The sequence below is a fragment of the Nocardia sp. NPDC060259 genome, from assembly GCF_042728775.1.
In the GTDB taxonomy this organism is placed as follows: Bacteria; Actinomycetota; Actinomycetes; order Mycobacteriales; family Mycobacteriaceae; genus Nocardia.
The window spans coordinates 1-112,171 of the sequence record NZ_JBHXAY010000011.1; the positions used below are offsets into that span (position 1 = coordinate 1).

Below are 112,171 nucleotides of genomic sequence, written 5' to 3' on the forward strand. Positions count from 1 at the left end.
GTGGTTTCCGGTTTCGGAAACCACCCGCCGTTGTTGTGTTGTCAGCGGCAGATCGGGTTGGGGTGGGGCTCCGAGGAGGCCCACGGCCCGCAGATGATGAACTTGATGAAGCCGAGGGGGAAGTCGACGAGGGCGGAACCGGTGCCGGCGGAGCCTGATTCGGCGACGACAGCCGGGGTCGCGGGGGCGGCGACAGCGGGGGACGCGCCCGCGGCGATACCGGCGACCGCCGCCGTAGCGACCAGGATGCGGATCATACGACGTGGCATGGCAAACCTTTCAGTGACACTGAGCGAAGCCGAGAACCGCACCGTCAGGCGCAGATCGGGTTCGAGGGGCCGCCCGCACCGTGGCAGAGGATGAACTTGAGGAAGCCGAGGGGGAAGTCGATGAGGGCGGAGCCGGTGCCGACGGAACCTTCCGCGATGACGCCCGGGGCCGCGGGGGCGGCGACAGCGGGGGACGCGCCCGCGGCGATACCGGCGACGGCTGCGGTGGCGACCAGGATTCGGACCATACGACGGTGCATGACAAGCCTTTCGAGAACAACTGATCAAGATCTAACGACAACATCGTTCGTCTCAATCTGACTGTTAGCCATAACTTTTCGGGGCTTGACGATTCCGATTCCCGACCGATCGTTCTAGTTTGCGCCGATGGCGGCGGCGAGCAGCGGCCAGGAGTTGTGGAGGTCCTGTTCCCAGTACTTCCAGGTGTGGGTGCCCGCGGCGCGGAAGACGGTCTGGGCGGGGATGTTCAGTTCCTGGAGACGGGTGGCAAGGCGCTGGGTGCAGAGGTTGGTAGCGGCTTCGATGGCGCCGCCGAGGAGGATCTGGTCGGTCATGCCGATGACCTTGCCGGGACTCGCGCCCGGCGGGAGGGCCTCGGCGATGCCGGGGAGGCCGGTCGCGCTGGAGAGATAGATTGCCTTGTCGCGCAGGCGTTCCGCGTTGAGATAGGCGTCGTTGGCGCGCCAGGCCGGATCGCCGGGCGGACCCCACATGTTGGCGGGGTCGGCGCCCGCACGGGCGAAGACCAGATCGACATAGGCGCGGCCCATCGGGTCCGCGACCGAGGCGCAGCCGCTGTAGGCGCCGACGGCGCGGTAGCGGTCGGGGGCGGCGATGGCCAGGTTGAGGACAGCGGTGGCCGACATCGACAGTCCGGCAATGGCGTTCACGCCCGTCGTATTCAGCGTGGCGTCGATGATCGGCGGGAGCTCTTCGGTGAGGAAGGTCTGCCACTTGTTGCGGCCGAGTTTGGGGTCGTCGCGCTGCCAGTCGGTGTAGTACGAGAACTTGCCCGCGGCCGGGGTGACGACATTGACGTTCTTGTCGGCGAAGAACTGCACGATGTCGGTCTGGTTGTACCAGTTCGCGACGTCCTCACCGCCGCCGGCGCCGTTGAGCAGATACAGGGTCGGCCGCGGGACGCTGGTGTCGTGCGCGGTGATGACCTGCAGCGGGATCACCCGGTCCATCGACGCGGAGTACACGTGCAGCGTCTGCTGACGCTGCCCCGGCCGCTCGACGCGGTCCAGGCGCGAGCCGTCGGCGCCCGCGGTGCCGATCGAGGCGACCGACAGCAGCACCAGCACCATGGCCGCCACCGCGACCGCGCGGATACGGGTGAACACGAACATGAATCCTCACTACAGATGGGGCGATACCCGGCGAACCCAGAACGCCGGGACGGCAGCGCGAGACCGTCCCGGCGACCAGGTGCTACGCGATCAGCTACCGATCAGATTGCGCAGCACGTCGGAGATGATGTCGCTCATCGACCCGGTGGAGCTCAGCTGACCGTCGGAGGAGCCAAGCCCGTTGTCGCCGAGGCTGCCGATCACGGTCTCACCCGCGTTGGCGCCGCGCGCGGTGAAACAGGCGGTGAGGCCGGGCATTTCGTTGCTGACACCCACGGTGCCCGCGACGCCGACGCCACCGCTGGTGACCATCTGGCCCGCCTTGACGCTGTCCGGCACCGGGTAGGTGATGGTCAGGGTGACGGGGTTGCCGGAGTTGACGAACCAGCCGGTGCTGGTGACCTTCCAGCCGCCCGCGTTCGGCTCGGGGGTGACGTCCTCGGTCACCTGGCCGCCGATCGCGTGGTAGGCGGTGATGGTGGTCTTGGTCGGGGCGCCGAAGCCGACCGGCGGGAAGTCGGTGATGGTGTTGACGTAGGGGTTGCCGATCCCGGTCGTACCGACGACAACCTTGTAGGTCACCGAGGTGCCGACACCGATCTGCTCGGCGCTGGCGGTCTTGTCGTAGACGTGCGTGATGCCGACGGTGCTGGCATCCCGCTTCTCGGCGTGGCTGCTCACCGCGCAGGAGCCCGCCGCGGCGGCGACGCCGGAACCGAGAGCGACGCCGACACCGGCGACGACCAGAGCGGTGGTGGCGACGCCCGCGGTGATACGCGAAGTCCGGATCATGATTTTCCTCCAAGCCCCGGCGAAGTCGGCCGGGACGAATTCCTCATCGGGTGGTCTATCCCCCTTCTGACCAGAAGGTATCCGGTGGACTGGACGGTTGTCCTGGAAAAGAGGAACGTGTTCCCATTTTTGTGGAACATTAGCGTTTTACTCTTTGGGCGGGTGTTTGGCGGGTACCATCCGGACATTTTCGGCCGATCCGGAATCGCCCCGAACAGCGACCACCGGCCTCCCGTCGGGCGACGGAAGGCCGGTGGTGAGCGTCAAGAGGTCTCGACGGCCTACTTCTCCGGCAGCTCGTTGTGGCCGCCGAACGCCTTGCGCATCGCCGAGATCATCTTGTCGGCGTAGAGGGCCTCACCGCGCGAGGAGAAGCGCTGGAACAGGGCCGCCGACAGCACCGGGACCGGCACGGCGGTGTCGATGGCGGCGTCGATGGTCCAGCGACCCTCGCCGGAGTCCGAGACGCGACCGCTGAACCCGTCCAGGTTCGGATCGGCGTACAGGGCGCCCGCGGTGAGGTCGAGCAGCCAGGACGCGACGACCGAACCGCGGCGCCACACCTCGGTGATGTCCGGAATGTCCAGGTCGTACTGGTAGTACTCGGGGTTGTCGAGCGGGGTCTCCTCCGCCGAGTGCTCGCCGCCACCGTGGTCGGCGCCCATGTTCGCGTGCTGGAGGATGTTCAGGCCCTCGGCGTAGGCGGCCATCGCGCCGTACTCGATGCCGTTGTGCACCATCTTCACGAAATGGCCGGCACCGGCCGGACCGCAGTGCAGCCAGCCCTGCTCGGCCGGGGTCGGCTCGCCGGTGCGGCCGGGGGTGCGCGGGGCGGCGTCGACACCGGGGGCGATCGACTCGAACAGCGGCTCCAGGTAGCGCACCTGCTCCTCCTCGCCGCCGATCATCAGGCAGAAGCCGCGCTTCAGGCCGAACACGCCGCCGGAGGTGCCGACGTCGAGGTAGTGGATACCCTTGGGCGCCAGCGCCTTCGCGCGCTTGATGTCCTCGTGGTAGCGGCTGTTGCCGCCGTCGATGATGATGTCGCCCGGCTCGAGCAGCTCGGCCAGATCGTCGACAACGGCACCGGTCGCGCCGGCCGGAACCATCACCCAGACGACGCGGGGCGCGTCGAGCATGGCGACGAATTCCTTCAGGTCGGTGCTGCCCTTGAAGCTGTCGCCGAGCTCCTTCTCCAGCTCGTCGATGTGGCCCTGATGGCGTTCGTGACCGACAGCTGTGTTCCCGTCCCGCACGATGCGGCGCACGATATTGGCGCCCATCCGGCCGAGGCCGATCATTCCCAGCTGCATCAGTTCTCCCTCGTTGTCCGGTACCTGGTGTCGAGTCTCACGTCAGATTGTCCCGGGTGGTCCCGCCTGCCCGCAGGGCGGCCGTCCGTGGGCGTCGCGAAACTCCTCGGAAACAGGCTGTAACGCCCCGGAACGGGCCGCGATAAACAGATCGGCTCCGTGTAGTTGCCAGACCCCCGACCCGGCAACTACGCGGAGCCTTCCTGTTGTCCATCCACTGTTGCCAGGGTGCCGAGGGCGACGAACACCATTACCCTTGGCCGGGGCCCCGCAAACACCTGGGGCCGGGCGCACCTGATCCAGGATGACGCCATAACACCCAACGGAAGGACCTCCGTGCCCAGCGAGTCGAACGCCGGACAACCGGCCGACCGGAGGGGCGAGGTCGGACTACGCAAGCTGCTCGAAGCAAATCGCACTTTCGATGCCGACACCACCGCCCTGCCCACCCAGCCACTCACCACCGTGACCCGTGATCGCTGGTCGCCCGCGCCCCCACCCGCCGGCGCGCAGCCGCCGACCGGCTCGGACATCCCCGAACTGACCAAACGGATCGGCATCGCCGTCGGCGCCGTTCTCGCCCTCGGCACCGCGGCCTATCTGGCCGACCTGGCGCTCAGCGCCGGTGACGTGCCGCGCGGCGTCGTCATCGCGGGCGTCGACGTCGGCGGTATGGACAAGGCCGCGGCCGACGCCTTACTGCACAGCCAGCTCAGCCCCAAGGCCGATCGCCCGCTCCCGGTCCGCATCGGTGACGTGCAGGCGACCATGGTGCCCTCCGCCGCCGGTCTGGCCGTGGACTGGGACCGCACCTGGGACGCGGTCGGCGACCAGCCGATCAATCCGGTGAGCCGGCTGGTCTCCCTGTTCGGCTCCCGCGACGTCCAGGTGGCGAGCACGGTCGACGCGGCCGCGCTCGATCAGCAGCTGGCCGGTTTCCGGGTGCACGACAACCCGACCGTGGAAGGCACGGTGCGGTTCGAGAACGGCAGGCCGGTCGCGGTCGCGCCGGTGCCGGGCCGGGTGCTCGACACCGACGCCGCCCGCACCACGATCACCGAGCGCTGGGCCTCGAGCAACGAACTGGATCTGCCGGTGGTGGCCGCGCCCGTCGCGGTGCGCAACGAAGCGGTGCAGGCCGCGCTGCGTGACATCGCCACCCCCGCCGTCGCGTCGCCGATCACGGTGAGCGGCAAGGATTCTCGCGCCGTGCTCACCCCCGAGCAGATCGCGGGCGTGCTCAGCTTCGTTCCCGACGGGAACGGCGGCCTGGCGCCGAAGATCGACAACGACGCCGCGATCGCTGTTCTCGCACCGCAATTGGCGGCCTCCGAGGTGGAACCCAAGGACGCCACCTTCACCGTCGGCGCGGGCAAGCCGACGGTGGTGCCCGCCGTTGTCGGCAACAAGGTCGACTGGCCCAAGACGCTGGAGAAGCTGCCCGCGCTGCTGGCCAAGCCCGGCGACCGGACGGCCGAGGCCGTCTATCAGCGTATCGAGCCGAAGCTCACCACCGAGGCCGCCAACGGTCTCGGCGTCAACGAGATGGTCGGCCAGTTCACCACCGGTGGCTTCAGCGGTCCGTCCGGCGTGAACATCCGCACCGTGGCCGCGAAGGTGAACGGCGCGGTGGTGAAACCGGGAGAGACGTTCTCGCTCAACGAGTTCACCGGTCCGCGCACCGCCGCGGAAGGCTATGTCGAGTCCGGCATCATCGACAAGGGCAGGCCGAGCACCGCGGTCGGCGGCGGCATCAGCCAGTTCGCCACCACGCTCTACAACGCGGCCTACTTCGCCGGCATGGAAGACGCGGGCCACACCGAGCACAGCTACTACATCTCGCGGTACCCGGCGGCGCGCGAAGCCACCGTGTTCGACGGGGCGATCGATCTGGCGTTCCGCAACAACAGCCCGTCCGGCATCTACATCGAGACCGTCGCGACGGGTTCGGACATCACCGTGCGGCTGTGGGGCACCAAGACCGTCGAGGTGGAGTCGATCACCGGCGAGAAGTCGAAGCCGACCGAGCCCACCGAGATCACCCTGCCCAAGGGCAAGGACTGCATCGCCTCCGAGGGCGCGCCCGGGTTCACCATCTCCGATACCCGGGTGATCACCGATCGCAAGACCGGCGCCCAGGTGTCGCGGCACACCAGGACGGTGAAGTACGACCCGATCCCGATCGTGAAGTGCGAGTGAGGGTTTCCTAGCAGCTGCAATCGCAGCCGCAGTCGCCACAGCAGCCGTCCTCGCCACCGCAGCTGCAGCAGTTGCCGCAACACTCTCCACAGTCGCAGCAACTGCCGCAGTCGCACCGCTTGGCCCAGGCTTCCTTCTCCTCGCCGGTGCACGGGCTGGTGTGGTCGACGCAGCAGGCCATGCCGGTGCAGTAGACGCCCAGGATCAGCCCGCCCGCCTTCAGTGGGCCGGGCCGGTTCGGGCGCCTGCCCGGCGGGGACGGGAACTCATAGGGCGAATGCTGCTGGGCGACAGGCGAAATGCGGCAGACATGGCCGACCGCCAGCCCGAGTCCCTGGCCGAGGCGGCGCAGCAGGGCCGACAGCGGGTCGAGCAGTGCCCAGCGCACCGTCGGCAGCTGGTCGAGCTCGGCCTCGGCGGCGGCGTGGCGGATGGCCGCTTCGCTTTCGCGGACCAGCTGGTAGGCGCGGGGCATGTCGGTGCCGGTGGCGTCGAGGGGGTTGAAGCGGCCGCGGGCTCGGTCGCGTTCGAGGTCTTCGATGGCGTCGGCCAGGTGGGCGATGCGGCCGATGTGGCGGCCGATCTCCTGTAGTGCGACAACGTTTTCCGGACGGTCGGCGAGCGTCGCGGTATGGCCGAACAAGGTGGCGGCGCAGAGTTGAGTCGGGCCGGTCAGGTCATCGAGCGTGATCAGCGTGCCGAGGGAGCCCGTGTCGGGCACGGCCTTGGCCTCGAGTGCCGACTGCGTGGCGATCGCGGCCAGCATCGGCTGCACGTCGAGGCCGATCCGCGCGGCCTGCTCCTGCGCACGGGCCGCCCAGGTGGACGACACCCGGCGCATCGGCAGACGGGCGAGCGCGGCGGCGTCCCCGTCGTCGACATGATCGCGAATCTTGGCCGCCCCCAACAGCAACGACGCCGTCGCTGCCAGCTGCACGCCCGGCGCGTTCGCCGCGACCACCGATGCCCGGCGCATGCCGCGCAGCGGGCACGGTCCCGCGGTGGTGCGCGCGCCGGAATCGCCGGTTTGGGCTTCGGTGAGCACGCTCAGCACGATCGCGTCGGTATTGGTCGCGGCGCGGGCCACTTGGCCGTGCCCGTCGCGCAGACCGAGGCACAGCCCGCACATGTGCGCCTGCCACTGCCCCGGATCGATGCCGTACTTCGCCGCGCCGTGCGCACACGGCTTCAACACACCGAACACTTCCCACCCCGTCTGTCGTGAATCTTCTAGCCGTGCACAATCGCAGGCCGACGGGGTTGCCGCAAGCGCTACTCCGGTTTCTTGCGACCCGCCAGACCGCGCCAGGCCAGATCGTCGAGGAGGTCGACCGCCTCGGCGACGTCGATCCGGCCGCCGGCGACCCGGTCGGCGATCGCCTCGCCCGCCCCGATCACCGCCGCAGCGACGACTTCGAAATTGGTCCCCGGATCGGCGTGCTTGGCACTGGACTCGAGCAGTTTCGCGGTGAGCTCGATGACGCGTTCGCGCGCGTTGTCGATCTCCGAGGCGAAAGCTTGCTGTCCGATTGCCTGCCGGTAGAGCACCTGCCAGGACTGGCGGTTGCGGTCGACGAAATCGAGGAAGCCCTCGAGCGCCGTGCGGACCTGCTCGTGCGGCGTGAGATGCGGGTTGCCCGCCGGCGCGACGGCCTCGATGAACCGCAGTCCCTCGCGCTGGATGCAGGCGCGGAACAACTCGTCCTTGGAGCCGTAATACAGGTAGAGCATGGGCTTGGAGATCTTCGCCTCGGCCGCTATCGCGTCCATCGAGGTGTCGTGGAAGCCTTTGCGCGCGAACACCTCGACAGCGGCGTCGAGCATCTGTTGCTCACGAACCGCCCGGGGAAGTCGCTTCGTCCCGCCTGCCATCCACTCTCCTACCGCAGGGTGAACCTCTATCTTACTCCAAGGTAAGATCGCGGGTACCCATTTGCCGCTCAGTCGCCGGACCGGCTCAGCAGCCCAGCGCCACACCCTTGTAGCGCGCCATCCGCAGCACGGAAGCATCGACCCGGTCGGCGGGCAGTTTGCCACTCGCCACCGACTGTTCCAAACGGTCGAGTACCTGGGGCACCGCGTCGGTACTGATCCACAGGGCATTGTCGGCGCCGGCGACCAGCGAAGCCTCGACCGCATCGGCGATCGACATGCGGGCGGTGATGGCCGCCATGCCACCGAGATCGTCGGTGAAGATCGGGCCGTCGAACGGCGGCGCGCCGTAGCCGGTGCCCTCACGCAGCAGCGTCATCGCGGCCGGGCTGATACTCGCCGGCACATCGGGTTCGGTCAGCCCCGGCACGTCCAGGTGGCCGACCATCACCGCGGCGCCGGAGTCCACCAGTTCGCGGAACGGGACCAGATCCTTGTCCTGCAGCTCCGACAGCGGCGGCGTGCGGACCGCGCCGGTGTGCGAGTCACCGGAACCCGAGCCGTGACCGGGGAAGTGCTTGATGACCGAGCCGAGGCCGACCTCGTTGGCCGCGCGGATGTAGGCGCCAGCGTATTCGGTCACCACCTGCGGGTCGTCGCTGAAGGAGCGGTCACCGATGACGCTGTCGTCGGGCTGGCTGCTCACGTCGACACTGGGGGCGAAGTTCACCGTGATGCCCAGGTCTTGCAACGCCTTCGACCTGGTCAGCGTGTTCTGGTAGTACTGCTCCGAGGTCTGGGTCTGGGCGATCACGCGGGCCGACGGGATCACGCCGATCACGTTCTTCGCGCGCGAGACGCGGCCGCCCTCCTCGTCGATGGTCACCATCAGCGGCGCCTTGGCCAGCGCCTTGACCGCGTCGAGCTGGGTCTTGTCCATCAGCCCCGGATCGGTCCAGCTGCCGATGAAGATGCCGCCGACCTGCTCGGTGCTCACCACATTCGTGGCGTCGGCCGAGCCGGTGATGCCGACGGTGAGCAGCTGGGCGAGTTTCTCGCGCTGGGTGAATTTCGCGAGATAGTCGGTGCCGCATGGGCTTTGGACTTGGGTGCCCGGCGCGGGCGAGCCCGCGGGGGACGACGTGGGAAGGCCGGTGCCGGTCGCCGCGGTGGTCGTCTCAGGCGACGACCCTCCCGAACAGGCGGTGGCAACGGCGGCCAGGACTGCGAACACGACCACAGGCGATTTCCGCATGTGCTCCACGGTAGCCGGGTTCGCGGCGCGATCACGTCACCGGTGTGCGATTGAATCGCCGAATGCGGGGGTAATCTGTGGGAACAGACGCTGGACCAGCGCAGGAGGTCGTCATGGCTTGCGATCGGATGCTCATCGCCTACGACGGTTCCGAACACGCCAAGCGCGCCGTCGAGTACGCGGGCCGCTTCCTCTCCGCCGAGCGCGCGATCCTGCTCACCGCCTGGGAGCCGATGGTCCGCCAGGCCGCCCGGATCTCCGGGCTGGCCGGGGTGATGCAACCGGACTGGGTTCCCGACGAGGAGATCGAGGACATCGCCTACACCGATGCCCGCAAGATCAACGCCGAGGGCGTGCACCTGGCCAAACTGGCCGGAATCGATGCCGAGCCACGGACCGCCGAGTGCACGACCACGATCTGGAACGCGATCGTCGACTGCGCCGACGAGCTCGACGTCGACATCATCGTCGCCGGTACCCGCGGCTCGACCGGGCTGCGCGCGCTACTGCACAGCAGCGTCGCCGAGGCGGTACTCAAGCATGGGCACCGGCCGGTCTTCCTGGTGCCGCCCGAGCACTGAGAGTTCGATCGCTCTGCCGGCCGGCGGGGGTGGTGCCGGCGTTATGGTCGAAGCACCATGGAACCGTTCCTGCTCGCCCGACCCGATGCCGTGCTGGTGGCCACGGGTGTGCGCGCGTCCTACGCCGACCCCCGGCAGGCGGTCGCGGCGCTGCGTGCCTGGCAGGACGGGGCTGACGACGGCACGGCGGCCGAGACGCGCGCGACCGAGTCCACACCGCGATCCGGCGAGTCACCGGCGCCGCGGCTGATCGTCGGAGCGCTGCCGTTCGATCCGAGGGAACCCGCTGCGCTCTGGCAGCCCGAGACAGCGGTGCACACCGCGGGCCCGTGGCGGCCCGCGGCATTGCCGGAGCTGCCGGAGGTGCGGGTCATCCGCGAAATACCCAGTCCCGCAGAGCACATCGCGCGCGTGACCAAACTGGTCGACCAGCTCGGCGACCCCGCGAACGAGCTGCGCAAGGTCGTGGCCGCACGCAGCATGGTGCTCGAAGCCGAGGAACCGCTCGATCCGGAGGTGCTGGCCGGGCACCTGCTGGCCAGGCATCCTGCGGCGAGTGTGTACGTGGCCGACCTGTCGGCGGCAGGCAGGCCCGGCGAGATCCTGCTCGGCGCCACCCCCGAGGTACTGGTCGCGCGCCACGGTGACCGCGTCAGCCTGCATCCGCTGGCAGGCACCCTCCCCCGGCGCGCCGATCCGGAGGCCGATGCCGCGCAGGCGCGCGAATTGCTGTCGAGCGCCAAGAACCACGACGAGCACGCGTTCGTGATCGAGTGGATCCGGCGGCAACTGGATCCGGTCTGCACCGAACTCCACATTCCGGACGCGCCCGAACTGCTGAGCACCGAACAGGTCTGGCACCTGGCCACCCCCATCCACGGCGTGCTGCGCGACCCGTCGACAACGGCGTTGGACCTGGCGTTGCTGCTGCATCCGACACCGGCCGTCAACGGGACCCCCTTCGGCGCCGCGCTGGACGCGATCGTCGCCGACGAACCACAGCGCGGTTTCTACGGCGGCGCGGTCGGCTGGTGTGCCGACGACGGCGACGGCGAATGGGTGGTCGCCATCCGGGGCGCCGAACTCGCGGCCGACCGCCGCACGCTGCGGGCGAGCGCGGGCGGCGGGATCGTCGCGGCCTCCGATCCGCGGGCCGAGCTCGCCGAGACGACCGCCAAATTCCGGACGCTGCTCGGCGCGCTGGATTGCCACGTGCCCGAAGACTGACCTCGCGGGCCACACCTGCTAGGTTGGCCGGAGTACCACCCCGCCGTCGAGCGTATTGGAGTGCGCGATGAAGTTTGCTGTTCCGGCTGTTGCCAGCGCGGTCGGCGGCGCCCTGCTGAGCGCAATCGCCGTCTTCGCGATCACGGCAGCGGTGCAGCAGAACACGGCGCCCTCGATCGACCGCAGCGGTGACAAGGACTCCTCGCTGCTCAACGCCCCTGAATACGGCAGCCGCTGAGTCCGACGCCGGCGCGTCACGCCCCCTACTAGCGGGGCAACCGGACACGGCTCCACTGGGTTGGCGCTGGTTCGTCGGCACGGTCGTAGCCGCCTTCGTCCTGACGTTCGCGCAGGCGCCAGGGCTCACCGTCGCGGACACCAAATACGACCTCGCCCAGAACCCGCTGGGTTTCCTCGCGCGGGCATCGCACCTGTGGAGCAGTCAGGCTCCGATGGGCCAGGTGCAGAACCAGGCCTACGGCTACTTCTTCCCGCACGGCACTTTCTTCTCCGCCGGGCATCTGCTGAACCTGCCCGCGTGGGTGACTCAGCGCGTCTGGTGGGCGCTGCTGCTGCTCGCCGGCTTCTGGGGCATCGTCAAGCTGTGCGAGACGCTGGGGATCGGCGCGCGCGGGTCGCGGGTGATCGCCGGTATCGCGTTCGCGTTGTCGCCGCGGGTTCTCACCACACTCGGCTCGATCTCCTCGGAAACGCTGCCGATGATGCTGGCGCCGTGGGTGCTACTCGCGCCCGCCGCGCTCGGTGTCGCGGTACGGAATCGACGCGGCGTCGGGGCGACCGCGCCTGGTGAACGGAGCGCGCGGGGCGACCGGGATGCGGGAGCGATCGCGCGCGGCGATCAGGGCGCGACAGGAGCCGCCCCCGACGACCGGGGTGCCGCAGCAGACGCCAACGGCGATCAGGGTGAGGGTGACTCGGACCGGACAGTGCGGCGCGGTGGCGCGCTCTCTCCAGCCGGTAGTGCGCTCGCGCTGGCATTGATGGGGTCTGTGAACGCCGTCGCCACGGTGGCCGCGTTCCTGCCCGCCGCGCTGTGGTGGGCTTCGTATCGGCCGAATCGGCGGTGGTGGCGGTTCACGGCGGCCTGGATTCCGCTGCTGGTGCTGGCGACTTTCTGGTGGGTGGTGCCGCTGCTGCTGCTCGGCAAGGTCAGCCCGCCGTTCCTGGACTACATCGAGTCCTCGGGGGTGACGACGCAGTGGGCCTCGCTGAGCGAGGTGCTGCGTGGCACGGACAGCTGGACGCCGTTCGTGTCACCCGAGCGCATCGCGGGCGCGGTGCTGGTCACCCAGCCCGCTGCGGTGCTGGCGACCGGGTTGCTCGCCGCGGCGGGTATGGCCGGGCTGGCCCGCTCGTCCATGCCGTACCGTGGCCGGTTCGCGCTGATCCTGCTCGTGGGTCTGGCCGGGATCAGCGCCGGGTACGTTGGCGAGCTCGGTGGCCCGTTCGCCGAGTCGGTGCGGGTGTTCCTCGACTCGGGCGGCGCGCCGCTGCGCAATGTGCACAAGCTGGAGCCGCTGATCCGGCTGCCGCTGGTGATCGGCCTGGCGCACCTGCTCGGCCGGGTGCCACTGCCCGCCTCGGTGCCGCGGCGGGAGTGGCGCAACACGTTCGCCCACCCCGAGCGGGACCGGCTCGTCGCCGTCGCGGCCTTGATCCTGGCCGCGCTCACCGTCGCCACCTCGCTCGCGTGGACCGGCAAGCTCGCGCCGCGCGGCGCCTACGACGAGGTGCCCGCGTACTGGACCGAGACCGCGGACTGGCTGGCCGACAATGCCGCCGACACCCGCGCGCTGGTCGTGCCCGGCGCGCCGTTCGGCAGCCAGATCTGGGGACTCACCCGCGACGAACCGCTGCAGGCCCTGGCGAGTACGCCCTGGGCCGTGCGCGATTCGGTCCCGTTGAACCCGCCGGGCACCATCCGCGCGATGGATTCGGTGCAGCGCCTCATCGCCGATGGCAGGCCGTCGACCGGACTGGCCGCCACGCTCGCCGACCAGGGCATCGGCGTTCTGGTGCTGCGCAACGATCTCGATCCCGAGACCTCGCGATCGACCCGGCCGATGCTGGCGCACCGCGCGATCGAGGGGTCGCCGGGCCTGACGAAAGTCGCCGAATTCGGTGACCTGATCGGGCCGCGCGCGGCGGACGCCGGGCTGGTCGTCGACAACGATCTGCAGCCCGCCTATCCGGCGATCGAGATCTACCGGGTCGAGGTGCCACCGCCGGGCACCCCGGTCGACGTGCGCGGCGGCACCGGCGCGCCGCCCGGGTTCCCCGGCGCGTACACCGTCGCGCTGGATTCGGTGCCGGTCGTCCAGGGCGGCCCCGAGGTGCTGGAGCGGATCCGGCGCGATACCGGAAACCCCACGGCCCCTGTGCTTCTCGCCGCCGATGCCGCGCGCGCCGGGCTGCCGCCGAAACCGACGCTGCTGACCGATACGCCGATGGACCGCGAGGCCGACTTCGGCCGGGTCGACAATCACAACTCCGCGGTACGCGCCGCCGACGACGCGCGCCGCACCCACAATCTGGTACCCGACTATCCGGTCGACGGCACGCCGCTGGTGCGCGGCGAGTGGTCGGGCGCGAAGGTCACCGCGTCCAGCTCCGCGGCCGACGCCACCCAGATCGGCGGCTCGGCGCCAGGCAGCTCCACCGCCGCCGCTGTCGACGGCGATCCGAGTACCGCCTGGATCAGCAACGGAGCCGAATCCGCACTCGGACAATGGCTCCGGCTCGATCTCGACAAGCCGATCACGACCGGCTCGCTGCGCTTCACCACCACGGCGGCCGCGCTGGGTGATCCGGTGAAGTGGGTGGAGGTCCGCACCTCGCGTGGCACCGTGTCGGCGCGGATCACCGAACCCGGTGCGCCCGTGACGGTCCCGCTGCCCGCGGGCAAGACCGACTGGGTGATGATCACCGCCGCGCGGACCGAGACCGGCACCAGCGGTGGTCAATTCGGGATCAGCGAGCTCACCCTCGACGACTACACGGTGCGGGACGCGCCGGTACGTGTCGATATCCGGCATCGCGTCGTGCTGCCCGATGTCGCGCCGGGCATGAAGGTCACCGGATGGGATCTCGGGCAGGAGTTCCTCGGCCGCAGTGCGTGTTTCGACGGTCCCGACCGGGTGCACTGCAGTAAGGGCCTCGGGCTGCCCGCCGAGGAGCCCGGCGTCTTCGGCCGCACGCTCTCGGTCCCCGAACCGCTCACCGCCACCACCGAGCTGACCGTCCGCACCAGGCCCGGCCCCGCGCTGGAGGCACTGCTCACCGACCACACCCGGCCGGTGGCGCGCGGCAAGGCCGATGTCGCCGACCTGCGCGGCGCCGCGTTCGCCGCCACCGACGGCGATCCGAAGACCACCTGGACCGCCCCGGAATCGACCGTCCGCGGTCTCGCGGGCGCCAAACCCACACTGGTGCTGGAACTTCCGGAACCCACCGAAGTCACCGGGCTCGACCTCACCACCGCGCTCGGCGGGCTGCCCGCGACCGCCACCGCCGTCATGGTGAACCTCGGCAACGGCCCGCAGTTCCGTGAACTCCCCGAGCGCGAGCACGGCGAGCCGGCCCGGATCTCGCTGTACCCCACGGTCACCGACCGCGTCGAGATCAGCATCCAGAGCTGGAACGAGGTGCTCGACCGCACCGCGCTCGGCTTCGTGCTCTCCCAGCCCGCCGGACTCGCCGAGGTGGAGGTGCTCGGCCCCGAGTACCCGGCGCCCGCCGCGGGCGATCGGCTCGTCACCATCGACTGCGCGGACGGGCCGGTGATCGCGATCGGCGGCCGCACCGTGCACACCACCGTCACCGCCACCGCCGACGAACTCCGTTCCGGCGCACCGGTTTCCGCGCGGGCCTGCGTGGAGGACGCGGCCGATATCGAGCTGCTGCCCGGGCATCCCGACCTCACCGTCGCGCCGACCGAGCTGTTCACGGTCGACCGGCTGCGGTTGATCCGCACCGATCCGGTCGCGCCGGCGCCCACCGCGCCCGGGACGCAGTTGCTCGTCCTGCCGCTCAGCACGAATGTCGGCTGGGAGGCGCACACCGCCGACGGGCGGGAACTGTCGCCGGTGGTGGTCGACGGCTGGCAGCAGGCGTGGGTCGTCCCGGCGGGCACGACCGGGGAGATCACCGTGTCGTTCCCGGCCGACCGCTGGTACCGGCTGGCGATCTTCGGCGGCCTGCTGCTGTTGATTCCGCTGGTGCTGCTGGCGATTCCACGGCGGCGCGAGGTGCCCGATGCCGGTCCGGCGCCGGTGACCTGGGGTGTTCGGTGGGCCGCCGCGGTCGGGCTGACCGGTGTGGTCACGGTGGTGTCGGGGCCGGTTGGCGCGGTGTTCACGCTGATCGCGCTGGGTTGTAGTCGCTTCCGGCCCGTGCTGACGGCCACGGCACTGCCGTGGGTGGCCGGGCTCGGGACGTTGATCTCGGCGGCCGTGCTGTCGACGGGGACGTGGCGTTCGGGGACGCCCTATATGGGCGGCTCGCTGTGGGCGCAGGCGCCCGCCGTCATCGCTGTCATCGCGGTCGGTGTCGCGGCGCTACCGCGTCGACGGCGCTGACCCGGCGAGCCGCTCGGCCTGCTTGCGAGCGGCCGCGGCCCGGTCGACGCGCCGCGCCAGCCGACGTGCCGGGTCCTCGATCAGGGCGAAGCTCGCGGCGGCGAGCGGCATGGTCAGCGCGGTGGTCAGCACGAGGACATAACCGAACTGGCCGCTGAACGGCAGGATGCCGAACACCGGGAAGACCATGGTCAGCACGACGAGGTGCCAGAGGAAGATGCCGTAGGACCAGCGGCCGAGGGTGAGGGCGGTCGGCGATTCCAGCCAGCGGTGCGGTGGCGCGTCGGCCGGGCGCAGGACCAGCGGGGCGAGCAGGCCGAACCCGATGATCATGCCGAGCAGCATCTTCATCGCGTACTGCCACGGCTCGGCGCGTTCGAGACCGGCCGGACCGCCGAACTCGGTCGCCGAGACGAGGAACGCGGCCAGCGCCAGCGCCCACATCAGCGGCTGCGACGAGAACAGCCTGCCCCACCAGGCGCCGGGCCTGACCTGATGGATCAGTTCGGCGAGCACCATGCCCGCCGCGAACCACGGCAGGTAGCCGGGCAGCCAGTTGTCGGCGTGGATACCGTCCGGCGTCGGCACCGGCCACAGATTCCAGGTCAGGCTCACCGCGATCAGCCCGCAGAGCACGGGCACCCGCAGGCGAGCCGTCGGCCCACGCAACCACACGATCGACCAGGCCAGCAGCGGCAGCACCAGATAGAAGGCCACCTCCACCGACAGGCTCCACATCTGGGTGAGACCCTCGGTCAGCGTCAGCGGGACGAATACCTGGAGCAGGAACAGATTCGACACCCACACCCGCAGGTTCGCCGACTGCGCCGCGCCGGGCAGCAACAGCAGCACGAACACCACGACGGCCCAGTACGCGGGCACGATGCGCATCAGGCGATGCAGCAGATAGCGGCCGGTCGTCGGCGCGGTGCCCATGCCGTGCGCCACCGCGGCGTGCGGGCGCCACAGCAGGAAACCCGACAGCGCGAAGAACACCGCGACCGCCATGTCGAAGCGCTCCAGGATCGGGCCGAGCACCGCGACCTTGCCGGTTCCGGTCTGGAACGCGACATGGGTGAGCAAGACGCCGAGCGCGGCCATCCCACGCATGCCTTCCAATGCGGGGATGAAGGCGCGCGGAGCGGGAACGGGAGCGGTGGCGGTTGTCATCGCTTCCCATTTTGCCCGGTCGGCGATTTACCGGGCGCAGCGCCGCACTCTGTAAGGCCGGGCTGTTAGTGTCGGGGCTCACGAGGGCCTAGGGTGCAATACCAGACCAGCGGAGGATCCGTGTTCGAACGACGAGGAGAGTTTGCATGGCACTGAGTGCCGGTACCAGAAGGACGGTCGCCTGCGTGCTCGTGGGTCTGGGCGCGGCATTACTCGTCGCCGCGCTGATGATCCCCACCTACACCGTGAGCAAGGTGGCCAAGACTCCGCTCGACCTCGAGATCACCACGATCGCGGAGAATCAGAAGGGTGAGGACAGCCTCGTTCTCGACTCCAAGTCGCTGACCACCGGCGACGGGCCCGCCGTCGTGAACAAGGACGTGCCGCTGATCTCCCAGCGCTTCGTCACCGTCGAGGAGCCCTCCGACGCGAACGATATGACGCTGCAGGCAGGCCAGACACTGCGCCGCACCGACGTGCAGGGCGACACCGGCCTGCTCACCGCGACCATCGACCGGGTCACCATCTCGCGCACCACCGGCATGCCCGTCGACACCGAGCCCAACGGCTCGATCGCGGTCACCGTCAACAAGGACGGCAGCGTCATGGAGCCGGTGCAGCACACCGGCCTCGGCTACCGCTTCCCCATCGGCACCGAGCAGAAGACCTACCCGTACTTCGACATCAACGTGCGCAAGTCCTTCGACGCGAACTTCATCGAAGAGACCGAGATCAACAGCACGAAGGTCTACCACTTCCAGATGACCGCGCCGGTCACCAGCACCTGGGACGTCGTGCAGGCGCCTGCCAACCGGCTGACCCTGCCCGCGTCGAAGTGGGGCGTGACCGACGTCCCCGCCGACACCCCGGTCACCATGACCCGCTACTACACCAACGTGCGTGACCTGTGGGTCGAGCCGCAGACCGGCACCGTCATCAAGGGCGGCGAGTCGATCCACCTGTTCTACGCCCGCTCGGCGGACAAGCCCGAGGTGACCGCGCTCAAGTCGCACATCGTGTTCGACGAGGCGACCGTCGAGTCGCAGATCGCGATCGCCAAGGAGAACACCGACAAGCTGTCGCTGTTCGGCCGCATCGTGCCGATCGTGTTCGGCATCCTCGGCGTGATCGCCCTGATCGCCGGCCTGTTCCTCGGCCTGCGCGGCGGCAGCGCCCCTGCCCACGCCAGCCCGCGCGGCACCCGTCCGACCCCCGCTCCGACGGCGGCCCCGGACGAGACCCCCACCTCACGGTGGGACGCCGACGACGACGCGCCGACCACCCAGTTCCCCCGCGGTGAATACGACGCGCCTACCGAACAGATCGACATCGACAAACGTCGCTGAGGACAGTGCTCCGAGAACGGCCCCGGTCATCGTGACCGGGGCCGTTCTTCGTGTGAGCGGTGTTGATGGTGGATTGTCCACAACCAACCGCAGGGGATGTGAATGGCTGTGGAGCACAGGCCGGTCCCGCAGTTCGGACGAAGCTGAGGCACGGATGTCGCGGGGCGACCGAGCGGGATCGCGGCAGTCCGAGCGGAGTCCGTGGACCTACGAGGCGGTTCCGCTGGTGACGGTGGGCGCCGAACCAGGGGCGGTGCCGCGGGCGGCGGTGCGCAGGACGACGACCGCGACGATCACGGTGGTGACGGCGGCTACCGAGACGGCGGTGGTGATCAGGGTGCCGATCGTGCGCGCGAAGGCGAGCATCAGGGTCACCTCGAGGGCCAGGCCGATCCAGGTGACGGCGGCGAGGGCCGTACGTTCCACGGCGATCGCGGAAAGCAGGGCGCCTTGCAGGACCGCCAAGATCGCGCCGTGCAGGGCGAACATCCACAGCATGCCCTGGATGGGGGCGTAATCCTGCCCGGCGAACAGCGGGGCGAGCGGGGCTGCCAGCGCGGCGCCGATCACCGCGACGACACCGATCACCGACAGCACCGAGAGCGCATCGCGGATCGCGCGGGCCGAATGCGCGGGTTGGGCCATGCGCGGATACAGCACGACACCGACGGCCTGCGGCAGCCAGAACGCGATCTTCGTGGCAATGGTGCCCAGTGAGTAGCGGCTGGCGTCGACGTCGTCGAGGACGATGCGGACCACGATCAGATCCACCGAGGACAGCGCCATCAGCGCGGCCTGCACCTGCACCGCACGCAGCACCGGAAGAACACCGATCGCCCGGCTCGCACGGGCTACGGCCGGTCCGCGCTTCGATCCGCCCGTGCCTTCCTGCGCTGACAGCCCGCGATCCGTAGTGGCCGAGCCCGCGTCCGCCGAGAGGGCATCATCGGTTCCGCCCGCGCCTGTCCGCCCGGGTGCCCCAGCCAATTCGCCCGATTGCGCGCCGGACCCGGCAAGGGTCGACCTGTCCGATTCGGCCGCGAAATCGTGCGCTCGCGCAGTCGATCGGGCGATGCGGCCGGCGATGATCGCCGCGCACACGATGCCCGCCGCGCCTGCCCACAGTGCGCCGGCCGCGCCGCCGCCGAGGGCGAGTGCGACAAGTGCGGGTGCCACGCGCGCCGTCCCGGCCATCGCGAGCACCGTGGCCAGCGCACGGAAATGATTGCCGCCCTGCAGGATTCCTTGTTCGCCGGACAGCACGACCAGCGCGGGTGCCGCACCGAGCGCGCCGGCGGCGGCCCACACGCCGACGTGCAGCACCCCGGCGACCACCGGCACCAGCACCACGGCGACCGCGGCGACGAGCGCGGCGCAGCGCCACTGCATCGACCGCACCGCGCGCAGGTCGGCACCGAGGACGACCTCGCGCGCCACCACGTTCTGCATGGCCAGGGCGGGGACCGCGCACAGCAGCTGCACCGCGAGCAGGCTCGCGAACTCGCTGTACCCGGCGACGCCGAGCCAGCGGCCTGCCAGCAACTGCAGCAGGTACCCGGCGACGTTGGCGGTCATCGCGCCGGCCGTCACCCAGGTCAGGTCAGCAACGACAGGGGGGCGACGGACCGAGGACACGCCCCATCGTCGCACCTCGACGCCCTTCGCATCACCACTACCCCGAAAATGTGAGTCCGACCGGACTCACCTTGCCCGCTACAGGCCCGCAGCCCCCGAGAACGGGCCTCGGTCGCCTCATGAGCCGCCTCCGCATCGAGCAGGCCCACGGCGGCACCTGGACGCGGCGCCCCACTACGACCCGACAGCCCGACGACCCGGCGACCCGGCGACCCGACAGCCCGACGACCCGACAGCCCGACGACCCGACAGCCCGGCGACCCGCCGGTCCGGCGACCCGACAGCCCGACGGACCGGTGGACGGGCCCGGCCCGCCGGGCCGCTGGGCGAGCGACGGGACGTAAGGTGCAGTGGCGTGACGGGAGATAGGCGTGCGAGGGCCTGGGTGGCCGGATATTGCGCACTGCTCACACTGATCATCGTCGGACCGCTGGCCGGATCGGGATACCTGCTGCTCCGCGACGCCGTCAGCACCCCACGCTCCTACCTCACCGATTCCGCCCTCGGCCTCGGTGCCGCCGCCCCCCGAGCCGTCCCCCAGGACGCCCTGCTCGCCGTCCTGTCCCCGGTGATCGACGGCGGCCTCCTGGTGAAGGCGATCCTGATCGTCGCCTTGTGGGCGGCCGGTTACGGCGCCGCCGTCCTCACCCGCGAATTCCTCGCCGCATCGACCCCCGCCCAACTGGTAGCCGCCACGCTCGCCCTCTGGAACCCCTTCGTCGCCGAACGCCTCCTCCAAGGCCACTGGAGCCTCCTCGCCGGCTACGCCGCCCTGCCCTGGACGGCACTCGCCGCCGTCCGCGTCAGGCGAGCGACGCAACGCCACCGCCCCCTTACCGGCACCAGAACGGACACCAGCGCCGTAGCAGACACTGACACCCGCACTCCGACAGCTGCTCCCGCGAATGCGAGCGCCGATGCCGACGCGAGACCAGATGCGGACTCGAGCGTGGGTGCGAGCGACAGCGCAGTCGCCGGCCCGAGCGGGGGCGAGGACGCGGGGGCGAGCGCGGGTACTGATGCAGCTACCAGCGTGGGTGCGGAGACCGATGCCGACCCAGGTGCACGAACCGACACCCATCCGGGCACAGATGCCGCTGCCCATGCGGGTGTAGGTGCCGCCACCCACGCGTGTGCAGGTGCGGACACCGGAAAGGGTGGAAGTCCCTATGTACAGGCAGATTCGCGCGCACCGCGCAGGGCTGGGTGGTCGGGCCCAGCCGGGTCCGGCGGCCGCGGCGAGTTCTCTGTAGGCCGCGGTTCGTTCGGCGCGTGGGCGGCGCTTGCTGCGGGTTTTGCGGCTGCCGGGCTGACGCCGACGGGGTCGCTGCTGGCCGCGATCATTGGGCTCGCGCTGGTCGGGCGACGCGCTTTCCTGCCCGCCACGGTCCTGTGGATCGCCACCTGTGCGCCGTGGCTGACGGCGACGGCGCTGGGGTCGGGCGCGGAGCCGTCCGATCCGGCGGGGGTGTCGGCGTTCGCGGCCAGGGCCGAACCGTGGCTCGGCACGCTGGGCAGTCTCGCCGGGCTGGGTGGGATCTGGAACAGCGAGGCGGTGCCTGCGACCCGGACGACCCCGTTGGCGCTGGTCGGGACGGTGTTGTTGCTCGGTATCGTCGCGCTCGGAGTGCGCGCCGTATGGGCGCTGGGGCGGGATGGCCGGACATTGCTGGTGATCGCGGCCGTGGCGATCGTGCTGCCCGCGCTCGGAGCGACCAGTGCGGGGCTCGCGGTCGGCGAGTGGCTGGTTGTGAACGTGCCAGGGGCCGGTCTGCTGCGCGATACACAGAAGTACGTGGCGCTGGCAATGCCCGCGTACGCGCTGTGCGCCGCGGCCGCGTGCCGGACAGTGGTGACGTGGTGGCACCGATATGTGGCCGATCACTCCGAGGCAGATCCCGGTCGTGCGGCGGACACCGGTCGTGCGCCGGATTCCGGTCATGCGGCGGACACCGGTCATGCGGCGGACACCGGTCTTGCAGCGGACACCGGTCATGCGGCGGACACCGGTCTTGCAGCGGATGCGCGACCACGCACTGCCGTAACCTCCACTGTCGCCATTGTTTTCATCGCGCTGCTGGTCCTGCCACTGGCCGACCTGGCGTGGGGAGTCGGCGGCAAGATGCGCCCTGTGCATTACCCCGCAGGCTGGGCGCAGGCCGTCGACCGCATGGACACACCCGGTGACGTCGCAGTCCTCCCGGCCGGCATGTTCCGCCGATTCCAGTACAGCGGAACAGCTCCCGTCCTCGACCCGGCCCCGCGCATCCTCCCGAACGACGTGCTGCAAACCGGTGAACTCCGGGTCCGCGGCTATGCCGTCACCGGCGAGGGCAATCGGGCTCGCACCGTCGAGGACGCACTATTGCGTGGCGCGACACCCGCCGAGATCGCCGCACTCGGCGTCGGCTGGATCGTCGTGGAGCGCTCCACCCCCGGCCCACTCGGCGACTCCGACAAGACCATCGCCGCAGCGGAATTGGCCTATCAGGACACCGACCTGGCGCTGTACCGCGTTCCTGGCCACACCCCCACCGACATCGCAACGCCCGCGCAGCGGTTGATATCGGGATCGGCTCACATCCTGTGGGCAGTCCTGCTTGTCGGTGGACTTGTCACCGCGGCGCTACGTCGAGTCAGCCCTGAGCGGGCGGGGCGACCAACCCGGTGACGAAAGCACCACGGGCAGCGGCGGACAGCACTTCGTAAACCCCGGAACCTGTTTGCTCCCAGGAGAATTCATGGGCACGCGCCCGCGCCTTCTCGCCCATCATCAGCCGGGTATCCGGGTCGGCAAGCAGGTCACCGGCCGCTTCGGCGAGTGCCGGCGCGTCGTCGACGAGCAGCCCGGTGACGCCGTCGACGATGGAGTCGGTGAGCCCGCGCGAGCTGCGGTACCCGATGGTCGGCACCCCGTGCTGGGCCGCCTCGATGACGGCAAGACCCCAGCCTTCCTTGCGGGAGGGCATGACGTGGACCCACGCGGTCGACAGGATCTCGTGCTTGCGGCGTTCGTCGACGTGCCCGTGGAAAGTGACGGCGTCGGCGATGCCGAGCTCGTCGGCGCAGGCACGCAGGTTCGGCGCCCACCAGCCGTCGCCGATGACGTCGAGGTGCACGTCGGGGAACCGCTGACGCAAGGCGGCGACGGAGGTCAGCGCGTCCTCGATCTGCTTGTGCGGAACCAGGCGGGACAGGACGGCGATGCGCGGATGGTCGGCGCGCGTGGTGTCGGCGCCTGGCACGACCTCGGCGGGCACCGGTTCGGCACCGTTGCGGACGACGGCGATGCGCTCGCGGTCGACGCCGAGCACGGCCAGCTCCTCGGCCGAGGGCAGCGACACGGTGAGGTACTGGTTGGCGCGGTGCACGCGCGGTGACAGGCGCGACTCGATCCACCAGCCGATCCGCCCGACCAGCTTGCCCGCGACCGGCCACTGCTCCCGGTGACCGTGGTGCACCAGCACCACCGAGGGCACGCCGGTGGCTCCCGCGAAGAAGGGGATGCCGTTCTGGGTGTCGATCACGACGTCGGGGCGCACATCGCGCAGCGGCCCGATCCCGAGCCGACCGGCCATGATGGCGACCAGCGCCCGCGGATACACGGTGAACCGGCCACCGGCGCGGCTGATGTCGATGCCGTCGATCCGCTCACGCCGGGGCGCACCCGGATAACCGGCCGTACGCAGGGTGACCTTGATGCCGCGCGCGGCCAGCTGGGCGCCGACCTGCTCCAGGTACCGCTCGCTGCCGCCGCCCTGCGGGTGCCCCGTGTCACGCCAGCACAGCAGGAGGACTTCACGCACGGTCGGGCTCGCAATCGGGTCGGTCGAGGACAAAGGTCGGCACCCACCCTAGCGGGTGTGTTCTGCGCGACACATCGATATCACCGCTACCGTCCCGCTGTGTCGGCGGACCACGCGAGCACCCCCGGTGACGCTGCCCATAAACTCTGCCCGTGCCGACCGCATTCCTGCCGAGTATCGAGCAGCACGTCCAGCGTCGCGACCAGTCCAGGTTCGCGCGTCGCGCGACGCTGCGCCGCTCGCTGCGGCTGCTCACCAGCTTCCGGTTCGAGCAGTCCGACCCGGCCAGGTTCTACGGCGGCATCGCCACCGACAGCGCCGACCTGATCGGCGACTTCTACGCCGACATCGCAGGCCGCGACCTCACCGGCACCGTCGTCCTCGACGTCGGCGGCGGGCCCGGCTACTTCGCCGACGAGTTCACCGCGGCGGGCGCGCGCTACGTCTCGGTCGAGCCCGACCCATCGGAAATGCACGCCGCCGGCCTGCGGGTCTCCGGTTCGGTCCGCGGATCGGGGATGGCATTGCCGTTCCGCGACGATGCCTTCGACGTCTGCTTCTCCTCGAACGTGGCCGAGCACGTGCCGCAGCCGTGGGTGATGGCGGAGGAGATGGCGCGCGTGACCAAGCCCGGCGGCCTCATCGTGTTCTCCTACACGGTGTGGCACGGGCCGTTCGGTGGTCACGAGACCGGCCTCTGGCACTACCTCGGCGGCGAGTACGCGGCCCGCCGGTACCTTCGCAAGCACGGGCGCGAACCCAAGAACAGGTTCGGCAGGTCACTGTTCGCGGTGACCGCCGCCGACGGCTTGCGCTGGGCGGCAACGACTTCGGCCGACGTGCGAACAGTATTTCCCCGCTATCACCCGCGCTGGGCGTGGTGGCTTGTCCGGGTTCCGGTGATCCGCGAGCTATTGGTGAGCAACCTGGTGATCGTCGCCACCAAGGTCGATCAGCCCAGCCAGCTCAATCGGCGGGACCGGCGGACAGGTTCCGGTAGCGCGCTGGCCCACGGCGACTCCTGAATCGCCAGGCCGACGGTCTCCAGCGTGGTCAGTCCGACCTGATCGGCGAGCACCCCGACCATCGCGACCACCTCGGCGGCCTGGATGGCGGCAGTTGCCTGCTCGATCGTGAGTGTGCGGCCCGGCAGGAATGACACAACCCATCCCCCACTGCCCACACTCTTCGCTTGATGGTCGGTCTGGTCGCTGGTCATCAACGATCGGCCGATCACTTGCACAGCCATGAGTCGGTCTCCCCAATTCGCTGTAAAGGTCTGATGAATCGAGCGAGCTGATCAGTAGCTAAAGCATCCCCTTTTCAACAACAGAACGCAATAGTGCGTTTACCCGAAAACCGAACCGACAGGTTGGAATTCGCCCTGTTCACAGTTGTTGCGACACAGCGAATTAGAACGTGTTGCAGACAACCCGGCGACAAAACTGTAACGTGTTCTTATGCACTACGACAGTCTGTTCATCGGCGGGAAGTGGACCACCCCTGCCGGTAGTGACCGCATTTCCGTGGTCTCACCCGCAACGGAGGAGACCGTCGGCAGCGTGCCCGCGGTAACGAAGGCCGATGTGGACGCGGCGGTCGCCGCGGCCCGCGACGCCTTCGACAGCGGACCGTGGCCATCGACACCGCCACTGGAACGAGCAGAGGTGCTCACCAGGGCGGCCCGCCTGATCGAGCAGCGTTCGCCCGAATTGCTCGCCGCGCTCACCGCGGAGATGGGCGCTCCTTCGTTAGCCGCCTTGACACTCAACCAGATTCCGGCCGTCGCCGCGCTCGATGCCTGGGCGGCGCTGGCTAAGACGTTCCAGTGGAACGAGACTCGCACCGGCCTGTTCGGAACCTCCCGTGTCTCACGGGAACCGCGCGGTGTCGTCGCGGCGATCACCGCCTGGAATGTCCCGATGTTCCTCGCCGCGAACAAGCTCGGCCCCGCCCTGCTGGCCGGCTGCACCGTGGTGCTCAAGCCGTCACCGCTGACCCCGCTGACCGCCAACCTCATCGCCGACATCTTCACCGAGGCCGGGCTCCCGGACGGCGTTCTCTCGGTACTGCCCGCCGACGCGGCGGAGAGCGAATACCTCGCAAGCCACCCCGGCGTCGACAAGGTGACCTTCACCGGCAGCACCGCGGTCGGCCGCAAGCTGGCCGCGATCGCGGGCGAGCAGCTCAAGACCGTCTCGCTCGAGCTCGGCGGCAAGTCGGCCGCCATCGTGCTCGAGGATGTCGACCTGGCCGCCAGCATCCCCGTGCTGGCGTTCTCCGGGCTGATGAACAGCGGGCAGGGCTGTGTCGCGCAGACGCGCATCCTCGCGCCGCGCAGCCGCTACGACGAGATCGTCGACGCGCTGGTCGCCCACGTCAAGACCATGCAGACCGGCGACCCGAGTGATCCGGCCACCCAGCTCGGCCCGCTGATCAGCGAGAAGCAGCGCGACCGGGTGGAGAGCTACATCGCCAAGGGCAAGGAAGAGGGCGCGCGCCTGGTCCTCGGCGGCGGCAGGCCCGCCGGCGTCGAGCGTGGCTGGTTCGTCGAGCCGACGATCTTCGCCGACGTCGACAACTCCAGCACCATCGCGCAGGAGGAGATCTTCGGCCCCGTGCTCTCGGTGATCCCGTACGAGACCGAGGAGGAGGCGATCGCCATCGCGAACGACTCCGATTACGGCCTCGCCGGTTCGGTGTGGACCACCGACATCGAGCACGGCGTCGAGATCGCGGCCAAGGTGCGCACCGGCACCTACGCGATCAACTGGTACGCCTTCGATCCCACCGCACCGTTCGGCGGGTACAAGAACTCGGGTATCGGCCGTGAGAACGGTCCCGAAGGGCTCGACGCGTTCTGCGAGCAGAAGTCGGTGCTGATGCCGATGGGCTGGACCGCGGACTAGTTCTCCGGCATCACGACCCGGAGGACCGGCTGTCCGGCCACCTGGCCCCGGGGCGGTAGGTCGACCACGTCGACCCGCCATCCCGGTGGCAGGGCCCGTTGCAAGCGGCCAGCCACACGTTGCAGTGGCGTACTCGAGTAGGTGTCGGACTTGTATCCGGTCACCAGATCGGTCATGCGTCAACCACCTCTCAGCGTCGATTCGCCGGGACCGCGTCTGCGGCTCCCGAGTCTCGAAAGGGAGTTAGCTCGGATGGTGCGACGTGCTGCCCAGGAATATAGGTGACATCGCCCGTCCGCAGACAGCGACCCCCTGACATCGACAGATATACCCCGAATCGAGTCGGGGAAATCGTCCGCGACGGAAGTGATCGGGAAACCCCGAGTTCGCTTACCCGGCTCCACGCCGCCCACTACCCCGAAAAGCGGCACCGCGCCGGATCTCGGTTCAGTGCCGTAGCGAGCGCCGATACGCCGACGGCGTGAGCCCGGTCGCGGCGCGCAGGTGATCGCGCAACGCCGTCACGCTGCCGAACCCCGACCGCTGCGCGACCGTGTCGACCGGCAGCTCGGTGAGCTCGAGCATTTCGCGCGCCCTGCCGAGCCGTTGCGCGTCCAGCCAGGCGCGCGGGGTCGTGCCGACTTCGGCCTTGAACCGGCGGATGAACGTCCGCTCGCTCATCAGCGCGTGCGCGGCGAGCGCGGATACATCCTTGGCGTCTTCGGGATTGGCGACCGCCCAGGTCAGCGTCGCGGCCAGGCCGCCGTGTGGATCGGTGCCGCCCATCGGCTGCGGGATGTACTGAGCCTGGCCGCCCTCGCGGTGCGGTGCCACGACGTTCCAGCGCGCGAGGTCGGCCGCCGCCGCCGCGCCCAGCTCGCGGCGCGCGATGTGCAGGCACAGGTCAAGGCCCGCGGACAAGCCCGCGGAGGTCAAGATGTCGCCGTCGTCGATGTAGAGGGCCGACGGATCGAGTTTCACTGCGGGATAGAGCTGGGCGAACTGGTCGCAGTAGCCCCAGTGGGTGGTCGCGGGGCGGTCGTCAAGCAGGCCTGCCTGGGCAAGGACGAACGCGCCGACGCAGATGCTCGCGATGGTCGCACCGCGGTCCGCCGCAGCCCGCAGGGCGTCGATGGCGGGTTCCGGGGTGGGCAGTGTCGGCAGGCCGATACCGGGGACGACGATCAGATCGGCCTCGGCCAGCAGTTCCAGCCCGTGTTCGACATGCAGGTCGAAGCCGTTCGGCGTCCACACCGGACCCGGCCGGACGCCACAGGTCCGCATCTGGAAACCCACCGGCTCGCCGGTGACACCGGGTCCGTGCCGGAACGCCTGCACGGCACAGGCCAAGTCGAAGGTCATCACGCCGTCCAGCGCCAGCGTGACAACCTCTATCATGTCTTCAGTTTGGCACGTATCCACGCATTGCTGGCATTTCCGCCACTTCACCGAGCCTGCCCGCTCCGCGACACTCGACGGGCAGCCGAAACACCGCGTCGGAGGAGATCGACCATGCTCACCGTGACACCCGCCCTCGACTGGGAATGGGCCACCCGCACCGGCGGAAATCTCACCGCCGCCCAGCGCCGCGCCCTGACCTTCGGGTTGCTGCGCACCGCACCCACGCTGGTGCTCGGCCGGATCCGCCATGGGCTCGGCCGCCGCGGCGCCGGGCGGCTCGACCTCGCCGAGCTGCGACTGCCGGACACCGCACTCGCCCGCGCCGCGGAAGTCGAAGCGCGCGAACAGCTTTCGGATGTCGTGCTGGCGCACTCCTTCCGCACCTACTTCTTCGCCCGCGCGCTGGCCGAGCTCGACAGAGTCGACTACGACGACGAGATCGCCTACGTGGCCAGCCTGCTGCACGACCTGAAAATCGAAACACCTACGCCGGGTAGGTGTTTCGCCGTGGCTGGCGGCGAATCGGCGAACGCGTTCGCACTGCGCCACGGCGCGCCGGCCGAGCGGGCCGAGTCGATCGGCGCCGCGATCGCGGCGCATCTCAATCCCGACGCGGCCGCGAACCTCAGCGACCCGGGCGGTTTCGTCTCGGCGGGCGCGTCGGTCGACGTCCTCGGCAGGCGGCTGTCCGACCTCGACGCCGCCTTCGTCGGCGACCTGCTCGCCCAGCACCCACGCCATCACCTCAAGCAGCATCTCATCGACTGCTTCGACGCCGAGGCCGCCGCGGTACCCGACGGCCGGATCCACTGGCTCAAGGGCACCGGCTTCTTCCAGCTGATCAAGCTGGCGCCGTTCGCCGAATAGACGAAACCGCCCGTACCGAATGCGGTACGGGCGGTTCTCTGTCTCCGGGGCGATCAGCCCAGGCGCTCCTTGAGTGCCTCGAACTCGTCGCGCACGCCGGAGGGGAGCTTGTCGCCGACGAACTCGAACCACTCCTCGATCGAAGGGATCTCGTTGCGCCACTCGTCGGTGTTCACCGCGAGCGCCTCGTCGACGTCGGCAACGACCACGTCGAGGCCTTCCAGGTCGAGGTCGGCGGCCGAGGGGACGTTGCCGACCGGGGTCGCCACGGCACCGGAACGGCCCTCGATGCGGCCGACGATCCACTCGAGCACGCGGGAGTTCTCACCGAATCCGGGCCACAGGAAGCGGCCGTCGCCGCCACGACGGAACCAGTTGACGTAGAAGATCTTCGGCAGCTTGTCCGCGTCGGCGTTCTTGCCGAGGTTGATCCAGTGGTTGAGGTAGTCGCCCACGTGGTAGCCGAGGAACGGCAGCATCGCCATCGGGTCGCGGCGGACGGTGCCGACCTTGCCCTCGGCGGCGGCGGTCTGCTCGGAGCCCATGGTGGCGCCCATGAACACGCCGTGCTCCCAGCCGAAGGACTCGGTCACCAGCGGGACGGTGGTCTTGCGGCGACCGCCGAACAGGATCGCCGAGATCGGCACACCCTGCGGGTCGTCCCACTCGGGGGCCAGGATCGGGCACTGCGACATCGGGGTGCAGTAGCGCGAGTTCGGGTGGGCGGCGTGGCCCTCCGACTCCGGCGTCCAGTCGTTGCCCTTCCAGTCGATCAGGTGCTGCGGGTCGCCCTCCAGGCCCTCCCACCACACATCGTTGTCGTCGGTCTCGGCGACGTTGGTGTAGACGGTGTTGCCCGCCTCGATGGTGGCCATCGCGTTGGGGTTGGAGCTGCGGTTGGTGCCCGGCGCGACGCCGAAGAAGCCGAACTCCGGGTTCACCGCGTAGAGGCGGCCGTCCTCGCCGAAACGCATCCAGGCGATGTCGTCGCCGAGGGTCTCCGCGCGCCAGCCCGGGATGGTCGGCTGGATCATCGCGAGGTTGGTCTTACCGCAGGCGCTCGGGAACGCGGCGGCGACGTAGTAGTTCTTGTTCTCGGGCGAGATCAGCTTGAGGATCAGCATGTGCTCGGCCAGCCAGCCCTCGTCGTGTGCCATCGCCGAGGCGATGCGCAGCGAGTAGCACTTCTTGCCGAGCAGCGCGTTGCCGCCGTAGCCGGAACCGAAGGACCAGATCTCGCGGTCCTCGGGGAAGTGGGTGATGTACTTGGTGTCGCTGCACGGCCACGGCACGTCGGCCTGGCCCGCTGCCAGCGGCGCGCCGACGGAGTGCAGCGCCTTCACGAACGGGCGGTCGGCGCCCAGCTTGTCGAGCGCGGCCTGGCCCATGCGGGTCATCACGCGCATCGAGACCACGACGTACTCCGAGTCGGTGATCTCCACGCCCAGCTTGGGGTCCTCGGCACCGAGCGGGCCCATGCAGAACGGCACCACGTACATGGTGCGGCCCTTCATCGAGCCGCGGTACAGCTCGGTCATGGTGGCGCGCATCTCGGCGGGGTCGACCCAGTTGTTGGTCGGACCGGCGTCGGCCTCGGTCTTGGAGCAGATGTAGGTGCGCGACTCGACGCGGGCGACGTCGGACGGGTCCGACAGCGCCAGGAACGAGTTCGGCTTCTTCTTCTCGTCGAGCTTCTTGAAGGTGCCCGCCTCGACCAGCTGCGTGGTCAGGCGATCCCATTCCGCATCGGAGCCGTCGGCCCAGACCACGCGATCCGGCTGAGTGAGCTCTGCGACTTCCTGTACCCAGGCGAGCAGTTCACTGTGCTCGGTCGGCGCCGTGCCGTCGGATCCACGAAGACCAGGAATGGTCGCTGAGGTCATGAAAACTCTCCTGAGATGGGCGGTTTTTCGATGCGAAGTCCATCGATCGCCACCGGGCGGGAAGGCGTCCGCAGCGAACCAACCACCGCACAACCCCAAATGGACGGCGTACAGCGCCGTCCACGGACGGAGGCCGCGCATCGACTGGCACGGAGCGGACGCCCAGGTTCCTGGTTAAAGGTTAACGCGATATGACGATCGAGACGGAATCGGGTTAGGAATCTGGTCTCTGATAACTACCCATCGGTCGATCAGCCAATCGTGGCCACACAGCGATCGAGCACCGCGACATCGCGCTCGCAGGCCGCCAGCTGCGCCGGGCGCTCCGCGACGAGCCGCCGCGCGAGAACGTCCAGCTCCGCGACGCGACGGTCGACAGCCACCGCCCGTGCCGTCGATTCGCGGATCACATGCTCGGCCAATTCTGCCTCCACGTCGACCAGCACCGCGGCGACACGCTGCTCGAGCAGGGCTTTTATGTTTACGAGCGCCTCGGCAACCCACTGCGCCAGGTGATTGCGCTCGGCCAGCTGGGCCCGCGCACGCACCACCCAGTAGGCCGCGCCCGCGCCGAGCAGCAGCGTCACGGGGACGCTCGCGACGTCCAGAGTCGGCACCAGCGACAGCGGCGCGACGACCAGTCGGCCGAGGCCGACGCCGGCCGACGCGCCGAGCGCGATCATGAGGTGATCTTCGACACCGCGGTGTCTCGGGGCCGGATCTGGGCCGAGTCGCGGGGCCGGATCGCGCCTGCGTGCGGCGGGTGCGGCCGTGCCGACCCGGCGGGCGGTCTCGATCACCCGGTCGTCGATGACGGTGTCGACCGCGGCCGACAAGTCACCCGCCGCCTGCTGCAAGCGCTGCGGGTAGGCGCGCAGTTCGCCGCGGTCGCAGCGGTCGAGTTCGGCGCGGGAACGGGTGTGCAGGGCGCGTACCAGCGCGCCGACCTCGGTGGACAGGTCGACACGCGCCAGCTGGACCTGGCTGCGCACCGCCGCCAGACCGGTCTGGCGGCCGCCGTCTCGCTCGGCCAGCAGGGCGACCCGTTCCTCCCTGATCCGGGCGGATTCGGTGCCGGAGCGCAGCGCGGTGATCTGCTCGGTGATGCGCGCCGTGGTGTCGGTGAGCACCCTGGTCAGCACGGCCGACCTGCGCTCGGCGCCGTCGGCCGGTCCCCGCGCGGTCGCCGCGGCCAGCGCGGCGTGCAGGGCGGCCAGGCCGGAGCGGTCGAGCAGGGCGGAGTCGTCGGCGGCGCGGGCCGCGGCGGCAAGGCGCGCCGACACCGGGAGCACGTCGAGGTCGACGATGCCGCGCGCGGCGAGCAGGGCGCTGCTGCGTTCGCGGATCGCCTGCCAGTCCTGATAGGCATGGAAGCCGTTCATGGCGAGCACGATCCGCTGGTCGGCGGCGCGCAGGCGCTCGATCAGGGCGAGCATGTCGGCGCCGAGCACGCTGCCCGCGTCGAAGAGGATCAGGGCGACGGGGCGGTCTTCGGCCGATGCGGGCGTGGCCGGGTCGGCCAGGTCGATGCGCGGTTCGAAGCGGGCCAGCTCGGTGCGCAGCAGGGTGGTGTTGGCGTCGTCGACCGCGTAGAGGACGACGCGTGCGCCGGTGCCAGGCTGTTCCATCGCCCGCAGCAAGGCCGCACCCTGCGGGTTCCACCGCTCCACCACAGCCACAGCCTCCGCGGGAAGGACGCCGGGTCTGTCAGAGTCCGGCACTGCTCATCCGTTCCCAGGCGCGGATATAGCCGTTGTGCACGCGTAGGGCGGCGCGGCGGGCGGCGGGCGGCATGTCGCTGGAGACAACGGCGCGCCAGCGGGTCGCGCGCGCGAGGGCTTCGTCGGCGTCGGCGGGCGCGGGCGACGGGTAGCCGGCGGCGAGGTGGGCGACCTGCGGACAGGCCAAGCCCGCGCACAGTCCGGCCCACAGCGCGTCGTCGCCGATGAGGTAGTTCTCGATGAGTTCGCGGGCGTGGCCACCGTCACCGGGGACGGCGCGGGCGGCGAGCCTGGTCAGCTCGTCGAGCAGTTCGCCGCCGCGGACCGCTTCCACCTGCTCGTAGCGGCGGTGCACCAGCCGGTGCAGCGGGTCGATGCCGCCCGCGGAGTGCAGGATCTGGATCAGCGCGGCGGCGCTGAGGTCGGGGTCGGCGCGCAGGGCGGTGAGGGCGCAGTCGACGCCGTACAGGTCCCAGCGGGCGATCAGCCGCCTGCGCGCGTCCTGGTCGGAGCCGGTACCGACGAACAGATCGGCCGACAGCACGGACGGGACATCGGGGCCGACCGCGAGTCTGCGCAGGTCGGTGCGGTCGGCCGCGTCGACCGCACCCGCCCTGGTGTGGGCGGCCAGCGAGGCGACGACCGGCACGATCGGCAGGCCGAGCTCGCGCGCGTACCGGTCGGCGGCGGCCACCGCCTCGCCCCAGCGCGCGCCAACCGCGTCGGCCTTGTTGAGCACGACGACACCGCGGCCAGGCGGCACAGTGGCGAGCAACCGCTGGTCGGCGGCCTGCGGCGCACCGGCGAGGACATAGATGACGAGATCGCCGTCGAGGACCGGATCGGGCACTCCCGGCTGATCGACCGGCGGGGTCTCCTCCGCCGACAGCAACGCCAGCGCGCGCAGCACCGTGCTGCGCCCGCTCAGCGCCCGCCCCGCCACCTGGATACGCAGCGGACGCCGACGACGCGCGACCGCCGCGGCGAGCCGATCGGCGATCGCCGGATCACCGCCCCGACCGGCAGCGAGCGCGGAGATCAGCTGGTCGAGCTGGTCGGATGCCCGTGTCTGTATGGACTCGGTGGCTGTCGACATTCTGCCCACCCCCTTTTCCGAGGGCATTCTGTCAGATCCGCGGGGCGGCGGCCGTCGCGAACCAACTGCCGACCAGGGGCAACACCGCCGCTACATGCCACGATCCGACCGCGCGTCGCCCTGCCCGCCGCACTCGGCTGCGACGGGGCTCGGCGCATGCTGGACAATGGACGTCGTGAACGACGCCGCCAACCACCCTGTCGAGTCGGTTCCGGGGCAGCCGTCCACCGCCTCGGCCCATGCGGATCCGCTCCCGCCGACCCGCCCTGTCCTCTCCGAGATCCCGCACGAGGCGGGCCGTCGCTCGACCACCGGCTCGCGCCTGTACCCGCGCGTCACGAGCTTCCGCTCGCGGCGCGGCGCGCTGACGCCGAATCAGCAGGTCGCCTGGGAACGCACCTGGCCGGTGATCGGCCGCGAGGTCGCCAACGAGCCGATCGACGCCGACGCGTGGTTCGGGCGCAGCGCCCCGCTGGTCATCGAGATCGGCTGCGGCACCGGCACCGCGACGGCCGCCATGGCGCAGGCCGAACCGCACCTGAATCTGATCGGCATCGAGGTGTACCAGCCGGGTCTGGCCCAGCTCGTCTGCCAGATCGAGCGCGAGGAGATCGGTAACATCCGGCTGCTGCGCGGCGACGCCGTCGATGTGCTCGAGAACATGGTTGCCCCGGAGTCGCTGACCGGTGTCCGGGTGTTCTTCCCCGACCCGTGGCCCAAGGCACGTCACCACAAGCGCAGGCTGCTGCAGGCGCCGACCTTCGCGTTGATCGCCAGCAGGCTCAAGCCAGGCGGTGTGCTGCACGTCGCCACCGACCACGCCGATTACGCCGAGCACATCCTGGCAGTAGGCTCGGCGGAACCGCTGCTCACCGGCCTGAACGACACCACCGGCGGCGACAGCGCCGCCAACCGCGTCACCGCGCCGATCGGTTTCGAACGGCCCGTCACCAAGTTCGAGGGCAAAGGCCTGCGTGCCGGTAGCGCCATCAACGAGTTCATATGGGGGAAGATCGACAGATGAGCGTGAGTGAGATCGCCACCGAGATGCCGGATATCGCCCAGGGAGCAACCGGCAGCGAGGCGCTGGGCAGTTCCGGCCCCGATGTCCGACGCGTCCTGCTCGTCTGGGACGCGCCGAACCTCGACATGGGACTTGGCGCCATCCTCGGTGGACGTCCCACCGCCGCTTATCGCCCCCGTTTCGACGCGCTCGGCCGCTGGCTGCTCGCGCGCACGGCCGAGCTGTCGGTCGGCGCGAAGGGCCGCGTCGAACCCGAGGCCACCGTCTTCACCAATATCGCGCCGGGCACCGCCGACGTGGTCCGGCCGTGGGTCGAGGCGTTACGCAACGTAGGTTTCGCGGTCTTCGCCAAGCCGAAGATCGACGAGGACTCCGACGTCGACGCCGACATGCTCGCGCACATCGCGATGCGCGAGCGCGACGGCGGCCTGGCGGGCATCATGGTCGCCTCGGCCGACGGACAAGCGTTCCGCGAACCGCTCGAAGCGATTGCCGCCAAGGGAATCCCAGCTCAAGTCCTCGGATTCCGCGAGCACGCGAGTTGGGCGGTGACTTCCGATACTCTCGAGTTCGTCGACCTCGAGGACATCCCGGGCGTATTCCGGGAGCCGCTACCGCGGGTGAGCCTCGATTCGCTGCCCGACGAGGGTGCCTGGCTGCAGCCTTTCCGGCCGCTGTCGGCACTACTCACGTCTCGCCCTGGTCAAGGAGTCGCTTAAGTGTTCACCCGCTGGGGCGATCTGGTCTATCGGTTCCGTTTCGCCGTCATCGCGGTCTTCGGTGCTGCGTTGCTGGCGCTGGGCGCCTACGGCACGGGGCTCGGCGATCGCCTGTCCCAGAGCGGCTGGTTCGATCCCGGCTCGGAGTCGGTGCAGGGCGCGGAACTCGCCGACAGCTCCTTCGGGCGCGATCACCTGGCCGACGTGATCGTCATGTACAACGCTCCAGCGGACACGACGATCGATGACCCGGAGTTCAGCCGGAAGATCGTCGACAATCTGAACGCGGCCGCCACCGCACACCCAGACCGGATCAGCAAGATCAACGGCACCTACTGGCGGGTGGGCAACGCGCCCGCCGTGCCGTCGACGTTCGGTTCCAAGGACAAGAAGCACGCGTTCGCCTCCATCGCCATCGTCGGTGACGACGACAGCACGGTCATGTCCAACTACCGGGCCGTGGCTGACGTCTTCTACATTCCCGGCGTCGATGTGGAGGTCTCGGGCCTGCAGCCGCTCGCGGTCACGCTCAACGACACCATCGCGCACGACACCAAGCGGATGGAAGTGCTCGCCCTCCCCGCGGTGGCGATCCTGCTCTTCTTCATCTTCGGTGGCATCGTCGCGGCCGCGCTGCCGCTGATCATCGGTGGTCTGACGATCATCGGCGCGACCGGCATCGTGATGACGCTGACCAACTTCACCGAGGTCAACTCGTTCGTCACGGGCGTCGTCTCGATGATCGGTCTCGGCCTCGCGATCGACTACGGCCTTTTCATAGTCAGCCGATTCCGCGAGGAACTGGCCGAGGGGTACGACACCAAGGCCGCCGTCCGGCGATCGGTGGTGACAGCCGGGCGAACGGTCGTCTTCTCCGCGACGATGATCATCGCCAGCCTCGGCGGTGTCCTGCTGTTCCCGCAGGGCTTCCTGCGTTCGGTGGCCTACGGCACCATCGCGACCGTCTCCCTGGCCGCGCTGACCGCGGTGACGATTCTGCCCGCCATGCTGGCCGTGCTCGGCCCGCGCGTCGACATGCTCGGCCTCAAGCGTTTCCGCAAGAACAAGACCGCCGAGCAGATCGAGAACGGTTTCTGGGGCAACCTCACCCGCTGGGTGATGAAGCACCCGCTCAAGATCGCGATCCCGGTCACGGTCGGCCTGCTGTTGCTGATCATCCCGGTGAAGAATCTGTCCTTCGGCGGCATCAACGAGAAGTATCTGCCGCCGGACAATGCGACCCGTGCCTCGCTCGAGCACTTCTACGAGGTCTTCCCGCAGAAGAAGACCGACCCGATCCAGCTGGTCTTCGTCTCGGACAACACCACGGCGATCGGCAAGGTCTGGAAGGAAGCCAACCAAGCTCCCGGTCTGGTCGGCCCGTTCGAAGTGCCGGTCAAGTCGCCGACCGACCCCCAGGTGTTCCGTACCTCGGCGACCCTGGTCGATCCCACCGGCAACGCCGAGCCGACCATCGACTACCTGCGCTCGATCGAAATACCCGACGGCGTCACGATGTATGTCACCGGCCAGCCCGCGCTCATGGCCGACAGCATCGACACGCTGCTCGAACTGATGCCGTGGATGATCTTGATCGTCCTCCTCACCACCTTTGTGCTGATGTTCCTCACCTTCGGTTCGCTGGTGCTACCGATCAAGGCAGCGCTGATGAGCGCGCTCGGGCTCGGCTCGACGCTGGGCATCCTGACCTGGATCTTCATCGACGGCAATGGTTCCGGGCTGCTGAACTTCACCCCGCAACCGATCAGCGCGCCGGTCCTGATGCTGATCATCGCGATCATCTACGGCTTGTCGACCGACTACGAGGTCTTCCTGCTCTCCCGCATGGTGGAGGCGCGCGCGCAAGGCGCGTCGACCACCGAAGCCGTGCGGATCGGCACCGCCCAAACCGGGCGGATCATCACCGCCGCCGCGCTGATTCTGCTCGTGGTGACCGGTGCGTTCGCGTTCTCCGACATGGTGATGATGCAGTACATCGCCTACGGCATGATCGCGGCGCTGTTCATCGACGCCACCGTGCTGCGCATGCTGCTGGTGCCCGCGATCATGAAGCTGCTCGGCGACGACTGCTGGTGGGCGCCGAAGTGGATGAAGCGCATCCAGGAGAAGATCGGTCTCGGCGAGCCCATCCTCGACGACGAGCGCCCGCAGAAGGGCGCCGTGGTCGACCTGGTGAAGACCACACCGATCACCGATCCGCCGACCATGCAGATGACGGTGGTTCCCGACAGCAAGCTGGCAAAGACCCCGCGCCGCCCGCGCACGGTCGCCGAGATCGAGGCCGAGGCGCCGACCGCGCACCTGGACAAGATCACCGAGCACACCGGCCCCGCCGAGCCTGCCCGGCCGCGGCCCCCGATGTCGCCGGATCCGACCCGTCCTCGCGCGCCGATGTTGTCCTCGGGCGAGCCGACCCAGGTGCTGCCGATCGTGCAGCCGGGCGCCGAGGCGCCCAAGTCCGATCAGGGACAGGCTGATTCGTCCACCGATCAGCCGGACACTCCCTCGGCCGAGCTGTCCCAGCACACCGGCGGCGAGCCGACCCAGATCCTGCCGATCGTCAAGCCCGGTGCCGAGGCACCGAAGTCCGATCAGGGACACAGCGATTCGACGTCGGGTCTCGACAACGGACAGCCGCGCAGCGATCTCCGCTCCGGTGCGCCCGGCACCTCGGGCGTCGACACACCTGGCACCCCAGGCGTCAACGCGCCCGGCGCCACCGGCTTCGCCACACAGGGTGACCCTGCCCCCGGCACGCCGAGCATCTCCGGCATCAGCGCACCCAGGAACACCGGCCTCGATGGGCCCGGCTACTCCGGCCACAACACCCCGAGTAGCTCCGGCTTCGGTACGCCGGGCGACCCTGGCACCGCCGCACAGGACCGCGCCCATCTCGGCACGGCGGAGGACGTCGGCCCCGGCCCGCAGGGCCGCTCCAGCCTCGGCACGCCAGGCGACGCCAGCACCGGCATGCACGGCCTCGGCACAAATGGCGACTCCGACCCCAATACCCAGGGGCGCTCCAGTTTCGGCACGTCAGGCGACTCCGGCACCGGCGCACACGACCGCACCAGTAGCGGCACGGCGGGGGACGCCGGGCCCGGCTCGCAGGGGGGCTCCAACTTCGACACGCCAGGCGGCTCCCGCCCCGGCACGCAGGGCTTCTCCGGGCCTGGAGCATCGGGCGATTCCGGCACCGGCTCGCAGGGGCGTTTCCGCCTCGCGCCCGAAAGCACCAGTGGTGCAGCGGGTTCCAGCATCAGCGAGTCCGGCGTCATCGGTGGTCACGACTCCGCCAGCCCTGACACGCCTGGCGTTATCGGTGGCGGGCACCTCCCCGGCGTCGGCTCGGCCGGTAGGAGCACGCGCGAACCCGCACCGCGCGGGTCGCAGCGGGTGCAGCCGCCCGCGGGTTACACGCCGCATGCGCGCGGGGGCGACACGTCGGCGCCGTCCGGTGCGCCCGAGTTCGGCACGCCCGCAGACGATTCCAGCTCGCGGCCGAGCATTGTCAATCCGGTGCGGCCCAGCCTGGTGAACACGCCGCCGCCCGGTGTCGTGCCGCCGCCTGCGCCGAGCATCGTCAACACGCCGACGCGGGTCGCTCCGCCGTCCGCGCCGAATATCGTCAACCCACCGCCGCCGAGCATGGTCACGCCGACGCCGCGGCCGGTCGAGCCGCCTGCCGGTGGCACGTTCAGTGGGTTCACCCCGCTGACCGGGTATGAACCCGCGCCGAACACCGACGCGACCGAGCAGTCCACGCCGGAGCCGGAATCGCGCGGCACCGAACCGGAGTCGCGCGGCTTTGTGCCGCCGACCGATCTCTCGGTCGCGCCGGGAGCACATCGCGCCGAATCGCCCGCGAACAATGGCATCGTGCGTCCCGCGCCCGAAGCACAGCGTCCCACGCCGAACGCACCGCGCCCCGCGCCGAACGCACCGCGGCCCGTGGCTGACGCACCTCACTCCGTGACTGACGCGCCGCGCCCTGTGACTGACGCACCTCGCCCCGTGGCTGACACGCCACGCCCCCTGGCTGACACACAGCATCCCACGCCGAACGCACCGCGGCCCGTGGCTGATACATCGCACCAGGCGGCTGACACACCGCAGCCCGCGAACGAACCCTCCGCGCGTGGCGTTTTCGGCACCCCGGTGCCCGTCGAGCCGCAGCCGCGGTCTTCGTGGAGCCCGGCCGAGCCTGCCGCGCCGAGTGGGTTCCGCGCGCCCGAGACCGATGGTGGACCGCGGTTCTCCCAGGTAACGCCGGCGCCGAACCAGGATTCGGCGCAGCCCGAAGTGGTGCGCCCGCAGGTCGCCCCGCCCGGGTTCACCGCCGTCACACCCGGCGAGACCACGCCCGCAACGTGGCAGACCGAACCCGTCGCCGCGCGGAACGACCCTGCGGATACACCCGGATCGTGGCAGTCCGAATCCGCGGACCCGCAGGTCAACCCTGCGGCCACTCCCACAGCGTGGGCCGAACCCGCCGCGCAGGACAACCCTGCCGCCACACCCACAGCGTGGCAGCCAGAGCCCGCCGCCGAGGACAACCCTGCGGATACACCCGCATCGTGGGCCCAGCCCGCCGCGCGGGGCAACTCTGCCGCCACACCCACATCGTGGCAGCCTGAACCCGTCGAGCCGCAGGGCAACTCTGCGGCCATGCCCGCACCGTGGCAGTCCGAACCCGCCGCCGCGCAGGACAACCCCGCGGATGCACCCGCATCGTGGCAGGACAGCCCCGCGGCCATGCCAGCAACGTGGCAGTCCGAACCCGCCGCCGCGCAGGACAACCCCGCGGATGCACCCGCATCGTGGCTGGCCGAATCCGTCGAACCGCAGGGCAGCCCTGCGGATGCACCCGGTCAGTGGCAGGCTCCCGCCGGTTTCACCGCCGTGCCAGCGCCGGGCCAGGAGGAGCCGATCGGTGCCACCTCGTCGCCGGACGACAATGCCGCTCCCGCACCGGAATCCGACGGGCCGCAGGCGGACAGCCGCAACGAGATCGAGAACTGGATGGCGCAGCTGCGCTCTTCGCGTCGCGGGCCAGCCGCCGACGACGGGCGTCACCAACACGGCGGCGAGGGTCGCACGGTCAGTGTGAACGAGCTGCTGCGTCGCCGCGAGGGCGACAGCGACTGACGGCAGCGGACCCGAACACGAAACCCACGGCGAGATTCCGCCGTGGGTTTCGTCGTTCTGCGTTCAGAGCACGGCGTCGGCGAAGCGATCGACCTGGTCGGGGTCGGTGCCGTAGCAGTACAGGATTGTCTCGTCGGCGCCGAGGTCTTCGAATTGTTTGATGGCGGAACGGATCTGGTCGGGGGTGGTGAGCAGACCGGCGGCCATGTAGTCGGCGCGGCCGCTGAACTCGTAGTAGTCGAGGATGGCGGTGTGGGCGTGGTCGATCAGGGGTTGAGCGCCGAGGACTGCGTTGAGCTGGGCGACGATGCGCGGTGCGCCGGCGCGGCCGTGGTCGGTCCAGGAGCGTCGGGCGAGGTCGAAGAGACCGCCTGCCCAGGTGGGTGCGGCGGCGGCGAGGAAGCCGCCGCCCCAGCGGCCGACACGGTCGATGGCGGCGGGTTGGAAGCCGCCGAAGAGCAGGTCGGGACCGTCGGGTGCGGTGGGTGCCGGGCCGATGGGGCCGCAGGTCTGGCTGAACGGCTCGCCGGACCAGAGGCGGCGCATGATGGCGAGCTGTTCGTCGAGGCGGCGGCCGCGGGTGCGGATATCGGTGCCGGTGGCCTCGTGGTCGTCGTCGCGACCGCCGACACCGAGGCCGAGCGCGAAGCGTCCGCCGGAGAGGCGGTCCAGGGTGGCGGCCTGCTTGGCAAGCAGCGCCGGGTCACGCAGGGGTGCGATCAGTACCTCGGTCTGCAAGCGGATGTGGTCGGTCGCCCCGGCGAGCATGGCCAGGGTGACCAGCGGTTCGGGATTGTCGTAGACCATGCGGTCGAGCAGGCCGAGTGTCGAGAACCCGGCGGAGTCGGCGCGACGGGCCCACTCGGGCAGCGCGATGGGGTCGGCGATGGGAAGTCCGAGACCGATGTGCATGGAAATCCTCCAGTGGATATGGGCGTGTGTCATCAAGCCGCCCACTCCACGCCTCGATGAATGAGGCGGGGCTCCCACACTGCGACATATTTCTGGAGAGCGCCGATCGGATTGCGCTCACCGTAAGCGATCCACCCGGAAGTCCGCAACCGCGAGGCTGACCTAAGTGGCAGGATCGGCAGGCCGCGAATCCGCGAACGCTCGCGCGTAGCGAGTCCCGGTGAGCAGCAACAGGATTCCGACGACCAGGAACGCGGCGACGCGGACCAGACCGGACAGCGTCGACAGGTCGAACAGGAAGAGCTTGGCCAGTGCGGCGGCGGCGACGAGCAGACCCGACACCAGGCACACCTTCGCGACGGCCGGCGACCGGGACAGCCTGCGCAGCCCGTAGAACAGCGAGGCCGTGGCCGCGACCATCCACACGATCGTCGCGAGACTGTGCCCGAGGATGAAACCGTCTGAACCACCGAGGGATACACCCAGCGATACCGCCGCGACGAGCACGTAGTACAGGCCTGCGACACTCACCGCGATCCACACACCGGTGACAAGCGCCTGATCGGCCCAGCCGGGAAGCCGGGGCACCGTCCACGCCACCATCGCCGCGACGCCGAGCCCCAGCACCGCCGCCGCAGCCGTCGCGATGTCGAGGCGCTGGTCCGCGAGACGGTGTAGCGCAAGGGTTTCCGGTGAGGCGATGGCCAGCAGCACCAGTCCACCGAGCAGCGCGAAGCCGATACCGACGCAGGCTCCCACGCGGGTGCGGCTCGTCGCGGCCACGGCGAGGAATGCCAAGGCCACCGCGAACAGCACCGTCGGCAGGAGGTGCGGTTCGCTTCCGGTAGCGCTGACGCAGGTCAGCAGGAGCGACACGGCACCGGTCAGCGCCGACACCAGCGCGGTGTGCCGGGGAATCCCGAGCCGATCCGCGAGACCTGGGACGAGCGTCGTCGCCGCCAGACCGAGCAAGACCGCGGCCAGGGCCCCGGTGATCGACGCGGTCATCACGCGATCGAACAGCATCGCCGCGGCGAAGAGCGGCAGCGCGGTGAGTGCGATGGTGATGCTCGCGGTGATGTCACCGGGCCTGCGACGCACTACGAGCACCGCGCCGGCCAGCCCGACCACCGCACACGCGACCGCCGCGACCAACAGTCCACCACGCCGCTCCACCTCATCCCCGGCGATGGCCGCCGAGATCCCACTGAGCGCGATCACACTCAACGCGGCCAGCACCACAGGCAACGTGCGCGCCACGTGCAGAGCCGGCCACTCCCTGCGCATCTGCACGGGCACACCCGCGGCCTGCAAAACCACAAGGAACCCCAGCAGCATCAGCTCGGTCGTCAACGCAGGCGACAACAACGCCGCCCCGAGCACAACCCCCACCGCCAACGGCTGCGACTGCCACCGCATCGCGATCCCGACACCGATCAGCGCGACCACCAGCGCCACCGCCAGTCCGACCCCAGGCTCTACCCAGCGGTAATACCCGGTCACCGCGACAACATCCAGATACGCACCCGCAATCCCGGTGGCCACCAAGGCAATGCCACCAACACGCCCACCAGGACGACCGAACACCCGCCACCCCGAACCGACGAGGCCGACCGAAAGCACCCCACCGGCAACAACCCTCGCCACGGGCCCGAAGAACCCAGCCTGTGCAGCGAGCACCAACAGCATCAACACACCGATCAGCGTCACCCCGACCCCAGCCACCGCCAGCACCCGCGAGATCACCCCTTCCCGCTGCCACCACGGCGTCCGAGGCCCCCGCACCAGCGGCGCAACCCACCCGGTCCCCCGCTGCCCCACCCCAGCCACCCAACCCGCCGGGCCATACCCAGGAGTCCCAGCCCAACCCCCATACCCCGGCGCGGGCGGCGGAACAGGCTGTGCCGCAGCCATTTGCGTAGCAGGCCCATACCCCGGCGCCCACCCCGCAGGAATCGGAGCGCCACCAACAGGCACCCCACCGGGAACCGGCACACGGAAAGGCACTCCCCCCGACGGACCACCAACCGGCATTTCCCGTCCGACTGGAACACCCCACGCGGACACACCGCCAGGCGCCGGCAGCCCACCAGTCAGGACACCACCGGACGCACCCTCAGCGGTCAAATCCACAGGCACCCCACCCCCAGCAGCCGCGCCACTCGGAACCGAAGAAGCGGCCGACGCCCCACTCGAAGCACCAGTGGCCGCCGCACTCTCAGCGACGACACCTCCTTGACCCAGCTCGCCGCTGCGAGACACCGCACCTGAGACTGTCGAATCTCCCGCAGGCGCACCGGATGCCGCCGCTGTGTCGGAATCCGAAGGGGCGGCACTCCCGCCGACCACGCCAGGCACACCACCAGCAGGCACTTCACCCTCGGCCGCATTCCCGGCAGCTCGTCGGCCGGGATCCGAAGTCCGTCCAGCCCACTCGGCACCGGGAGCCGACGAACGGGCGCGACCTGCGACAGCCTGCGCATCAACCGCGGACCGATGCACCTCCCCCTGCAACTGTGCGCGCAGCACCTCCAGCTCACCACCCAGCCGCCCCATCTGGGCGCCGAGCGTGGTGAACTCACCCGAGAGTCGCGCGACGAGCGCGGGATCGATCGACGTACTCATGCCTTCATCGTCGACGCGCGGGTCGCGCGGGACATGAGTAGAAACACCCGGTGGGGTGCGGGACTCCTACGTGAATTGCCTCAGGAGCCGAGGAAGCGGCGCCATTGGACCATCAGCGGGTACTTCGCGGTGACGGAGCCGAAGCGGACGCGGCCGTGGACGACCAGGTGCAGTGGACCGATGGGCGGGCCGGTACGGACCTTGTTGTTGACGCTGGACCCGATCAGGTCGAGGCCGTTGAGGTCGACGGTGGCGGCGGCGGGGACGAGCAGGGTCAGGCCGGTGCAGTAGTCGTCGACCTTGATCTCGACGATCTGGGTCTGCATGACGGCCTCGGTGAAGTCCAGGGTGACGCCCGACATCAGGTTGTTGAGGTGCAGCACCGGCGGCACCTGCCACGGTCCGCGACGGTGCACGCCCGAGAGGCGGCTGCGGATCAGGCCGGGGGTCGAACCGCCGGGCGGGACCGGCCGCGGCCGTGGCATGGCGGCAGGCTGGGGCGCGCCAGCCACCCGCATGCCGGGCAGGTCGACGAGCACGGCGTTGAGTTCGCCGCGGGTCTTCGCGGCGAGCGCGGTGTCCATGCGTTCGGTGAACTCGCCGAGCGAGAGCATGCCGAGACCGACGGCGCGCTGCAGCAGCTGGCCGACGTGTTCGCGTTCGGCGTCGGAGACGCGCAGGTCCCGGTCGCCGACGGGACCGAAGGTCGTGGCACCGGGTACGGAAAGGGATTCGGGACCGCCCATGTCATCGAGAGTGCCAGGAAATCGGGCACCGCACATCAGGGCAAACCCCCAATTACTCGAGGCCCTGCTCGATGGCGTATCGGGTGAGCTCGACGCGGTTGGCGAGCTGCAGTTTTCGCAGTGTGGCCTGCACGTGATTCTCGACGGTGCGATGCGACAGGCTCAGCCGCGACGCGATCTGCTTGGCCGAGAGTCCCTTGGCGACCATCCGCAGCACCTCGGTCTCCCGCTCGGTCAGCGACGGGCGGTGCGGCTGATCCGCCGCGACGGGCGCTGTCGCCATCCGCCGGTATTCGCCGAGCACCAGCCCCGCCAGACCGGGCGTGAACACCGGCTGGCCCGCGGCGGTGGCCCGCACGGCGTCGATCAGCTCGGCCGCCGACGCGCTCTTCACCAGGTACCCGCTGGCGCCCGCCTTGATCGCGTCGAGCACGTCGTCGCGTTCGGCCGACGCCGAGAGCACCAGCACCCGGCTGTGCGGTGACACCCGCAGCACCTCGGCGGTGGCGGTGGCACCGTTGCCGTCGGTGAGCTGCATGTCCATCAGCACCACATCGGGCTGGACCGCGGCGGCGCGGCGGGTGGCCGTGCCGACCCCGTCGGCGGTGGCTGGCACGGCGAACCCGGCCTCGGTGAGGTCGCGGGAGACGCCCTCGCGCCACATCGGGTGGTCGTCGACCACCATCACCGTGATGGCCTGGTCCGCCATCGCTGCTCCTTCGCTCAGGGCGCCGGGTGGCGCGGAATCCGGAATTCCCATTCGGTGCCGAGGTCGTCGCCCTCGGTCAGCAGTTCGGCGGTGCCGCCGAGCGCACCGATGCGTCCGACGATGGATCGCGAAACCCCCATCCGCCCTTCGGCTTCGGCCGCGGCGAGCCTGCCGACCGGAATTCCCACACCGTCGTCGCGCACGCTCACCACCAGCATGTCACCGGTGTCTTCCAGCAGCACATACGCTTTCGCCGTCGGCCCAGCGTGCCGTTCGACATTGGACAGCGCGGTCGCCACGGCAGCGGCGATCTCGTGCGCCGCGAGCCGGCCGACGCGCACCGGATCACCCGGCGTCGCCACCGACACCGTCGGCGTGGCCTGCGTGGTCAGCAGCGGACGCAGATCCACCTCGGCGTCACCGGAATCCGGATGCTCCGCCTGCTCGGACAACAGCACCCGCAGCGCCACTTCCTGTTCCCCCGCTCGCTGCGCGAGTTCCGTAGCGGGCCCGCCTATTTCGGTGCCGCGTCTTTTGATGAAGGCCAGCACCTGGAGCACACCGTCGTGCACCTCGCGGGCCAGACGCTCCCGTTCCTGCGCGGCGGCGGTGATCCGCAGCGCGCGCTCGAGCTGCACTTGGGCGCGCCGAGCCGTATTGGCGGCCAGTCCCAGAGCCAGACCGACGGACACCAGCACCGGCGCGGTGGCATCGCCCCACACATCCTGTCCCCACTGCTCGCGCACCGTCACGACCACCGCCGACATCCCGAGCCCCGCGATGACACCGGCGACCGGCCCACGCAGGATCGCCATGGAGATCACCGAGTTGGCGATCCACAGCGTCGTCGGCAGGGTCTGATGGCCGTGGTACCAGTCGTAATCGGCGACGAGCCGGGTCGAGGCGATCAGCAGGATCGTCACGACCTGGTCGCCGAAGACCACCCAGCCGCGAATCCGGCCGGTCGCGGTGGGGAAATACCACTGCGAGAGCAGCAGTGCGGAACTGCCCGACCAGATCGCCATCAGCGCGATCAGTACCCAGCTCAGCCGCGGATGCTGGTAGTAGGGCACCGAGGCGATCTGCTGGCCGATCGCGTACAGCAGCGTGACCAGCCGGAAAGCCTGGGCGGCCCGCCACAGCGGCGCGGTCGCCGCGTCGGCCGAGCTCAGCTCAGCTGTGTGCGTCCGCATCGCCGGACTCCGCCTCGGCCTTGCGCAGCGTGCGCGCGACATCGAAACGCCCTGGTTCCGGCTTGTCCGGCTCGGCGGAGAACAATCTTCGGTCCTCACCACCGGCGAGCTCGCCGTAGACCTCCTCGGGACTGTCGGCCAGCAGGTAGCGGATCGCGGTGTTGCCGACCGCGATCAACGGCACCGCCAGCAGCGCGCCCGCGATCCCGCCGACCACCAAGCCCGCGGTGATCGCCAGGACGACGGCCAGCGGATGGATGCTCACCGCACGCCCCAGCAGTAGCGGCTGCAGCACATGGCCTTCCAGCTGCATCACCGCGATGATGATGCCGAGCACGATCAACGCCGTCACCGGACCCTTGGTGACCAGCGCGATGAACACCGCGACGAACCCGGCGAAGAACGCGCCGATGATCGGGATGAACGCGCTGATGAACACCAGCGAGGCCAGCGGCAGCGCCAGCGGAACGTGCAGGATCGCCAATCCCGCTCCTATGCCGATCGCGTCCACCGCGGCCACGACGACCGTGGCGCGCACGAACCCGACCAGTGTGCCGAAGCCCAGCTCACCGGCGATGCGGACCTTGTCCCGGTGCGCGGTGGGAATGATCCGGGTGACGAAGTGCCAGATCTGGTCGCCGCCGTAGAGGAAGAAGATGAGGATGAACAGGATCAGGAACGCGCCGGTGAGGATGTGCCCGATCGCGGTGGCGGTGGTCAGCGCGCCGCTGGTCAGGCTCTCGCGGTTGTCCTGAATGGTGCGCACGATGGTGTCGCCCGCGCTGCGGATCTGCTGATCGCTCAGGTGCGGCGGGCCGTTGATCAGCCAGTCCTGCACCTTGTGCACACTGTTGGTGACCTCGTTGGACAGCCCGGGCACACCGTCGACGAACTGTTCGACGACGAAGGTCATGATCCCGGCGAGCAGACCGATCGACCCGACCAGCGCCACGAACACGCCGAGTGAACGCGGAATCCCGACCCGCTGCATCCAGTCGACCAGCGGCGCGAGCAGCGCGGCCGCGAGCAGCGCGATCGCCAGCGGAATCACCACGGTGGCGAACTTCTGCACCAGCATCCCCACCGCGAGCAGGGCGGCGAAGATGATCAACAGCCGCCAGGACCAGGCTGCGGCTTTGCGGACCAGCGGATGTACCGCCTCGGCGTCCGCGCGCCACGGTGTGGACGTTGGCGCGGAATCTACCTTCTGGTCGGTCACCCGAGAGAGCCTATCGGTCCGAACGCTAGATTGGTGGTCGTGTCGGCGCCTCTGGAAGCGGTCAAACAGACCATGCGAACGCGCTGGCCGCTGTATCTGACCTCGGTACTGCTGGCCAACGCCTTCGGCGCGGTCCTGGTGTGGGCCTTCATCCAATACGGTCTGCCCGTACCCGAAGGCGATCCCGGTGGCGTGCGCAAGACCGGCTTCCTCGCGCCGGTGCTGGTCTTCGGCGCCGCCGCGGTACTGAGCATCTTCGGCGCGGCGCTGATGCTGCGGCCGGTGATGCGCTGGCAGATGCGCGGCGGCCCACCGAGCCGACAGGAACAGATGGCCGCGCTGCATGTGCCGCTGCGCCAGTCGATCCTGCATCTGGTGCTGTGGATCATCGGCGGCGGCATCCTGGCGGCGCTGATCATCGTCGAATCGCCCGAGCTGGCCGGCGCCGTGATCGTCACCGAATGTATGGCCGCGACCATCGTGTTCGGCTTCACCTACATGCTCGGTGAGCGCATCCTGCGCCCGGTCGCCGCCGAGGCGCTGACCGAGGGCACCTTCGACCACACGCTCACCCCCGGCGTCGGCACCAGGATGGCCATGACCTGGGGCATGGGCACCTTCGCGCCGACCATCGCGATCGTGTTGCTGTGCGTCACCCAGATCTCCTCCGATGTGAAGTTCTCGGCGAAATCGCTGGCCATCTCGATCCTGCTGCTGTGCGGCGTGGTGATCATGCAGGCGCTGGCGCTGTCGATGCTCACCGGATCCTCCATCTCCGACCCGGTCCGCCAGCTGTCCCAAGCCATCAACAGGGTGCAGGGCGGCGCGCGCGACGTGCAGGTGGAGGTCTACGACGGCAGCGAGATCGGCCTGCTGCAGGTCGGCTTCAACCGGATGATGGAGGAGGCGGCCAAGCGGCGCAAGCTGCAGGAACTGTTCGGTCAGCACGTCGGCGAGGACGTGGCCCAGCGCGCCCTGGACTACGGCACCGAACTGGGCGGTGAGACCAGGTTCGTCGCGGTGCTGTTCGTCGACATGGTCGGCTCGACGGCCGCGGCGGCCGAGCGTCCGCCGACCGAGGTCGTCAGCCTGCTCAACGAGTTCTTCCGGGTGGTGGTCGACGTGATCGACCGCCACCACGGTTTCGTCAACAAGTTCGTCGGTGACGCGGCGCTGGCCATCTTCGGCGCGCCGCTCGACCGCCCCGACGCACCGAGCGCCGCGCTGGCCGCCGCCCGCGATCTGCGCGAAGCGCTGCGCGAAGTGACCAGCCTCGACGTCGGCATCGGCGTCTCGGCGGGCCTCGCGGTCGCCGGAAACATCGGCGCCGCGAATCGTTTCGAATACACCGTGATCGGCGACCCCGTCAACGAGGCGTCGCGGCTCACCGAATTGGCCAAAGATCAACCCGGCCGCGTTCTCGCTTCGGGCAGCGCGCTCTACTTCGCCGACGAAAGCGAGCAAGACCATTGGGAAACCGGCGACGAGGTCCAGCTGCGTGGCAGACGCAGGAAAACCCGCCTGGCCTGGCCCAAGCCGGCGAACGCCACGGACGACGAGGACCAGGAAGAACAGCTGCGTTCGTTAGGCTGAGACGGTGACGGCCGAAGGCGACCTAACTGGCGAACCCGCCTCGCCCCCGGCCGAGCGCCGCGCCCGGTTCCGGTGGGTGAAATGGGTGCTCGGCGCGGTGCTGCTCATCCTGCTCGTCGGCGAAGGCGTCTATCTGTGGCCGCGCCTGCACGAATCCTGGCGCACGCTCACCGAGATCCACTGGGGCTGGGTGGTCGTGTGCGTCGTGTTGCAGGCGATGTCGATGAGCGGGTTCGGCCGGGTACAGAAGCAACTGCTGCACGCGGGCGGGGTCGACGTCAGCCAGCGCAAATCGGTGTCGGTGGTGTACGGCGCGACCGCGATGTCGGTGACACTGCCCGCGGGCCAGGTCTTCTCCACCGCGTTCACCTACCGCCAGACCCGGCGCTGGGGTGCGAGCCCGATCGTTGCGTCCTGGCAGCTTGTCTTCTCGGGCGTGGTCGCCGCGGCCGGGCTCGCGCTGCTCGGCATCGCCGGTGCGGCGCTGGTCGGGAATCAGATCGGGCCCAAACTCATCGGGTCGCTGGTGATCTTGGCGGCGCTGCTGATCGCGGGCAACTATCTCGCCCGGCATCCCGGCACGCTCGAGGCGATGCTGCGCCGCGTGCTCGCGCTGGTGAACCGGATCCGCAAGAAGCCCGCCAATCACGGCATCGCGAAGCTGGCCGAGATCAGGGCCCAGCTCGAATCGGTCGACCTCGGCAAGAAGGACGCGGCGCTGGTCGGCTGCTGGGCGCTGGTGCACCGGTTCGCCGACGTGGCCTGTCTCGGCGCCGCCTGTTTCGCGGTCGGCGCCGATCCCAAGTTGTCCGGCCTGCTCATCGCGTTCACCGCGGGCAAGGCCGTCGGTTCCATCCCGTTCGCGCCGGGCGGCATCGTCTACGTCGACGCGACGCTGATCTACGGCCTCACCGCGGGCGCGGGTCTGCCCGCCTCCCAGGCTGTCGCCGCCGCGTTCGTCTACCGGTTCGTCAGCTTCATCCTGGTCGCGATCGTCGGCTGGATCGTCTTCGCGTTCCTGTTCCGCACACCGCAGGCCGACGACGAAGAGTACGAGCAGGAGTTCAAGCAGCAGCGCCGAATCTGACCGGAGGTTCAGCGCAGCGCGCGGATGGCCGCTCGCCAGCCCAGCAGGAACAGCGCGAGAACGCAGGCCGCCACGATCACGAAGCTCACGGCGACGCCCTGGCCGCTGACGGCGCGCAGCACCATGCCGCCGACGAGGGTGCCGAGCCAGATCAGGATTCCGCTCGGCCACAGCGCCGTCGCGTCGAAGCGGGTGTCGCGCGCGACCAGCACCGCCAGCGCCCAGCCGATCAGTAAGCCGATGCCGAAGGGCCACACGGTCTTCACGAGACCGGCGATGACCGCTTCATCGTGGCTGCGCCTCCCGATCGCGCAGAAGACAATCACCAACAGGACATCAGCGGCGAACGGTAGGAACTTCTTCACTGGAGCAGCCTAACCGGTCATGATCAACACCGAGACCGGCACAACGCCCACTGATCAGGGCAAACTCTGCACGCACGCCCCGTTTTACGGCTCTGGCGCGGCCAGCGATTTCAGCAGCACCGCGGCGAGTCGCGACGTGGCGTCGCCGCTGTCGGCGTCGGCGATGTGCACCGCGAACACCAGATCGCCCATGGTGGCCAGCAGCCAGCCGTCGGGTCCGCCGGTCGCCGCGAACGCCGTGACATCGCGGAATCCGCGCAGCGCGGTGGTTTCCGGCCTGCCGATGCCCTCGTGCAGCATGCCGCGCAACCGGTCGACCGCGGGCTGGGTGAGGGCGGGAACCGGGGTGTCGGTGGTGCTCGGCTTGCCGTTCTCGATCATCGGCGGAACCACCGAGCCACGCGAGATCGCGGCCGCGGCGATCGCCATGCCGAACGGGCTGACCAGCACCGCGTCGGCGCCGGCGCCCTGGCGCACCTGCTCGGTGCTGCGGCCCGGCGCGCTGATCCGCCCGGTCACCTCGTCGAGCCCGTGCACCTTGAAGTCGACGCCGACACCGAGCGCGGTGGCCGCCTCGGCCGCCTCCTGCACCGACACATCCTGCGGCGCCTTGTTCTTGGCGGCCGCGGCGACCGCGCGGAACAGTTCCATGGTGCCGCCTGCCGGGAACAGCCCGGTGAACGCGATCGGGCCCTTCTCGGTGGCGTAGCTGTTCTGCGCGACCGCGACGACCGCACCGGTCGACGGCTGGATCGCGACGACCGAGGCAGGCGTGCCGACGCTGACCACCGCGTCCTCGGCCGCGCGCTGTAACCGCTGGTCCATGGTGGCGGAGATGTCCGGCCCCGCCGGGCCCTGATAGCCGGCGACCTGGTTGACGAACCGGCCGTCGGCCTCGAAGATCTGCACGCCCCAGCCCGAGGTGGTCTCCTGGCTGTCGTTCCACACCTCGCGCAGCGCGTCCAGCAGGGGCGACCAGGTGCGGCGATCGGCGGAGATCAGCTTGGGCTGCTTCTCCATCACCACGCCGGGCACCGCGGCCATCCGCGGTTCCAGGATCGCGAAGTCACCCTCGCGCAGGTTGACCGCGACGACCGGCTTGCCCTGGGACGCGGCCAGCTGCTGCATCAGCGACGGGCCGGTGATCAGCGGCGCGACCGGTTCGATGGCGTCGGCCAGCGCGTTGGTCGACCCGACGAGGTCGCCGGTGCGGCTCGGATCGATCTTGATGACATTGATCGTCTGCTCGGTCATCAGCGCGTCACCGGACAGGTCGACGACCCGCGGCGGCGGCTTCGCGGTGGTGCGCACGAGCTTGACGGTGCGGTTGCCTGCCAGCTGCGGCATGATGACCGCGGGGTCCCAGGAGATCCGCCAGCCGATGGCGAGCTTGCGGACGGTGCCCTGCAGTGTGTAGGTCCAGTCCTTGTGCTCGCCGAAGTTCCAGGCGACGTCCATGCTGAAGATCGCCGACTGCGCGTCGAGATCGATGACCTGGGTCTGCTCGTAGTCGACCGTGCCGGTCGCCAGGCCCTCGAACATTTGCTTCATGGTTGCCGAAGCGGCGGCGGGGTACGAGGTCAGGTCGGCAGCCTTGGTGTAGTCCTGCTCGTCCAGCAGGTCGGTAAACCGCTGGACAACCGATTCCGACTCACTCGGCTTCCCACCCACCCCGCACGAGCACAGCGCGATGGCGAGGGTCGCAACCCCCGCGATCGCCATTGCGCCGCGGACGCGAAAGCGGCGGGATCCCCACACATCCATATCGCCCACTCTTCACTCTTGCCACTCCGGTAACAAATCCACCGTACCGGAAGTTGACCCGTCTCCGATGCCCCGGTATCACGGGACGCTACCCATCCTCAGCACCTTGATTGTGCCCGAAATCGCGCCCCGGTGAGGGGGTGTTTTCGAACCTCGCCCAGCCAGTGGCAACAACTGGCGCACTTACCGTACCGGCAGTCCCGCCGAGTCGCGCGGAACTCGGATCGTCCCGGCGATTCAACGCGAGGGTACCCAGGCCCGCCGACATCCAACCCCGGCGATGCCGGCGCGGATCACCCCGAATCCCTTCGTTCTCGCAGAGCATAAACCGCTACGCATATATCGGCGTAATCTTGTAATCATCGCAACGTGCGCAACAGAGATAGCAGGTGATTTCCATGCGGAACGCCCATCGCGAACGCGGATTCGGCCGGCCGGGCGGCTGGCAGCAAGCAGATCTCCCCGACCCGGCCGACGTCCCCGACTGGTTCGCCGGACGATTGCCCGACGACTGGTTCACCGGCCCGCCCGAGATCAATATCGACCGCGACGAGATCGTCGTCGTCGGCGAACTCCCGATCCCGCAGCCCACATCCACCGATGCCGACGCACCGCCGGTGTCGGCGGCGACGAAAGAAGGTGCGCTCGCGCGCTTCCGCGAGTCCACCCGCCCGGCCAGGATGCAGATCGCCGACGAGGCCCAGCGCCGCTACGGGCGCAGTGTCGCCTGGGGCGTCCGGGTCGACGGTGAGCGAATCCTGTTCACCCACCTCGCCGTTCCGGTGATGACCCGGCTGCGCCAGCCCGAACGCCAGGTCCTCGACACCCTGATCAACGCGGGCGTCGCCCGTTCCCGCGCCGACGCACTGGCCTGGACGGTGAAACTGGCGGGCAAGCACGCCGAGAGCTGGCTCGCCGAACTGCGCGAGGCCATGCGCAAGGTCGACGACCTGCGCTCGGAGGGCCCGCAGGGCTGAGTGAATTAAGGTGGCCTGCATGGCAGACACCGTGCAGGCCACCGGCCCGATTCTCGTGCTCAACGGGCCGAATCTGAACATGCTCGGCACCCGTCAGCCGCAGATCTACGGCGCCGACACCCTCGACGACGTGGTCGCGCTGTGCGAGCGGACCGCCGCCCGGTTCGGGCGCGAGGTCGTCGCGTTCCAGTCGAATCACGAAGGCGCCCTGATCGACCGGATCCAGCAGGCCCGCGGTGAGGTCTCGGCGATCGTGATCAATCCGGGTGGGCTCACCCATACCTCGGTGGCGTTGCGCGACGCCCTGGTGATTCCCGAGGTGCCGATCGTCGAGGTGCACATCAGCAATGTGCATGCCCGCGAGGAGTTCCGGCACCATTCGTTCGTCTCCCCGATCGCGACCGCGGTGATCGCGGGCCTCGGCATCCAGGGCTATGCCGCCGCGATCGAATTCTTGAGCTGTTCCGCCTCCCCCCGCATTTAGGCCAGACTCAGGCGCGACAGATCCGGGGACGCGGCCGGCGGTTCGATGCTGGGCAGGTTAGCCCGTGCCCGAGAAGTTACCCATGTGCCCGCCTGATCAGGCGAGACGGAATACCGGGAAGCCAGGGGCGATGGCAGCGAGCTGTTCGTCGGTGGCGTTCTTGTCGACACCTTCGAAGAACTTGCCGACCTCCCAGCCCCACTTCTCCAGGTAGAGCCGCAGCAGCGGGACCTTGTCGGCGTCGGCGACCTCCGTGGCGGCGAAGGGCTCCACCTTGCGGCCGAGACGCAGTTCGCCGTCGCCCGCGACGCGCAGGTTGCGCACCCACTGGGTGTGTCCGCGCGGGGCGACCAGGTAGCGCGCGCCGTCGGCGCCGGTCATCACGTTGACCATGGTGGTACGCCATTCCCCGCTCTTGCGGCCGCGCACGGCAAGCAGCCGCGAACCCATGACGCTGATCCCCAGCTTGGGCAGCAGGTTGGCGATCTTGTTCATGATCGGGTCGAAACCGGTGGGGCCGAGGTAGCGGGTGGCGTTGTCCATCTTGATCACTCCTGAACTGTGAGCACTGCTCTCTGTTGAGTTAAAGCATGCGCGCTGCTCGATCGATTGTCAAGAGCAGTGCTCTCGTTGTCTGGAATGCCCGATTTATCAAGCAACAACATCTTGCTGACATTGCCGCTGATGGGGATGATCGCGATCTCCGGTATCCGGTACCCGATCACCGCGCTGCCTGGCTGGTTGCAGAGCCTCGCCCAGCTGTTCTCGATGTACTGGCTCGGCCTCGGCATGCGCTCGGCGTTGCTGCCCGCCGAGGCCGTCGCGATCGAGATCGACGGATCGTGGCGGCACCTCGAGACTGGATGACACCACACTCGCCCGGCACCTCGTGTGCCGGGCGAGAGTCGTCGGATCAGTCTGTGCCACGGAACAATTCGTAGGTCGAGACCGGCTTGCCCGCCGCCTCGCTGGCGGCGACCGCCTTGCGCCAGTACTGCTGCGACAGGTGCGAGAACCCCGCGTCGACGCCGACTTCCTCGCTGGCGTCGATGATGTGCTGGGCGCCGGCGACCATCATCTTCAGTGTCGCCAGATCCGCCCAGCCGCCGTTCTGGTTGGCGACCGAGAACTGCTCCATGAAGTACGGGTACGCCTCGCTGGAGCGGATCGCGAACGGCACGAACTGGGCGATGTCGTGACCGGACTTCGCGATCATCGCGGTCGCCTGGTCGAAGGACAGCAGCCAGGGGTGGAAGGTGATCAATAGCGCCTGGTAGAAGACCTGCGCGAGGCCGTCGTCGGCGCCGAGGTACTCCTGCGGGCTGAGCGGGCGCAGCAGCTCGGCGTGCGCGTCGAACACCGCCTTCGGGCCGCTGTAGAAGATGTAGGACGCGGGATGTTCGATATTGTCGCCCGCCGACATCACCCCGCCGGAGAGGAACTCCGCGCCGCGTTCGCGGACCCAGGCCGCACCGGCTCGCGCTTTCTCCGGCGAATCCGACGACAGGTTGGCGATCACCTTGCCCGCCAAGGCTTCCGGCGCCTGAGCGAGGACGTCGTACATGGCGGCGTAGTGGGTCAGGCTCAGCACCGACACCTCGTTCGCGGCGAGCGCCTCGGCCACCGAGTCGGCGCGTTTGGCGCCGAGCTCCACCATCGCGTCGACCTTCGCCGTGCTGCGGTTCCACACGGTGACCTCGACGCCGGCCGCCAGGAAGGCCCTGACCATGGCCTGGCCCATCGGGCCGAGACCGAGGACGGATACGGAACGGGTCTTGCTCTGCTCGGACATGTGCTGCCCCTTCGGTTCTCGATGCTTGCTGGTTGCGGCGCCGGGATCCATGGTGGTCGCGCGGGTATCGTCGGGGAAGACCGAACGTCGACGTACGGTTGCTTACCCAGAGGTTCGAAATACGGTCAGAAGGGTGCACCGGACATGAGCAGTGACGCGGATCACGATGTGTGTGGCATGAGCCTGGCCATCGACGTCGTCGGCGGCAAGTGGCGACTGCACCTGATGTGGGTGCTCGGCAGCGGACCGCAGCGGTTCGGGCAGATCAGGCGCATGCTCGACGGGGTGAGCGAGAAGGTGCTCGCGGAGAACCTGCGGCACCTCGAGAGCACGGGCGTGGTGCACCGGGAGATCTATCCCGAGATCCCGCCGCGGGTGGAGTACTCGCTGACCGATCTCGGGGAAACCCTGCGGCTGGCGCTGGTACCGCTCGAGGCGTGGGGCGACGCGCACCGCGTCGCACTCACCGCGAACACCCGCACCCAGGCACCGGTCGCGCCGGTGCGCACTGCCACTGTCGCGATGTGATGCGGCGCGCCGGGCGGGCGCGAGCGACGCGGTCCGGCTATGGAATCACCAGCGCTCCAAAGCAATCCGCTCACCGACCCGTTCGAGCAGTGCCGCCGCGTTCCTGATCGACAGGCGCGGATTGGGTTCGAGATCGCTGAGCGCGTAGCACCCGGCGAATCCGGCGGCACGGATCTCGCCGGGAGACAACAGCGTTCGCCCGACGGCGGCGACCACCGGGACACCGGCGGCCTTGGCCGCCGCGGCGACTCCGACCGGCGCCTTGCCGTGCATGCTCTGATGGTCCAGCGACCCCTCGCCGGTGACCACCAGCGTGGCGCCGTCCACCAGGGCGGGGAATTTCAGCAGGTCGAGCAGCACATCGATACCGCTGCGAACCTGCGCGCCGAGGACGGCCAGCACACCGAATCCGGTACCGCCCGCCGCGCCCGACCCACCGATCTCGGCATAGCCGGTGCCGAGCACCGCGGCCCAATTGGTCAGCGCCGCTTCCAGTTCCCGCATCTGCGCCTGGTCGGCGCCCTTCTGCGGCGCGTACACCGCGACCGCACCAGCGGGGCCGAGCAGCGGATTGTCCACATCGCAGGCCAGCGTGAATCTGGTCTGCGCGATCGCCGGGTGCAGCCCGGACCGATCGACCGTGACCACGCTGCTGAGCAGGGCGACCACATCGCTGGGTGCACCGCCCAACTCGCGCCCGTCCCGGTCGAGCAGGCGCAGCCCGAGCGCGCGCAGCAGGCCGGCGCCACCGTCGGTGGACGCGCTGCCGCCGAGCCCGAGCACCACCTCGCGGGCGCCGTTGTCGAGCGCGTGCGCGACCACGACACCGAGGCCGAAGGTGTTCGCCCCGATCGGGTCGAGCCTGCCGCCTGGCAGCTTGGCCACCCCGACCGCGGCCGCCAGTTCGACGACGGCGGTGTCACCACGCACGGCGTAGACCGCGCGCTCCGGCGCACCGGTCGGGCCCGGCGCCGGCACCTCGACCCGCTGCCAGCCCGCCGCGACGAAGGCGTCGACCATCCCGTCCCCGCCGTCGGCCACCGGCACGCACTGCACGTCGGCGCCCGGCGCGCGGCGATGGATCCCGGTCGCCAGCGCCGCGGCGACCTCGGGCGCGGTGAGCGAACCCTTGAACTTGTCGGGGGCGAGCACCACACGTGGTCGGTCCGTCATCCCGACATTGTCACGGCTCCGGCCCGAACCCGCCATACGCAGACCACACCGGCCCGGCCGCTGACCGGGGTAGTTTCGACGCATGGCGACCGAGGTCCGCAACAACACCGCACTCGAGCGGTTCGAACTCACCGCCGACGGGGCTCCCGCCGGCTATATCGAGTACCAGGACACCGGGGCCGAGCGTGCCCTCGTGCACACCGAGATCTATCCCCGGTTCGAGGGTCAGGGCATGGCGAACGCGCTCACCCAGGCCGCGCTCGACACCAGCCGCGCCGAAGGATTCGGCGTGCTGCCGCTGTGTCCGGTGGTCCTGCATTTCGTCAAGACCCATCCCGCCTACATCTCGCTGGTGCCGCAGCGGGCCAGGGAGCTGTTCGGGCTGCCTCAGTAGCTCGCGACGGCACCGTCGACGGCCAGCTGCAATTCCTCCTTGACGAGCCGGGCGATGTCGGCGGGCCGCTGCGGAAGCTCCAGCACCGGCGCACGGAACATGAACCGCGCCGAGACGGCCTCCTCCGCGGTGGGTTCCACCGTCGGATCGGGTCGCGGTCCGTAGCTCATCGCGAGGGCGACCAGCGCGGGCGGCGCGTTCAGCTTGGCCGCGCGGAACGCGATATGACCGATCCCGCTGCCGACGGGCTGCACCTTCGCCGGATCGACGTGGTTGCAGGTGCCCTCGGGGAAGACCGCCAGGTGATCACCGGCGGCCAGGCGCTGCGCGCAGATGTCCATCATGCGCTGACCTGCGGCGTTGACGGCCCTGATGCCGTGGTCGCGCCCGCGGAAGACGGGGATGCCGCCCATCATGTCGACCTTGCGGCGCTGGTCGGGATCGATGAACAGTTCGTCCTTGGCCAGCACCCGCACCCGGCCGATCCGTCGGCGCAACGGTGAGTACCACGCGGTCGCCGCGACGGTGTACGGGTCGTTGTTCGACAGGTGATTGATCGCGTAGACGACCGGGCGGCCGCTGCGGATCAGCGCCTCGAGCTGTTGTTTCGCGTCATCGGCGAAGGCCACCCGCGGCCGGAACCGGCGGGCCAGGATGGCATAGCCACCCAGCGCCTTCCAGCGATTCTGCTGATGTCGCAGGTAGTAGTCGTACACGGCGTCGCTGTTCTCGAGCAGGACCTCGGGCGAGTGCATGCCGCGACCCTACCGGGCGCGCCCGCGACCGTTTCGGCGAGAATATTTCCGGTCCAGAGCGGTCCGCGGGGAGCGCGCGACACCGTACCAATGCGATGATGGCTCGGTGGCACGCGGAGACGACCCGGACGAGCGCCGGACTCGCGACGGGCACGGCGATGACCGGCGGCGCGGGCACCCCGCGGTGGGCGTCCGCGCCGGCAACCTGCTGGTGTCGGCGATCGACCTGGTTGAACCGACTTTCCGGCGGACCGTGGTGTACGTCATCGAGCACAACGACGCGGGCAGTCTCGGCGTGGTGCTGAACCGGCCGAGCGAGACCCCGGTGCGCGATGTGCTCCCGCTGTGGGCCGAGCTGGCCGCCACCCCGACCGACCTGTACATCGGCGGTCCGGTGAAACGGGACGCGGCCCTGTGCCTCGGCACGCTGCGGACCGGCGCCGACATCACCGATGTGCGCGGGCTGCGCCGGGTCGACGGCCGGGTGGTGCTTGTCGACCTGGACGCCGATCCCGCCGAGATCGGCCCGCTGGTCGAGGGCATCCGGATCTTCGCGGGCTACGCGGGCTGGTCGATGGGCCAGCTCGACGGCGAACTCGACAACGACGACTGGGTCGTTGTCTCGGCGCTGCCGTCGGATCCGCTCGCCACCGACCGCCACGACCTGTGGGCGAGCGTGCTGCGGCGCCAGCCGCTGCCCCTCGCCCTGCTGGCGACGCACCCGATTGAACTCGAACGCAACTGATCCCGTTACTCCTTCGACAGAGCAGGAGTGACACCATGAATATCGACGAGCAGTGACCCGGACCGCCGATGGACGACGGTCGCGACGAACTGATGCGCGCGCTCTACGCCGAGCACGCTCCCGCACTCTGGCGTTTCACCCTCGGCCTGGTGCGCGATCCCGGCCGGGCCGAGGACATCGTGCAGGAGACGTTGCTGCGGGCCTGGCAGCGGCCCGCGGTGCTGGAACAGACCGAGACCTCACCGCGCGCGTGGTTGTTCACCGTGGCACGTAACCTCGCCGTCGACGAGCACCGCAGCGCGCGCCACCGCCGCGAGTTCGGCACCGACACACCGCCGGAGCAGGTCAGCCCCGACCAGTCCGACCGGGCGCTGGACGGCTGGCTGGTCGCCGACGCGCTGAGCAAGCTGAGCCCGGATCATCGCGAGGTGATCGTGCGCGCCTACTATCGCGGACTCGGGATGGCACAGATCGCCGACGAGCTCGGCATTCCGCCGGGGACGGTGAAGTCGCGCCTGCACTACGGCATGCGCGCGATGCGCCTGGCGTTACAGGAGATGGGGGTGACGAACAGATGACCGATCTCTCCGACGAGTACAGCACCTGGGATGCCGCCTACGTCCTCGGCTCCCTCGGTGCCACCGAGCGCCGCGAATACGAAGCGCACCTGCACGATTGCCCGCACTGCCAGGCTGCGGTCGCCGAGCTGGCGGGCCTGCCTGGCATGTTCGCCCTCGTCGATCGCGATACCGCGCTGTCGATGATCGAATCGCCCGAACCCGCGTCCCCACCGGTACCCGACCTGCTCCCCTCACTGGCCGCGGCGGCCGCACAGCGTCGCAGGCGCCGCCGCTGGCTCGGGATCGGCACCGCGGTCGCGACCGCTGCCGCCGCGGTGGTGATCGCCGTGCCGGTGACGGTCACCGTCGCGGGCCCCGGCACCTCCACCGAACAGGTCGTCGCCCAGCAGCAGATGCAGGCCGTCGTACAGACCCCGATCAGCGCCTCGGTGAAATTGGTCCGCGACGGCGACCGCACCCGCCTGGTGATGACCTGCAGCTACGGCGGCGTCGACTACGGCTACGGCACCACCTGGACCTACGGCCTGGTCGTGACAGCGGACGACAAACGCATCCCCCTCGACCAATGGCCAGCGGGCCCCGGCACGGAACTGACGGTGGACCGCACCATCGACGCCCCACCGGAATCCATCAGCACCATCGAGATCACCTCGATCGACTCCGGCCGCACCGTCCTGGTCGCCCAGGTCTGAACGCAGAACGGTCCGGCCTTTGCGGGCCGGACCGTTTGCTGGGCAGAGACTTTCAGCTCGCTTGCTTGCGGAAGATGGACTTGGACCAGAGGTAGCCGCCGCCTGCGATGACCGCGCACCAGGCCAGCGAGATCCAGCCGTTGGCGCCGATCTCGGTTCCCATCAGGAGACCACGCAGGGTTTCGGTGATGGGGGTGAAGGGCTGGTATTCGGCGAACTGGCGCAGGCCGATCGGCATGGTGTCGGTGGCGACAAGGCCGCTGCCGAGGAACGGCATCATCACGATCGGAAACGGTGCGTTGCTCGCGCTTTCGGGATTGGGCGAGAGCAGGCCGAGGGCGACGGCGAGCCAGGTGAACGCGAAGGTCACCAGGGTGAGCAGACCGAAGGCGGCCACCCATTCGACGAGGTTCGCGTTCGGCCGGAAGCCGATCAGCAGCGCGATGCCGGTCATCACGGCCATGCCACCCAGCGCCTGGATGAGCGAACCGAGCACGTGCCCGGTGAGCATCGACGACTGCGAGATCGCCATCACCCGAAAGCGATTCACGATGCCCTTGCTCTTGTCGGTGGCGATCGAGACGGCCACCGACACTGTCATGTACGCGGGCAGCAACAGCAGCATGCCCGGCGCCAGGTAGTCGATGTACTCGCCGCCGGAGGACTTCTCCAGCGCCCCACCGAAGACGTAGTTGAAGACAAGCAGCAGCACGGTCGGCATGATCAGGATGCCGAAGATCATGCTCGGGTAGCGCTTGGCGTGGATGATGTTGCGCCGCAACATGGTCATGGTGTCGGCGAAGGCGTGCTTGTTCGCAACGGTATTGGTGCTCATGCCAGAGACTCCTGCTCGATGGTGGCGCGGCCGGTGAGGGTGAGGAAGACGTCGTCGAGATTGGGGGTGTGTACGGAAATGCCGCCCGCTTCGATGTTTTCGGCGTCGAGCAGATCGAGCACGGCGCGCAGCGAGCGCACGCCACCGTCGCTCGGCACGGCGAGGGTGAGGCCGTCGCCGCCGTCGAGCACCCGCGCGGACGGGCCGAGCGCGTACTCGGCCGCGGCCAGGGCGGCCTGATCGGCGAAGTCGATGCGGATGTGGCCGCCGGGAATCAGCCGCTTCAGTTCCGCTGCAGTGCCTTCGGCGACGATGCGGCCGTGGTCGAGCACCGCGATGCGGTCGGCCAGCTGGTCGGCCTCCTCGAGGTACTGGGTGGTGAGGAAGACGGTGACGCCGAGGTCGTCGACCAGGCCGCGGATGATGTCCCAGATGGCGCGGCGGCTGCGCGGGTCGAGGCCGGTGGTCGGCTCGTCGAGGAAGATCACCCGCGGGTTCCCGACCAGCGTCATGGCCAGATCGAGCCTGCGGGTCATGCCGCCGGAGTAGGTGCTCGCCGGCTTGTCGGCCGCCTCGACCAGGTCGAAGCGTTCGAGCAGTTCGGTGGCCAGGCTGCGGGTGTCGCGGCGGGACAGGTGGTTCAGGTCGCCCATCATGTGCAGGTTCTCGCGGCCGGTCAGCAGTTCGTCGACGGCGGCGAACTGCCCGGTGACGCCGATCAGCTCACGCACGCCCTCCCGGTCGTGCACCACGTCGTAGCCGCCGACCGCGATCTCGCCGCCGTCGGCGCCGATCAGCGTGGTGAGGATCTGCACCGTGGTGGTCTTGCCGGCGCCGTTGGGGCCGAGCAGGGAGAAGATCGTGCCCTCGGCGACGGTGAGGTCGATGCCGTCGAAAACCGTGTGGTCGCCGTAGGCCTTGCGCAGGCCTCGTGCGGTGATGGCCGAGTTGACCATGGTCGTCCCTTTCCAGAGAATTTCATTCATTACTGCGAATAAGTGCATGAGTCATCGACACAGCCCCCAGGGGCTGCGGTAGATGGTGTGGGTATGCGGTTGTGGCCAGGGGCCTAGATGTCGAGTTCCTCGATCTGCGGATGCGAGTGGATGTCCTCGACCTTGCGGTACAGCTTGTCGGGGACGCGGCCCTTCAGATCCGACACGTCGTCGAGGACTTCGTAGTCGTAATCGCCCCAGTCCCAAGGCCGGTCGCCGATGCCGAACATCCGGCGCCAGTACTTCCAGTCCTTCAGGTCACCGGCGGCGTCGCCGGTCGGGTAGTCCTTCCACAGCGCCTTGTGCGTATGCAGCACGAGCTTGCCTTTGCGGCTGCGGTAGACCCGCTGGTGCAGCACTCGCTCGTCGCCGACGTCGCGCCATTCGCCGAGCAGGGTGCCCTGAAACCGCACCTGCCGCACGCCGTCTCGACCCACCTGCAGCACGATCTCGTCGAAACCCGCCTGGCGTCCTTCTTCCAGGTCGATGAATCGGCGCAGCGCGGCGACGACCGCGCCGGAGATGTTGCCGCCGACGAGCTCCTGCGCCCGCTGGAACAGGGGCAGATCGTCGTCGGCTACGTAGATCGTCTTGTTGGGCATGAACCCACTATACGTAGATGTATACGTACACACAAGAGGGGGATTTCGGCGCCCGGTGAACCCGCGCCGGAGCCAGCCCGTATCCATCGTGTACGCGGCGATCCGTCCGTCGATGCCTACTGGTTACCGGGTACCCGACGGATAGACGCGGAAGAGGAGGGCAGATGCCGGACAGAGTGGTCGACTACCTGACCGAGGCGGTGTCCGCGCTAGGGGTAACCCATATCTTCGGAGTCGACGGCGCCAATATCGAAGACCTCTACGACGCGATCTTCGATGCGGGCGGGCACCCGGTCGGCATCGTCGCCAAGCACGAGTTCTCCGCCGCAACCATGGCCGACGGCTACGCGCGCAGCACCGGCGGCCTCGGCGTCGTCGCCGCCACCTCGGGCGGCGGGGCGATGAATCTGGTTGCCGGGCTGGCCGAGTCCTATACCTCGCGGGTGCCGGTGCTGGCTCTTGTCGGTCAGCCGCCGACGAGCCTGGAAGGACACGGCGCCTTCCAGGATTCGAGTGGCCTGGCCGAATCCATCGACGCGACAGCGCTGTTCGCCACGGTCAGCCGGTACTGCGCGCGGGTCACCGATCCCGCTGATCTGCCCGCGCAGTTCGCAGCGGCCGTCGCGGCGGCCCGGGCGGGCGGTCCGGCTGTGCTGCTGCTGCCGAAAGATGTTCAGCAGCGGTCGATGCCGAAGCACATCCTCGAAGAATCGCGAGGCAACGTCACCCGGCACCCAGCCGCGGCCACGACACCGCCCGCTGCCTCGACCGACGCGATCGCCGAAGAACTCACCACCGCCCGGCGCACCGGCAAGGTGGTGATCATCGCCGGTGATCAGGTGGCTCGCGACAACGCCCGCGCCGAACTCATCGAACTCGTCACCGCGCTGGACGCCTCGATCGGCCTGGCGCCCGACGCCAAGGATGTCTACGCCAATACCGGCCCCGGCTACTGCGGCGTCGCGGGCAGCATGGGCCACGCCGAGCTTCTCGAGGCGCTGACCACGGCGAATGCCTGCCTGCTTGTCGGCACCCGGCTGCCGGTCACCGCCGGCGCAGGCCTCGAGTCGGCCATCGCCGACCTCCCGCTGCTCAGCATCGGCGCGCTGGCGCCGTATCCGGCCGCGCTCCACGTCACCGGGACCGATCTCGCCGCGACCATCAGGGACCTGCTGACCCGCCTCGACGCCACCCCGGCCGTCGCCCCCGCACCGACCACCGACCTCACCCCCATGCCGGTGCCCGGCGCCGCGGGCCCCGGCCTGCGCTACCGCACCGTCGTCGAGGCGATTCAGTGCGAACTGCCGACCGGCGCCGATATTTTCGCCGACGCGGGTAACACCGGCGCGTCCGTGGTGCATTACCTGAGGGTGCCCGAAGGTGGACGTTTCGTCGTCGCCCTCGGGATGGGCGGGATGGGTTACGCCTTCGGCGCGGGGATCGGCTCCGCGTTCGCCCGGCACGACGCCGCCGACGGTCCGCATCGCACGATCGTGATCGCCGGCGACGGCGCGTTCTACATGCACGGCATGGAACTGCACACGGCGATCGAACACGATCTGCCGATCAGCTTCGTGGTGTTCAACAACAACGCGCACGCCATGTGCGTCACCCGCGAACAGCTCTACTACCGCAATCGCTACAGCTTCAACCGTTTCCGCCCAGCACAGCTGGGAGCAGGCATCGCCGCCATGTTCCCCGATCTGCCCGCACGCACCGTCGACGCCCCCGATGACCTCACCGAAGCCCTGCGCGGCAGTTTCGCCGCCACCGGCCCCTCGTTCCTCGAAATCCTGTGCGACCCCGACGAAATCCCACCCTTCCTGCCCTTCCTGTCGACCATCGACGCCGCGAGGAGTACACCGTGACCGCCAGCGCCCTGCCCGCACTCAGCGATATCCCCGAGGAGGTGATCCCCGGCGTCCTGCGCATCGAGAATTCCGATCGGGAGGCGACCACGCCGATCATCATGGACATGCTGCGGTCGGTGTACCCGCACGACCAGATCTACGGCGACTACTGCCCCGTGCAGACCTACATCGCGGCGCCACCGCGCGAGGTCTTCGAGTATCTCGCCGACACCCGCTCACTCGAGGAGTGGACCTACAGCCTGCGCGGGTTCCACGAGACCGATGAGCCGGGACTGTGGCTGTCCTACGACCGGCTCGGCGATACGACCAAGTGTTTCACCAGGACCGTCGCCCACCCCGACGCGATGACCGTCGACTACCACTGCGCCTGGGACCAGTCCGAACACCTGTGGATGATCTACCTGATGCGGGTGATCGACGCGCAGGTCGTGTTCGACAAGCCCGGGTCGGTGGTGCTGTGGGTCAACTGCAAGCACCCGTTCTACGACGAGAACGGCTATCCGGAGACCGCGCCGCCGAAGCGCCCGGTGTGGGTCGGCGATTTCTGGGAGATGTTCTCCGCCGGTCACCAGCTGGAGCTGGACAACCTCAAGGCCATCTGTGAATACCGCGCGGCTCACGGGCTGCCGATCAAGCCGGAGTGGATGCAGTGAATTTCCCGCAGGTGAGTCTGGTCGACGTCGCGAGCTATCTGCCCGGCGATCCGGTCCCGACCGACTACTTCACCCAGTACTCCCGCTCCGAGCGGATGGCGAAGAACGTGATGTTCCGCTCCCCCACCGGACGCCATCACATCGCCCGCGACGAAACCGCCGTCGACATGGCCGAACAGGCCTTCGCCCCGCTGCGGGAACGGCACGGCGATGACCTCGCGTCCGAGATCGACATCCTCATCACCCACACCCAGCTGCCCGACAATCCGGTCATGGGCGCCGGCCCCGAGCTGGCCCGGCGACTCGGCGCGAAACCGGCGCACGTCCTTGATGTGCACAACGGCGGCTGCGCGGCCTTCGTGCACATGATGGAGCTGGCCCGCATGATCATGGCCACCAGCGACGCACGCACCGCGCTGATCGTCGCCGCCCAGAACTGCGCGGGACCGGTGTTCACCCAGTCCGACATCCGCAAACTCGCCCAGGCCCCGGTACCCGGCGACGGCTGCGGCATCGGCCTGCTGCGCAAGGACGACTCGGCGCCGATCCTCGACATCGAATGCCGCACCTATCCCGAATTCGCCGGTGACATGGACTTCTCCACCAACGGCCCGCGCAAGTACTGGGAACCGGGCGAGGGCCAGGGCTGTGTGAGTTTCACCGAATCCAAGATCACCAAGGTGTTCGCACGCGGCAACCGGCTTGTCCCCGAGGTGGCGCTGGCGGTGTGCGATCACATCGGGGTGAAGGGCCGCGATATCGACACCTTCGTCACCAATCAGCCCAACCGGCTGTTCCTGCGCAACTGGCACGACGCGCTGGAACTGCCCGCCGAACGTCATCCCGACACCTTCGACGAGTGCGGAAACCTGTTCGCCGCAGGCATTCCGGTGACACTCGATGCGGAGAACCGGGCGGGCAGGCTGCGCAACGGGTCGGTGGTGCTGATGTCGGCCTTCGCGCACGCGGGCGACTTCGCCGGCGCGGCCGCCGTGCGCTGGGGCGCGGCGCGATGACCATCCACCTGGCGGAACCGACGATCCCCTCCCGTCGGTTCCGCACCCCCGCCTCGCCGACGCTGTTCGACCTGTCGCTCAGTGAGAACCCCTATCCCCCACTGCCTTCCATCCTCGCCGCGGTCACCGACACCCTCGCCGACGCGAACCGGTATCCGGAGTTCCGGCCGGAGCAGCTGCCGCGGATCATCGCCGAGCACCTGGGCGTGCCGCCCGACGACGTGGTCGTCGGCGCGGGCGCCACCGGTGTCGCCATGCAGATCCTGCGAACACTGGCAGGTGGCGAACTGATCACCAGCACACCGACTTTCGACGGATACCCGATCATGGCGGAGATGGCGGGCATGCCGCTGGTTCCGGTATCCCTCGACGGCAAGGGCGACCAGGATCTGAAGGCGCTCCGTCGTGCGGTGACCCGGCGTACCGCGCTGGTCGTGCTGTGCAGGCCACACAATCCGACCGGGACGCTGCTCGAAGCGGCAGCCGTGCGATCCTTCCTCGCCGCGCTGCCGTCCCGGGTTCCGGTGCTGCTCGACGAGGCCTACGTCGAATTCCTCGACCAGGCCGACCGCCTCGACCTGCACGCCCTGCTCCACCGGCACCCGAATCTCCTTATCCTGCGCACCTTTTCGAAGGCCTACGGGCTGGCGGGCCTGCGCATCGGGTACTGCGTCGGCCGCGGCGAGCTGATCGAACGCATCCACCGCCAGCAACTGCCCTACGGAATCCCCACCGCCGCCGTCGCCGCGGTCCGAGCCGCGTACGCGGCCGAGGACGAACTCCGCGACCGGGTCCACCGGATCACCATGGAACGCGAAGCCCTGCGAATGTCGCTGCGCGCCTGCGGTATCGATGTCCACCGCAGCCACGCGAACTTCCTCTATCTCCCGGGTCCCGGTGTCGCCACCGCACTCCGCCGCGCCGGCATCAAAGCCAAGTCGTATCCGGACGGCAGCGCCCGTCTCACGGTCGGCGACCCCGCCGCGGGCCGCGCCGTGCATGCGGCGCTGGTGGACCTGCGGTGACCAGGTGGCCGAGCCGCTGCACCGGCCAGTTCTGCCGGACGAGTTCGGGACATGACCGCCAGGCCGCTGTACGCGGCGCTTCCATCGGGCCAGGTGATTCGATAGCGGTATGACCTGGTGGCGACCCCCGCCCTTCCACCCCAACCCGGCACCGGCGATCGGCACCGCCAGCCGGACCCTGCTTCGCCTGCGTCTGGCGGGCCACGACATCGTGGTCCGCCGGACCCGCATCGCACCCGGCGGCACCAGCGGATGGCACTACCACGACGGCACCCTGTTCGTACTGGTCACCCGCGGCACCCTCGACCACCCCTACCTCGAACGCGGCCCCGCCGAATACCCCCGCGGCCACGTCTTCCGCGAGCCGAGCGGCCCCGCCAACGCCCACGTCGCCCGCAACCGCGGCGCCACCGAAGTCCGCATCCTGGTCCTCTACGTCAACCCGGCGGGGAGCCCCCTCTCCCACCAGGTCACCCCACCCGACCAGCGCTGACCGCTCAGCTGCCGCCACCACCGCAGCTGCTCGAACTGCCACCACCGCAGCTGCTCGAGCTACCGCTGCTGCAACTGCTCGAGCTGCTCGAGCCGGAATCACTTCCGCTCGACCAGCCGCTGCCGCTGGACCAGCCGCTACCGCTGGACCAACTGCTGTCGGTCGAGCTCCAACCGCTCGACCCGCCTCGCCCGCCCCGGTTACGTGCCCTCGCCTGCTGAGCGAGCGCCGCACGGCGCGCTTGCCTGGTTCGGCGTTCCGGCGACTCGTTCACCGCCCTGACGATGGCCACGACGATCATGACCGGCACCAGCACGACTGCCGCGAACCCCATCCCCAGAACGATGAAAGCGACGAATACCGCGATTACCTCAGCCACGTGCCCTCCCTTGCAGTACCGGTCTTGTCGATACCGAAAGTAGGCGCGCGTCCTTGCAATCGGCTTTCGACCGGCCTGCACCGTCAGGTCAGCGCGGGATCGCGGGCCTCACTCACCGCCGCCGCCACCACCGCAGCCACCACCGCCGCTGGAATATCCGCCTTGGTCGACGGAGTCGCTGAGCGAATCCGCGTCATCGATACCGCGGCGGCCAGGGCGGCCACCATCGTGGATGCGCCGAAACTGGCGCACGGTGCGCACGCGGCGATTCTCGACTCGATAGCGCAGACCACCCGCGGCGAGCAGACCAGCGGCGAGAACGAGCAGGACGACGCCGACGGTCACCGAGAGGTCGGTGGCGATCAGGCCGACGAGCGCGACGAGGAACGCCGCGGCGAACAACTTCATCGAACGGTCCATCGGTCAGGCCCTCCGTCCGGCTCAGCTGCCGCCGCCGCAACCACCACCGCCACCGCCACCGCAGCCTCCACCGTCACCGCCGCCGTGACCGCCACCGTCACCGGACGCGAAGTAGGTGAAACCGCCCGCACCGCCCGCACCACTGGCACCGGCGCCCCAGCCACGTCGCCTGGTGCTACGCGTCGTCCGCCCGATGACCACGCACCCGACGGCGAACACGACCAGCGCGACGACGAGAACAGTGATGCCGACCGCAGGCCAGAAATTGGCCAGTATCAACCCGGCGAGAGCGAGCAATACAGCGGAACCGAAGATCTTCATGGAACCCCCCGATCAGTCCTACCTCCAGTTGTACCGGAGGAGGAGACAGGCGGCCAGAACCGAACGCGGAAGGCTCAGTTGGCGGGGGCGCAGGTGTCGCGCAGCGAGCAGCCACCGCAGGAGGAACCGCAGCCACCAACCGGAGCGGGCGGCATCAGGGGCTCGACGGTCCGGGCCGCGGCGTTGGCGCCCGCGCCCAGGGTGAAGATGGCGATCACAGCGGCCATGACGGCGACGCCGAATCCGACGAGACCACCCGCGACGAGGGCGACCAGTCCACCGGCGAACAGCAGCGCGCCCGCACCGACCGAGGTGGGCGCGGCGATGCGGTTGGCGATGCGGAAGTTGTCGTCGCTGTGCAGGGCGGCCTCGGTGGTGACACCGAGGAAACGGTTGCGGGGCAGTTTGCCGAGCAGTCCGAGCACACCGGTCACGATGGCGACCGCGGCCAGCGCGAACAGCAGGGGAGCGACGACGACCATTCCTGCAGGCTAGCGCACCGGCGCGGACGCCGGATCGAGCGCTCCCCGCCGAGGTGACCGCCCACACACCGCAGTGCCCGTGGGAAATCACCTGGCACCGACGTTCTACCCTGTTAGACGATGTTTACCGGGGATCGGCGAGAACAAGAAGGCAGGACCGTGCAGGACACTCGTGCAACCGAGAGTGACGTACCTCAGCACCGGTACAACGCCGAGCTGGCAGGACAGATCGAGCGGCGCTGGCAGCAGAACTGGACCGAGCGCGGCACCTTCCACGCGCCCAACCCGGTCGGCCCACTCGCCGGCGAGACGCCGGCGGACAAGCTGTTCATCCAGGACATGTTCCCGTTCCCCTCGGGCGCGGGCCTGCACGTCGGCCACCCGCTCGGCTATATCGCCACCGACGTCTTCGGCCGCTATCACCGCATGCACGGCCGCAACGTGCTGCACGCGCTGGGCTACGACGCCTTCGGCCTGCCCGCCGAGCAGTACGCGGTGCAGACCGGCGCGCACCCGCGGGTGACCACCGAGGCCAATATCGCGACCATGCAGCGTCAGCTGGACCGGCTCGGCCTCGGCCACGACCCGCGCCGTTCCTTCGCCACCACCGACCCCGAGTACTACCGGTGGACGCAGTGGATCTTCCTGCGCATCTACAACGCGTGGTACGACCAGGAGGCAGGCAGGGCCCGACCGATCGCCGAGCTGGAAGAGCAGTTCGCCACCGGCGTGCGTGCGGTCCCCGAGGGCGACTGGAACACCATGAGCGCGGCCGAGCGCAGCGCCCTGATCGACTCGTATCGCCTGGTGTACCAGTCGGATTCGATCGTCAACTGGTGCCCCGGCCTCGGCACCGTGCTGTCCAACGAAGAGGTCACCGCCGACGGCCGCAGCGAGCGCGGGAACTTCCCGGTGTTCCGTAAGCGCATGTGGCAGTGGATGATGCGGATCACCGCCTACTCCGATCGCCTGGTCGACGACCTGGATGAGCTGGACTGGCCGGACAACGTGAAGTCCATGCAGCGCAACTGGATCGGGCGCTCGCGCGGTGCGCAGGTGCGCTTCGATGCGCCCGACGGCGAGACCATCGAGGTGTTCACGACCCGCCCCGACACCCTGTTCGGCGCGACCTATCTGGTGCTCGCTCCCGAGCACGAGCTGGTCGACAAGCTGACCACCGCCGCGTGGCCCGACAGCACCGTGGCCGCCTGGACCAACGGCGGCGCGGCGACCCCGGCGGAAGCCGTTGCGGCGTACCGCAAGTCGATCGCGGCCAAGTCCGATCTGGAGCGCCAGGAGAACAAGGAGAAGACCGGCGTCTTCCTCGGCTCCTACGCGACCAACCCGGCCGACGGCAAGCAGGTCCCGATCTTCATCGCCGACTACGTGCTCAGCGGCTACGGCACCGGCGCGATCATGGCCGTACCAGGGCACGACCATCGCGACTGGGAGTTCGCCACCACGCTCGGCTTGCCGATCATCGAGGTGATCGCGGGCGGCGACGTCACCGATTCCGCGCACGCAGGCGACGGCGAGCTGGTGAATTCCGGCTTCCTGAACGGGCTTTCGGTCGACGAGGCCAAGGCGACCATGATCGGTCACCTGGAGGCCGAGGGCCACGGCACCGGCACCGTCCAGTACAAGCTGCGCGACTGGCTGTTCGCGCGTCAGCGCTACTGGGGCGAGCCGTTCCCGATCGTCTACGACGCCGACGGTGTCGCGCACGCGCTGCCGGAATCCATGCTGCCCGTGGAACTTCCGGAGATGGAGGACTTCGCGCCGGTCACCTTCGACGCGGACGACGCGAGTTCGGAGCCGTCCCCGCCGCTGGCCAAGGCCACCGACTGGGTGCACGTCGAGCTCGACCTGGGCGACGGGCCGAAGAAGTACCGCCGCGACACCAATGTCATGCCCAACTGGGCAGGCAGCTCCTGGTACCAGCTGCGCTACGCCGACCCGGCCAATGCCGAGACGTTCTGCGCCGAGGAGAACGAGAAGTACTGGCTCGGCCCGCGCACGGCCGAGCACGGCCCGAACGATCCGGGCGGTGTCGACCTGTACGTCGGCGGCGTGGAGCACGCGGTGCTGCACCTGCTGTACGCGCGGTTCTGGCAGAAGGTGCTGTTCGACCTGGGTGACGTGTCCGGCAGCGAGCCCTACCGCCGCCTCTACAACCAGGGCTACGTGCAGGGCTACGCCTACACCGACTCCCGTGGCGCCTACGTGCCCGCCGCCGAGGTCGTCGAGCGCGACGCGAAGTTCTTCTGGACCGGGCCCGACGGCGTCGAGATCGAGGTCGCCCAGGAGTACGGCAAGATCGGCAAGTCGCTGAAGAACGCCATCTCGCCCGACGAGATGTGCGATCTGTACGGCGCCGACACCTTCCGCTTCTACGAGATGTCGATGGGTCCGCTGGACACCTCGCGGCCGTGGGCGACCAAGGACGTCGTCGGCGCGCACCGCTTCCTGCAGCGCGTGTGGCGCCTGGCGATCGACGAGGAGACCGGCGCGGTGAAGGCCACCGACGCCGCGCCGTCGGAGGAGACCCTGCGCCTGGTGCACCGCACCATCGCCGGTGTCGACGAGGACCTGGCCGCCCTGCGCGACAACACCGCGGGCGCCAAGCTCATCGAGCTGACCAACCACCTCACCAAGAACTACCCCGACGGCGCCCCGCGCGCCGCCGTGGAACCCCTGGTGCTGATGCTGGCTCCGCTCGCCCCGCACATCGCCGAGGAACTGTGGGAGCGCCTCGGCCACACCACCGCCCTGGCCCACGGCCCGTTCCCGATCGCCGATCCCGCACTGCTGGTGGCGGATTCGGTCGAGTACCCGATCCAGGTGAAGGGCAAGGTGCGCAGCCGCATCCAGGTCCCCGCCGATGCCGATCCGGCCACGATCGAGGCCGCGGCACTGGCCGACGAGAAGGTCGTCGCGCTGCTCGAAGGTCAAGCACCCCGCAAGGTGATCGTGGTCCCGGGAAAGATGGTCAACATCGTCCCCTGACATCCGGCTCGCGCCGAGGGGCAGCTGCCCCTCGGCAACGATGAAGGCGGTCCCTGGTCGCCGTGGCGCACCAGGGACCGCCCCTATCATGGTGTCAGCGGATCGCCGCCAGCACCTGGTCGGCCATCTTCTGCATACCGGTCGCGTTCGGATGAATCGGCACGAAGTTCAGGCCCCACACCGCAGGCTCGACCCAGCGGGTGCCGATCGGCTTGCACGAGTCGTGGCCGACAGAACTCGACATGTCGACGAAGGTCGCGCCCGTCTCGTCGGCGGCGCGCTTGACGACACTGTTGAGCGTGCCCTGGATGTTGTTGATGTACGGGACATCTCCCTTGGCGATGGGCATCTTCAGGAAACAGTTGCTGTTGTCAGCCGGCATCACCTGGGGATATCCCACGATGGCGACCTTCGCGGACGGCGCCTTGGCGCGGATGTCGCTGAGCGCCTTCTTCACGTCGGGGAAGGTCTTGTTCAGGATGTCGTCGACGAACTGGCCGCCGTAGATTTCCTCGCAGGGGTTGCCGAAGCCTGCGGTCACCGATCCGGCGCTGATGCAGGCGGAGATCACCTTGATCAGGGTGTTGTTGTTGTTGCCCCCGATGGTCAGGGTGACGAGCTTGGTGTCCGCGGTGACGGCGTCGAGCTGCGGGGTCAGGCTCGGCCACTGCTTCTGGTAGAAGTGCGAGGTGTCGGCATCACCGCAGGTGACGTCGGTGAACGAGGCGAGACCGAGGGACTGCGCCACGAGGTTCGGGTAGTTGCGAGTGGTTCGCGCGCACACCGGGGTGACAGTGGGGTCGAGCGGAATGATGCCAGATCCCGCGCTGTAGCTGTCGCCCATCGCGACATACGGGCTGAGACCCGGTGTCGCCTGGACCGGGGCGGCCGCCACCAGGGCGAGGCCGACCGTAATAGCCGTCGTGATAACCGCAGCGATCTGCGTGCGAACAACATTGACCATGCAAAAAACTCCAGTTCCAACATTCACAGTTACCTTTCGGTAACGATTGAGCGGAGGAACTGTGACACGTCACGTGTGACGTGCGCAACAGGAGAATTCGACAGGATCGTTTACTTAACCCGGCGTGCCGTGTCGCCGGTGACCAGGACCGGAACGCCGTTCCACTGCATCATGCTGCGAACCGCGTAATGGACGCACAGATAGCTGTAGAGCTCCTGGATCACGCCGTCCGGCGACTTCGACCGCAGCACCCCACCCGCGCCCCGCCGATGGGTCGCGAGCACGCCGAACAGCGTCTCGACGTCCCGCTGCTGTGCGTGTACTCCGACCAGCTCGTCCGCGGGTGCGGCCGCGGGATCGGTGATGGTGGTCAGCAACCGGCCGGGTCGCTCCCCGCTGTGGACCGTGCCCGCTCCGGACGTGGCCCGCGAATACTCGATGACCCGCACCGGGGTCCCCGGACTGATCCGCGATTCGAAAGACCCATCGGAACACCATTTTTCGACCGGAAGCGCGGCATCCGACGCCGTTCGCCACAGCAGGTCCGCACCGGAGGATCGGCACAGGTCCCACAGACGCTCGCACAGCTGCGCTTGATCGGCAAGCAGCAACATCCCTGGGCGAAGTGACCGCACGAGGGGTTCGGTGAGGGTCGGCTCGTCTTGCCCGCAGGTCCCGAACGCGACGTCGATGACCGCGCGCGAACCGCATTCGATCAACCCGATGACCCGTAGCCGGGGCAACGCCGGGCCCCCGACCGCCGACGCGAAACCGAACTGCTCGACATTCGTTTCACTGCCGGGCAGTTCCAAGGTCCTTCCGTCGATGCTCATCAGCCGCCAGGATCGGTAGAAACCCCCGGGAACCCGGGGATCGGCCAGTGGCACCGCCACCTTGTCGAACAGCACGCGCAGCGGTTCCGGACCCAAGCGCTTGCGCGCCTGGAACAGTGCGGCCTTCGTCGGAACCACCCGCTGGTGCGGCCAGCCCAATGCCCACCCGAGCCCCGCCATGACCTTGCGCATCACCTGTTCGTACGAGCAGGGAGCGAACAGCGCCAGCGAGAGCACGTAGTAGACCACGAATCGCGCGGGCAGCAGTCGATCGCGGCGTTCGACCCGACCGCACTCGACCAGCGCCGCGTCGACGACATCGGGCGGAAATACCCTGGTCAACAACCCGAACGAGATGAAGTCGGGCCACCGTCGATCATCCACCGACCGCGCCGCTCCCATACGGGGCACAGCTGGAAGAATACTCGCACTAAGTAAACTGACGCGCTTTCTGCCCTCAGGCTCGTACCTGGAGAACGTCGTTCAACGTCACCAGCGACAGGTTGCGTTCCTTGATGATGTCGACGAGCTGGCCGTAGCAGTGGGTGACCGGCGGGAAGTTAGCGTGGCCGATGATGATGGTCTGGGCCGCGAAATACTTTCGGGCGCATTCGATCAGGTATTCCTCGGTGATCAGGCCCGAGTCGGACAGGGAGCCGTACCACATGGCGGGGACCGTGTAGCCGAGGTCGGCGGCCACCTTGTCGACGGTGGCGTTGTGGTAGCCGAAGGGCGGGCGGTAGAACGGGGTGCCGTCGACGCCGAAGTTGTTGCGCAGGAAGTCTTTTGTGCGACCGAGCTGGTCGGCGACGCCGCTCGCGCCGATCTTGGTGAGCGCGGCGTGGTCCCAGGTGTGGTTGCCGAGCTGGATCTGCCCCGAGTCGACCAGCGGGCGCAGGGCAGCGCGGTGGATCGTCCAGGATTCGTAGTAGCCGGTGACGAAGAAGGTGAAGCGGGCGCCGGTGTCCTTGGCCCACTGCACGTAGGCGCCGACCACCTCGGGGCTGGCGCCGTCGTCGACGGTGAGGGCCATGCTGGTGCCCTGGCCGGGCAGCGCGGTGATGGTTCCTGGGCCGATGACCGACTTCGGGCCGCCCGGCGGGGGCGGGAGCAGCGCCCTGGCCGGGGCCGGTCCGGCGGGCGGCGCCGGGATATCGCCGCCCGAACCGGCGTTCACGGCCTCGCCTTCCGCGGTCGCGCAGCCGGTCAGTGCCACGGCGGTACCCGCGGCCAGCAGTGCCAGCATTCGACGTCGTTCCACCTGCGAAAACCCCTACTCGCGCCAGGTGCTCGGGCAGAGCACGGACCAATCAGCGGGACCGTAGCGACAGAATCCGTCGATCCGCTGAACAACTGGGCACGCGATTCGGAACATACCGAACATCGCCGCGCGGGCGGCTCGCCGACTGGCGTAATCGTGCAATCGATGCCGTTCCAGTCAGTTTTCGCACCATTTCGGCGCCGATCGCACGACTACGCCGGTCGGAGCACGATCTCGGTCGGATGCCCGTCGCGCGGGGTGTCGACGGCGGTCCGGACGGCCCCCGCCACCGTCTCCGGGGTGAGGAACTCCTCCGGCTTGTACTCGCGGCCCTCGTCGGCGACGATCGCCCGCTGCATATCGGTGTCGATGCGGCCGGGGAACAGCGAGGTCACCCGCAGTGCCGGCTCCTCGAGCCGCAGGGCGTCGGCGAAGGCACGCAGGCCGAACTTGCTCGCCGCGTACGAACCCCAGCCCGGGTTCGCGCGCAGTCCAGCACCCGAATTGATCAGCACAACATGACCGTTCGCGGTTCGCAGCGCGGGCAGCAGCAGGCGGGTCAGCTCGGCGACCGCGATCAGGTTGACCTCGAGCGTGCCGCGCCACTGCTCCACCGAGGACTCGGCGACAGTCCCGAGATCGGCGATGCCCGCATTGTGAACGAGCACGTCGAGCCGCTCGATCTCACCCGCCGCGGCGGCGACGGCCGGGTAGTCGGTCAGCGCGACGGGCCATCCGCTCGCGCCGGGCAACTCGGCGAGAATCGGCGCGAGCGCGTCGGCGGACCGCGCACCGAGAAGCAGGTCGTGGGTCGGCGCGAGTTCACGAGCGATCGCCGCGCCGAGGCCACGGCTCGCACCGGTGATCAGAGCGGTAGGGGCGGGAGTACTGGTCACCGTCATGCGTCCCACGCTAACCGGCCGCCCTACTCGGCGGATCGGGCCCCGCACGAACGCCTGCTTCCGACAAATCAGGCGCAGCGCCACCCAGATCTCGACACCACGACCGTTACCCAGCAGATCAGGGACAGGCGCAGTACCGTCGGGCTATGACCGATCCCCGGTACAACTACGGACCAGCGAACCCGCAGTATCTCCAGGGGCAGTATCCCCAGGGACAGGGGCAGTATCCCCAGGGACAGCATCCCCAGGGGCAGGAACAGCCGCCCCAACCGAAGGTCAACATCGGCAAGCTGTGGGCCGGCGGTATCGGCACCGCGGTGGTGGCCGCGCTGCTGGTCGTCGTCGCGATCATGCTGGTGCGCGGGGTGCTCGGCATCGCGATCCTCTCGCCCGAGGGCGCGGGCGCCTACGGCACGGTGTCGACCACTTCCTATGCCCTGGCCGCGGCGGGCGCGGCGCTGCTGGCGACGGCGTTGCTGATGGTGTTGCTGCTGGCCATGCCGAGCCCGCTGACCTTCTTCACCTGGATCTGCCTGCTCGTCACCGCCGTCGCGGTCATCCTGCCGTTCACCCTGGTCGCCGACATGGACGCCAAGATCGCGACCGCGGCGATCAATCTGCTCGTCGGACTGTGCATCACCACCATGCTCAGCTCGGTCGGCTCGGCGGCCCAGAACGACCCGCGTCAAGCGGGGTACTGACCATCACAGCCGTGCCGAGATGCCATCGGCCCTGCTCCGCAGCAGAATAGACGGATGACCGACCCAGGGTTCACCCCCACGCAGCTCGCGGCCCGTGCCGCCTACCTCCTGCGCGGCAACGACCTGGGGACGATGACCAGCGCCGCGCCCCGCCTCTATCCACACATGTGGAGCTGGGACGCGGCGTTCGTCGCGGTCGGGCTCGCGCCGTTGAGCGTGGAGCGCGCGGTCGTCGAACTCGACACGCTGCTCTCGGCGCAGTGGAAGAACGGGATGATCCCGCACATCGTCTTCGCCAACGGCGTCGACGGGTACTTTCCCGGGCCCGCCCGCTGGGAGTGCCGCAAGCTGGCCGCCAACGCACCCGACGGACCCGACACCTCCGGGATCACCCAACCGCCGGTGCACGCCATCGCCGTGCAGCGCATCCTCGACCATTCCCGCAGGCACGGCCGCTCGACCAGGGCCGTCGCCGAGGAATTCCTGAACCGCCGCTGGCCGGATCTGGTGCGCTGGCACCGCTGGCTCGCGCACGCCCGCGACCCGAAGGAGACCGGGCGGGTCACGCTGTACCACGGCTGGGAATCCGGGATGGACAACTCGCCGCGCTGGGACCGCGCCTACGCGAATGTGGTCCCCGGCGCCGATCTGCCGCCGTTCCGGCGCGCCGACACCGCGATCATCTCCGACCCGACCCAGCGGCCGAGCGACCGCGAATACGACCGGTACCTGTGGCTGGTCGAGCAGATGCGGCGGGCGAACTACGACGACTACCAGCTCACCTCGGTGATGAGCTTCGCCGTGGAGGACGTGTTCGTCTCGGCGATCTTCGCGCTGGCCTGCGATGTGCTTGCCGATATCGGCGAGGAGTACAAGCAGCCGCACGCCGACGTCCGCGAACTGCACGGCTGGGCCGAGCGGTTCCGCACCGGCGTCGTCGCCACCACCGACGAGCGGTCCGGCGCCGCACGGGATTACGACGTGCGGCTGCAACGCTGGATCGGCACCGAGACGCTGGCCATGTTCGCGCCGCTGCTCTCCGGCGGGCTGCCGCGCCACGCCGAGCGCGCCCTGCTCAACACCTTCGAGGGCCCGCGCTTCTGCGGTCACCCCGATCTGCGCTACGCCCTGCCGCCGTCGACCTCCCCGGTGGCCAAGGACTTCCGGTCACGCGAGTACTGGCGCGGCCCGGTCTGGCCGGTGATGAGCTGGCTGTTCTCCTGGGCCTTCGCCCGCCGCGGCTGGGCCGAACGCGCCCACATGCTGCGCGCGGAAGGCTTGCGCCAGGCCGCCGACGGCAGCTTCGCCGAGTACTACGAGCCGTTCACCGGTGCGCCGCTGGGCAGCATGCAGCAATCCTGGACCGCCGCTTCGGTTCTCGACTGGCTCGGCTGACTCAGTACTCGCCGGCTGCGGTCGGCAATTCGACGGAGATACCGAGTTCGCGGGCCAGCGTGGCGGCCAGCGATTCCAGGTCACCACCCTGGATGGTGGCGCCACGCAGGGCGGTCAGGCCGTAGACGCCGGTGAGGTCGCAGTCCTCGAAACGCAGGTTCTGCTGGGGCCGGGAATCGGAGAACCTGGCACCGGTGAGATTGCACCGCTCGAAGCGGACATTGCGGAACTCGGTGCGCTGGAAATCGGCCTGGCGCAGATCACAGTCCCGGAAAACGACCGTGCGCAACCGGGACTCGGCGAACGAGGCCATATCCGCGCGTGTCGAATCGATCAGCACATCGCGCAAAACGCCTGCGGTCCAGGACAATCCGGTGAGCCTGCCGTGCGCGATCTCGGTCTCGAACATCGAGGAGTCGTCGGCCTGCACATTGGCGAGATCGCACACCCGCAGCGCGGATTCGGTAATCGTGGCCTGACGCAGGGTGCTCGGAAACCGCACACTGTCGAACAAACAGCCCTCGGCACTCAGCCCGTACACGTGAACCTCGGCGAAATCGGCCCCGCGATATTCGACACCGGTCACGCTGAGATCGTCAGCCGGATCGTCCCCCGCCACCGCGGCCCGCAACCCACCAAGCGCCGCCACCGCGGGCTCGAACCGCACCTCACGCTTGCGCGCCGCCATGTCCCACCACTCCCGTCATCCGATGTCCGCACCAACTTACGGGCACCCACCGACGTGTTCGACCAGCCGGCCTCAGGCCATGAAAACGACAAAACCGTCACTCGCCCAGTCGAGTGACGGTTCCGTCAGCGGTGTTGCCGGTTAGACGCCGATGCGGCCGCTGTTCTTCTTCCACACGACCGCGACCGCGGGGCGGGGCTGGGCGGTGCCACCGTCGGGCCAGTGGGATTGCGGGTTGTCGGGGGTGGCGTCGTCGGACTCGCCCGGGTGCTGAACCGAGACGATGACGCGCTGTTCGGTGACGATCGGGCCGCAGGTCTCCGCGCCGCGGGGGACGGTGAGGAACTGCTTGGTCTCACCGCGGTTGGGGCCGTCGAGGATGACCGAGAACAGGCCGTCGTTGGTCTTGAGGGCGTTGCCGTCGGTGGAGATCCACAGGTTGCCGTACGGGTCGAAGGCCAGGTTGTCCGGGCAGGAGATCGGGCTGACCTTGGTCTTGTCGAAGCCGGCGAAGTAGGTGTCGGCGGCGGCGGGGTCACCGCAGACCAGCAGCAGCGACCACGTGAAGTCGGTGCCGGTGTGGTTGTCGGTGAGCTCGAGGACCTGGCCGTTCTTGTTCAGCTTGCGCGGGTTGGCCTCGTCGACGCCCGGCTTGTCGTCCTTGGCGCGGTTGTCGTTGTTGGTCAGCGCGACGTACACCTTGCCGGTGAACGGGTTGGCCTCGAAGTCCTCGGGACGGTCCATCTTGGTGGCGCCGACCTTGTCGGCGGCCAGGCGGGTGAACACCGCGACCTCGGCGGCCGACATGCCGTCGACCAGGGACTTGCCCTTGCCGTCGTCACCGGTCTCGAGCAGCGGAATCCACTGGCCCTTGCCGGTGAAGCCCTTGTCCGAGGGGACGGTGCCGCTGCCGTCGATCTTGTCGGCGTGGTCCCCGGTGAGCTTGGCGACGTAGAGGGTGCCCGCGTCGAGGATGGTCAGGTTGTGCCGCATCGCCGCGGCGCCGGTGCCCGACTGGATCTTGCGCGAGGACACGAACTTGTACATGTAGTCGAACTTCTCGTCGTCACCGGTGTAGGAGACGACGTCACCCTTTTCGGTGACGTAGATCGACGCGCCCTCGTGCTTGAGCCGCCCCATCGCCGAGTGCTTGATCGGCGTGGACGAGGCGTCCCACGGGTTCACCTCGACGACATAGCCGAAACGGTTGGCCTCGTTGGGTTCCTGATTCAGATCGAAGCGCTTGTCGGTGCGCTCCCACTGGTTCGGCGTGCCGCCCTTGGGGAAGCCGTAGCGCTTGACGCGCCCCTTCGGGTCGGAGGCCTTGTCGCCGTTGGCGAAGTAGCCGTTGAAGTTCTCCTCGCCGGAAAGCACGGTGCCCCACGGGGTCACGCCGCCCGCGCAGTTGGCGAAGGTGCCGAGCACCTTCGTGCCGGACGGGTCGGCACCGGTGACGGTGAACGCGCTGCCCGCGGCGGGACCGGTGAGGGTGAACTCGGTGTCGGCGGTGATGCGGCGGTTGTACTTGCCGAAGACCGGGGTCAGCTTGCCGCTGCCCGCCTCGCCCTTCACCTCGACCACGGCCATGCCGTGCGCGGCCTTGGTGATCGCGATCTGCTCGTCGGTGGGGGCGTCTTTGTTGTAGCCGCGGAACATCATCGGGCCGGTGGTGTACTCGTGGTTGACCACGAGCAGGTAGCTGTTGGCCTGGCCCTCGATGGGCATCAGTGCGGCGAAGTCGTTGTTGTAGCCGAACTGCTTGAGCTGCGCCGCCGCGGTCTGCTTGTCGAAGTCGAACGCGGGCGCGTCGGCGAAGAGCGGGTCACCCCAGCGGAGCACGACCTGCTGCTCGTAGCCGTCCGGGATCACCAGCGCGTCTTCCTTGTTCGGCGCGACGGCGGTGAAAGCCGTTCCGGTGCCGGGGGTTCCGGCCGGGGTGGGGGCGGGCGTCGTGCTCGCCGCCGAGCTGTCGTCACCACAGGCGGCCAGGGCGCTCGCCGCGCCGACCGCGAGCACCGCGGCGGCGCCGCCCTTGATCAGGCCGCGGCGGTTGAGGCCGCTGACGATGTCACCGAAGTAGGCGCCCTCGGACGTGTTCGGCGGCTCGTGGAAGCAGGCGTTGCCGCACTTGTATTCACAGGTCAGGGCGGCGCGTGCCGACTGACCGTCGTGCTTGACGAACAGGGCGAGCGGTTTCGGACTCACGGTGACTCCTGAGTAGATCGGACTCCGGGCACGGTAAGCAGCTCAGGCGAGCCGTCGGGAAAGCGAAGATGAACACACGACCAAAACTCGGCGAGTGGTGTCCTCGCCGAGTTCGGGTGGTCCCCTTGTCATCAGGCATTGACCGGAAGCGCGATCACCACCTCCTGCTCGTTGCCGGGCAGATAGTGCACCTGCAGTATCCGGCCGACCTGCACCAGCCCGACCGCCGATGGCGGCAGGTACTTCTCGGCGCGGGTCTCGAAGGTGCTGCCGTCCGGGCGGGTCACCACGAGGCCGAGCACGATCTCGGTGTACCCGCCGCGGATCCGGCCGGGGACGTCGAGGCTGCGGACCACCGCCTGGGCGGCCAGGCCGCGCTCGGCGATGTCGAGCTTGCCGCGGGTGGTGATGCCCTTGCGGATGAGCGACTCGTTCATCGCCCGCTGCGCGGCGCCGGAGTCACCGGACCGGTCGACCTCGACCTTGTCGGTGCGGCCGGGCAGATACCGGACCGGCAGCACGACACCGGGCTGCAGCAGCGCCAGCTCGGTGAGCGGCACGATCATCTTGGCGTGCGAGTCGAAGGTCTTCCCGTCCGCGCCCTCGACCCGGAATTCGATCCTGACCTGCGGCTGGTCGTTGACCGACACCCCGGTCTGGCGGAACGAGGTAATGGTGCCGATGCCCACCTCGGCATCGCGGAACTCCGAGCTGTTGCGGCCGGTGAAGGCCTCGAGGATGCCGGTGAAGGCGAAGACCATCGGCACGACGGTCAGGGCGATGATCGGCAGCGCCATCTGCGGTCCGACCCAGCCGAGCATGCCGCCGGTGAACTCGTCGGGGGTGTAAGTGAGGCCGTAGTAGAGGTAGTAGCCGACGGACAGGATTCCGAACGCGACCGCGGCCGCACGGAGCTTGGATTTCATGATTCCTCCTCGGAGAAGTAGTGCGACCGGGTCGCGGCAGGGTCAGGCGATCGTGGTGCAGGCGAAGGTGATGTCGAACTTGGCGGTGGCGGGGCCCGCCAGCGGGTTGGTCATGTCGGGGGCGCTGACGCCCTCGCCGGTGATGCGGAAGGTGTTGCCGTCCTTGGCGAGCGTGGCCGAGCCGCCGGGCTGGCCGTTGCCGTAGCCGACGGCGTAGGGCAGGCCGTTCGAGCCGCCCTTGGTGCCCGCGACGGCCACCGCCTGGACGGTGTCGCCCTCGACCGAGGCGCTGACCGAGAGGTTGCCGTAGGTGGCGTTGGCCAGGTCGGTCAGCGCCAGCGCGAGGGTGCCGCCCTGCTTGGCGCAGGTGGTGTCGAACTTGGCGGTGAATTCCTTGCCGTCGACGCTCGCGGTGGACTTGCCCGCGGCCGGAGCGGGTGCGGCCGAGCCGGTGCTGCTCGGGGTCGAGCTGGTGCCGGAGTCGCTGCAGCCGGTGACGAACAGCGCGGTGGCGGCGGCGGAAGCGGCGAGGCCTGCGATCAGCTTGGTGTTCATGGTGTGTTCCGTTCTCTCGGTGTGAGCGGGTCGGTGACCCGTTGAGAGAAAGGTAGAAATCTCCCGGCGCCTACCGATCCCAACTTTTCGCCGGGTCACCCGCCGGAAATGCCGTTAACCTGGTCGAATGCGAAGACCCCGCGCCATGGTGCTCGACGAGGTGTGGCGCGGTCTCGACGGTGTCGAGGCGTTGAGCGGCCCACAGGGCGGCCCGTTGCGGCGCACCGTGAAGCTGATCCTCGATCCGCTGGTCATCCGGCCGGTGCAGCATCCGCTGTGCGCTGGCACCGTGCTCTCCGCCGACGGCGTCACCCTGCTGACCTCGCTGGTTCTCGCCCACTCCGACGCGCTGCGCGCCTGCGCGGACTGGTTCACGGTGCTCAAACAGGTACGGCGCGCACTGCGCATCACAGAGGGCAATGCCCAGGACCTGTACTTCCAGCGCTGCTTCGAACTGGCCACCGTGCACGGACCGCCCGGCCTCGACGCGCGGGCGCGGGCCGAGGCGGCGCTGCGCGAGATCCACGACAGCACCGGCGGGCGCACCACCACGGCCTTGAAAGCCCATGTGACCGAGCCGAATCGGCTGGCCGAGCTCACCGCGCTGCTCGATATCGCCTGGCGCAGGCGACCACTGTCCGATTTCGGAGCCCGCGATCTGTCGTCCGCGCTGACCGAACTGCTCGAGGCGAGCACACTGGCCCGCGACGGCGACCCCGCCGACGCGGGCCCCCTGCTCGACGAGCTGATCGAAGACCAGGTCGGCACCCACCGTGGCATCGCCCTGTGGCGAACACACCCGGCGCACGGCGCCGACGACCTCGGCCTGACCATCCACACCTGTCCCCAGCGCCCCGACCTCGGCTCCTCCGCGTCGACCGCCAATCTCGGCCTGCCGTTCGACCGGACCGTCTACGAGCGGGTCTTCACCGTGCTCCAGGGCAGCATCGACCGCACCGACCTCCCCGGCATCCCGGAATTGGTGACCACCGAGATCTCCCGCAGCTGTTCACCGTGGGGGCTGCTGGACGAGTCGCTTCGGGTGGCCGCTGCCACGGGTTGTGAACTGGCGCTCGGGTTCTCGCCGATCGGTGGCGACACACGCGCGGAGCCGAAGGACACGGCGGCCGACGGGTCGTCGCGCGCGCACGAGGTGGTGAACAGTCGCTGGCGGCGGGAAGCGTATGTGCTGCAAGCCCGGCGGTACGCGGTGCATGTGGTCGACGGTGCGACGGGTCCGCTGGCCGCCGTCGCCGCCGAGCTGCATACCCCATGGCGGCCCTATCTGCGCAGGTTGTGGGTCCGATTGCATGGGCGGGACGTGCGGGAGATGCCAGTGGTCGAACCCGGTGAGCTGTGGGATCTGCTCGACGGGGTCGCGCGGTCGGTGATCCTGGACCATCGGGCGAGGGTGAAGCAGGCGCTCACCACCATGGGCGAGCACGCGGCGGCGGAAGCGAGGGCGAGCTGATGACGACGATCCGCATCCAGCGGGCCGCGGGCATCGTGACGCTGGTCCCGCAGGACGCCACCGGCGGGCAACCCTCCGCGCCGACGCGGGCAGGGGCGCAGCCGACGGTGCTCGACGATACGCCCAGCCTCGACGTTCTCGTGCTGGAAGTGACCGGCGGCCACCTCTCGTGGAGTCTGCTTGCCGGACAATCTCTTCCGGCTGCCGTCCTGGACGACCCAGAATCCGCGCAGGACTGGCTGTGGGCGGTCTACGGCGAAGACGTCGCGCTCGCCGTCGCCGACACCGCGCTCTCCGACGCCGATACCGCGCTCCACGCCGACGCCGCTCCCCACGTCACCTCGCTCGCCGGTGCCGACGCGGATGCCGATGCCGATCGCGATGGCGATGCCGCGAGGCACCACACGCTCTCGGCCGCGCCTGCACGACCAGAGTTGGTAAACGCCCTGCGCCGACTTGCTTACGCGCACTGGGCAGCTCGGTGGTGGCCCGCGTCGACCGTCGATGGGGTTCCCGCGCTCGATCCCGATCTGCTGGCCGCCGAGATCACCGAGCTGACGGACGCTTGCGACACCGCACTCGATGGTGCCGACGCCGAGCCGTTCACCCGACCCGGGTCCTTGACCTGGTTCGATCGGCCGCCCGGATTCAGGTACACCGGGGGGCTCGAACCACTCGATGCCGGATCAGCGGCCGACCAAGGTAGGACCGCCGACCAGAGCGAACGCCTACCGGCCAGCCCACCCGGCCGCGCACCGAATCGGGGGACTGCCCGCGATGACGACCACGGACCGAGCGAATCCCCCAGCCACACACCGGACCAGGAAACCGCACGCGATGACGACCACGGACCGAGCGAATCCCCCAGCCACACACCGGACCGGGGAACCGCACGCGATGACATCCGAGGGCTGAGCGAAACCTCGGACCGCGCGGACGATTACGCGCTGGCCGCAGGCGGATCGACGCCGACTGACGGTGGGCTGATTGTCGCGCGCGGTAGTGGCGAATGGGATTGGCGGCGTTGCCCGCCCGGAATTCTCGACGCGGGCGAGAACGCGGTGTCTTGGCAGGTGACGCGGACTGCCGAGATATCGACGGTACGGGTCAGTGTGGTTGCCGCACCGGACTGCCGACGTGTGGTACCCGAACACCTTCGGCCGTCTGTGCGGGTGCGGTCGGCCCAGTCTGCTCCCACCGACCAAGCGGGGGCGACGCCGTCGGCCGACGTGGAGTTCACGGCGCCGTTGCACCTACGGGGCGATGCCTGGACGGGAGTCGTCCAGGTTCCCGGACCGCCCGAAACATCGCCTGAGATCACCATTTTCGTTCCCAATGTCGGTCCTGCGGATAGTCCGCACGAGGAGTCGGACATCCGTGCTCGGATCCGGCGGTTCGCACGCCTTCGCCTCAGCGAGCACACCGGCGACTCGCTCCTGACCGCCGAAGCGGCCGCGGCCGCAACGGACGAGGACTTCTGATGACCATCACCTGCGCTGAGCGTTCACCGATCGCCGCAGCGACCACGGGATCGAGGAATGTGCGCACAGCGCGGATTGGGGATAGGGATGGCAGCGACCGGTAAGCCCTCCGACCAGGACGACGCGCAGCTCACCGCGGGGTACGCGGCATACCAGCGTGGTGACGTGGTCGAGGCGATGGAGATCTTCGAGCAGGCCGCGGACGGTGCCCCGCCGCGGTTGCGGAGTGCGGCGCTCATCAATGCGGCGAGTATGGCCGACGAGCTCGGTGACCATCGGCGGTCGGTGACGCTGTTCCGGAGCGCGCTGACCGTCATGCCCGATGACGCGGCGCATCAGCGCCCCGCCGCGCTGGTCAATCTGTCGCAGGCACTGCAACACCTCGGTGATTTCGATGCCGCGCACGAAGTGCTCGAGGAAGCGCGTGCGCTGCTGGCCGACGGAACCGATCAGGGTCTGCTGCGGGTGGCGTGTCTGCTCTCGCTGACCGCGGTCGCGCTGCATCGGCAGCAGTGGGCACGTGCCGGTGAGCTGGCGAACGAATCGCTCGTGGTGACAGAGCGTTTCGCCCCGGAACTGGCCGGACACCCCTTGATGAACCTGGCGGCAAGTTCGTTCGAGACCGGCCGGTGGGAACTGGCCATCGACTTCGCCCGGCAGGGTGTGGCCGCTTTCGTCGCGGCGGGCGATGCTGCCTCCGTCGCGGAGTCGCGGCAGAACCTGGCCACCATGCTGGTGCGAGCGGGGCGACTCGACGAAGCGGAGGAGCCGCTGCGCGCCAGCCAGCAGTTCTTCGAGGCCGCCGAGCTGGGACATTGGTCCGGGATCGGTGCCAAGACGATGGGCTTCCTCGCCGAGAACAGAGGTGACCTGGCTACGGCGCGAACGCAGTACGAGCAGGCGCTGACGCGCTTCGATACGACCGGCGCCGTGGTGGACGCGGCGGATGTCCGGCTGCGCCTGGCGACGGTCGCCTGCGCCGAAGGTGATCTCGCGCAAGCCGATAAACTGCTCGCGGCATCGTTCGCGGTGTACTCCGCACACGGGCTCGGCCTGCACTGCGCCCAGCTCGACTACTGGCACGCCGAACTCCTGCACACCACGATGGAACAGCACTCGCAGCCCGATCCGGCCGTGCTCGCCCGCGCTGTCACCCTGGCGGTGTCCTCGGCACTGGCCATCGACGCGGTGCGCCACACCCTCCCCAACGGCAACCAGCGCGAGCACTGGCACCGCGCCGTAGCCGAACCCGCCATGCGCCTGGCCTTCCGCTGCGCCGCCCGCTCCGGCAATGGTCAGCTGGTCAGCGACCTGATCGACAGCCTCTGCGCGGGCACAACTCTCGATCCCGCCGCATTCGCGGAGACGACCGCGCCCACGCTCGAGTTCCAGCTGTCGGATCCCACACCCATCGAACAGATCACCACTCCCGCACTGCAACTGGGCGCGGCACTCGCCGACGTCGCCGCCGCGGCCGGAATCCCCGTCGCTCCCCCACCTCGACTGGCAGCGGATGGCCGAATAGTCCTCGCGGAGTTCATCTCGTACGCGGAGCAGCGCTACGGTCGCCCCGTCCGCGACGAGCGGGTGATCGCGCTATGACACCGCCGCCGGCGAACGAGTTCACGGATCCAGCTCACAAGGCACCGACCGCGTTCATTCGAATGGCCGACGCGGGCGATGTCTACGTGTCCTGGCGCTGGGCCGACGACGCGCTGGCGCGCGGGGTGGGCATGGTCCCCCAGGACGACGTCCGGGCGACGTTGCGACTGCTGGCCGACGCGGTGCCGAATCCGTCGCGGCCCGATGACCTGCGGCGGGTGCTGACCACGGGCGCGCTCGCCGAACCCGATGCGGAAAACCGGCTGGCGCAAGCGCTGTCACGCACCCTGCTGCCGTACGGATTGGCAGTGCAGCTCTACGAACTGTCGCAGCGCGGAGTTCGGCCACATCTGCGGATTCAGCCGTCCCCGCGGTTGGCGCAGGTGCCGTGGGAGATCATCGCGCCCGATCCACAGATCCGGCTGCTCGATATCGCCGATGTCAGCCTGCTCGCCCCGGTGTCGGTGGTCCACTCGCCGGAGCGAATCGTGCACCGCTGGAGCGATACTCGCGAGCTGCCGGTCGTAGCGGTACTCGATCCCCGTGTTCCCGGGTTCAGAGCCGACTCCGAGCTCGGTTCCGTACTGGGCAGGCCAAGCGCGGAAACCCTGGTGGCCCAGCACTTCCGGAATTATCGCGACCGAGTGGTGCCCACGGTCGCCGATTCCGTCGACCTGTTCCGCCGAACCGATACCGATCGCACCTGGCTATCGGAGGTACTCAGAGCGGGCGCGAGCAGACTCGTCTACGTCGGCCACGTCACCTCTCCCGCACCGGAATCCGGCGAGAGCGAGCACGCGGAGCTGCACCTGAGCTGCACCGCCGACACCCGTGGCTTCGCGGCACCGAATCGCACGCACCGCCCGCTCTCGGCCAAAGACCTCCTGCTCGGCACCTACACCATCGACCCCTCGCCGGTGCCGGGCCGAACACTGTGGCCGATGCCGAGCCGCGTCGCCCTCATCGCCTGCGAAAGCGGCGGCGACCTGCGCTTCACCGAAGCTCTCGGGCTCACCACCGCGGCGCTGTCCGCCGGCGCCGAACTGGTGACGGCGACCCGCTGGCCGCTGCCCACCGACCACGCCTTCCACACCCTCACCGACACCACGACCTACCCGCTGCAAGCCGCCGTCTGCGCCGTGGACACCGCCCACGATTCACCCACACCCATCCCCACCCTGCTGACCTGGCAACGAGCACAGCTGGCCGCATGGCGGAGCGACCCGGCCCCGGAGAACTCCCCGCTGCTCTGGTCCGCCTTCGCCACCGTGACCGACTGACCTATTCGGGCAGGCAGAGCCCCGCGGCGAGGACCGGCCAGGACCGGTAGAAGGCGTCGCGCCAGTATCCCCAGGAGTGGGTGCCGGTGGCTTGACGGTCGAAGGTCGCCGGGATGTGCAGCTCGCTCAGCTTGGCCTCGAGATTGCGCGTGCACCAGTTGACCGCGGCCTCGATGATGCCGCCGACGACGAGCTGGTTCGCCAGACCGAACGGTGTCGGGTTCATCATGTACGGGTCGTCGATGCGGTCGTGCGAACCCGGTAGACCGGAAGCGTCGGAGACGAACAACCTGGTGCCGCGCAGTTTCTCGGCGTGCACGACCGGGTCGTTGGCGGCCCAGGCCGGATCGTCGTCGGCACCGTACATATTGCGGACATCGCCGCCGCCGTAGGTTTCCACCACCAGTTTGGTGAACTGCTTGCCGATCGGGTCAGCGATCTGCGCGCAGCCGCTGTAACCGGCGACGGACTGGTAGAAGCCCGGCCTGGCCTCCGCCAGCTGCAAGACGGCCGTCGCGGTCATCGAGTTGGCGGCGATGGCGTTGACTCCGTTGGTACCCAAGGCCTGGTCGACCAGCGGCGGCAACTCGTCGAGCAGGAAGGTGCGCCACTTGTTGCGGCCCAGCGCCGGGTCGTCGCGCTGCCAGTCGGTGTAGTACGCCCAGGCGCCGCCGATCGGCATCACCACGTTGACGTCCTTGGTAGCGAGGAAGTCGCCGATATCGGTGTTCTGCCACCAGGTCGCCCGGTCCTCACCGCCACCCGCGCCGTTGAGGAGGTACAGCACCGGACGTGGCTCGGACGCGTCCTTGGGACGCTGCACCCGCACCGTGATGCCCTTGTTCATCGCGGCGGAGAAGACGAACATGGTCAGATTGCGATCATCGACCCGGCTGGAGATGATGTGCGATCCGTCGGCCGTGGTCGGCGAGGCGAGCAGCTTCTTCGACTCGATGATGGGATCACGGCCCTCCGCCAGACCGTTGCCCGCGCCGAAGGTGGCTACGCAAGCCGCCAACACACTGCCGGCGATACCGAAGGCCAACGCGCGCCTGACCGATGTTCTCATCTGCCGAAAACTCCCATTTCGTGAATCGGCAGACATACCACTGGCCGCCAGGACACCGACAGTATCCGGGCAGATGATCGATCGTCGAGCCAGAAGTATTACGGGGAAACGAAATCCACCCGGGCACGCGCCCCGGGTGGAATCAGATGATCAGTGTTCGTCGAAGTGACCGTCGTGCGCCGCGTGGCGGTGGCCGTCGTGGATGTAGTCGACGTGATCCCCGTGCGGAACCGCGACATGACCGCAGCCGGGGCCGTGGACGTGGTCGTGGGCGGTGCACTCGACGTGTGCCGAAACCTCGCACTCGTCGAAGTGGCCCGCGTGTTCGCGGTGCAGGTGGCCGTCGTGGACATAATCGACGTGATCCCCGTGCGGGACGGCGACATGGCCGCAGGTCGGGCCGTGGACGTGGGTGTGTTCGGGGTGCTCTACGTGTGCCGTTGTCATGCGGATCTCCCTGTACTCGTACCGGTCGATTGCAGCTGGAGCATGTCCGACATTAACAGTTGCGCATGCGTTGCTGCGACCCCGCCGACCGGCCCGAAGACCTGGTCAGAGGACCTGATCGAGGAAGCGGCGCAGCCGCGGGGTCTTGGCGTCGTCGAACAGCGCGTCGGGGGTCCCGGTCTCCACGACGACGCCCTGATCCATGAACACGACGCTGTCGGAGACGCTGCGGGCGAAGCCCATCTCGTGGGTCACCACGATCATCGACATGCCGCCCGAGGCGAGGTCGGCCATGAGCGCGAGCACGCCCTTGACCAGTTCGGGGTCGAGCGCCGAGGTGGCCTCGTCGAAGAACATCAGTTCCGGCTTCATGGCGAGCGCGCGGGCGATGGCGACGCGCTGCTGCTGGCCGCCCGACAGCGCGCCGGGCCTGGCATCGGCCTTGTCGGCCAGGCCGACGATCTCCAGCTGTTCCAGCGCCAGCGCCCGCGCCTGCTCGGCGGACAGGCCGCGCAGCTTGCGCGGGCCGAGCGCGACGTTGTCGGCGACGGTCTTGTGCGGGAACAGGTTGAAGTGCTGGAACACCATGCCGATGCGCTGACGCAGCTTGTCGGGGTCAGCGCGCAGCACCGACTTGCCGTCGAGCAGCACATCACCGGAATCGGGTTCGTGCAGCCGGTTGAGCACCCGCAGCAGCGTCGACTTGCCCGAGCCGGACGGGCCGATGACAGTCGTGGCGTGCCCAGCCTCGACGTGGATGTCGACGCCGCGCAGGATGTGGTTGTTGCCCAGCGTCAGGTTCAGACCGGTACCGGTCAGCGATGCACTCATGCTGTGACTCCTTCGCATGCTCGGGCGCCCTGCGTGGTTACGCAAGCTGCCGCCTCCGGGCGCTGACCGATCATGCGCCGCGTCCTTCCGTGATGACGGCCTGCTCGATCGGGTCGGCGGGTGTCGGTTTTCCGGTGCGCATCCGGCTGTCGATGTAGTTCACCAGGTGGGTGAGCGGGATGGTCAGCACCAGATACATCAGGCCCGCCGCGACCAGCGGGGACAGATTGCCGGTCTGGGCGTTGAGGTCGCGGCCGACGGCGAACAGTTCGCGCTGGGAGGCGAGCAGGCCGAGGAAGTAGATCAGCGACGAGTCCTTGATCAGCGCGATGAACTGGTTCATCAGCGCGGGCAGCACCCGGCGCACACCCTGCGGGATCACCACCAGCGTCATCGCCTGGCGGTAGCCGAAACCGATGGCGCGCGCGGCCTCGAGCTGGCCCGGTTCGACCGATTGGATACCGGAGCGGAAGATCTCGCCGATATAGGCGGCCGCGAGCAGCGCCAGCGCGACCGCGCCGAGCCAGTACGGATTGCCGCCGGTCAGGTTCCGGACCACCGGGCCGATGCCGAGGCCGATCAGCAGGATGATCACGACGGCGGGCAGGCCGCGGAAGATGTCGGTGTAGACGCGGGCGGGCCAGCGCAGCCAGCGCGTGCGGGAAATGCCCATCACCGCGAGGAGCATGCCGAGCACGGTGCCGAGCACGCCGGAGACCACCGCCAGGATCAGCGTATTCGGCAGGCCGGTCTTGATCAGATCGGGAAAGGCCTTGCTGTACAACGACCAGTCGAAGAACGTGTCTTTCAACTGCTGCAAGGTCGACTTCTGTGCCACCTGCTCGGTCGTATCCGGCTGGTTCTCGGCGGCGATCGCGGCGAAGTCCGGAAGTTGCGGCGCGGGTGCCGCTTTGGAGCCGGGCTTCCAGCCGGGCGGCAGTTCGCGCGGCACCCAGTCGGCGTAGAGGCTCGCGTAGGTGCCGTCGGCGATCACCGCGTCCAGACCGGAGTTCAGCGCGTCGATGAGCGGCTGGTTGTTCTTGGCGACGGCGTAGCCGACGAAGTTGTCCAGGCTGAAGGTGTTCTCCGACACCACGATTCCGTCACCGGGCTTGATCGCGCCCTCGGCCTGCGCCGACGGCGCGACCCAGGCGTCGACCTGACCGGACTTCAGATTCGCGTAGGCGGTGTTGTAGTCGGGGAACTTCACCGGATCCAGCCGCAGCTGGTTCACCACGAACTCGTCCTGCACCGTGCCCTGCACGACCGCGATGCGGGTGCTCGCGTTCAGGTCGCCGAAGCCCTTGATGGCGCTACCCTGCGGCACGACCAGCGAGAAGTAGCCGAAGTCGTAGCCGTTGGTGAACCCGACCAGCTCTCGGCGGGCGTCGGTGGTGGTGATGTTGGACGACCCGACGTCGAACCGCTTGCCCGACACCTGGGCGAGCAGACCGGCGAACTCGGTGCCCGAGAACTCGACTCGCAGGCCGAGTTTCGCCGCGATCGCCTTCAGCAGCTCGTTGTCGAAACCGGTGAACGTGCCCTGCCCGTTCACGCAGATACTCGGCGGCGCGTCCGACAGCGTGCCGACGCTCAGCGTGCCCGGGTTGAGCAGGCCGAGCTTGCTCGTGTCGATCGACTCGACCGGCGCGGTGGTCTGCGTCGTGTACCGGTCGGTGCCCGCGGTCTCCGAGGAGGCGAGATTGTTCGGCGCTGCCGAGGCGGCACTCTGGCCCGGTGGGGAACACAGATCCCGCGTCGCCGTTTCGCCGTCCCCGCCCCCACACCCGGTCGCGGCCACGCCGACAAGCAGCAACAACGCGGCGATCCGCGCCTTGGTTCGCACAGCACGCACACCAGCCATGGCGATAAACCCTAGCCGCAACCTCGCACAGTGATGGTTACGCGCCTGTCGGCGACACGGATCGCCTGGTCAGGCGAGGCCTTCGAGCGACTCGGGGTTCACGTCGTCGCGCCACTCGATCGCCCGCTTGACCGTGGTGAGGTCGTAGTCGGGACCGGAAACGCCCACGGTGAACAGGGTGACGCCGGCCGCGTGCAACGCGTCAGCTTTCGCCCGGCCAGGCCACGGAACCGACCGTTCGATGCGCGTCGCGTCGGCGCCGACGGCCGCCGCGTGCTCGGCGAGGACCTTGTTCTTGTGCGTCAGCGCGTCGAGGGCGGCGAAGGAGTGCCAGATGTCGGCGTACTCGGCGACCAGCCGCAGCGTCTTGCGTTCGCCGCCGCCGCCGATGAGGATCGGGATCTCCCTGACCGGCGCCGGATTCAGCTTCGCGAGCCTGGCTTTGATCCGGGGCAGGTTGTCCTTGAGCAGATTCAGCCGGGTGCCCGGCGTGCCGAACTCGTAGCCGTACTCGTCGTAGTCATGCTGGAACCAGCCTGCGCCGATGCTGAGGATGAGCCTGCCGTCGCTGATGTGGTCGACCGTGCGGGCCATGTCGGCGAGCAGGTCGGGATTGCGGTAGCCGCCGCCGGTGACCAGCGCGCCGATCTCGACCCGCTCGGTCTGTTCGGCCCAGGCGCCGAGCATGGTCCAGCATTCGAAATGCGCGCCGACCGGGTCGCCGGTGAGCGGGTAGAAATGGTCCCAATTGAAGACGATGTCGACGCCGGCGTCCTCGGCACGCAGCACCGCGTCGCGGATGAGCGCGTACTCGGGCGCGTGCTGTGGCTGAAGCTGGACTCCGATACGAACTGGACGACTCATACCGTGCTCCTCCGCACTCGGGTGGGCTCCGCGACCGAGGCTACCCGGAATCCGGCGCGGCCTCTCGCCGGCCGCTACGATCCCTGCGACCCTGTACTCGGATCGTCCGGCACGTTCCTGCCGGGATGGGATGTTGATCTACGCATGGCTACCGTGACCTTCGACCGCGCCACCAGGCTCTACGCCGGTGCGACCACACCGGCCGTCGACGCACTCGATCTGGAGATCGCCGACGGCGAATTCCTGGTCCTCGTCGGCCCCTCCGGTTGCGGCAAGTCCACCTCGCTGCGGATGCTGGCCGGCCTCGAAGAGGTCAACGGCGGACGCATTCTGATCGGCGACAACGACGTCACCCATGCCGAGCCCAAGGATCGCGATATCGCGATGGTGTTCCAGAACTACGCCCTCTACCCGCACATGTCGGTCGCGGAGAACATGGGCTTCGCGCTGAAGCTGGCCAAGGTGTCCAAGGCCGAACGCGACGAGCGGGTGCTGGCCGCGGCCAAGCTGCTCGACCTCGAGCAGTACCTGGACCGCAAGCCCAAGGCGCTGTCCGGTGGTCAGCGTCAGCGCGTGGCGATGGGCCGCGCGATCGTGCGCCAGCCGCAGGTGTTCCTGATGGACGAGCCGCTGTCGAACCTCGACGCCAAGCTGCGCGTGCAGACCCGTACCCAGATCGCCCAGCTGCAGCGCCGGCTCGGCACCACCACCGTCTACGTCACCCACGACCAGGTCGAGGCGATGACGATGGGTGACCGCGTCGCCGTGCTCAAGGACGGCCTGCTGCAGCAGTGCGCGTCCCCGCGTGACCTCTACCGCGATCCGGCGAACATGTTCGTCGCCGGGTTCATGGGCTCGCCCGCGATGAACCTGTTCACGCTGCCCGTCGCCGACGGCACCGTCACCATCGGCGGCTACCCGGTGCCGGTGCCGCGCGCGGTGGCCGACGCGGGCGAGGGCACTGTCGTGCTCGGTATCCGTCCCGAGCACCTCGAGGTGGGCGACGGCGGTCTCCGGATGGAGGTCGACGTGGTCGAGGAGCTCGGCTCCGACGCCTATGTCTACGGTCGCGCGGCCTCCGACGGCGCGAACGGGCAGACCGGGGAAACGATTGTGGCGCGGGTGGATTGGCGTAATCCGCCGGCCAAGGGCGAGCTGCTGCGGCTGACCGTCGATCCCGAGCACGTGTACTTCTTCGGCGCCGCGGACGGTCGCAGGCTGCGCTGACCGGGATGGGCCGGCGACCCGGTGTCGCCGGCCCGATTCTGCTCTGCGCATAGTCGCTCGGCAAGGCCTCTCACCTGAACCTATGCTGACCTGGCCCGGCGCTCGCCGGGCGGGGGTTTCTCGGAGACGGGGTAGCGGAATGCGCGTAGCAGTACTCGGCACAGGGCAGGTCGGCCGTCGGCTGGCGAGCAAGCTGGTCGAGATCGGGTACCCGGTGACGATGGGGTCGCGCACGGCCGACAATGCCGACGCCACCGCCTGGGCCGCCGAAACCGGGGGCGCCCACGGCACTTTCGCCGACGCGGCGGCCGCGGCCGAGCTGATCGTCAACGCCACGTCGGGCACTGTCTCGCTGGCTGCGCTGACCGCGGCCGGTGCGGAGAATCTGCGCGGCAAGGTCGTCGTCGACGTGTCGAATCCGCTCGACTTCTCGCACGGCTTCCCACCGAAACTCGTTGTGCCCGAGGAGGGCAGCGTCGCCGAGTCGCTGCAGGCCGCCTTCCCCGACGCGTTCGTCGTGAAGACGCTCAACACCACCAACAATCAGGTGATGGTCGATCCGGCGCGGATCCCCGGCAGACACAGCATCTTCCTCAGCGGCGACGATGCCGACGCCAAGAAGACGGTCACCGAGCTGCTCACCGCGTTCGGCTGGGCCCCCGATCAACTCATCGATCTCGGCCCGCTCCACACCGCACGCAGCACCGAGCCGATGGTTCTGCTCTGGGTGAGCCTGTTCCAGGCACTGGGCACCGAGGATGTGAACATAGGCGTTTTCAGCGCCTGAGCCGGGTCACTGCTCGCGCTTCGCCGCCTTGCGGGCGCGTAGATAGTCCTGGTTGACCCGGACCGCCAGCCGCTCGAGTTCGACCTCGGTCCCGTCGGCGCTGCGCAACTCGACCCGGACCGGCTCGCCGGTCTCGGCGTCGACGCGCAGCAGCGGCGGCGGGCCGGGTTGCAGGTAGGTGTCGCCCCACTGCCAGAGCGCGACGACCGCGGGGAGCAGGTCGCGGCCCATCTCGGTGAGGACGTATTCGTTGCGGGTGCGCTTGCCCTCTTCCTGGTAGGGGCGCTTTTCCAGGAGGCCTGCCGCGGTGAGCTTGCGGAGCTGGCCTGCCGCGGCGGCATCGGTGATGCCGACGCGGCGGGCGAAGCCGTCGAAGCGGGTGGTGCCGTAGTAGGCCTCGCGCAGGATGAGCATCGCCGAGCGGGTGCCGATCAGGTCCATGGCTCTGGCAATGGAACAGCCCGCGGTATCCCACCTGCTCAGATCGGCCAGGGGTCCTTCCATCACGGCTGCCATGACCGACATCATACCCACATCTGACTTGAGTAGATGATAGTTAGCGCCTACGCTGACTATTGTTGGATAGAGCCAGAGTCGGCTCACCGTCGAAAGAGGACTCCCATGCGAGACGCGGTCATCGTCGAAGCGGTACGCACCCCCATCGGCAGGGGCAAACCGAACGGCGCACTCCACGACGTCCACCCCGTCGACCTGCTCGCGCACAGCCTGCGCGCGGTGATCGAGCGCAGCGGCATCGACCCGGCCCTGGTCGACGACGTGATCGGCGGCATCGTCACCCAGGTCGGCGAGCAGGGTTCGAACATGACCCGGCGGGCCGCGCTGGCGGCCGGGTATCCCGAATCGGTGCCGGCCACCACTGTCGACCGGCAGTGCGGGAGCAGTCAGCAGGCCATTCACTTCGCCGCGCAGGGGGTGATCGCGGGTGCGTACGACATCGTCGTCGCGGCCGGTGTGGAGTCGATGGGCCGGGTTCCCATGGGCGCCAACCTGATCGGGGCCACCGACCTGTCCGGCGTCGCGTTCGCCGAGCGGTACCCGGATGAGCTTGTGCCCCAGGGCATCAGCGCCGAACTCATCGCCGCCAAGTGGGGACTGACCCGCACCCAGCTCGACGAGTTCGCGCTCGGCAGCCACGAAAAGGCCGCCCGCGCAACCAAAGACGGGCTCTTCGCGGCCGAGCTCGCGGCGCTGAACGGATTGGCCACCGATGAGGGCATCCGGGTCGGTTCCACCCTGGAGACGCTCGGCAAGCTGAAGCCCGCCTACTACGACCCGGCCATGGCGGCCCGTTTCCCGCAGATCGGCTGGGAGATCACGGCGGCCTCGGCCAGTCAGGTCAGCGACGGCAGCGCCGCGGTGCTCATCATGTCCGGCGAACGCGCCGCCCAGCTCGGCCTGCGCCCATTGGCCCGGCTGCACAGCTTCGCCGTCGCCGGCGACGACCCGCTGCTCATGCTCACCGCGGTCATCCCCGCCACCGAGAAGGTCCTGCGCCGGGCAGGCCTGCGACTCGACGACATCGATCTGATCGAGATCAACGAGGCCTTCTCGCCGGTCGTCCTGGCCTGGGCCGAGGAAACCGGCGCCGACCTGAGCAAAGTCAACGTCAACGGCGGCGCCATCGCCCTCGGCCACCCCCTCGGCGCCTCCGGCGCCCGCCTCACCACCACCCTCGTCCACGCCCTCCACCAGCGCGGCGCCCGCTACGGCCTGCAAACCATGTGCGAAGCGGGCGGCCTCGCCAACGCCACCATCATCGAACGCCTCTGACCTCACCCCCGTGACGGCGCTGAGGTCAGCGCCGTCACGGGCGGTTCGGCATCGACTGATCCGGCTCGGTGTAGGCGACCTCTACGATCGCGGGGTGGGCGCCGACACGTTCGTTTATGCGATTCCGCTGCGTACGCGGTTTCGGGGGATCACTGTGCGTGAGGGGATGTTGATTCGGGGGCCGTTGGGGTGGGGGGAGTTCTGTGCGTTTCCCGAGTATGACGATCGGGAGGCGGCGGGGTGGTTGGCTACGGCGGTGGAGCAGGCGACGGTGGGGTGGCCTGCGCCGGTGCGGGATCGGGTGCCGGTGAATTGCACCGTGCCCGCTGTCGATGCCGAGCGGGCTGGGCGGATTGTGCGTGAGTCGGGTTGTGCGACAGCGAAAGTGAAGGTGGCCGATCATCCCGGGTCGTTGAGTGAGGATCTGGCACGGGTGGCTGCGGTGCGGGAGGCCATCGGGGCCGATGGGGCGGTTCGGGTGGATGCCAATGCGGTGTGGGATGTGGAGACCGCGGTTCGGCATATCGGCGAGATCGACCGGGCTGCCGGTGGATTGGAGTATGTCGAGCAGCCGTGCCGGACGGTCGAGGAATTGGCCGAGGTGCGGCGGCGGGTTTCGGTGCCGATCGCGGCGGACGAGTCGATTCGGCGGGCGGAGGATCCGCTGCGGGTCGCGGTGGCGGGGGCCGCTGATGTCGCGGTGCTGAAATGCACTCCGCTGGGCGGGGTTCGGCGGGCGTTGGCCGTTGCCGAGGCGGCCGGGCTGCCGACCGTGGTGTCGTCGGCGTTGGAGACGAGTGTCGGGCTGGCCGCCCAGATCGCGTTGGCAGGCGCACTGCCGCAGCTCGAATTCGCCTGTGGACTGGGGACTCTCGCACTGTTCGAGGGCGATCTTGTCGCCGAATCGCTGATGCCGGTGAACGGGTGGCTCGAGGTTCCGACGATCGCGCCGGAACCGGACCCTGCGTTGCTCGACAAGTACCGGCATCCCGATCCGCAGCGGACCGAGTGGTGGTTGCGGCGGTACGAGCGGGTCAGCGCACTGCTCGACGCGGACTGATACCGCGACGCTGAACCTCGCCACCGAGTGGTCGTCGCGGCGCCGCGAGCCGGTCGGAGCGTTGCTCGACACGGGCTGATTCCGCGCCGCTGAATTTGGTGGCTCGGTGGCTGCCTGCCCGAGTTGGTAGCCGGTCGACCGCGGGCCGGCCATCTCTCGCGAAGCCGAGTAGTGGACTACCCGCGATATCCGCGCGCCGAAGCGGGAGGCTCAGAAAGTCCAGTTCATGAGCCTTTTCGTGGAGATGAGCCCATGTCCGTGCAGGCCGATGCCGCCCCGGGACGGTTGACTCACGCGCAGGGGGCGGCGTTCACCTACGACGCCTTTATTTCCTATACCCACCACGATCGCCCGGTCGCGGCGGGAATCCAGTCCGGTCTGCACCGCATCGGCAGGCGTGTGGGTCAGCTGCGCGCGCTGCGGGTGTTCCGGGATGCCACCGATCTGACCGCCAGCCCCGACCTGTGGGGCAAGGTCGCCGAAGCGATGGACCGCGCCCGGTATCTGATCGTCGTCCTCTCCCCGCAGGCCGCCGCCTCGCGCTGGGTCGACAAGGAAGTCGCCCACTGGCTGCGGCGGCGGGGTGCGGATGAGCTGCTGTTCGTGGTGGCCGACGGGCATCTGCGCTGGGACGAAGCCACCGGACGGTTCGATCCGGATCGTTCCGATGTCGCGCTGCCGGCGCTCACCGAGCCGGGGGTGCTGCCCACCGAACCGTTCTACGTCGACGTCAGCGCGGACGCGCCGTGGGATCCACGCGCGCCGCTGTTCCGGGAGAAAGTCACCGACCTGGCCGCACCGATCCACGGCAAGCCGAAATCAGAGCTGGCCGGTGAGGATCTGCGGGAGCAGCGGCGCTTCCGGCGGTTGCGGCGGGCCGCGGTCATCGGGCTGGTCGTGCTGACCGTGCTCGCGGTCGCCGCGGCCACGATCGCCGTCGTCAAACAGCGAGAGGCGATACGCCAACGCAACGAGGCCGTCGCCCTGGCTCTGGCCGCCGCGTCGCGTGATGCCGCCACCGGCAATTCCGCGCTCGCGCTCGCGCTCGCCGCGGAGAGCAGCCGGGCGACACCGGTGCCCCTGTGGCAGTCCACCAGCGCTATGGTCAACGCCCGCATCGCCTTCGGCCGAAGCCCGGGACAGCCCGCCCTCCCACCGGTCACCGGCCACGTCGACTGGGTGTACGACGTGGCGTTCAGCCCGAACGGCAGCCGGATCGCCACCGGGAGCAGTGATGCGACGGTGCGGCTGTGGGACCCGGCGACCGGCAAGCAGATCGGCGAACCGATCGTCGCCGACCCGGACGAGGTATTCGCGGTAGCTTTCAGTCCCGACGGCACCCGGCTGGCCACCGGAGGGGAGGATCGAGCCGTGCGGCTGTGGGACGCGGCGACCGGTCAGCAGATCGGCGAACCACTCACCGGCCACACCGACCTGGTGAACGACGTGGCGTTCAGCCCGAACGGCACTCTGCTGGCCTCCAGCAGCAAGGACGGCACCGTGCGGCTGTGGAACCCCACGACCGGCGCGCCGATCGGCGAGTCGATCACCGCCGACCCCGAGGTCGTGTGCGCCGTGGCATTCAGCCCGGACGGCACGCTGCTGGCCACCGCCGATGCCGATCGAACCGTGCGGCTGTGGAATCCGTCGACAGGCGCGCAGGTCGGTTCCGATCTGGTCGGCCATACGGATTGGGTAGCCGACGTGACCTTCAGCCCGGACGGCACCCGGCTGGCCACCACCGGCGCGGACGACACCGTGCGACTATGGGATCCCACCACCGGCCTGCCCATCGGCGAACCTCTCACCGGCCACACCGACACGGTGCTTTCGGTGGCTTTCAGCCCGGACGGTACCCGGCTCGCCACCGGGGGCATCGACACGACCGTGCGATTGTGGGACCCGACCACCGGTAAACAGGCCGGCGAACCTCTGACAGGCCACACCGGTGAGGTGAAGGCGGTGGCGTTCAGCCCGGATGGCAGGCGGCTGGCCACCACCAGCGACGACGCAACCATGCGGTTGTGGAACCTCATCTCCGATGGGTCGGTCAGCAAACCGCTCACCGGCCACACCGGACTGGTGACCGATGTGGCGTTCAGCCCGAACGGGGCCCTGTTGGCATCCAGCGGCACGGACGGCAGCGTGTGGTTGTGGGACCCGCGCACCGGTGGCCCGGTCGGCGAACCGCTCACCGGCCACACCGGCGCGGTGAGCGCGTTGGCCTTCAGCCCGGACAGCACCCTATTGGCCACCACAGGCGCGGATCGCACCGTACGGCTGTGGAATCCCACCACCGGGCAATCCACCGGCCCACCTCTCGTCGGTCACACCAGCGGGGTTTTCGATGTCGCGTTCAGTCCGGACGGCACCCGGCTGGCCACCGCGGGCGATGACAAGACGGTGCGCCTGTGGGACGTCAGCACTGGTCAGCTGATCGGCAAACCACTTGGAGGCCACTTCGGCCCGGTGTACTCGGTGGCGTTCAGCCCGGACGGCACCCGGCTGGCTTCCACCAGCAAGGCTCCGCAGCCCATGCGACTGTGGGATCTCACCGCCGACCGGCCGGTCGGCGAACCAGTCACCGAGCGCACAGAGGTGTTCGCCGCGGTCGCCTTCAGCCCGGACGGCACTCGACTGGCGACCGCGGGCTCCCAACGCACCGTGAAGCTGTGGGACCCGCGCACCAGACAACCCACCCGGCCTCCACTCACCGGCCACACCGACGGTGTGAATACTGTCGCGTTCCGGCCGGACGGAATTCTGCTGGCTTCGGCAGGCAGCGACCAGACCGTTCGGCTATGGGACCTAGCCACCGGTCGCGCGATCGGTGCTCCGCTCACCGGTCACACCGATGGTGTGTTCTCGGTGGCCTTCAGTCCGGACGGTTCTCAGCTGGCCACCGCGAGCGAGGACCGGACCATCCGGCTGTGGGACCGACTCTGGGACGCGGACAAGGCGTGTGAGCTCGCCACTCCCTACGTCACCCTCGCCGAGGTGCAGTCCTACCTACCCTCCGACTGGGACACGACATGCCGATACGCGAAGTAGGTCCGAAACCTGGTCGGCCCAGCGGTTTTCACCGCCGACACGAACAGACACCACGGCCGCACCCCAGCAGCGACCGAACGCCCGATCGGCCACACCACACCTCCGGAGGTGGACGGTGACCCACAACGATCAACGATCCGAGCTCAGTAACCGGCTGTGGAACGAGTCGCCGGAAAGTCGAGTCCCAGAAGGCCAGACCGCCGCTTATGACAATGCGGTGCTCGAGCAGTACCGCCTCTATGTGGAGATGACCGACCGCGTGAGCGCCCGGCGTGGCCTGGCGAATTCCTTCTTCCTGACCCTCAACACAAGCATCTTCGCCTTCGTCCCCCTCTTCGGGAAGTCACCGCCGCCCGATACGGCGGTGTGGCTGGTGATTCCGCTGATCGCTCTCCTGGGCCAGTGCGTCGCCTGGTTCTATCTGGTCCGTAGCTACCGGTTGCTGAACTGCGCCAAGTTCCAGGTGATCGGGGCGCTCGAGGAGCGGCTGCCCGCCTCGCCCTTCTGGAAGGCCGAATGGTGGGCCCTCGGTGAAGGCCGGGATCGGGCGCGGTTTTTGCCGCTGTCCCATATCGAGCAGTGGGTGCCGGTGCTCTTCGCGCTCGCCTATGTCTCGGGGTTTCTCGCCATCGTGTTCCACTGATTGGTTGTGCACAACTTAATTGTGGGCTACATTGTTCTCATGACCGACGGACTCACCCTCGACGAACAGCTGTGTTTCCCGCTGTACGCGGCTTCGCGGGCGATGACGGCGGTCTATCGCCCGAAGCTGGAACAGCTCGGGCTCACGTATCCGCAATATCTGGTGATGCTCGCGTTGTGGGAACACGACGGGCGCAGTGTCGGCGAGCTCGGCAAAGCGCTCGACCTCGACTCGGGAACGTTGTCTCCGCTGCTCAAGCGGCTGGAGGCGACCGGGTTCGTCGAACGTCGGCGGGCGGCCGAGGACGAACGCCGGGTCGACATCGTGCTCACCGGACACGGGCGGTCGCTGCGCGCCGAGGCGTGCAGGATTCCGGCCGAGATGGCCGAGATCGCGGGACTGTCCGTCGACGAGATCACCGCACTGCGCGGACTACTGCGCAAACTCACCGATTCCCTCACAGAGAAATGAGAGCTCCCATGCAGGTCCTCTACACCGCCGAAGCCCTGGCCAGCGGCGAAGGCCGCACCGGCACCGCGCGCACCACCGACGGCAAGCTCGACGTCGTGCTCGCCCCGCCGAAGGAGTTGGGCGGCGACGGTGCGGGCACCAACCCCGAGCAGCTGTTCGCGGCCGGTTACGCCGCCTGCTTCCACTCGGCGCTGCGCCTGGTCGGCAAGAAGGCGGGCGCGGATATCGCGGATTCCGCTGTCGGCGCGCAGGTTTCGATCGGCCCGAACGACAACGGCGGATTCCAGCTGGCCGTCACCCTCGAGGTCACGCTGCCGCACCTGTCGCGTGAGGACGCGCAGGCGCTGGCCGAGGCCGCGCACCAGGTGTGCCCGTACTCCAACGCGACCCGCGGCAATATCGCGGTCGACGTGCAGGTCGCCGAGGACTGATCGGCGCTCGGGTCCGGCATATTCGTGCAATTCGCTCGGCTTCGGTCGAAATACTGACTGCGTAGCGCCGAACTGCACGAAAATGCCGGACCTTACCGGTCAATTGAAACGAATACCGCACCCGGCGAACGTCGTCCGGATCAGCAGGGCAGCTTCGGGGCCGATCACGCCGTCGACCAATTCGACATAGCGAGTACAGAATTCGGGGCCGTGCGCCGCCTCGTCGGCGGGTGCGAGGTGATGGGCGAGTTCGTGCAACACCACCAGCTCGCGCAACGCCCATGCCGTCGCCCCGGTGTGCAGCGGAACGGCCAGCACCGCGTCGGCCGGTTCGTAGTGGGCGGCCGATGCCCCGGCTCGCGCGCGCACCCGAACCGGCGATCCGGCCCTTTCCCATTGCGCGCGTACCCAGTTCAGCGCCAGGACCTTGTCCACGTAGGACTGCACCGACTCTACTGACGCGAAGCGACGCTCGACGGGCAGCGTGAGCTGTGAACCGTAGACGTCGACGGTGCGATGCCCGAACTCCTGCGCCCGATCGAACACCCCGCGTACCAATTGCTCCGCGTCATAGACCTTGGCCCGCTGGGAATCTCGGCGGCGGTGCGGATCACCCGACGCCACAGCACGCTCCGGTCGCCGCCCTCGGCCCGCACATACTCCTCCGACTCCGGTGCTCGGCGGCACGCACCCGCACAAGGCACCGCGCAGAAGGTCGCTCAGCTGTCGATCCGGTCGTTCGCGCCCGCCCTACCGAGAACGCGGCCGATGCAGATACCCACAGTCGTGCGGTTTCGGCTGTCCGCCGAGCTTGTCCCGGCGCATCGCCCTCGCCGTGCGCTCGCATCAGCCCGTGAGTTTCACCCGCGCTGCGGGCGGCCCGGGCTATTCGCCGAGCCTGTACCGGCGCATCGCCGTCCGGTCTCATCGCCCCGTGATTTTCGCCCGCGCGGCGGGTAATTCCGGCGACGTTCCGAGCCGGGCGGTGCGCCCGGCCCGATCACCCGCGCGCCGGGCTGCCGCCGAGTGGCCGGTGGAGGTCTGGGGTCCGCGCCAGGTACCGCGGGCCTCCGAGGTGGCCGTGTAGAAGTCGGTGAGGGCGACTTCCTTGTCGCGCAGGGCCAGTGCGGTACCTGTCGACTCGGCCGGGGTCTCCTCAGCAACGACCTCGGCCTTCACCTCCGCCAGGCGCGCGCCGACGCGGGCGGCGAAGGCCATCTGGAAATTCAGCCGCGCGGTCACCCCGGCCACCGGCGCTTCGACCTTGCGGCGCACAGTGCGCCCGAAGCGCTTCTCCGCGACGATCTTGACGACCGTCGCCTCCCGGTACGCGCCGGATTTGATGTAGTGATCCGAGGCACGAACCATCTGGATCAGCAGGCTCGCGTACAAGGCTTCGCAGGCGTCGATGTCGGCGGTGAAACCGTAGGCGTACACCTGGGCGGAGCTGCGGGCGACATCGCAGCGCACATCGTTGGCCGTGGCGATCGCGACGAACAGCTGGACGTAGGTGCGCAGTCCTTTTCGACCTGGTTCGCCGATCGGGATGATCCGCTGCACCGGTGCCGACCTGCGCTCACGGTCGGCGACGTGGGAGCGGGCTACCGCGAGATCGATCGAGGACTTCGTGGCCAGCCGCTGGGCCGCGGCGAGAAAAGCCTCGGCCTCGTGTTCATTGTCGGTGGCCTCGGCCTTGCGCAGCAAACCGCCGATCCGGGTGAGCATCCGGTCGGGCGTCGACGGCGATGGGCTGGTCACCCCGTCGAGGGTAGGGCACCACACCGACAGTGAACTGACCGGAAAGTAGCTGAATGGACAGGACGATCGGACGCGAGGACCCGCCACCATGTATGTTGCCTTGTGCACCGCACGGGTGTGCTGCTGCTCACGTCTCGACCCTGGAGTGTCTGCGATGGCCTTGAAGTTTGTCCCGAGAGCGACGATGGCTGCTGCCTCGATTGCGTTGCTTACCGCATCGTTCGCCAGTGCCTGCTCCAGCGACAACGGAGGCAACGCGCTCGACCAGAACCTGACGGGCCGCGGCCCGATCACCTACGTCGAGGGTAAGGACACCACCGAAACCGGTGTGGTCAAGCAGCTCATCGACCGGTGGAACGCCGCGCACCCGAACGAGCAGGTGACGTTCAAGGAGCAGTCGGCCGACGCCAACCAGCAGCACGACGACCTCGCCGAGCACTTCCGCGCCAAGCAGGACGGCTACGACGTCGTCGCCCTCGATGTGCCGTGGACAGCGGAATTCGCCGCGAAGGGCTGGATCCAGCCGCTCAAGGACACCTTCGCCATCGACACCGCGCCGCTGCTCGCGCCGACCGTCGCCAGCGCCACCTACAACGGCACCCTGTACGCGGCCCCGCGCAACACCAACGGCGGCCTGCTGTACTACCGCAAGGACCTGGTCCCCACCGCCCCGCGGACCTGGAGCGAGATGCTCGGTCAGTGCCAGGTTGCCCGCGACAACAACATCGGCTGCTACGCCGGTCAGCTCGCCCCCTACGAGGGCCTGACCGTGAACACCTCCGAGGTCATCAACGCCTTCGGCGGCAGCTTCGTCGGCGCCGACGGCAAGACCCCGACCGTGAACAGCCCGGAGTCGAAGGCGGGCCTGAAGGTCCTCGTCGACGCCTACAAGAACGGTGACATCCCCAAGGAAGCCATCACCTTCAAGGAAGGCGAGAGCGCCAGCGCGTTCGAGTCCGGCAAGCTGCTGTTCCTGCGCAACTGGCCGTACCTGTACGCCCAGGCCAATGCCGACACCTCCTCGGTGAAGGACAAGTTCGGCGTCGCCCCGCTGCCAGGCAACACCGGCATCGGCGCCTCGACCCTCGGTGGCTACAACGCCGCGATCAGCGCGTTCTCCAAGAACAAGGCCACCGCGGCCGATTTCGTGCGCTACCTGATCAGCGAAGAGGCCCAGCAGATCATCGCCTCGGGCGCGCTGCCGTCGGTGCGCGCCTCGCTCTACGACGACCCGGCCCTGATCGCGAAGATGCCGTACCTGCCCGCGCTGAAGGAATCCATCGCCAGCGCGGTGCCGCGTCCGGTCACCCCGTTCTATCCCGCGGTGTCGAAGGCCATCCAGGACAACGCCTATGCTGCTCTGAACGGCACGAAGTCCGTCGACGACGCCGTCGCCGGCATGCAAAAGGGCATCGAGACCGCCGGTTCGTAGCGGAGCGCGCAGCGGACCCGACCAGACCGTAGGAGAGTAGTAACGGTGTCGGATCCTTCGGGAGCCAAGCAGCGCGGGCTAGCGCTGGAACTGCGACGATCCGGCAAGGCGTGGCTCTTCGTCACGCCGGTGCTCGTCGCGCTGGCCGTGGTCATCGGATATCCGGTGGTCCAGGCGATCTTCATGTCCTTCCAGAAGGACGCCGGGATCGACCCGGCCACCGGCATGTTCGTCGAGGGCGGCAGCGCCGGGCTGAGCAACTACACGCACTGGCTGCTGCAGCAGTGCAACTCGCTCATGGGCACGGTGTCGTGCCCCACCGGCACGCTCGGCTCCCAGTTCTGGTCCGCGGTCGGGGTCACCCTGTTCTTCACGGTGGTGACCGTGTCGCTGGAGGCGATCCTCGGTCTCGGCATGGCCATCGTGATGGGCAAGACCTTCCGTGGCCGGGCCCTGCTGCGCGCGGCGGTGCTGATCCCGTGGGCCATCCCCACCGCCGTCACGGCGCGCCTGTGGGAGTTCATGTTCCAGTACGACGGCGTGGTGAACCGGGTGCTCGGCACCCACATCCTGTGGACCTCCGACGTCTGGGCGTCGCGGTTCGCGGTCATCGCGGCCGACGTCTGGAAGACGACCCCGTTCATGGCGCTGCTGATTCTGGCGGGCCTGCAGGTCATTCCGGCCGACGTGTACGAGGCCGCCAAGGTCGACGGCGCGTCGGCCTGGCAGCGGTTCGTGCACATCACGCTGCCGCTGCTCAAGCCGGCGCTGCTGGTCGCGGTGCTGTTCCGCACGATGGACGCGCTGCGCATGTACGACCTGCCCGCGATCATGACGCTGGGTAACCCCGCGACGAACACCCTGTCGATCCTGGTGGTCGAACAGGTGCGCCAGGGCCCCAACAGCGCCGCAGCGCTCTCGACGATCACCTTCCTGCTCGTCTTCGCGATCGCGTTCGTGCTGGTGAAGGTGCTGGGCGCCAACGCCGTTCGCACGCAGGAAGAACAGCGGAAGGCGAACTGATGAGCATGTCGATGACGAAAGAGGCGCCCGTCGAGCGCGCGGAGGCGCCGGTGCAGCCGGTGTCGTGGCGCAAGCGGATCGGCACCGTGCGGATGTACCTCGGTGTGCTGATCGTGCTGGTGTGGGGCCTTGGGCCGTTCTACTGGATGACGGTCGTCGCGTTCCGCGATCAGGCCTACACCTTCGACAGCACGCCGTGGCCGACCCACGTGACGCTGGACAACTTCCGCAACGCCTTCGACACCAGTCGCGGCAACAACTTCGGCCAGGCGCTGCTCAACAGCGTGATCATCGGTTCGGTGACCACCGCGGTCGCGCTGGCACTCGGTGTGCTCGCCGCGTACGCGCTGGCCAGGATGGCGTTCGCGGGCAAGTACCTGATCTCGGGGCTGATCCTGTCGGCCTCGATGTTCCCCGCGGTCGTGCTGGTGACGCCGCTGTTCCAGCTGTTCACCGATCTGGGCTGGATCGGCGAGTACCAGGCGATGATCATTCCGAACATCTCCTTCGTGCTGCCGATGACGGTCTACATCCTGGCCTCGTTCTTCGCCGAACTGCCCTGGGAGCTGGAAGAAGCCGCGCGCATCGACGGCGCGACCAAGGCGCAGGCGTTCCGGCTGATCATGCTGCCGCTGGCGGCGCCCGCGGTGTTCACCACCGCGATCCTGGCGTTCATCGCCTCGATCAACGAGTACCTGCTCGCCCGGCTGCTGTCCGGGGAGAAGACCAGGCCGGTCACGGTCGCGATCGCCCAGTTCTCCGGCAACGATCCGCTGGTGCAGCCGTACGCGGCGATCATGGCGGCCGGCGTGATCGTCACGGTGCCGCTGGTGATCATGGTGCTGGTGTTCCAGCGCCGCATCATCTCCGGTCTGACCGCCGGTGGCGTGAAGAGCTGATCGGGTGCGGGGCGGCGCGTTCGCCGCCCCCACGCGCTCCTCCCGGGTTCCACGGTCCCCGGCGGGTAGAGTCACCGGAGTCGGTTGCAGGTGAGTTCTTCCGTCGCTCCGGAAGGAGATGGTCGTGGCCTCCGAGGGTGGGCGCCGGCGTTCCGATGCGGACGCGCCGTACACCTCGATCGCCGGATTCAAGGACCCGCTTGTACGTGAGCAGCCGCGCAAAGGCGCGGCGCGGCGAGCACAGGCCGCACGCCTCGCCGACGACGAATCCCGCACCCCACGCACCAGGGGCCAGAAGATCCGGCGGCTGATCACCGCGCTGTTCGTGATCTTCGTCTGCCTGCCGGCGCTGCTGTTCGTCGCGATCTACTGGAGCTCGGAGATCCCCGAGCCCGCCGAGGTCGCCGTCGAACAGCCCGCCACCGTGCTGGCCGCCGACGGCACCACCGTGCTGACGAAATTCATTCCGCCGAAAGGCAATCGGATCCCGATCCCGCTGACCGACGTGCCGCTTCCCGTGCGTGCGGCCGTGCTCGCCGCCGAGGATCGCAATTTCTATACCAACCCCGGCTATTCGACGAGCGGGTTCCTGCGGGCCGCCCGCGACAACCTGCTCGGCAACGACAACGCCGGTGGCGGTTCGACGATCACCCAGCAGTACGTGAAGAACGCCTTCCTCAGCTCCGAGCGCACCGTCACCCGCAAGATGCGCGAGCTGATCATCGCGGCGAAGATGGCGCGGCAGTGGAGCAAGGACGAGATCCTGGCCGCCTACCTCAACACGATCTACTACGGTCGCGGGGCATACGGCATAGCCTCCGCGGCCAAGGCGTATTTCGACAAGCCGGTGCCGGAGCTGACCCTGGCCGAAGGGGCCGTGCTCGCCGCGGTGATCCGCTCACCCTCGGTGCTCGATCCTGAAAACCACCTCGACCAGCTGAAAGCGCGCTGGCAGTATGTGCTCGACGGCATGGTCGAGATGAAGGTGCTCGCCCCCGGCGACCGCGACGCGACGGTGTTCCCGCCGATCATCCCGCTCGCCGACATCCCGGCCGAGCCGGTGGCGCTCGGGCCCGAAGGCCATATCCGTACCCAGGTGCTGCGCGAGCTGCGCGCCGCGGGCCTCAGCGACGCCGACATCAACACGGGCGCACTGCAGATCACCACGACCATCGATCCCGTCGCGCAGGCGGGCGCCGTCGACACGGTGCGTCAGCGGCTGGAGTGGCAGCCGCCGGAACTGCGCGCCGCGGTGGTCTCGATCGATCCGCGCAGCGGCGCGGTGCGCGCCTACTACGGCGGCGAGAACGGCACCGGTTTCGATTTCGCGCAGGCACCGCTGCAAACCGGTTCGTCGTTCAAGGTTTTCGCGCTCGTCGCGGCCCAGCGGCAGGGCATCCCGACAACCAGGGCGATCGACAGCTCGCCGGTGGTCGACCGCGGCACCACGATCACCAACGCGGAGGGCGATTCCTGCGGACGCTGCGCGCTCACCGAGGCGCTCAAACGCTCACTGAACACCAGCTTCTACCGCCTCACCATGACGATGGCCGACGGCCCGCGCTCGGTCGCCGAGGCCGCGCACCTGGCGGGCATCCCCGAGTACATCCCCGGCGTGGAGGACCGAACCCTCACCGAGGCGGGCGATCCCCCGCTCAACGGGATCGTGCTCGGGCAGTATCTGGTGCGCCCGCTCGACATGGCCTCGGCGTACGCGACCCTTGCCGCGTCCGGCGTCTACCACCAGCCGTACTTCGTGCAGCGGGTGAGCGCCGGCGACGGGCGGGTGCTGCTCGACCGCGGCGCGCCGGAAAACCGTGTGGGCGTTCAGCTTCCAGAGCCCGAGCAGCGGATCATCGCGAGCATCGCCGACTCCACCACCCAGGCCATGCTGCCGATCGCCAACTACTCCAACGGGCACGGGCTGGCCGAGGGCAGGCCGTCGGCCGCCAAGACCGGCACCACCCAGCTCGGCGAGAGCAAGGACAACAAGGACGCCTGGATGATCGGCTATACGCCGTCGCTGTCGACGGCGGTGTGGGTCGGCACCGAGCAGCCGCAGCCGTTGCGCAGCGGGCGCGGTGGCGCGATCTGGGGATCCGGCCTGCCCTCCGACATCTGGAAGCAGGTGATGGACACCGCGCTGGCGGGCACGCCCGTCGAGCAGTTTCCCACGCCCGCGCTGCCCGGCCGCGGCGGTTCGCCGGTGCCTGCGCCCGCCGCGCCGGGTGGCGGCAGTCCCTACGACATCCTCAACCCACCGACGAACGCGCCGCGCACCCCGGTGCCGGATCTCATCACGCCGCCGACCACCACGTCACGCAACCCGGCGCCGGAGATCATCGGCCCGCCGACCACCTCGCCACGTAATCCGGCGCCGCTGATCATCATCCCGCCTGCGCCACGCCCCTCCTCCGCGCCCGGCGAATTGTTCCCCGGGCTCGGCGGCGACGGCGGTGGATAGATCACGGATTGGCCACCCGGACCCCACGCCCCCGCGGACATGGCAACATCGTTGGCCAGAGCGCGAACCAGCCCGACCAGTCGGCATCGCCGGTTTGCCGCGACGCGACGACGCGTCGAACGATCCCGGCGCGAAACCTGTCATATCGATGCGGGAAGATATGCGCTCGAGCGACGACGAGACTAGACATAGGGGCTACGCAGGTGGATTTCAATGTCGTTGACCGTCCCGAGATGCTGATCGCGGGCACTGTGCTCCGCAGTCCGGCGCTCGCCGTGGAGGGGCCGCGCCGCGCCAAGGTGGTCGAGGCGTGGCAGCACCTGCAGGCGAGACCGCAGTTACCTGGGCCGATCGCGACGGGGTACGTCGATTTCGCGACGGAAATCAACTCCTACCTGACCCACATCGTCGGCTACGAGTGCAAGACCCTCGCCGATCTCCAGGTCGGTGACGTGCTCGCGCGCATCCCGGCGGGCCGCTACGCCCGCTTCGTCGCCAGCGGCGAGCACCGCGGCGACACCATCGTCGCGCTGTGGCGCCAGATCTGGGACGCCGAGGCAGCCGGTGAGTTCGAGCGTGCGTACTCCGGCGACTACGAGCAGTATCCGGACGAGCGCACGGTCGAGATCTTCGTTTCGCTGATCGACGAGAAGGGCGGCGAATAGCCATGACTGTCGACTTCGAGATCGTCACCCTCGCCGACGGGCTGATCGCGGGACTCACCGTGCCGCTGGCCGGTCGCGAGGTGACCGCCCGCGACCTCGACCTGGTGAACTTCACCTGGGACCGGTACCTATCCAGGGAGAAGACGGTTCCCCGCGCCGCCGCCTACATCGGCCAGAACGACCATGCCGTGGCGGTTCTCGGCTATGAGGTCGACGGGCTCGACGACGTCGACTCCGGCGATGTGCTGACCCGCATCCCGGCGGGCCGCTATGCCAAGTTCGTGGTCTCCGACAAACCTTACGACCTGCTGCGCACCGCGTGGGCCCAGGTCATCAAGGCCGAGAACGCCGGCACCATCACCCGCTCGCACACGGCCGAACTCGAGCGCTACACCGGCCCGACGAGTGTCGAGGTGTACGTCTCGCTGGACTGATAGCAAAAGAGCCGGTGGGCGCGAAAGTTCGCGCCCACC

At 69.0% G+C, this 112,171-nt stretch carries 100 protein-coding genes; 49 read left to right on the forward strand and 51 right to left on the reverse strand.

Features of this window, described 5'->3' with window-relative positions; all coding sequences use genetic code 11:
• Positions 1-41 precede the first annotated feature (41 nt).
• The 5 genes from ACFWF2_RS07265 to gnd all read right to left on the reverse strand — a co-directional run bounded on the left by ACFWF2_RS07265 (position 42) and on the right by gnd (position 3,747).
• Positions 42-269 (reverse strand): hypothetical protein, encoded by a 228-nt coding sequence (locus ACFWF2_RS07265; protein WP_379305544.1) that lies wholly within the window; start codon positions 267-269, stop codon positions 42-44.
• 44 nt (positions 270-313) lie between these two features.
• The gene (locus tag ACFWF2_RS07270) at positions 314-517 is read right to left on the reverse strand and encodes a hypothetical protein (RefSeq protein WP_379305546.1); all 204 of its coding nucleotides are present in this window, start codon (positions 515-517) and stop codon (positions 314-316) included.
• Between the two features lie 126 nt (positions 518-643).
• A complete protein-coding gene (locus ACFWF2_RS07275; RefSeq protein ID WP_379305717.1) occupies positions 644-1,600 on the reverse strand; it encodes an alpha/beta hydrolase in 957 nt (318 codons plus the stop codon).
• Between the two features lie 132 nt (positions 1,601-1,732).
• A complete protein-coding gene (locus tag ACFWF2_RS07280; protein WP_379305548.1) occupies positions 1,733-2,434 on the reverse strand; it encodes a hypothetical protein in 702 nt (233 codons plus the stop codon).
• Between the two features lie 281 nt (positions 2,435-2,715).
• Positions 2,716-3,747 (reverse strand): phosphogluconate dehydrogenase (NAD(+)-dependent, decarboxylating), encoded by a 1,032-nt coding sequence (gnd, locus tag ACFWF2_RS07285; protein WP_379305550.1) that lies wholly within the window; start codon positions 3,745-3,747, stop codon positions 2,716-2,718.
• A 336-nt stretch (positions 3,748-4,083) separates the two neighbouring features.
• Between gnd and ACFWF2_RS07290 the strand changes: the two genes are divergently transcribed.
• Positions 4,084-5,946 (forward strand): VanW family protein, encoded by a 1,863-nt coding sequence (locus ACFWF2_RS07290; RefSeq protein ID WP_379305552.1) that lies wholly within the window; start codon positions 4,084-4,086, stop codon positions 5,944-5,946.
• 7 nt (positions 5,947-5,953) lie between these two features.
• Here the strand turns inward: ACFWF2_RS07290 and ACFWF2_RS07295 are convergent, their stop codons facing one another.
• From ACFWF2_RS07295 to ACFWF2_RS07305, 3 genes are all read right to left on the reverse strand, one after another.
• The gene (locus tag ACFWF2_RS07295) at positions 5,954-7,150 is read right to left on the reverse strand and encodes a DUF5685 family protein (RefSeq protein WP_379305554.1); all 1,197 of its coding nucleotides are present in this window, start codon (positions 7,148-7,150) and stop codon (positions 5,954-5,956) included.
• A 68-nt stretch (positions 7,151-7,218) separates the two neighbouring features.
• Complete coding sequence (locus ACFWF2_RS07300; protein WP_379082275.1) at positions 7,219-7,818, reverse strand: TetR/AcrR family transcriptional regulator; 600 nt, start codon at positions 7,816-7,818, stop codon at positions 7,219-7,221.
• A gap of 85 nt (positions 7,819-7,903) precedes the next feature.
• Positions 7,904-9,073, reverse strand: coding sequence for a glycoside hydrolase family 3 N-terminal domain-containing protein (locus ACFWF2_RS07305; RefSeq protein ID WP_379305557.1), 1,170 nt, complete (start codon positions 9,071-9,073; stop codon positions 7,904-7,906).
• A 113-nt stretch (positions 9,074-9,186) separates the two neighbouring features.
• Between ACFWF2_RS07305 and ACFWF2_RS07310 the strand changes: the two genes are divergently transcribed.
• The 4 genes from ACFWF2_RS07310 (at position 9,187) to ACFWF2_RS07325 (ending at position 15,479) form a co-directional block, all read left to right on the forward strand.
• Positions 9,187-9,654 (forward strand): universal stress protein, encoded by a 468-nt coding sequence (locus ACFWF2_RS07310; protein ID WP_379305559.1) that lies wholly within the window; start codon positions 9,187-9,189, stop codon positions 9,652-9,654.
• A 57-nt stretch (positions 9,655-9,711) separates the two neighbouring features.
• Positions 9,712-10,881, forward strand: a complete 1,170-nt coding sequence (locus ACFWF2_RS07315; RefSeq protein WP_379305561.1) for an isochorismate synthase MenF — start codon at positions 9,712-9,714, stop codon at positions 10,879-10,881.
• Positions 10,882-10,948: 67 nt separating this feature from the next.
• A complete protein-coding gene (locus ACFWF2_RS07320; protein ID WP_022566695.1) occupies positions 10,949-11,119 on the forward strand; it encodes a DUF2613 domain-containing protein in 171 nt (56 codons plus the stop codon).
• Complete coding sequence (locus tag ACFWF2_RS07325) at positions 11,100-15,479, forward strand: alpha-(1->3)-arabinofuranosyltransferase (protein ID WP_379305719.1); 4,380 nt, start codon at positions 11,100-11,102, stop codon at positions 15,477-15,479. Before ACFWF2_RS07320 ends, ACFWF2_RS07325 begins: the two co-directional genes overlap by 20 nt.
• On the opposite strand, the gene ACFWF2_RS07330 is transcribed toward ACFWF2_RS07325, so the two are convergent.
• Positions 15,459-16,649, reverse strand: coding sequence for an acyltransferase family protein (locus tag ACFWF2_RS07330; RefSeq protein ID WP_379305563.1), 1,191 nt, complete (start codon positions 16,647-16,649; stop codon positions 15,459-15,461). The genes ACFWF2_RS07325 and ACFWF2_RS07330 overlap by 21 nt on opposite strands.
• Positions 16,650-16,795: 146 nt before the next feature.
• Here ACFWF2_RS07330 and ACFWF2_RS07335 point away from each other — a divergent pair, with 146 nt between their 5' ends.
• A complete protein-coding gene (locus ACFWF2_RS07335) occupies positions 16,796-17,995 on the forward strand; it encodes a DUF3068 domain-containing protein (protein ID WP_379305565.1) in 1,200 nt (399 codons plus the stop codon).
• Positions 17,996-18,202: 207 nt separating this feature from the next.
• Here the strand turns inward: ACFWF2_RS07335 and ACFWF2_RS07340 are convergent, their stop codons facing one another.
• Positions 18,203-19,570 carry a polysaccharide biosynthesis protein gene (locus ACFWF2_RS07340; RefSeq protein WP_379305567.1) on the reverse strand — a complete coding sequence of 456 codons (1,368 nt, stop codon included), beginning with the start codon at positions 19,568-19,570 and terminating at the stop codon, positions 18,203-18,205.
• Positions 19,571-19,985: 415 nt separating this feature from the next.
• On the opposite strand from ACFWF2_RS07340, the gene ACFWF2_RS07345 reads away from it, so the two are divergent.
• Entirely contained in the window at positions 19,986-22,301 is a 2,316-nt protein-coding gene (locus ACFWF2_RS07345; protein ID WP_379305569.1) for a hypothetical protein, read from the forward strand.
• Here the strand turns inward: ACFWF2_RS07345 and ACFWF2_RS07350 are convergent.
• Positions 22,267-23,436, reverse strand: coding sequence for a glycosyltransferase family 4 protein (locus ACFWF2_RS07350; protein WP_379305571.1), 1,170 nt, complete (start codon positions 23,434-23,436; stop codon positions 22,267-22,269). The genes ACFWF2_RS07345 and ACFWF2_RS07350 overlap by 35 nt on opposite strands.
• Before the next feature lie 152 nt (positions 23,437-23,588).
• Between ACFWF2_RS07350 and ACFWF2_RS07355 the strand changes: the two genes are divergently transcribed.
• Positions 23,589-24,461, forward strand: a complete 873-nt coding sequence (locus tag ACFWF2_RS07355; protein ID WP_379305573.1) for a class I SAM-dependent methyltransferase — start codon at positions 23,589-23,591, stop codon at positions 24,459-24,461.
• Here the strand turns inward: ACFWF2_RS07355 and ACFWF2_RS07360 are convergent.
• The gene (locus ACFWF2_RS07360; RefSeq protein WP_379305575.1) at positions 24,389-24,685 is read right to left on the reverse strand and encodes a hypothetical protein; all 297 of its coding nucleotides are present in this window, start codon (positions 24,683-24,685) and stop codon (positions 24,389-24,391) included. The genes ACFWF2_RS07355 and ACFWF2_RS07360 overlap by 73 nt on opposite strands.
• 211 nt (positions 24,686-24,896) lie before the next feature.
• Between ACFWF2_RS07360 and ACFWF2_RS07365 the strand changes: the two genes are divergently transcribed.
• Complete coding sequence (locus tag ACFWF2_RS07365; RefSeq protein ID WP_379305577.1) at positions 24,897-26,345, forward strand: aldehyde dehydrogenase; 1,449 nt, start codon at positions 24,897-24,899, stop codon at positions 26,343-26,345.
• Here ACFWF2_RS07365 and ACFWF2_RS07370 read toward each other — a convergent pair.
• Together ACFWF2_RS07370 and ACFWF2_RS07375 are read right to left on the reverse strand one after the other, a co-directional pair.
• Entirely contained in the window at positions 26,342-26,521 is a 180-nt protein-coding gene (locus tag ACFWF2_RS07370; RefSeq protein ID WP_379305579.1) for a hypothetical protein, read from the reverse strand. The genes ACFWF2_RS07365 and ACFWF2_RS07370 overlap by 4 nt on opposite strands.
• 271 nt (positions 26,522-26,792) lie before the next feature.
• Complete coding sequence (locus ACFWF2_RS07375; RefSeq protein WP_379305581.1) at positions 26,793-27,743, reverse strand: GlxA family transcriptional regulator; 951 nt, start codon at positions 27,741-27,743, stop codon at positions 26,793-26,795.
• Positions 27,744-27,857: 114 nt separating this feature from the next.
• Here ACFWF2_RS07375 and ACFWF2_RS07380 point away from each other — a divergent pair, with 114 nt between their 5' ends.
• On the forward strand, positions 27,858-28,613 hold the full coding sequence (locus ACFWF2_RS07380) for an HD domain-containing protein (protein WP_379305583.1): 756 nt from the start codon (positions 27,858-27,860) through the stop codon (positions 28,611-28,613).
• 53 nt (positions 28,614-28,666) lie between these two features.
• On the opposite strand, the gene ACFWF2_RS07385 is transcribed toward ACFWF2_RS07380, so the two are convergent.
• The 3 genes from ACFWF2_RS07385 to ACFWF2_RS07395 form a co-directional block, all read right to left on the reverse strand.
• Entirely contained in the window at positions 28,667-30,496 is a 1,830-nt protein-coding gene (locus tag ACFWF2_RS07385) for a phosphoenolpyruvate carboxykinase (GTP) (protein WP_379305585.1), read from the reverse strand.
• Between the two features lie 251 nt (positions 30,497-30,747).
• The gene (locus tag ACFWF2_RS07390) at positions 30,748-32,175 is read right to left on the reverse strand and encodes a hypothetical protein (RefSeq protein WP_379305587.1); all 1,428 of its coding nucleotides are present in this window, start codon (positions 32,173-32,175) and stop codon (positions 30,748-30,750) included.
• A 28-nt stretch (positions 32,176-32,203) separates the two neighbouring features.
• Positions 32,204-33,313 (reverse strand): hypothetical protein, encoded by a 1,110-nt coding sequence (locus ACFWF2_RS07395; protein WP_379305589.1) that lies wholly within the window; start codon positions 33,311-33,313, stop codon positions 32,204-32,206.
• A gap of 166 nt (positions 33,314-33,479) precedes the next feature.
• Between ACFWF2_RS07395 and trmB the strand changes: the two genes are divergently transcribed.
• Genes trmB through ACFWF2_RS07410 form a run of 3 tightly spaced genes read left to right on the forward strand, consistent with a single transcriptional unit; the run spans position 33,480 to position 40,225 of the window.
• Positions 33,480-34,337 carry a tRNA (guanosine(46)-N7)-methyltransferase TrmB gene (trmB, locus tag ACFWF2_RS07400; RefSeq protein ID WP_379305591.1) on the forward strand — a complete coding sequence of 286 codons (858 nt, stop codon included), beginning with the start codon at positions 33,480-33,482 and terminating at the stop codon, positions 34,335-34,337.
• Positions 34,334-35,056 (forward strand): NYN domain-containing protein, encoded by a 723-nt coding sequence (locus ACFWF2_RS07405; protein ID WP_379305593.1) that lies wholly within the window; start codon positions 34,334-34,336, stop codon positions 35,054-35,056. The genes trmB and ACFWF2_RS07405 overlap by 4 nt, the downstream gene beginning before the upstream one ends.
• A complete protein-coding gene (locus ACFWF2_RS07410; RefSeq protein WP_379305595.1) occupies positions 35,057-40,225 on the forward strand; it encodes an MMPL family transporter in 5,169 nt (1,722 codons plus the stop codon).
• Positions 40,226-40,288: 63 nt separating this feature from the next.
• On the opposite strand, the gene ACFWF2_RS07415 is transcribed toward ACFWF2_RS07410, so the two are convergent.
• The 6 genes from ACFWF2_RS07415 to ACFWF2_RS07440 form a co-directional block, all read right to left on the reverse strand.
• A complete protein-coding gene (locus ACFWF2_RS07415) occupies positions 40,289-41,137 on the reverse strand; it encodes an LLM class flavin-dependent oxidoreductase (protein ID WP_379305597.1) in 849 nt (282 codons plus the stop codon).
• Positions 41,138-41,299: 162 nt separating this feature from the next.
• Positions 41,300-43,762 (reverse strand): DUF2339 domain-containing protein, encoded by a 2,463-nt coding sequence (locus ACFWF2_RS07420; RefSeq protein WP_379305599.1) that lies wholly within the window; start codon positions 43,760-43,762, stop codon positions 41,300-41,302.
• 80 nt (positions 43,763-43,842) lie between these two features.
• Positions 43,843-44,508 carry a DUF1707 domain-containing protein gene (locus ACFWF2_RS07425; protein ID WP_189034385.1) on the reverse strand — a complete coding sequence of 222 codons (666 nt, stop codon included), beginning with the start codon at positions 44,506-44,508 and terminating at the stop codon, positions 43,843-43,845.
• Between the two features lie 52 nt (positions 44,509-44,560).
• The gene (locus tag ACFWF2_RS07430; RefSeq protein WP_378850376.1) at positions 44,561-45,217 is read right to left on the reverse strand and encodes a response regulator; all 657 of its coding nucleotides are present in this window, start codon (positions 45,215-45,217) and stop codon (positions 44,561-44,563) included.
• A 14-nt stretch (positions 45,218-45,231) separates the two neighbouring features.
• A complete protein-coding gene (gene macS / locus ACFWF2_RS07435) occupies positions 45,232-46,410 on the reverse strand; it encodes a MacS family sensor histidine kinase (protein WP_379305602.1) in 1,179 nt (392 codons plus the stop codon).
• Positions 46,391-47,629, reverse strand: a complete 1,239-nt coding sequence (locus tag ACFWF2_RS07440) for an AI-2E family transporter (RefSeq protein WP_379305604.1) — start codon at positions 47,627-47,629, stop codon at positions 46,391-46,393. Before ACFWF2_RS07440 ends, macS begins: the two co-directional genes overlap by 20 nt.
• 72 nt (positions 47,630-47,701) lie before the next feature.
• Here ACFWF2_RS07440 and ACFWF2_RS07445 point away from each other — a divergent pair, with 72 nt between their 5' ends.
• Both ACFWF2_RS07445 and ACFWF2_RS07450 read left to right on the forward strand, forming a co-directional pair.
• Positions 47,702-49,222 carry an adenylate/guanylate cyclase domain-containing protein gene (locus tag ACFWF2_RS07445; protein ID WP_379305721.1) on the forward strand — a complete coding sequence of 507 codons (1,521 nt, stop codon included), beginning with the start codon at positions 47,702-47,704 and terminating at the stop codon, positions 49,220-49,222.
• A 4-nt stretch (positions 49,223-49,226) separates the two neighbouring features.
• Positions 49,227-50,309 carry a YbhN family protein gene (locus ACFWF2_RS07450; RefSeq protein ID WP_379305606.1) on the forward strand — a complete coding sequence of 361 codons (1,083 nt, stop codon included), beginning with the start codon at positions 49,227-49,229 and terminating at the stop codon, positions 50,307-50,309.
• An 8-nt stretch (positions 50,310-50,317) separates the two neighbouring features.
• On the opposite strand, the gene ACFWF2_RS07455 is transcribed toward ACFWF2_RS07450, so the two are convergent.
• Together ACFWF2_RS07455 and ACFWF2_RS07460 are read right to left on the reverse strand one after the other, a co-directional pair.
• Positions 50,318-50,674, reverse strand: a complete 357-nt coding sequence (locus ACFWF2_RS07455; protein WP_379305608.1) for a DUF3054 domain-containing protein — start codon at positions 50,672-50,674, stop codon at positions 50,318-50,320.
• An 84-nt stretch (positions 50,675-50,758) separates the two neighbouring features.
• Positions 50,759-52,438, reverse strand: coding sequence for an NTF2-like N-terminal transpeptidase domain-containing protein (locus ACFWF2_RS07460; protein ID WP_379305610.1), 1,680 nt, complete (start codon positions 52,436-52,438; stop codon positions 50,759-50,761).
• A gap of 398 nt (positions 52,439-52,836) precedes the next feature.
• On the opposite strand from ACFWF2_RS07460, the gene ACFWF2_RS07465 reads away from it, so the two are divergent.
• A complete protein-coding gene (locus ACFWF2_RS07465) occupies positions 52,837-53,415 on the forward strand; it encodes a hypothetical protein (RefSeq protein ID WP_379305612.1) in 579 nt (192 codons plus the stop codon).
• A gap of 19 nt (positions 53,416-53,434) precedes the next feature.
• On the forward strand, positions 53,435-53,899 hold the full coding sequence (gene aroQ / locus ACFWF2_RS07470; RefSeq protein ID WP_379305614.1) for a type II 3-dehydroquinate dehydratase: 465 nt from the start codon (positions 53,435-53,437) through the stop codon (positions 53,897-53,899).
• Between the two features lie 96 nt (positions 53,900-53,995).
• On the opposite strand, the gene ACFWF2_RS07475 is transcribed toward aroQ, so the two are convergent.
• Positions 53,996-54,442, reverse strand: coding sequence for a nitroreductase/quinone reductase family protein (locus ACFWF2_RS07475; RefSeq protein ID WP_379305723.1), 447 nt, complete (start codon positions 54,440-54,442; stop codon positions 53,996-53,998).
• Between the two features lie 96 nt (positions 54,443-54,538).
• Here ACFWF2_RS07475 and ACFWF2_RS07480 point away from each other — a divergent pair, with 96 nt between their 5' ends.
• Positions 54,539-54,766, forward strand: a complete 228-nt coding sequence (locus tag ACFWF2_RS07480) for a hypothetical protein (protein ID WP_379305616.1) — start codon at positions 54,539-54,541, stop codon at positions 54,764-54,766.
• Between the two features lie 46 nt (positions 54,767-54,812).
• Here ACFWF2_RS07480 and ACFWF2_RS07485 read toward each other — a convergent pair whose 3' ends face one another.
• Entirely contained in the window at positions 54,813-55,742 is a 930-nt protein-coding gene (locus tag ACFWF2_RS07485) for an NAD(P)-dependent oxidoreductase (RefSeq protein ID WP_379305618.1), read from the reverse strand.
• Between the two features lie 93 nt (positions 55,743-55,835).
• Here ACFWF2_RS07485 and ACFWF2_RS07490 point away from each other — a divergent pair, with 93 nt between their 5' ends.
• Positions 55,836-56,219 carry a winged helix-turn-helix transcriptional regulator gene (locus ACFWF2_RS07490; protein ID WP_379305620.1) on the forward strand — a complete coding sequence of 128 codons (384 nt, stop codon included), beginning with the start codon at positions 55,836-55,838 and terminating at the stop codon, positions 56,217-56,219.
• Between the two features lie 45 nt (positions 56,220-56,264).
• Here the strand turns inward: ACFWF2_RS07490 and ACFWF2_RS07495 are convergent, their stop codons facing one another.
• Entirely contained in the window at positions 56,265-57,392 is a 1,128-nt protein-coding gene (locus tag ACFWF2_RS07495) for a glycerate kinase (protein ID WP_379305622.1), read from the reverse strand.
• Positions 57,393-57,474: 82 nt separating this feature from the next.
• On the opposite strand from ACFWF2_RS07495, the gene ACFWF2_RS07500 reads away from it, so the two are divergent.
• Positions 57,475-57,786, forward strand: a complete 312-nt coding sequence (locus ACFWF2_RS07500) for a GNAT family N-acetyltransferase (protein ID WP_379305624.1) — start codon at positions 57,475-57,477, stop codon at positions 57,784-57,786.
• Here ACFWF2_RS07500 and ACFWF2_RS07505 read toward each other — a convergent pair.
• Positions 57,780-58,541, reverse strand: coding sequence for a lysophospholipid acyltransferase family protein (locus tag ACFWF2_RS07505; RefSeq protein ID WP_379305626.1), 762 nt, complete (start codon positions 58,539-58,541; stop codon positions 57,780-57,782). The two genes, ACFWF2_RS07500 and ACFWF2_RS07505, sit on opposite strands and share 7 nt — an antisense overlap.
• A gap of 106 nt (positions 58,542-58,647) precedes the next feature.
• Here ACFWF2_RS07505 and ACFWF2_RS07510 point away from each other — a divergent pair, with 106 nt between their 5' ends.
• The 3 genes from ACFWF2_RS07510 (at position 58,648) to ACFWF2_RS07520 (ending at position 60,559) form a co-directional block, all read left to right on the forward strand.
• Positions 58,648-59,286, forward strand: coding sequence for a YqgE/AlgH family protein (locus ACFWF2_RS07510; protein ID WP_379305628.1), 639 nt, complete (start codon positions 58,648-58,650; stop codon positions 59,284-59,286).
• Positions 59,287-59,354: 68 nt separating this feature from the next.
• Complete coding sequence (locus ACFWF2_RS07515) at positions 59,355-59,864, forward strand: sigma-70 family RNA polymerase sigma factor (protein ID WP_379305630.1); 510 nt, start codon at positions 59,355-59,357, stop codon at positions 59,862-59,864.
• Entirely contained in the window at positions 59,861-60,559 is a 699-nt protein-coding gene (locus ACFWF2_RS07520) for a zf-HC2 domain-containing protein (protein ID WP_379305632.1), read from the forward strand. The genes ACFWF2_RS07515 and ACFWF2_RS07520 overlap by 4 nt, the downstream gene beginning before the upstream one ends.
• 52 nt (positions 60,560-60,611) lie before the next feature.
• On the opposite strand, the gene ACFWF2_RS07525 is transcribed toward ACFWF2_RS07520, so the two are convergent.
• From ACFWF2_RS07525 to ACFWF2_RS07535, 3 genes are all read right to left on the reverse strand, one after another.
• Complete coding sequence (locus tag ACFWF2_RS07525) at positions 60,612-61,394, reverse strand: ABC transporter permease (RefSeq protein ID WP_379305634.1); 783 nt, start codon at positions 61,392-61,394, stop codon at positions 60,612-60,614.
• Positions 61,391-62,350 carry an ATP-binding cassette domain-containing protein gene (locus tag ACFWF2_RS07530; protein ID WP_379305636.1) on the reverse strand — a complete coding sequence of 320 codons (960 nt, stop codon included), beginning with the start codon at positions 62,348-62,350 and terminating at the stop codon, positions 61,391-61,393. Before ACFWF2_RS07530 ends, ACFWF2_RS07525 begins: the two co-directional genes overlap by 4 nt.
• 113 nt (positions 62,351-62,463) lie before the next feature.
• On the reverse strand, positions 62,464-62,991 hold the full coding sequence (locus ACFWF2_RS07535) for an EXLDI protein (protein ID WP_379305638.1): 528 nt from the start codon (positions 62,989-62,991) through the stop codon (positions 62,464-62,466).
• 164 nt (positions 62,992-63,155) lie between these two features.
• Between ACFWF2_RS07535 and ACFWF2_RS07540 the strand changes: the two genes are divergently transcribed.
• The 5 genes from ACFWF2_RS07540 (at position 63,156) to ACFWF2_RS07560 (ending at position 68,049) form a co-directional block, all read left to right on the forward strand.
• On the forward strand, positions 63,156-64,859 hold the full coding sequence (locus ACFWF2_RS07540) for a thiamine pyrophosphate-binding protein (RefSeq protein WP_379305640.1): 1,704 nt from the start codon (positions 63,156-63,158) through the stop codon (positions 64,857-64,859).
• Positions 64,856-65,515, forward strand: a complete 660-nt coding sequence (locus ACFWF2_RS07545; protein ID WP_379305642.1) for an SRPBCC family protein — start codon at positions 64,856-64,858, stop codon at positions 65,513-65,515. Before ACFWF2_RS07540 ends, ACFWF2_RS07545 begins: the two co-directional genes overlap by 4 nt.
• Positions 65,512-66,531, forward strand: coding sequence for a 3-oxoacyl-ACP synthase III family protein (locus tag ACFWF2_RS07550; protein ID WP_379305725.1), 1,020 nt, complete (start codon positions 65,512-65,514; stop codon positions 66,529-66,531). The genes ACFWF2_RS07545 and ACFWF2_RS07550 overlap by 4 nt, the downstream gene beginning before the upstream one ends.
• Positions 66,528-67,556, forward strand: a complete 1,029-nt coding sequence (locus tag ACFWF2_RS07555; RefSeq protein WP_379305644.1) for a pyridoxal phosphate-dependent aminotransferase — start codon at positions 66,528-66,530, stop codon at positions 67,554-67,556. Before ACFWF2_RS07550 ends, ACFWF2_RS07555 begins: the two co-directional genes overlap by 4 nt.
• Before the next feature lie 109 nt (positions 67,557-67,665).
• Positions 67,666-68,049 (forward strand): cupin domain-containing protein, encoded by a 384-nt coding sequence (locus tag ACFWF2_RS07560; protein WP_379305646.1) that lies wholly within the window; start codon positions 67,666-67,668, stop codon positions 68,047-68,049.
• Between the two features lie 487 nt (positions 68,050-68,536).
• Here the strand turns inward: ACFWF2_RS07560 and ACFWF2_RS07565 are convergent, their stop codons facing one another.
• From ACFWF2_RS07565 to ACFWF2_RS07575, 3 genes are all read right to left on the reverse strand, one after another.
• Positions 68,537-68,836, reverse strand: a complete 300-nt coding sequence (locus ACFWF2_RS07565) for a hypothetical protein (RefSeq protein WP_379305648.1) — start codon at positions 68,834-68,836, stop codon at positions 68,537-68,539.
• Between the two features lie 33 nt (positions 68,837-68,869).
• The gene (locus ACFWF2_RS07570; protein WP_379305650.1) at positions 68,870-69,169 is read right to left on the reverse strand and encodes a hypothetical protein; all 300 of its coding nucleotides are present in this window, start codon (positions 69,167-69,169) and stop codon (positions 68,870-68,872) included.
• Between the two features lie 74 nt (positions 69,170-69,243).
• Positions 69,244-69,651 (reverse strand): SdpI family protein, encoded by a 408-nt coding sequence (locus tag ACFWF2_RS07575; RefSeq protein WP_379305652.1) that lies wholly within the window; start codon positions 69,649-69,651, stop codon positions 69,244-69,246.
• Between the two features lie 159 nt (positions 69,652-69,810).
• Between ACFWF2_RS07575 and leuS the strand changes: the two genes are divergently transcribed.
• Positions 69,811-72,657, forward strand: coding sequence for a leucine--tRNA ligase (gene leuS, locus ACFWF2_RS07580; protein ID WP_379305654.1), 2,847 nt, complete (start codon positions 69,811-69,813; stop codon positions 72,655-72,657).
• A 94-nt stretch (positions 72,658-72,751) separates the two neighbouring features.
• Here leuS and ACFWF2_RS07585 read toward each other — a convergent pair whose 3' ends face one another.
• The 4 genes from ACFWF2_RS07585 to ACFWF2_RS07600 form a co-directional block, all read right to left on the reverse strand.
• Complete coding sequence (locus ACFWF2_RS07585) at positions 72,752-73,621, reverse strand: SGNH/GDSL hydrolase family protein (protein ID WP_379305656.1); 870 nt, start codon at positions 73,619-73,621, stop codon at positions 72,752-72,754.
• Between the two features lie 110 nt (positions 73,622-73,731).
• Positions 73,732-74,856 (reverse strand): IS4 family transposase, encoded by a 1,125-nt coding sequence (locus tag ACFWF2_RS07590; RefSeq protein ID WP_379305727.1) that lies wholly within the window; start codon positions 74,854-74,856, stop codon positions 73,732-73,734.
• A gap of 55 nt (positions 74,857-74,911) precedes the next feature.
• Positions 74,912-75,700, reverse strand: coding sequence for a polysaccharide deacetylase family protein (locus ACFWF2_RS07595; RefSeq protein WP_379305729.1), 789 nt, complete (start codon positions 75,698-75,700; stop codon positions 74,912-74,914).
• Positions 75,701-75,927: 227 nt separating this feature from the next.
• Complete coding sequence (locus ACFWF2_RS07600; protein WP_379305658.1) at positions 75,928-76,617, reverse strand: SDR family oxidoreductase; 690 nt, start codon at positions 76,615-76,617, stop codon at positions 75,928-75,930.
• A 146-nt stretch (positions 76,618-76,763) separates the two neighbouring features.
• Here ACFWF2_RS07600 and ACFWF2_RS07605 point away from each other — a divergent pair, with 146 nt between their 5' ends.
• Together ACFWF2_RS07605 and ACFWF2_RS07610 are read left to right on the forward strand one after the other, a co-directional pair.
• On the forward strand, positions 76,764-77,318 hold the full coding sequence (locus ACFWF2_RS07605; protein WP_379305660.1) for a DUF6069 family protein: 555 nt from the start codon (positions 76,764-76,766) through the stop codon (positions 77,316-77,318).
• Between the two features lie 54 nt (positions 77,319-77,372).
• Positions 77,373-78,713 (forward strand): amylo-alpha-1,6-glucosidase, encoded by a 1,341-nt coding sequence (locus ACFWF2_RS07610; RefSeq protein ID WP_379305662.1) that lies wholly within the window; start codon positions 77,373-77,375, stop codon positions 78,711-78,713.
• 1 nt (position 78,714) lies between these two features.
• Here ACFWF2_RS07610 and ACFWF2_RS07615 read toward each other — a convergent pair whose 3' ends face one another.
• The 4 genes from ACFWF2_RS07615 to ACFWF2_RS07630 all read right to left on the reverse strand — a co-directional run bounded on the left by ACFWF2_RS07615 (position 78,715) and on the right by ACFWF2_RS07630 (position 83,087).
• Positions 78,715-79,401: a pentapeptide repeat-containing protein gene (locus ACFWF2_RS07615; RefSeq protein WP_379305664.1), complete on the reverse strand. Its 687-nt coding sequence runs from the start codon at positions 79,399-79,401 to the stop codon at positions 78,715-78,717.
• Positions 79,402-79,542: 141 nt separating this feature from the next.
• Positions 79,543-81,606, reverse strand: a complete 2,064-nt coding sequence (locus ACFWF2_RS07620) for a PhoX family protein (protein ID WP_379305666.1) — start codon at positions 81,604-81,606, stop codon at positions 79,543-79,545.
• Positions 81,607-81,737: 131 nt separating this feature from the next.
• Positions 81,738-82,532: a hypothetical protein gene (locus tag ACFWF2_RS07625; protein ID WP_379305668.1), complete on the reverse strand. Its 795-nt coding sequence runs from the start codon at positions 82,530-82,532 to the stop codon at positions 81,738-81,740.
• 42 nt (positions 82,533-82,574) lie between these two features.
• Positions 82,575-83,087 (reverse strand): lipoprotein LpqH, encoded by a 513-nt coding sequence (locus ACFWF2_RS07630; protein WP_379305670.1) that lies wholly within the window; start codon positions 83,085-83,087, stop codon positions 82,575-82,577.
• A gap of 145 nt (positions 83,088-83,232) precedes the next feature.
• On the opposite strand from ACFWF2_RS07630, the gene ACFWF2_RS07635 reads away from it, so the two are divergent.
• From ACFWF2_RS07635 to ACFWF2_RS07650, 4 genes are all read left to right on the forward strand, one after another.
• The gene (locus ACFWF2_RS07635) at positions 83,233-84,558 is read left to right on the forward strand and encodes a hypothetical protein (RefSeq protein WP_379305731.1); all 1,326 of its coding nucleotides are present in this window, start codon (positions 83,233-83,235) and stop codon (positions 84,556-84,558) included.
• Positions 84,558-86,039 (forward strand): hypothetical protein, encoded by a 1,482-nt coding sequence (locus ACFWF2_RS07640; protein ID WP_379305672.1) that lies wholly within the window; start codon positions 84,558-84,560, stop codon positions 86,037-86,039. Before ACFWF2_RS07635 ends, ACFWF2_RS07640 begins: the two co-directional genes overlap by 1 nt.
• Positions 86,040-86,126: 87 nt before the next feature.
• On the forward strand, positions 86,127-87,641 hold the full coding sequence (locus tag ACFWF2_RS07645) for a tetratricopeptide repeat protein (RefSeq protein ID WP_379305673.1): 1,515 nt from the start codon (positions 86,127-86,129) through the stop codon (positions 87,639-87,641).
• A 62-nt stretch (positions 87,642-87,703) separates the two neighbouring features.
• On the forward strand, positions 87,704-88,921 hold the full coding sequence (locus ACFWF2_RS07650; RefSeq protein WP_379305675.1) for a CHAT domain-containing protein: 1,218 nt from the start codon (positions 87,704-87,706) through the stop codon (positions 88,919-88,921).
• A 1-nt stretch (position 88,922) separates the two neighbouring features.
• Here the strand turns inward: ACFWF2_RS07650 and ACFWF2_RS07655 are convergent, their stop codons facing one another.
• The 5 genes from ACFWF2_RS07655 to ACFWF2_RS07675 form a co-directional block, all read right to left on the reverse strand.
• Positions 88,923-89,990, reverse strand: coding sequence for an alpha/beta hydrolase (locus ACFWF2_RS07655; RefSeq protein ID WP_379305677.1), 1,068 nt, complete (start codon positions 89,988-89,990; stop codon positions 88,923-88,925).
• 150 nt (positions 89,991-90,140) lie between these two features.
• The gene (locus tag ACFWF2_RS07660) at positions 90,141-90,437 is read right to left on the reverse strand and encodes a hypothetical protein (RefSeq protein WP_379305679.1); all 297 of its coding nucleotides are present in this window, start codon (positions 90,435-90,437) and stop codon (positions 90,141-90,143) included.
• Between the two features lie 105 nt (positions 90,438-90,542).
• Positions 90,543-91,268, reverse strand: coding sequence for an amino acid ABC transporter ATP-binding protein (locus ACFWF2_RS07665; protein ID WP_379305681.1), 726 nt, complete (start codon positions 91,266-91,268; stop codon positions 90,543-90,545).
• 70 nt (positions 91,269-91,338) lie between these two features.
• Entirely contained in the window at positions 91,339-93,132 is a 1,794-nt protein-coding gene (locus ACFWF2_RS07670; RefSeq protein ID WP_379305683.1) for an ABC transporter substrate-binding protein/permease, read from the reverse strand.
• Positions 93,133-93,201: 69 nt separating this feature from the next.
• Positions 93,202-93,996, reverse strand: coding sequence for an LLM class F420-dependent oxidoreductase (locus ACFWF2_RS07675; protein WP_379305685.1), 795 nt, complete (start codon positions 93,994-93,996; stop codon positions 93,202-93,204).
• Between the two features lie 144 nt (positions 93,997-94,140).
• Between ACFWF2_RS07675 and ACFWF2_RS07680 the strand changes: the two genes are divergently transcribed.
• Entirely contained in the window at positions 94,141-95,223 is a 1,083-nt protein-coding gene (locus tag ACFWF2_RS07680) for an ABC transporter ATP-binding protein (protein ID WP_379305687.1), read from the forward strand.
• A 139-nt stretch (positions 95,224-95,362) separates the two neighbouring features.
• Positions 95,363-96,010, forward strand: coding sequence for an NADPH-dependent F420 reductase (locus tag ACFWF2_RS07685; protein WP_379305689.1), 648 nt, complete (start codon positions 95,363-95,365; stop codon positions 96,008-96,010).
• Between the two features lie 6 nt (positions 96,011-96,016).
• Here ACFWF2_RS07685 and ACFWF2_RS07690 read toward each other — a convergent pair whose 3' ends face one another.
• Positions 96,017-96,538: a winged helix-turn-helix transcriptional regulator gene (locus ACFWF2_RS07690; RefSeq protein WP_379305691.1), complete on the reverse strand. Its 522-nt coding sequence runs from the start codon at positions 96,536-96,538 to the stop codon at positions 96,017-96,019.
• A gap of 93 nt (positions 96,539-96,631) precedes the next feature.
• Here ACFWF2_RS07690 and ACFWF2_RS07695 point away from each other — a divergent pair, with 93 nt between their 5' ends.
• The 6 genes from ACFWF2_RS07695 (at position 96,632) to ACFWF2_RS07720 (ending at position 103,457) form a co-directional block, all read left to right on the forward strand.
• Positions 96,632-97,801, forward strand: a complete 1,170-nt coding sequence (locus ACFWF2_RS07695) for a thiolase family protein (RefSeq protein ID WP_379305693.1) — start codon at positions 96,632-96,634, stop codon at positions 97,799-97,801.
• Between the two features lie 94 nt (positions 97,802-97,895).
• Entirely contained in the window at positions 97,896-98,861 is a 966-nt protein-coding gene (locus ACFWF2_RS07700; protein WP_379305695.1) for an o-succinylbenzoate synthase, read from the forward strand.
• Between the two features lie 252 nt (positions 98,862-99,113).
• On the forward strand, positions 99,114-101,912 hold the full coding sequence (locus ACFWF2_RS07705) for a TIR domain-containing protein (RefSeq protein WP_379305697.1): 2,799 nt from the start codon (positions 99,114-99,116) through the stop codon (positions 101,910-101,912).
• Between the two features lie 115 nt (positions 101,913-102,027).
• Positions 102,028-102,555 carry a hypothetical protein gene (locus ACFWF2_RS07710; RefSeq protein WP_379305699.1) on the forward strand — a complete coding sequence of 176 codons (528 nt, stop codon included), beginning with the start codon at positions 102,028-102,030 and terminating at the stop codon, positions 102,553-102,555.
• Between the two features lie 39 nt (positions 102,556-102,594).
• Positions 102,595-103,026, forward strand: a complete 432-nt coding sequence (locus ACFWF2_RS07715; RefSeq protein ID WP_379305701.1) for a MarR family winged helix-turn-helix transcriptional regulator — start codon at positions 102,595-102,597, stop codon at positions 103,024-103,026.
• 8 nt (positions 103,027-103,034) lie between these two features.
• A complete protein-coding gene (locus tag ACFWF2_RS07720; protein WP_379305703.1) occupies positions 103,035-103,457 on the forward strand; it encodes an organic hydroperoxide resistance protein in 423 nt (140 codons plus the stop codon).
• Between the two features lie 99 nt (positions 103,458-103,556).
• Here the strand turns inward: ACFWF2_RS07720 and ACFWF2_RS07725 are convergent, their stop codons facing one another.
• Together ACFWF2_RS07725 and ACFWF2_RS07730 are read right to left on the reverse strand one after the other, a co-directional pair.
• The gene (locus ACFWF2_RS07725; RefSeq protein ID WP_379305705.1) at positions 103,557-104,081 is read right to left on the reverse strand and encodes a TIGR04338 family metallohydrolase; all 525 of its coding nucleotides are present in this window, start codon (positions 104,079-104,081) and stop codon (positions 103,557-103,559) included.
• Between the two features lie 300 nt (positions 104,082-104,381).
• Positions 104,382-105,182 (reverse strand): DUF2786 domain-containing protein, encoded by an 801-nt coding sequence (locus ACFWF2_RS07730; protein WP_379305733.1) that lies wholly within the window; start codon positions 105,180-105,182, stop codon positions 104,382-104,384.
• Between the two features lie 187 nt (positions 105,183-105,369).
• On the opposite strand from ACFWF2_RS07730, the gene ACFWF2_RS07735 reads away from it, so the two are divergent.
• The 6 genes from ACFWF2_RS07735 to ACFWF2_RS07760 all read left to right on the forward strand — a co-directional run bounded on the left by ACFWF2_RS07735 (position 105,370) and on the right by ACFWF2_RS07760 (position 112,132).
• Positions 105,370-106,647 carry an ABC transporter substrate-binding protein gene (locus ACFWF2_RS07735; protein ID WP_379305707.1) on the forward strand — a complete coding sequence of 426 codons (1,278 nt, stop codon included), beginning with the start codon at positions 105,370-105,372 and terminating at the stop codon, positions 106,645-106,647.
• Between the two features lie 45 nt (positions 106,648-106,692).
• Positions 106,693-107,670, forward strand: a complete 978-nt coding sequence (locus tag ACFWF2_RS07740) for a carbohydrate ABC transporter permease (protein ID WP_379305709.1) — start codon at positions 106,693-106,695, stop codon at positions 107,668-107,670.
• An 11-nt stretch (positions 107,671-107,681) separates the two neighbouring features.
• Positions 107,682-108,569: a carbohydrate ABC transporter permease gene (locus ACFWF2_RS07745; RefSeq protein WP_378852234.1), complete on the forward strand. Its 888-nt coding sequence runs from the start codon at positions 107,682-107,684 to the stop codon at positions 108,567-108,569.
• Positions 108,570-108,687: 118 nt separating this feature from the next.
• Positions 108,688-111,033: a transglycosylase domain-containing protein gene (locus tag ACFWF2_RS07750; RefSeq protein WP_379305711.1), complete on the forward strand. Its 2,346-nt coding sequence runs from the start codon at positions 108,688-108,690 to the stop codon at positions 111,031-111,033.
• A 203-nt stretch (positions 111,034-111,236) separates the two neighbouring features.
• Positions 111,237-111,698: a GyrI-like domain-containing protein gene (locus tag ACFWF2_RS07755; protein ID WP_379305713.1), complete on the forward strand. Its 462-nt coding sequence runs from the start codon at positions 111,237-111,239 to the stop codon at positions 111,696-111,698.
• A gap of 2 nt (positions 111,699-111,700) precedes the next feature.
• Complete coding sequence (locus ACFWF2_RS07760; protein ID WP_379305715.1) at positions 111,701-112,132, forward strand: GyrI-like domain-containing protein; 432 nt, start codon at positions 111,701-111,703, stop codon at positions 112,130-112,132.
• The last annotated feature ends 39 nt before the right edge of the window (positions 112,133-112,171 follow it).

Bases quoted from the DNA above. Each gene is read 5' to 3' on its own strand.
- ACFWF2_RS07265 (WP_379305544.1), bottom strand. From the start codon at position 269: ATGCCACGTCGTATGATCCGCATCCTGGTCGCTACGGCGGCGGTCGCC.
- ACFWF2_RS07270 (WP_379305546.1), bottom strand. From the start codon at position 517: ATGGTCCGAATCCTGGTCGCCACCGCAGCCGTCGCCGGTATCGCCGCG.
- ACFWF2_RS07275 (WP_379305717.1), bottom strand. From the start codon at position 1,600: ATGGTGCTGGTGCTGCTGTCGGTCGCCTCGATCGGCACCGCGGGCGCC.
- ACFWF2_RS07280 (WP_379305548.1), bottom strand. From the start codon at position 2,434: ATGATCCGGACTTCGCGTATCACCGCGGGCGTCGCCACCACCGCTCTG.
- gnd (WP_379305550.1), bottom strand. From the start codon at position 3,747: ATGCAGCTGGGAATGATCGGCCTCGGCCGGATGGGCGCCAATATCGTG.
- ACFWF2_RS07300 (WP_379082275.1), bottom strand. From the start codon at position 7,818: ATGGCAGGCGGGACGAAGCGACTTCCCCGGGCGGTTCGTGAGCAACAG.
- ACFWF2_RS07305 (WP_379305557.1), bottom strand. From the start codon at position 9,073: ATGCGGAAATCGCCTGTGGTCGTGTTCGCAGTCCTGGCCGCCGTTGCC.
- ACFWF2_RS07310 (WP_379305559.1), top strand. From the start codon at position 9,187: ATGGCTTGCGATCGGATGCTCATCGCCTACGACGGTTCCGAACACGCC.
- ACFWF2_RS07315 (WP_379305561.1), top strand. From the start codon at position 9,712: ATGGAACCGTTCCTGCTCGCCCGACCCGATGCCGTGCTGGTGGCCACG.
- ACFWF2_RS07320 (WP_022566695.1), top strand. From the start codon at position 10,949: ATGAAGTTTGCTGTTCCGGCTGTTGCCAGCGCGGTCGGCGGCGCCCTG.
- ACFWF2_RS07330 (WP_379305563.1), bottom strand. From the start codon at position 16,649: ATGACAACCGCCACCGCTCCCGTTCCCGCTCCGCGCGCCTTCATCCCC.
- ACFWF2_RS07335 (WP_379305565.1), top strand. From the start codon at position 16,796: ATGGCACTGAGTGCCGGTACCAGAAGGACGGTCGCCTGCGTGCTCGTG.
- ACFWF2_RS07340 (WP_379305567.1), bottom strand. From the start codon at position 19,570: ATGACCGCCAACGTCGCCGGGTACCTGCTGCAGTTGCTGGCAGGCCGC.
- ACFWF2_RS07360 (WP_379305575.1), bottom strand. From the start codon at position 24,685: ATGGCTGTGCAAGTGATCGGCCGATCGTTGATGACCAGCGACCAGACC.
- ACFWF2_RS07365 (WP_379305577.1), top strand. From the start codon at position 24,897: ATGCACTACGACAGTCTGTTCATCGGCGGGAAGTGGACCACCCCTGCC.
- ACFWF2_RS07370 (WP_379305579.1), bottom strand. From the start codon at position 26,521: ATGACCGATCTGGTGACCGGATACAAGTCCGACACCTACTCGAGTACG.
- ACFWF2_RS07375 (WP_379305581.1), bottom strand. From the start codon at position 27,743: ATGATAGAGGTTGTCACGCTGGCGCTGGACGGCGTGATGACCTTCGAC.
- ACFWF2_RS07380 (WP_379305583.1), top strand. From the start codon at position 27,858: ATGCTCACCGTGACACCCGCCCTCGACTGGGAATGGGCCACCCGCACC.
- ACFWF2_RS07385 (WP_379305585.1), bottom strand. From the start codon at position 30,496: ATGACCTCAGCGACCATTCCTGGTCTTCGTGGATCCGACGGCACGGCG.
- ACFWF2_RS07395 (WP_379305589.1), bottom strand. From the start codon at position 33,313: ATGTCGACAGCCACCGAGTCCATACAGACACGGGCATCCGACCAGCTC.
- trmB (WP_379305591.1), top strand. From the start codon at position 33,480: ATGGACGTCGTGAACGACGCCGCCAACCACCCTGTCGAGTCGGTTCCG.
- ACFWF2_RS07405 (WP_379305593.1), top strand. From the start codon at position 34,334: ATGAGCGTGAGTGAGATCGCCACCGAGATGCCGGATATCGCCCAGGGA.
- ACFWF2_RS07415 (WP_379305597.1), bottom strand. From the start codon at position 41,137: ATGCACATCGGTCTCGGACTTCCCATCGCCGACCCCATCGCGCTGCCC.
- ACFWF2_RS07420 (WP_379305599.1), bottom strand. From the start codon at position 43,762: ATGAGTACGTCGATCGATCCCGCGCTCGTCGCGCGACTCTCGGGTGAG.
- ACFWF2_RS07425 (WP_189034385.1), bottom strand. From the start codon at position 44,508: ATGGGCGGTCCCGAATCCCTTTCCGTACCCGGTGCCACGACCTTCGGT.
- ACFWF2_RS07430 (WP_378850376.1), bottom strand. From the start codon at position 45,217: ATGGCGGACCAGGCCATCACGGTGATGGTGGTCGACGACCACCCGATG.
- macS (WP_379305602.1), bottom strand. From the start codon at position 46,410: ATGCGGACGCACACAGCTGAGCTGAGCTCGGCCGACGCGGCGACCGCG.
- ACFWF2_RS07445 (WP_379305721.1), top strand. From the start codon at position 47,702: ATGCGAACGCGCTGGCCGCTGTATCTGACCTCGGTACTGCTGGCCAAC.
- ACFWF2_RS07460 (WP_379305610.1), bottom strand. From the start codon at position 52,438: ATGGATGTGTGGGGATCCCGCCGCTTTCGCGTCCGCGGCGCAATGGCG.
- ACFWF2_RS07465 (WP_379305612.1), top strand. From the start codon at position 52,837: ATGCGGAACGCCCATCGCGAACGCGGATTCGGCCGGCCGGGCGGCTGG.
- aroQ (WP_379305614.1), top strand. From the start codon at position 53,435: ATGGCAGACACCGTGCAGGCCACCGGCCCGATTCTCGTGCTCAACGGG.
- ACFWF2_RS07475 (WP_379305723.1), bottom strand. From the start codon at position 54,442: ATGGACAACGCCACCCGCTACCTCGGCCCCACCGGTTTCGACCCGATC.
- ACFWF2_RS07480 (WP_379305616.1), top strand. From the start codon at position 54,539: ATGCCCGATTTATCAAGCAACAACATCTTGCTGACATTGCCGCTGATG.
- ACFWF2_RS07485 (WP_379305618.1), bottom strand. From the start codon at position 55,742: ATGGATCCCGGCGCCGCAACCAGCAAGCATCGAGAACCGAAGGGGCAG.
- ACFWF2_RS07490 (WP_379305620.1), top strand. From the start codon at position 55,836: ATGAGCAGTGACGCGGATCACGATGTGTGTGGCATGAGCCTGGCCATC.
- ACFWF2_RS07495 (WP_379305622.1), bottom strand. From the start codon at position 57,392: ATGACGGACCGACCACGTGTGGTGCTCGCCCCCGACAAGTTCAAGGGT.
- ACFWF2_RS07500 (WP_379305624.1), top strand. From the start codon at position 57,475: ATGGCGACCGAGGTCCGCAACAACACCGCACTCGAGCGGTTCGAACTC.
- ACFWF2_RS07505 (WP_379305626.1), bottom strand. From the start codon at position 58,541: ATGCACTCGCCCGAGGTCCTGCTCGAGAACAGCGACGCCGTGTACGAC.
- ACFWF2_RS07515 (WP_379305630.1), top strand. From the start codon at position 59,355: ATGGACGACGGTCGCGACGAACTGATGCGCGCGCTCTACGCCGAGCAC.
- ACFWF2_RS07520 (WP_379305632.1), top strand. From the start codon at position 59,861: ATGACCGATCTCTCCGACGAGTACAGCACCTGGGATGCCGCCTACGTC.
- ACFWF2_RS07525 (WP_379305634.1), bottom strand. From the start codon at position 61,394: ATGAGCACCAATACCGTTGCGAACAAGCACGCCTTCGCCGACACCATG.
- ACFWF2_RS07530 (WP_379305636.1), bottom strand. From the start codon at position 62,350: ATGGTCAACTCGGCCATCACCGCACGAGGCCTGCGCAAGGCCTACGGC.
- ACFWF2_RS07535 (WP_379305638.1), bottom strand. From the start codon at position 62,991: ATGCCCAACAAGACGATCTACGTAGCCGACGACGATCTGCCCCTGTTC.
- ACFWF2_RS07540 (WP_379305640.1), top strand. From the start codon at position 63,156: ATGCCGGACAGAGTGGTCGACTACCTGACCGAGGCGGTGTCCGCGCTA.
- ACFWF2_RS07555 (WP_379305644.1), top strand. From the start codon at position 66,528: ATGACCATCCACCTGGCGGAACCGACGATCCCCTCCCGTCGGTTCCGC.
- ACFWF2_RS07560 (WP_379305646.1), top strand. From the start codon at position 67,666: ATGACCTGGTGGCGACCCCCGCCCTTCCACCCCAACCCGGCACCGGCG.
- ACFWF2_RS07565 (WP_379305648.1), bottom strand. From the start codon at position 68,836: ATGAAGTTGTTCGCCGCGGCGTTCCTCGTCGCGCTCGTCGGCCTGATC.
- ACFWF2_RS07570 (WP_379305650.1), bottom strand. From the start codon at position 69,169: ATGAAGATCTTCGGTTCCGCTGTATTGCTCGCTCTCGCCGGGTTGATA.
- ACFWF2_RS07575 (WP_379305652.1), bottom strand. From the start codon at position 69,651: ATGGTCGTCGTCGCTCCCCTGCTGTTCGCGCTGGCCGCGGTCGCCATC.
- ACFWF2_RS07585 (WP_379305656.1), bottom strand. From the start codon at position 73,621: ATGGTCAATGTTGTTCGCACGCAGATCGCTGCGGTTATCACGACGGCT.
- ACFWF2_RS07590 (WP_379305727.1), bottom strand. From the start codon at position 74,856: ATGGGAGCGGCGCGGTCGGTGGATGATCGACGGTGGCCCGACTTCATC.
- ACFWF2_RS07595 (WP_379305729.1), bottom strand. From the start codon at position 75,700: ATGCTGGCACTGCTGGCCGCGGGTACCGCCGTGGCACTGACCGGCTGC.
- ACFWF2_RS07600 (WP_379305658.1), bottom strand. From the start codon at position 76,617: ATGACGGTGACCAGTACTCCCGCCCCTACCGCTCTGATCACCGGTGCG.
- ACFWF2_RS07605 (WP_379305660.1), top strand. From the start codon at position 76,764: ATGACCGATCCCCGGTACAACTACGGACCAGCGAACCCGCAGTATCTC.
- ACFWF2_RS07610 (WP_379305662.1), top strand. From the start codon at position 77,373: ATGACCGACCCAGGGTTCACCCCCACGCAGCTCGCGGCCCGTGCCGCC.
- ACFWF2_RS07615 (WP_379305664.1), bottom strand. From the start codon at position 79,401: ATGGCGGCGCGCAAGCGTGAGGTGCGGTTCGAGCCCGCGGTGGCGGCG.
- ACFWF2_RS07625 (WP_379305668.1), bottom strand. From the start codon at position 82,532: ATGAAATCCAAGCTCCGTGCGGCCGCGGTCGCGTTCGGAATCCTGTCC.
- ACFWF2_RS07630 (WP_379305670.1), bottom strand. From the start codon at position 83,087: ATGAACACCAAGCTGATCGCAGGCCTCGCCGCTTCCGCCGCCGCCACC.
- ACFWF2_RS07635 (WP_379305731.1), top strand. From the start codon at position 83,233: ATGGTGCTCGACGAGGTGTGGCGCGGTCTCGACGGTGTCGAGGCGTTG.
- ACFWF2_RS07640 (WP_379305672.1), top strand. From the start codon at position 84,558: ATGACGACGATCCGCATCCAGCGGGCCGCGGGCATCGTGACGCTGGTC.
- ACFWF2_RS07645 (WP_379305673.1), top strand. From the start codon at position 86,127: ATGGCAGCGACCGGTAAGCCCTCCGACCAGGACGACGCGCAGCTCACC.
- ACFWF2_RS07650 (WP_379305675.1), top strand. From the start codon at position 87,704: ATGGCCGACGCGGGCGATGTCTACGTGTCCTGGCGCTGGGCCGACGAC.
- ACFWF2_RS07655 (WP_379305677.1), bottom strand. From the start codon at position 89,990: ATGAGAACATCGGTCAGGCGCGCGTTGGCCTTCGGTATCGCCGGCAGT.
- ACFWF2_RS07660 (WP_379305679.1), bottom strand. From the start codon at position 90,437: ATGACAACGGCACACGTAGAGCACCCCGAACACACCCACGTCCACGGC.
- ACFWF2_RS07665 (WP_379305681.1), bottom strand. From the start codon at position 91,268: ATGAGTGCATCGCTGACCGGTACCGGTCTGAACCTGACGCTGGGCAAC.
- ACFWF2_RS07670 (WP_379305683.1), bottom strand. From the start codon at position 93,132: ATGGCTGGTGTGCGTGCTGTGCGAACCAAGGCGCGGATCGCCGCGTTG.
- ACFWF2_RS07675 (WP_379305685.1), bottom strand. From the start codon at position 93,996: ATGAGTCGTCCAGTTCGTATCGGAGTCCAGCTTCAGCCACAGCACGCG.
- ACFWF2_RS07680 (WP_379305687.1), top strand. From the start codon at position 94,141: ATGGCTACCGTGACCTTCGACCGCGCCACCAGGCTCTACGCCGGTGCG.
- ACFWF2_RS07685 (WP_379305689.1), top strand. From the start codon at position 95,363: ATGCGCGTAGCAGTACTCGGCACAGGGCAGGTCGGCCGTCGGCTGGCG.
- ACFWF2_RS07690 (WP_379305691.1), bottom strand. From the start codon at position 96,538: ATGATGTCGGTCATGGCAGCCGTGATGGAAGGACCCCTGGCCGATCTG.
- ACFWF2_RS07695 (WP_379305693.1), top strand. From the start codon at position 96,632: ATGCGAGACGCGGTCATCGTCGAAGCGGTACGCACCCCCATCGGCAGG.
- ACFWF2_RS07705 (WP_379305697.1), top strand. From the start codon at position 99,114: ATGTCCGTGCAGGCCGATGCCGCCCCGGGACGGTTGACTCACGCGCAG.
- ACFWF2_RS07715 (WP_379305701.1), top strand. From the start codon at position 102,595: ATGACCGACGGACTCACCCTCGACGAACAGCTGTGTTTCCCGCTGTAC.
- ACFWF2_RS07720 (WP_379305703.1), top strand. From the start codon at position 103,035: ATGCAGGTCCTCTACACCGCCGAAGCCCTGGCCAGCGGCGAAGGCCGC.
- ACFWF2_RS07730 (WP_379305733.1), bottom strand. From the start codon at position 105,182: ATGCTCACCCGGATCGGCGGTTTGCTGCGCAAGGCCGAGGCCACCGAC.
- ACFWF2_RS07735 (WP_379305707.1), top strand. From the start codon at position 105,370: ATGGCCTTGAAGTTTGTCCCGAGAGCGACGATGGCTGCTGCCTCGATT.
- ACFWF2_RS07745 (WP_378852234.1), top strand. From the start codon at position 107,682: ATGACGAAAGAGGCGCCCGTCGAGCGCGCGGAGGCGCCGGTGCAGCCG.
- ACFWF2_RS07750 (WP_379305711.1), top strand. From the start codon at position 108,688: ATGGTCGTGGCCTCCGAGGGTGGGCGCCGGCGTTCCGATGCGGACGCG.
- ACFWF2_RS07760 (WP_379305715.1), top strand. From the start codon at position 111,701: ATGACTGTCGACTTCGAGATCGTCACCCTCGCCGACGGGCTGATCGCG.